Source organism: Thermococcus sp. LS2, assembly GCF_012027375.1.
In the GTDB taxonomy this organism is placed as follows: Archaea; Methanobacteriota_B; Thermococci; order Thermococcales; family Thermococcaceae; genus Thermococcus_B.
Window position 1 is genome coordinate 1 of sequence record NZ_SNUI01000006.1, and the last position, 111,465, is coordinate 111,465.

Sequence of the window (111,465 nt, forward strand, 5' to 3'; positions counted from 1 at the left end):
AAGCTTTTGGATGTCTCTCCACTTGTCAAGGGAGCTCTCTCTTCTCGTTATTCCAAAGTAGCCGGCACAGCCTGGGCCTTTGAGCGTAGCGATACCGCGGCCAACGAAAGCTCTTATAGCATCAACTGTCTCTGGCGGATCTGTTATGAATGTATCAAACTTCCTAAGTGCATAATCTGGTAGAGGCTTTCTTAAATCGAATGTGAAAATCTCAATATTGCTGTAGCCGATTTCATCCGCAGTTTTCTCAATGAACTTAGTTAACCTATCATCAATGTCCAAAACAGCTATTCTCTTTGGCAAGCCGGAGAGCATCAAGGCAATGCTCGTTAAATCATCATCTCCGAGAACGAAGACTTCTTTATTCTCTAAATCTCCTCTCGTGTGCATGAGGATTATCCTCGCCACCGTAGTTTCAGGGGTCACATAAGCTTGGTCAAATTCATGCTTTGGCTGGGGTCTGTCTTTAACTATCTCCTTAAACTGCTCAAGGAGCTCGCTAAAGGCATTAATATCAACAGTTTTTCCTTCACAGTGTGGGCATGTGTAGTCTTCCCTCTTGCCGATTCCATACTCCTCAGCAAGTTTCTTGCCATTCTCTGTCAAAAATACTCCGTCTTTGAACTCCACATAGCCCAGCTCTTTCAGCGTTTCAAGGACTGCAACTACTAAAGGTAAGGGCTCTTCACTTAAATCTACAATCCTCCATATGTCGCTGCTCGCTTGAACTGCGCTAACAACGTTCTCTATCGTCCTCTCATAAACGGGAATGTTTGTTTTCGCTTTAACCTTCTCGATAATCTCTCTCATCATCTCTCCCTCCGCAATTTCTAAGCTTTAAAAAGCTCGTAAAGAAAGTTGGAAAGGAGCATTTTAAAGTTTTTTGGATAAAATTTTGGAGAAAATGATTGAAAAGAGAAGTCCGAAGAAACTAAAACTCCAACTCTTGAGCTAAAATTTCAACCAATTTTTCTGCACTCTTCCTTACCTCTTCACTCATCTCTACAAAAAGACCCAGCTGCTTTGGCTGACATCCGATTAAGATGAACTTTGCGTTTATGTTCTGCTTTAAGTAGCCAACTAAAAGCTTGAGCGGAAGCTTGTGGGTTGAAAAACTTTCCCCCAAAGTTCCTTCTGGGTCTGCAATTACAATTTCTCCAGGTTTGCCTCCAAAGTCAACAGCATCTATGAATATAACGTGTGTAGGGTTTTCATTGATTATTTTGCCGAGGTAGCTCTCTGGAACTTCTCCACAGTTAAGGATGATAACTTTGTCGCTTTTTACTCTGTTTTTCAGCTCCTCGGCAACTATGACCCCAAAAGCGTCATCTCCCCTAACATCGTTGCCGATGCCGCAGATTACAACTTTTTCTGCACCTTTGAGGAAGTCTTCGAGCATTTTTATCACCAAAAATAAAATGAAATCAGAGCTTCTCAGCAACTTCTCTTATCTTCTCTGCAAACTCACTCTTTAAAAGCTCTTCAACATTGCCAATTTTTACGTCTAAGTCTCTATAAAGCGGAATGCTAACTAAGTATGGAACTCCAAACTCTTCAGCGAGCTTTTGAATGTCTTTTTCATCGTCCAATTTCATATTCTCAACAATGCCAATTATTTTGAGATTCTGCTCCTTAAGGAGTTCAAGCAGTTTTTTAACAACATTTACAGCAAGCTTTGAGGGTGTAGCAACAACCAGAAATTCTCCTCTCTTCAAGAACCTCAAAACGTCCAGAAACTGATCGCCCATTCCAGGTGGCATGTCTATGATTAGGAAATCTAAATCCTCCCATCTTGTGATTGCCAGAAGCTCTATTAAAGCATCGCTAATCTCGTGTCCCCTTAGAGGTGTTGGTTTGTCTTCTGAGTAAAAAACGATGCTCATGAACTTTATCCCATGAACTTCTGGAGGAACTATTCCCTTATCTTCTTCTGGAAGCTCTTTTGGTTCAAATCCTAAAATCACGTGGTCGCTTGCTCCATGGAAGTCCAAGTCAAGGAGGCCAACCTTATACCCTTTCTCGGCCAAAGCCAGAGCGAGAGTTGTTGACACCAATGACTTCCCAACTCCTCCTTTACCGCTCACGACTGGGATAATCCTCTTAACCTTCTCAAGCCTCGCTTCAATTGCTTTTATCCTTGGGTCAATCATTGCTCTTCCCCCTCAACCTTTATGGCCTCAACATAAACTCCTCTACCCTTCACAACTTCAAAGTCTCTGCTTCCACATTTTGGGCATGAGAGAAAGACATGGACAACCTCGGGAATGAAGTGAATGTCTTCTTTTATGCGTTCATCAAACTTGTTATTAACCTCTTTGAGCTTCCATACATGGCCGCAGTTTCTGCACTTGAATTCGGCCTCTTCGACCACGAACTCGATCTCCGCTTCTTCAGCTATTGTTCCCCTCTTAATCTCATTAATTGCAAATTTGAGGATTTCTTCATTAACATCCTGCAGTTCGCCGAGGACAACTCTAATTCCGAGAATCTTCTTTTTTCCTTGCTGTCTGGCAAATTCAATGGCAGTTCTTACAATCCCATCAGCTAAAGCCCACTCGTGCATCTTCACACCTCCCAGAGAATTAGTGTGAACGAAGTTTATAAAGCATGCAGTTTGCAACTGTAGGTTGAAAAGTTCAGAAAAACAGAAAAGCAAATGAGAAAAGCTAAACAGCATAAACTTCTTGTACGCCAGTCTGCTTAAACTTTGCCCTCTCTTTCGAGCCTCTTTCTCAGCTCTTCGAGCTTTTTTCTCGATTTCGTAACTGCCAACGCCTCATCTCTATATTTTCTTAAAACCCCTATATGGGGAAAAATTATTGCATCTCTAGGACACATTTTTGCGCAGGTATCACAACCAACCATGCAGTTGTAAGGTCTAGCAACTACAGGACGCATCTTTTCGAAGTCCCAATCATAGACAACCCTTCCACTGCAGGTCATAAAGCAGAGACCACAGCCTATGCATCTGTCATAGTCTATTTGGGGATACCACGGAATTTCTTTTCTGTCAATCTCCCACCATTTGATCTTTGAGTAATCCCTAATCTTTCTCCCTAAGATGTCTTCACCTATTACAGGAATCTCGGTCATATGATCACCATTACAAATGAAAATATTTTCATTTAAAAATTTTCCTTTCATTTAAAGTTTTGAACTTTTAGTTATACTAAAAACTGTCCAGAAAGCTTTAAAATCCTATAGATAGAGGATTTGACGATGGAAAATGCTCTGCTTACAGAACATAACTTATGAAGACAAAAACAGAAGGATTATTGAGAATGTGAACATGACGTTCAGGAAAGGCATCACGTATTCTATCCTTGGCCCAAACGGGGCTGGGAAATCAACCATAGCCTATATTATCATGGGAGCAATAAAGCCAACTGGAGGGAAAGTTCTGCTTGATGAAAGGGATATAACGGAACTAAGCATAACGGAGAGAGCTAAGCTCGGAATCACTTTACTCTGGCAGGAGCCAGCTCGCTATGATGGAATAACGCTCGAGGAATATCTAACCCTCGGAGGAAAGCTGAATGTGAGCGAAAGTGAGCTAAGAAGGGTTTTTGAGATTGTTGGATTGCCATATGAACTTTACTGCCACAGGTTTGTGGATAAGAGCCTCAGCGGAGGGGAAAGAAAGAGAATTGAGCTTGCATCTGTTCTTCTTTTGAAACCGAAGTATGCCATCCTCGATGAGCCCGACTCGGGATTGGATATAACTGCAAGCGACCTGATAGATAGAACCCTGGAGTACCTAGGAAAGGTCGGCACAACGGTGATTCTAATCACCCATCACGAAGAAATCGCGAAGAAGACCGAGTTTAGCTATTTTGTCTGTGGGGGAAAGGTCGTGAGAAAAGGATTTTCTGAGGAAGTTGTTGAATACTACAAAAGAGTCTGTGGGAAATGCCCACTTTTGGAAGGGATGAGTGATGGTCATTAAAATGGATCGAGTAAAAGAATATGAAGCTTTAGTGAATATCTATGAGAAGGAATGCCTAGATATTTCCCTGTTTGGCGATAGGATAGCCGCAATAATAATAAGTGGGGATAAAATAGTTGGATTGAACAACGTTGAGGGCGTTGAAATTGTTGGTGAGGAAATAGAAAATGGTGTCAAAGCAAGCGTAAAAATCAAGGATAATGTTGAACTCCCCGTTCCCGATACATCTCTGTACTGGCTTCTTAAAAAATGAGGGGTATCAGAGGGTTATTTTTGACATAACCGTGGGGAAGAATTCTAAGGTCAAGTTCCTGTCCCACTGCATTTTCCCCTATGCCAAAGACTTTACCCACGACGCGTATGCGAGGATCACAATTGGTGAAGGTTCAGCGGTGATTTATGAGGATGAGCACGTTCACGGCGAAGGAGTTAAAATGAGGAGCAAAACCGAAGTGAAAGTCGGGAAGAGGGGAAGATACACCGGAAAGTTTTCCCTGACTAAATACCGTGCAAAAGAACTTAAGGTTGAAATGAATGTTGAGCTTGATGATTATGCCGTAACGGAGCTTGTCTCGAAGATAAAAGCTGTTAAAGATGACTCTGTTGAGGTTAAAGAGGTTGCCTATCTCAGTGGGAGATCATCGAGGGCAAACCTGAAGACCACCGTAATAGCCTTCGACAATGCAAGGGCAAATGTGGTAAACGAGGCTTATGGTCTTGGAGAGTACGCGAAGGGTCATGTGGAATGTCATGAAATAGTTAAAGGAAACGCCGATGTTCAGACGATCCCCCTCCTCAGGGTGAGGAACGATAAAGCCGAGCTTACCCATGAGGCTTCAATAGGAAGAATAAACGAAGCCCAGCTCATGCAGCTAATGGCAAAAGGACTAACAGAAGAAGAAGCCGCTGAGCTAATAATAAGAGGCTTACTTAGGGGATTTTAAAAAAGGATTAAGAAAAGAAAACATGCTTTAGGGTTTTAATTCCCGTTATCAGCCATAGAGCAAAGAGAAGCCAGTAAAGGGCAAATCCAAAGCTGTCTATTATGCCTATACCAAAGGCTAAAGCGACGTTGTGAGTTGCACTTACATAGGCTCCAAGCGGAAATATGAATGCCCACCAAGCTAGGCTGTATGGCAGATTGAGCTTTCTGATGTAGTGGAGTGTCATTATCACCGCCATAACGAACCACCAGACGCCAAAGCCCCAGAATATCAGTCCAAGGGCAAAAAAGGCTTCTTTCATTGTTATGAACTCTGAATTCTTCCCGAGCATGTAGAGTGTTGAAGTTCCAGCACCAATGGGGCCAAGATTAATCCAAATTGCTGGAGCAATTCCGCAGGGTAAAGGCTCGTGAGCTATGAAGCGATGCATGACTATTGCGGAAAGAGCCAGATAAAGGAAGAACCCAGCCCCCCATGCGAAGTAGTTTATGAATACCATGACCTCTTTCCAAATTCCAGAGAACGTGTTCATTAAAGCTCCTCCGCTCAAGGGGATTACGATAAGACCAACGGGAGGAATAAACCAAGCTGGGGTGACGTTCTTGATGTCAATTTTCTCTTGTATGAACATTAGGTATGGGATCAGAAAGGCGAAGAATATCGTTAGAGGCATTCCTATCAGCCAGAAAGCCTTTGCAAGTGTGAGATTCTTTAATATCAGTAGATAATCAGCTGAAAGAACGAGCAAGGCTATTGCTATTGTTCCATAAAAATGGCAGATTACAGGGTGATATAGATCTTTCAATGCATCCTCTTTGTATTTGAACCACTTCAGAACCCAAGGCACTAGGAGAATGAAGAAAAGCGCTGTGTTTAAATATGTCAATCCAACTGCAACACTCTTTAATGCTGGAATTATGCTTGAATATGCTAAACTAACTAAGGCTAATGCTCCCGTTCCCATAACACTTGCAAACCAAGAGGGTGCAAAGTCCTTCACGCTTATCTTCATTTTTGTTCACCTGTCTTTTTCTTCATATGAGAAAATTTTATATGAAAAATTTTTAAACATTTTCTAAACCGAAATTTTACACCCAAGAAAACAGTTAAAGAAAAACTAATGAGAAGCGTTCAGGAGATAGAGGGAAATGTTTAGTGTCTGTACTTCTCTTGCTCAATCTTCTCCTTCCAATTTTTATCTACTTCAAGAGCTTGATTTATAAATGCCTCAACAATGTCTTTTATTTTTCCGTATGCTCCTGTAACCACTTGTATTCCTAAGCTCTGGAAGTATGCCATCGCTTTCATTCCCATGCCATAAGCCAAAACAACTTCTCCCCCATGATCTTTTATGAATCCTGGCAAATCCCCAGGGCTGTGTTCGTCAAATGGAACCTCAACAACTTCTACATTTTCAATTTTCTCATTTCGAATATTCACAAAGACGAAATACTTCGCTCTCCCAAAATGTTCGCAAATTTCACTCTCTAATCCTCTGCTGTCCTTTGCTGGAATTGCAATTCTCATGATTAATCACCGAGCAAATTGTTGAACTATCATTCATATAAAGTTTGTGCATATGCACATAAATCTCAATCTTCTGGTTGATAACATTAACTTTGAGAAATTGTTATAAATTATGTTACTATTCTACATATCCGGTGGTACTAATGCTCATGTTGAATAAGCTCATTGAAGAGCGTAACCTTCAAGAAATCCTCAAATTAGCCAAGGAATTTCACGGACACATATGCCCTTACTTAGCCCTAGGAATAAGAGCCTCAGTTGTTGCTATGGATGAGCTTGGGGTAGGAAGGTTGGATTATTCCTCGAGCATAGATGAGAGGATTTTGGCAATTGTTGAAACAAACAACTGCTTTTCTGATGGAGTTCAAGTTGCAACGGGATGCACTTTTGGAAACAACTCTCTGATATTCTTGGATTTGGGTAAAACTGCACTGACATTGGTGAAAAGAGGAACTTGGGAGGGTGTTAGAGTTTACGTTGATGGTGAAAAGATTCGCTCGCTGATCCCGAGAGAAGTGAGTGAGCTCTTTGATAAGGTTGTAAAACGCAGGGAAGGGACTGAGGAAGATAGGAAAAGGCTCAGCAAAATGTGGGAGAAAATTGGGTTTGAGATGCTTGACTTGCCCAAGAGCTTTTTCAAGATTGAGAGAGTTGAAGTTGAGCCTATCGAGCAGGCACCTATCTTTGAAAGCGTTCGCTGCTCTAAGTGTGGAGAGCTCGTTATGAGCATCAGAGCTGTTTACATAAACGATGAGCCATTCTGCTTGAAATGTGCTGGAGAAAGATACTATGCACTAATCGGCAGAGGCATTGTTGGAACGGGAGGTGCTAAAGAATGAGAAAGCTTATTGCTTTAATGCTTGGGCTGTTGTTGGTAATTTCAATCAGCGGATGTATAAGCAATACAAGCCAAAGCTCGACTGTGACTCAAACTCAAGAATATCTAACAATCATCGATATGATTGGAAGAGAAGTCAAAGTACCAGCGAAAGTTGAGAGAATTGTTGCCGCAGGACCGGGGGCTTTGAGGCTGATAGTTTATCTCAATGCAACAGATATGGTTGTTGGAGTTGAAGACTTCGAGAAGCGTTACAACTATGGAAGACCTTACATTTTAGCTCACCCAGAGCTTAAGGACTTGCCAACAATTGGTCCAGGAGGCCCAGGAAAGCTACCCAACCTTGAGGAGCTGGTTAAGCTGAAGCCAGACGTTATCTTCATGGTCTATGTCGATGCAAAGACTGCTGATGATATTCAAGCTAAGACAGGCATTCCCGTCGTTGTTCTCGACTACGGTCAGCTTGCCACATTTGACGATGAAACGCTTTTCAAATCCCTTGAGCTTGCAGGCAAAATCCTCGGAAAGGAAAAACGTGCGGAGGAAGTTATAAATTTCATAAAGAGCGTTCAGGAGGATTTGAACAAGAGAACAGAAAACGTTGAGAGTCCAAGGGTTTACGTAGGTGGGATAGGCTACAAAGGAGCTCACGGCATAGAGAGCACTGAGGCAAAGTATCCTCCTTTCGTCGTTCTGAATACCAAGAACGTTGCCGATGTTCTAGGCGAAGGACACAAGTTCATTGACAAGGAAAAGCTCTTGGAGTGGAATCCCGACTACATATTCATAGATGAAGGTGGCCTGAAGCTTGTCCTTGAGGATTATCAGAAAAACCCAGACTTCTACAATTCTCTCAAAGCGGTGAGGGAGGGCAATGTTTACGGAATTCTGCCCTACAATTTCTATGCTACAAACATAGGGACTGCACTGGCAGATGCATACTTTATAGGAAAAGTTCTCTATCCAGAGCGCTTTAAGGACATTGATCCAGCGAAGAAAGCTGATGAAATTTACGCTTTCCTAGTCGGCAAGCCCGTTTATGAAGAGCTGGCAAAGCAGTTTGGAGGCTTTGGAAAGATTGATTTGGCAAATGGAAGTGTTAAGTACTCACTACCAACTTCGCCGTGATGAAAATGCACGAGGACTATCAGAGGTATATAAAGAGGAAATACCTTACGGGCCTTGTTTTGCTCTTTCTTTTATTCCTCACCTCAGTTTATTCCCTAAGTAAAGGGGCGTACACAATACCATTTAAGCAAGTTCTGCTTACAATTTCTGGAAAAACCCTCGGAAATTATGCAACTGTAATTTGGAGCATCAGACTGCCGAGGATAGTTGCGGCAGTCATAGTTGGAGCTTCACTTGCAATAGCTGGCGCTGTAATGCAGGGCTTTCTCAAGAATCCTCTCGCAACTCCTTTCACAATGGGCGTTTCCCATGGAGCGATGTTTGGGGCTTCTCTTGCAATTCTCCTTGGTGCTGGTTATTCTGAAAGCTCTGGAAGGATTTTTGTGAACAATCCATATGCCGTTGTTCTGGCTGCATTTCTCGGAGCTTTGACCTCCGTTGCAATTATTTTAACCTTGGCTAAGCTTAAAGGTTTGAGTCCCGAAGCAATGATTTTGTCGGGAGTTGCTATGAGTTCCCTCTTTGTTGCCTTAACTACTCTCGTCCAGTACTTTGCCGATGAACTGCAGCTTGCGGCTATGGTTTATTGGAGCTTTGGAGATTTAGGAAGGGCAACTTGGAGGGAGAACTTCATAATGCTGACAGTTTTCATAACTGCATTTGCGTATTTCATGTGGAAGAGATGGGATTTGAATTCAGTTCAGTGCGGCGATGACGTTGCAAAGTCTTTGGGAGTTGATGTTGAAAAGATAAGATTGATTGGCACTCTGCTGGCTTCTCTTTTAACTGCAGTAAGCGTCTCTTCTGTTGGCATAATAGGGTTTGTTGGATTAATTGCCCCCCATACGATGCGTTTGATAATCGGAAGCGATTACAGGTTTTTAATTCCTCTTTCAGCTTTAACTGGAGCAATACTTTTATTGGTAGCAGATACGATAGCGAGGCTGCTGTTTTCTCCTTTTATCCTCCCGGTTGGGGTTGTTACCTCTTTTCTCGGAGCGCCGATGTTCATTTATCTGCTGGTGAGGATGGAGGGGAGAGCATGAAGGCAGTGAGAGTTAATGGCTTGAGCTTTTCCTATAACGGAAGGAAGGTTCTTAAGGATGTGAGGCTTGAAGTTGATGAAGGAGAATTCGTTGCGATTTTGGGTCCAAATGGTGCTGGAAAGTCAACGCTCATAAAATGCATAGCTGGTATTCTGGATTGTGAAGGTGTTGAGATATTTGAGAGGCCTTTAAAGGAATACTCACGTCAAGAGCTCGCTAAGATCATTGGTTATGTTCCTCAGAGGAGCGGTGGGAGCTTTATGACGGTTTTTGATGCCGTCCTTTTGGGGAGAAAGCCGCACATGAGAATAGCTCCAGCTGAGAGGGACTTGAAGAAGGCCGAGGAAGTTTTGAAGCTGCTGAGGCTTGAAAAGCTTGCTTTAAAGAGGACGAACCAGCTCAGCGGTGGAGAGTTACAAAAAGTTGTTATTGCTAGGGCTTTAGCTCAAGAACCAAAAATTCTCCTTATGGACGAGCCGACAAACAATCTGGACTTGAAGAGCCAGCTTGAGGTCATGAGGATTGCAAAAAGCTTTGAAGGCACTTCAATAGTTGTCATGCATGATGTTAATTTGGCTTTGAGGTTTGCTGAAAGATTTGTGTTTATGAAAGACGGAAGAATTGTGGCGGATGGGGGAGTCGAGATAATAAAGCCCAAACTTTTTGAGAAAGTTTATGATGTTAAGGTGGAAATAGAAGAGGTAAGAGGGATTCCCATTGTTGTTCCTCTGGGATAAATTCTTTTAGGAATCAGAAAGTTCGTCGTGAGAGAGTAGGATTGTGCTTCTCAAATGAGACTTTTGCAACCTCTACATTTCAAATTTTACCATTTTAGACGCCTAAAATCCAAAATACCTGCAAATTTCACCACTTATTGTCAATCATCGAGGTAAATTATTATAAATCAGGTTGCCGGTTTCGATTTTGGTGATACGGAATGAAAATTTTAATATGTGGGAAAGGTGGTTGTGGGAAAAGCACAATTACAGCAATGCTCGGAAAGTACTTAGCGAATAGAGGCTATAGAGTCTTAATAGTGGATGCGGATGAGTCTAATCCTGGCTTATACAGAATGTTAGGCTTGTCCAAGACAAAAACTTTGGCGGAATATTTAGGTGGAAAGAAGCAAGTAAAAGCGATTCTAAATAATCCAGAACTGCCTAAGACCTTTGAGGAAATTCCAGAGGAAATTCTCTCAAAAAGAGAAAACTTAAGTGTAATGAGCATTGGTAAGATTGAAGAACCTGGCGAAGGATGCGCCTGTCCATATGGAGTCCTAGCAAAGAAATTTCTAAAAAATTTACAACCAAAGAAAAGAGAAATTGTCTTGGTTGATACCGAAGCTGGGATAGAGCACTTTGGAAGAGGAATAGACTTGGAAGTTGATGTTATAGTAAATGTTGCAGAGCCCAACTTGGAATCAATTGAGCTTTCAAGAAAGATTGAAAAATTAGCTGAAAAAGCTGGCTTAAAGCATGTCTTTGTTCTAAATAAGGCTTTACCGGAAGTTTTGGACAAAGTTAATGTCAAGCCCGATGTTGTCATTCCATTCAATCAGAAGTTCATTTACGACAGTTTGGAGGGCAAGGAAGTTGAAGTTCTGCCTCAAATAGAAGAGCTCTGGAAAGTTATGAATGCTAAAGCTAGTTGAAGGGGGCTTTATTGGAATTGGTTAATGCCTAGCTACGCTTATTGTGAGCTATCTCGAATCTCTCTTTCTATACATTTTCATTTAAATTTTTGCTCAGTTTTTGGACAATTTTTACATTACATTTATCACTCGTAGTGATTTCGACTTTAGTCGAAGATATCATTTACAATCAGCGAAAAACTTATAAGGAAAAACTGCATTCTGGACTGAAAAAAGGAGGTGAAAAGATGCAAGTTGGCGAAGGATTTTTGAACGAAAGGTATATACCAATGGAACATTTTAGGGAAATACAGAAGAAAGCTTTAGAGAATCCAGAGGAGTTCTGGGCGGAGCAGGCAAAGGTCTTAGACTGGTTCAAAACTTGGGACAAAGTCTTGGACGACTCAAATCCACCATTCTACAGATGGTTCGTTGGTGGAGTCCTAAATGCTTCTTACAACGCCCTTGACAGACACATCAAAGCAGGAAAGAGAAATAAAGCAGCAATAATTTGGGAAGGAGAAGATGGTAGCACGAGGACATTAACCTACTACGAGCTATACAGAGAAGTGAACAGATTTGCAAGCGTTTTGAAGAACCTAGGAGTCAAAAAAGGTGACAGAGTTGTAATCTATATGCCAATGGTTCCGGAAGTTGCAGTAGCAATGTTGGCATGTGCAAGGATTGGTGCAATTCACAGCGTTGTTTTCAGCGGATTCTCTGCTGAAGCATTGGCAAGCAGAATCAACGATGCCAAGGCGAAGGTAGTTATTACAGCTGATGTACTTTACAGAAGGGGTAAAAAGATCAACTTGAAAGAAATTGTTGATAAAGCTTTGCTAGAAACACCAAGTGTTGAAAGTGTTGTAGTCTTGAAGAGAGACGACGAGAACGTTAACATGATTGAGGGAAGAGATTATTACTGGCAAGACCTTATCAAAGGTGCTGAAAGATACGTTGAGCCGGAGCCAGTTGAAGCAACACATCCATTGTTCATTCTCTACACAAGTGGAACAACTGGAAAGCCAAAGGGTGTTGTTCACTCAACTGGAGGTTATCTTGTTTACGTTACAAAGACCATGCAGTGGGCATGGAACCTTAGAGATGACGACCTATTCTGGTGTACAGCAGATGTCGGCTGGATTACAGGACACAGCTACGTTGTGTATGGGCCTTTAACTCTTGGGGTAACCGTTATGATGTACGAAGGTGCATTGAACTATCCAAAGCCTGATAGAGTCTGGGAGATCGTTGAGAAGCACGGTGTAACGATTCTATACACAGCGCCAACTGCAATTAGGATGTTAATGAGGTATGGCGACGAGTGGGTTAAGAGACACGATTTATCAAGCCTCAGGATGCTTGGAACAGTTGGAGAGCCAATAAACCCAAGCGCATGGAAGTGGTACTATGAGGTCGTTGGACAGAGGAGATGCCCAATCATTGACACATGGTGGCAGACCGAGACGGGTGGTTACATGATTTATCCGTCAGCTGGAATTCAACTACCACCACTAAAACCAGGTTCAGCAACCTTCCCAGGAATTGGAGTTGATGCTGATGTTGTTGATGCCAATGGAAACCCAACAAAGCCAGGAGAGAGAGGTTACTTGGTAATCAAGAAGCCTTGGCCAGGAATGCTAATGACTCTCTGGGGAGACGATGAGAGATATATCAAAACCTATTGGGAAAGATTTAGCAAGCCAGAAGAGGGAGTTTGGATTTACTATCCAGCAGATTATGCTATGAAAGATGAAGACGGCTATTTTTGGATATTTGGAAGAGCTGATGAGGTCTTAAACGTCGCTGGTCATAGAATTGGTACAGCGGAGATAGAGCATGCTTTAGTCATGCACCCAGCAATTGCTGAAGCGGCTGTAATTGGAAAAGAAGATGAGGTTAAAGGCGAAGTTCCAGTAGCGTTTGTAATACTAAAAGAAGGCTTCTACGGAACCGAACAGTTGAGAAGAGAACTCATTCACCACGTCAGAGAAACGCTCGGCCCAATTGCAACACCAGCGGCAGTGTTCTTCGTCAACAAGCTGCCAAAGACAAGGAGTGGGAAAATAATGAGAAGAGTGTTGAAGGCTTTGGCTACAGGAAAGAGCGTTGGTGATCTAACAACACTTGAAGACGAGGCAAGCGTTGAGGAAGTAAAGGCTGCATTGGAGAACTTGGAGATTAAGTGACTTTTCATTTTTCAAATTTTTGATAAAGAAAAAAGTCAGCAAACTCTCGGCACAGGATCTCCAATAGGAGGCTCCATGAACCTTTTGCCACCAATTCCAGTCTCTAAGATAACTTTGCCTTTATATTCAGCGATAACTTCTCCAATTATTGCGGCATCTTTTCCTCTCTTTGTCTTTCTCATGGCTTCAAGTGCTTCCTCAGCATATTCCTTTGCAACGATCATAACAACCTTGCCTTCATTTGCCACTTCATAGGGGCTTATTCCAAGCATGTCACTTGCTGCTCTAACTTCTGGCTTTACTGGAATATCACTTTCTCTTACGAGAATCCCAACGTTGCTTTTTCTCGCTATTTCATTTAAGGCGTTGCTCAGTCCACCTCTCGTAGGATCCTTCATTGCGTGGATATTTTCCCATCCAATTGCATCAGCAACTGCTTTGACAACTTCCCAAATTGGTGCAACGTCGCTTTTGAGCTCAGTTTCAAACGCTATTCCCTCACGATGGCTCATTATGGCTATTCCATGATCTCCAACCGTTCCGCTAACTAAAACAACATCTCCAATCTTTGCTCCAGAATCCGTGATGACTCTCTCAGCTATCCCAAGTCCAGCTGTAATCACAAAGATTCCAATCTTGTCTTCAACCACCTTTGTATCTCCAGTAACTATCGGAACTGGGACCTCTTTGGCGGTTCTATCCATTGACTGTAAAATTCTCTCAAGATCTTCACTGCTGAATCCTTCTTGAATAATCATCGAATTTGCTAAGGCTAAAGGCTTTGCTCCCATCACTGCCAAGTCATTAACTGTTCCGCTGACTGCTAACCTTCCGATATTCCCTCCTGGGAAAAATAGTGGCTTCACTGTGTGCCCGTCAATTGTGAAAACTATATGCTTGTCTCCAAAAGGAATTGTTGCACCATCATCCAAAGCTTCTAATCCAACTCCTCCCGCCGATTTTAAGCTTAAGTTCTTTAAGATGAAGTCTTTGATGAACTCTCCCATTAGCTCTCCACCAGCTCCATGTTCGAGTTTAATTTTCATTTTGGTCACCCATGAAACTTTAATGGAATGGGTATTTTAAGCTGTTTTGGGGTCATTTTTGGGTAATAAAAATTTGAGAGAAAGAGCTAAAGCATCAGATCCTCCTTGCTTAAGTATCCCTCCAAGTAAAGTCCGCCCAAAAATGCTTGTCCAACGTTTATGCCGTTGTCCCCTCTGGGAACTTCCTGAGTGACATAAAACTTCAGCCCGTTTCTTTCAACGATTTTCCTTATGGTTTTGACTATTAGCTCGTTGTATGCAACACCACCGCTTATTCCAACATTCTTTACTCCAAATTCCTTTGCTTTTTCAACTGCTATCTCTCCAAAAGCTCTTCCAAGGGCTAAGTGGACGGAGTAAGCAATGTCTGTGGGATTTGCGTTCACTTCAAGGGCCTGCCTGAACAGCTCTTCAACTTTAATCTTCTCACCGTCAATCGGGATACTAAATCCTAAATCGTTTTTACCTCTGAATGCAAAGCTCTCAAGTTTCATGGCTGGTTCTCCTTCGTATGTTCTCCTGTAGGCGACATTCAGCATAACAGCAAAAGCATCAAGGACTCTTCCTGTTGAAGATGCATAGCTGACGTTTATGTCTCTAGCGAGCTGATTTAGGATTACATTGAACTCGACTTTGCCATATTTTAGGCTCTCAACGGCTTTTGGACAGCATCTTTGAATAATTTCCTTGACTTCTTCTATGTCGTATATTTTGCTTAGAATGCCCATCAAGGCTCTAAGGGGATAGTAGCTTGCCAGATCTCCTCCAGGAAGTGGGTAATAATCAATATGTGCTAGTCTTTCCACGTCTTCATAGCTCATGTAAATAACTTCCCCTCCCCAAGTGTTGCCGTCAACTCCATATCCGACGCCATCAACGGCTATTCCGATTATTTCATCTAGTTTGTTTTCTGCCATTACTGAGGCTATGTGCGCATAATGGTGTTGCACTTGCAGAAACTCAACTCCCTCATTTTCAGCTATCTCCATAGCAAGTTTTGTTGTGTTGTAGAGGGGATGTAAGTCCGATATGACCAAGTCAAGATTTTTAATCCTCAAAATTTTGCGGAAATGTGCTATGGCTTCGCGCATGAACTCAAGGACTTCAACCTTTGAAGTGTTGCCTATGTACTGACTTGGGTAAATCCTTCCATTCTTGGCAAAGCCGAAGGCATTTAAGAGCTCTGCACCAACAGCTAGGCCAGTGAACTCAAATGGAATATCTATCGGCAGAGGAACAAAGCCCCTGCTCCTTCTAATGACTGCTCTTTTTCCATCTACAAACCTTATAACGCTGTCATCTGCTCTGTTCAGGATTTTTCTGTTATGCAGAAGGAAGTAATCGGCCAAATCTTTGAGTTCTTTGAAAGCTTTATCATTATCTTTGACCATCGGCAAGCCAGGATAGTTTGCAGAGGTCATGACATAAACGGGGCTCTTTGAGTAGTGGAAGAGCAAATAATGAATGCCAGAATATGGAAGCATGACACCTATCGTGTGCAGACCCGGAGCTAAAGCCTCTGGAAGCGGGAACGGCTCTTTCTTGCGAAGGGCAATTATTGGTTTCCTATAGCTCAAAAGCTCCTCTTTTTCAGCGTCACTAACTATAGCAAAGCTCTCAATGGTTTCTAAGTCTTTTGCCATTAAAGCAAAAGGCTGCTGGGGTCTTAGGATTCTCTTCCTCAGTTCTTCAACAACATCTTCGTTCGTTGCGTCGCAAGCAATGTGTATTCCGCCGATTCCCTTGATTGCCACGATGTATCCCTTATCAATCAGCTCTGCCGTCTTTTTTATTGGATCTCCGATGATTTCCTCCCCATCTCTTGTGTAGAGCCTGTAAGATGGCCCACAAACAGGGCAGCAGACTGGTTCAGCATGGTATCTTCTGTTTAGCGGGTCTTTATACTCGCTCTCACAGAATTCACACATCTCAAACTCTCTCATTGTCGTATTGATGCGGTCATAGGGTAAGTCTTCAATTATAGTGAACCTTGGTCCACAGTTTGTACATACAATGAAAGGATACATATATCTCTTGTTGGTTGGATCAAAAAGCTCTCTAACACAGTCCTCACAGATTGAAACGTCGGGGGGAATTATTGAATCTCCACCAGAGCCGCCTTGGGAGCTTTTTTCTATGTAAAAGCTGTCAAATCCTTGGGGAGTTATCTCTTTCTTCTTAATCTTTTCGACTTTAGCAAGTGGAGGAGCTTTATACTTTAAATCATACAGAAAAGCTTCGATGTCACTTTCATTTCCTTCAACAACTATCTCGACTCCAGCATCTCCAAGATTTTTTACGTAACCCCTTAAATTGTGCTCATGGGCTATTCTGTAAACGAAAGGTCGAAATCCGACTCCTTGAACTATGCCTTCAACGTGAATGTGATAGGCCTTCATCTTCTCACCTATGTCTAACTCTGAGAAAAAACTAATTTATATCTTTCCAAAATCTAAAGTTGAAAACTAAAAAGGAGTTTTTAACCAAAAGGTTAAAATTAAAGGAGTAAATTTTGGAATTCATAATTCTGGGTAACTTTTCAATCTCGTGCGATTCATATGTTGAAAGCTCTAAGATGAAGTCCTCAAAAAGGATTATAACCTTTAAAAACGAATATTAGATTATGAGCAGAATCCCCTTCTATCTTAAAGAGAGGCTGGAAGAAGTCCAGAGAAGAGTTCTCTATGAAAGTTATGAGGCCCAAAAACTCCCAGTATGGGAGCGGATAGTGTTAACTTGGATAGTGCTGTTTTCCTTTTGGATTGTCATAAGTGCGAACACATCTATAGATAATATTGTCATAGGTGGTGTTACAACGCTGATAATTGCTTCCTTTATGAAAGACATGCTTATGGAGGACGTTAGACACAAGGGGCACTTAATTGAGAAAATTGTCTATTTTCTGCTGTTGTATGCTCCTCAGTACCTCACAATAATGGCCTTCCGTTTAATTGAAAGCAACATAAAGGTTGCTAAGAACGTCATATTCATGGACATCAAACCGGGTATTGTAAAAATAAAGACAGATTTGCACTCCGATACGGGTGTTACTATACTGGCAAACTCAATAACCCTAACTCCCGGTACATTAACTCTGGATGTTTCAAAGAAGCTTGGGGAGACTTATTTGTATGTGCACTGGATTTATGTCGAAACCCTTAACAGAGAAAAAGCGGGAGAAAAAATCAAGGGGGACATCGAGGAATGGTTGAAGAAAATCTTCTGGTAACGCCTTTTGGCTGGGGAGTTTTGATTTTAATCTTTACAAGCATCTTGCTGACTTATAGGGTGCTTTTTGGGCCTACATTACCCGATAGAATAGTTGGGCTGAATACCATAACCACAAAGGTAGTCATAATGATAGCAATCCTCTCGGTGATCAACAAGCAGTATTTCCTAATAGACTTAGCCGTTGTTCTCCTAATGGTCAATGCAGTTGGTGGACTGATTCTATCGAAATATCTGGAGAGGAGGGGAAAGAGGTGATTGAGTATCTCCTTTTGGCTTTTGGAGAGATTGTGATGATATTTGGAGCTCTGGGAATAATACGCTTTCCTGACGTTTATACTAGGTTGCATGCAGCCACAAAGTGTGATACCGGTGGTGCGATGACAATTCTCTTGGCCTTGGCAATATACACTGATGCCTCAGTCTTCGTAAAGCTCAAGCTTCTTGTCTTGGCATTTCTCATTGCCCTGATAAATCCTATGATCTCTCATGCAATTGCTAAAGGGGCTTATAAATATGGAATAAAACCAAAAGTCGTGGTGGACATGTATGCTTGGGATAATCCATGAGTTTTTGCTGTTCGTTATGATAATCATAGCGATAGCAGTAATTGAGGAGGATGACTTGATTAGTGCGGTAGTTAAGTATGCCCTGCTTAGCTTGATCTTTGTTCTAATTCTCTTTCAGCTTAAAGCTCCGGACGTTGCTTTATCTGCCATAGTCGTTGGAGCCATCATTATTGGGGTTTTTCTGTTCACGATAGAAGAGGTAGAAAAGTTGGAGGGGACAAAGAAGTGAAAAGGATGATTGGAATCATAGTTGTCCTTTCATTGGCACTCATCTTTTTGCAGCTGGATTACTCAAAGGTGGAAGGAGGGAGCTATGAATATTATATCTCTCACTGGGAGGAAGTGAATATTCCAAATCTTGTGACGGCAATCTTAGCTGACTGGCGTGCTTATGACAGCTTAGGAGAGGCTACTCTGCTCTTTACTGCTGTTACTGGGTTCTACTTGTTGTTGGGAGGTAAGAAAAAATGAAGATGAGCATAGTTGTGCGAACTACTACAAAGTTAATCAGTCCCTTTCTCGTTACTTATGCCGCTTATCTGATGATATACGGGCATTTAAGCCCGGGAGGAGGCTTTCAAGCGGGAGTTATACTGGCGGTCAGTGTTATACTCCTAATCACTTCACATGGATACAAAAAGGTTAAAAAGAAATTTAAATTCAAAGAAGTTGGCATTATAGAAAGTTTTTCAGCAATATTTCTCGTAAGTCTTGGTTTAGTAGGGATACTATTTGGGGGATTTTTCTACAATTTTCTAAATGAGAGAAAGTTTGGTTCGCTGATAAGCGGTGGGATAGTTCCTCTTTTTAACATAGCAGTTGGGCTGAAAGTTGGGGCAGCTTTTACATTCCTATTTTACATCCTGCTGAGGTGGGTTGAAAGTGATTAACGCTGAAACAGCTGGAATAATCATCATGCTAATTGGACTTTATGGTTTGATAACGAAAAGGAATTTAATCAAGCAAGTTCTAGCGATTAATGTAATCTCAACTGGACTAGTTTTGTTCTTTATGGGAGCTGGGTATGTGGAGAATGCAGAAGTGCCAATTCTTCCTCAGCAAGCAGTTGTTGATCCATTACCTGCAACACTAATGTTGACAACTCTAGTCGTTGATGTTGCGATTACATCTCTGGCATTAACGTTGATTCTGAAAATGAGGAGGGAGGAGATATGATTCCTACTTTAGTCGCCCTTCCCTTGCTCGCCACATTTTTTGTTTCGCTTCTTGAAACTTTGAGGGTTAAAGAAAGAAAAATCAGGATAGTGTTTTTAGCTGGAATTCTCTCACCATGGGTGATTTTCATTTATGACACTTCAAAGATGCCTTTGAGTGAGATTGTTGGAAACCATGCAAAAGAAGCTGGAATACAGGTTTCTCTCGACATTTACAATTTCTACTTTATATTAGCCGAACTAATCCTGTTCTCCCTTGTGGCTGTTTACTCAATGAGCTACTTCAACCAGCGCTCAAAGAATGGAAAAATCTATGCACTCTTACTTTTAATGCACGCTGGATTATTGGGAGCGTTCATCAGCAGAGACTTGTTCAACTATTACATTTATATGGAAGTTGCTTCAGTATCTTCCTTTGCTTTAATAGGTTTATCAGATGAAAAAGGGGCAAAAAAGGCAGCATATAAGTACTTGGCATTTTCTCTTGTAGCATCATACCTTTTCATCTTCGCAATCGGAATAATTTATCTAAAAACTGGCTACCTGAATGTTGAGTTGATAAAAGATAATGTAGTTATCTCAAGAGAGATTAACATAGCCCTATCGGTGGCTTTTTCCACTTTAATTTTGAAGGCTGGAATCTTTCCGCTCCATTTCTGGCTCCCGGATGCACACTCAAAGGCTCCAACTCCAATAAGTGCTTTGCTCTCTGGAATTGTTGTTAAAGCTCCGATCTATGGAATGCTGCTTTTATATGTTGCTTTACCTATTGAAGATCCCCTTTTACGTTTACTCAGACTCGTGGCGTTCTCATCAATGCTGATTGGAGTTATTCTAGCCCTTCTCCAGAAAAACGCAAAGCGCTTGTTAGCATATCACACAGTTTCTCAGATGGGTTACGTGCTTTTAGGAGTGGCAACACTGAATCCTTTGGGAGTAATTTATTATGCTTTTGCTCACACCCTCTTTAAAGGCGGACTCTTTTTGAGCGTTGGAACACTGATAAATGCCCAAAAAACGAAGAATCTGGAAAAACTTACATACAGATACGACAAAATTTTGATGGCAAGTATAATAATGCTCAGCTTGGCAATTGGAGGGATATCTCCCTTTGTTGGAGCTTTTGGAAAGAAGCTTCTTTTATCAAATCTTAGCGGGATTCAACGGCATCTATTCTACACAGCTGGAATTGGAACGCTTGTGTCTTTCACTAAGCTGAACTACTATCTGATGAAGCCAAAAAAAGCTGCTGAAAGCAATTTAACACAGCGGGTGCTTTCATTTACTGTCGCTCTGTTAACCTTAGCCTTTGGAGTATATTTCGGCCTGACAGTCGCATACAAGGATTTGTTTGCAATTTCAATTGCAATCTTAGGTTTTTTGGTGCTGAAGAAAGCTGGAACTCTCAACATAATTATAAAAAAGCACTTTGGAGATGGCATAGAAGGGGTCGGAATGGAAGTGAATGTGTATATGACTGGCTTTCTACTCTTTCTGCTGCTTCTGCTACTCCAAAGCTTTTAAAGTTACTTCTTTGACCTCTTTTACTTTGCTCAGCTCTTTTCTTAGTTCGTTAATACTTATCTTCATTTCACTTACATTGATAACAGCTACAATTGCAGCAAGCCCAATGCCTTCGAGTTCTTCAGTCTCGCTGAATAAAATATTTGCTTTATTTCTTCCTAGTGTCCCGCTGATTTTCGCAAGAACACCGGGTTTATCCTCAACTACAAGCTCAATTTCAACGAGTTTTTTGCCCGGCAAAGCGACTCTCTCTATGTGTACCTCCTTTAAATCGGTGTCAATTTCAATTAAGAAATAGGAATCCTTAACAAGCCCTATCTCATATGTAAATTCGAGAGGGATTTCAATTTTTCCGTTTTCCTTTATCTTCACGATCTCATAGTGTCTCATGATCCCTCAAAGTTTGTTAGTGTTCCTTAGTAATAAGCTTTGTGAATCAAAGTTCGAAATTTTGCTATAAAGCCCAAAATTCATCTACTATGTCAAAAACTTTTTCCAAAAAATTTTTATTAATGCTTTTCATAGATGAATAGGGATTCACGTGGAGGTTGTAGGGTACGTTTTTATCATCATTGCAGTAGCAAGAATTTTGGCGGAGATATTTGAAAGATTAGGCTATCCTGGATTCCTTGGAGAAATTACTGCTGGTCTTTTCCTTGGTGTGATTTTAACAAACCTTCCAAGAGAAGACATGAGCCTGTTAGCTGAGCTTGGGATCTTTTTCTTAATGATTTACGCTGGTCTCGAATTAACACCGGAAGAAATTCACCTTGGGGGTAAGAAAAGCCTACCAATATATATCGCCACATATATAACAATGCTCTTTCTAACGCTTCCCTTCACGAACTACAAAATCTCAACGGACAATCTAATAGTGGCATCAATTCTAGCTGTCGCTTCAGCTCCGATCGTTATCCGATTTACCAGATTTTTTGGCCAGGAATTTCTCCACGTTGCTCTTTCATATGCTGTCATCAGCGAGGTTGGGAGCTTGGTGATCCTTTATCTGCTGATAAACTTCGAGCTGTATCATTTAAGCTACATGGAGCTCTTTTTAGAGTTTGTTAAGGATGTGGTATTTTTGGGCACGGTGCTTGGACTGAACTACTTTATTGGGATTCAACACAAAGTTTGGATTATAAGGGCATTAAGAAGATTAAAGAGCGACGAAGCGGTATTTGGATTAGTAATGATTCTTGCAACTTCCTTGGCTTTAATAAGCGAGCAGATTGGTCTCCACTTCAGTATTGGAGCATTTTTAGTTGGCTTAATACTTCACAGCGACTTAGTTGGTACAAAACAATATGAGAGACTGCACACTATAATCTCTGGTGTTACCTATGGAATTTTTGCTCCAATTTTCTTTGCTTGGAGAGGCATAAATTTTGAGACTGAATTTTCTCTAGAGGTTATTTATTTCTTTGTAGTGATTTATTTAGTTAGGGTTCTCCTTACAACGGTCCTTCTCTGGGAAAGTGACTTAAAAACATCCTTAGCTAGAGGAGCTGGAGTAGCGAGTTTTGGAGTCTTGGGTCTTTTAGTTGGCGAAATCGGGTATACCTATGGGGTTTTAAGCCAGCATATGTATGCTCTAGCTTCTCTTGCAAGCATCATGGGAATCTTTGTTTCAGCAACGATTGGCAGGGTTATATCGCACATCAACAGCAAAGAAACATGATGGTAAAAACTGTTTTCAGCTGTTCGTTTTCGCTTTAATCGGTTTATTTATGATTATTCTCGAAGTAATTAGATATTTGCTTGCTATTCCAAATTTTGACTGAAAGCGAAAGACTTATAAGCAAACTGGCAGGTAGGGATTAATTGAACCCAAAATTTCGCAATAATTTTTATTAAAATCCAAATTAAATTGTTAATAATAGCCAAAATTGGAGGTAAAGGAAAATGAGCTGGATAACTCCGAAAAAAGCAATTATGCTAGCCGCGAGCGCTGAGGGTGGGACTAAGCTAAATGCCTTTGACAATGCCCTGCTTAAGATGGGGATAGGAAACGTTAACATTGTAAAGCTCAGCAGTGTCATTCCATCGCATATAGAATGGATTGAGAAAGTTCCAGAGGTTCCAATTGGAATGCTCCTTCCAACAGTTTATGCACACATTGAGAGCGATGAACCCGGCACGACAATAAGCGCAGCTTTAGGCGTCGGAATAAGCGAGGGCAACGAAGGTGGATTGATTTATGAATACAGCGGCTACTGCACAAAAGAAGAAGCCACAGAAATGGTAAGGAGAATGGTCGAAGAGGGCTTTAGAGTTAGAGGTTGGAAGCTCAAAGAATTCAGAGTTGCTGCTGCGGAGATAACTGTGAAAAATAAACCTGCCGCTGCTGTTGCCGCTGTGGTAATGTTCCCCTACTGATTCAAATTTTTTTGAAGAGGTGAATGGCGATGGAGGGAGGTGAGTGCGATGGTTCAAGTAACTGTGGACACTCCAATTGGAATGCATGTTGTTCTAGACTTATACGAATGCGACCCACGGATTTTAGACGATATAGAAAAGATAGAGGAAATATTAACTAAAGCAGCTGAAATAGCAAATTCCACAATTATTGACAAGAGGTTCCACAAATTCTCCCCTCAAGGCGTTTCTGGTGTTGTTGTCGTTTCTGAAAGCCACATCGCAATTCACACATGGCCAGAGCATGGCTATGCAGCAGTCGATGTTTACACTTGTGGCGACCACACAATGCCGCTGAAAGCAAGTGAATATATAATCAAAGAGCTTAAGTGCAAAAGACCAACAATTGTTAAGCTTGACAGAGGACTGCTTTTCAAAGACTGAGACTTTTGATTTTACAGATTAAATTTTCTTTATCTCTTTCACTATTGCCCTTTCTGAATCTATCGGCTTCACGATGATTGTAAATCTCTCTCCATTCTTTGAGGCCCAAATTGTGAAATATACCTCATCTGAGGTATTCTGGGTGTGGATCCAGAGAACCTCATAGCCCAGCCTTTTGAGACTTCTCCTTATATCTCCCTGGATAATTGTTCCTGACTTAAGTTCCTGCTCCTTCTTTCCAGAAATGAGGGATATTACGTCCATATATATCCTGTAGGGTTTCTTGTTTTTTATCGGGAGTATGAACATAATTGTGTTATCTTCTTTTATAAGAAGGGGTTCTTTGAGGGGATCTTCCATCGCAGAAACGCTCAGGTTTATCTCAATGCTGTCATTTTGATTTCTGATTTCTCCCACGAGATGGGGGGTTGCGTGTTTGGAGATCTCCTCAATATCGGCGTGGAGATTTTTGATTTCTCTGAAAAGCTTCTTTTGGAATGAAGTCTCTGCCATTTCTAACCCCAAAAGTATTATCAAAGTTAGGGCGTTTATAATTTTAACTTTTGATGCACACTAAAGTTTAAAACCTCTCAACTGAGAAGCTATCGAGGTGAGAGTTTATGCACTTCATAGAATGGTATCCAAGAGGGTATGGCGTTGCATTTAAGGTTAAAGAAAAGTTATTTGAAACTCAAAGCAGATATCAAAGAATAGAGATTTATGAGACTGAAGGATTTGGAAAGCTTTTGGTTCTAGAGGGGACTGTTCAGTTGGTAGAGCAAGGAGAGGAAAGCTACCACGAGCCTTTGGTTCATCCAGTTTTGTTGGCTCATCCTAACCCGAGGAAAGTTCTCATCATTGGTGGCGGTGATGGGGGAACTCTTAGAGAAGTTTTAAAGCACAAAACTGTTGAAAAAGTCGTTATGGTTGAAATTGACGAAATGGTTGTTGAGATCTCGAGGCTTTATCTTGGCATTGATAGGGGAGCATTTGAAGACCCAAGAGCAGAGGTTATAATTGGAGATGGTGTAGAATATGTGAAAAACACTAAAGAGAAGTTTGATGCTATACTCATTGATTCAACGGACCCCGTTGGACCTGCAAAGCAGCTTTTCAGTGAGGAATTTTACAAGGCTGCGTATAATGCATTGAATGACGATGGGATTCTCATAACACAAGCTGGCAGCGTTTATCTGTTTACAAACGAGCTGCTGGATGCTCATAAGGCCATGAAGAGTGTGTTTGACAAAGTTTATTACTTCAGCTTCCCAGTGATTGGCTACGCTTCACCATGGAGCTTCTTGGTTGGAGTTAAAGGAAACATTGACTTTACAAAAATTGACTTAAAGAGAGCAGAGGGGCTTGAACTTATCTATTATGACCCAGAAAGACATGAAACTCTGTTCCAGATGCCAAAATATGTTAGGGATCTGCTGGAAGGAAAGCTTAAGCTTTAGAGCATTCTGTTCGCTTCCTTTTCAAAGCTTTTTATAAATTCTTCCATTTTGCTCAAAAGGGCATTTAATGCCTCCTTTGGGGCTTTTGCTTTGTAGAGGTAGCCAAGCCATCCCCTGTTTATCAGCTCCCTCTCAACTAGTCCAAGCTCAAGGAGGTGCTTAAGCTTCTCCCTAACAATTCTCTCAGACAAATCAAGCTTTTTTGCTATCTGCCTTGGTGTTAGTTGCTCTTTTAGGAGGAGAGAATATATTTTAATTTCTGAGCTTGTAAGCTCAAATTTTTCAAGTGTATTTGTGAGGGCTTTTAACAGTTCCTCCATTCTAATCACTATGAAAATTTTTCTTCATACCTATTCACGATTTAGTGAAAACACTTATAAACCTTTCCAAGAGATGTTCAACGGTGGTGCTATGTTACGAGCTGTGATAAAAAACACCAGAATAATCGATGGTAAATCGTTCATAGGAATGGGGTTGCTCGGCCTGATAATGAATCTTAGGTATAATCCTGATTTCAAAGGTGCCTTCATGGTTCTGATGTCACTGATATTATATGTTGCATACGCTTTTGCTATAAACAATTGCTTTGACGTGGATACTGATTTAATAAATCCTCTAAAGAGAAATAAAAATCCAATAGCCAATGGGGAGCTCAGCTTTGGGGTGGGCATTCTCTCATCAGCTGCAATTGCAGTTTTGGGTATATTATTTGCAGCCTTCCTTAGCTATGGAGAGCTTCTAATTTACGTTTCAATGATACTGCTAGCTACTCTTTACTCAGCACCCCCGAGACTTAAGGCACAGCCTATACTAGATGTTTTATCACATGGAATATTTTTTGGAGCAATGCCCTTCCTCTATGGTGCATACTTCGATGGAGTTTTAACGAAATACGAGATTGCAATAGGATTGGCTCTCTTGTTCTATTCATTCTCGATGGAACTTAGGAATCATCTTGAAGACTATGAAAGTGACTTAAAAGCAAATTTAAGGACAACCCCAATCGTCATCGGCAAAAGTCTATCAGAAAAGCTTGTCATGATATTTTCGGGCATTTCAGTAGCTCTCCTCTTGGCGACTTTGAATGTCCTTTTTGGTGCCCTTGGGATTATGGTTACTGGGATCAAGGTTAATTACAGAACTCTTGATGGAACTGTTGTTTTCCTTTTAGCTCTACATGCTTTAAGGACATTACTGGGTGCATAGCATGGACAAGAAGAGGGTGTTCACTTTAATTGCTCTCTTAATATCCCTTGCCTATCTTTACAAAAATATTGATGTTGATGAGCTTAAATTAGCCCTAAAAACAGCCTCCCATGAGTACCTTTTAGTGGCATTTATGCTTTCAGTCCTTACGGTGGTTTTGTCGTCTCTTAGATGGTACCTATTTTTAAGGGAAGTTCAAAAAACAAGCTTTAAGAAGACCCTCAAAGCTTTTATTAGCGGATATTATCTGATGACAATTCTCCCTCCAAGTGTAGGTCATATAGCAAAAGTTAAGCTTGTAGGAGGGGATTATTTCAAAGCCCTCTCTTCCCTTGTAATTGGACTGAGCACAGAAATTTTGGTTGTCCTTTCGTTTGCTCTAATCTTCGTTGGCTTCACAAAGCTTGGAGTTCTTGGATTGATTCTTATTCTAGTTGCCTTAATCTATGAAAAAGGCATATACAAGGCTCTTGACTCTCTGCTGAAGCTTTGGGAAAGCGTTGGACTTAAAGGATTGATCTCTACTCTTAGGAGTTATCTAGAGCGGACATATAAGGGGTGGAGTGAGGCAAAGGAAAATAAAGCCATTTTTCTTCTATCCTTCCTGCTTTCTGCTGTTATAATCCTTCTCCAAGTTTTTGGGATTATTATAGTTGGAAAGGCATTCAATTTAGAAATTTCAATGAGGCAGGCTTTATATGGGTTCCTGATGAGTGTATTATTCGCTTCTGTCAGCGGAATTCCAGCTGGTTTTGGAGCGAATGAGTTTGGGCTTGTTCTTGGAATCGGTGCCTCAACAAAAGCTACAATAACGGCATTTATTTATAAATTCCTCTTCCAGTATATATACTCAATAGCAGGCGCAGTGATGTTTTATGGAGCTTTGAGTGGAGGTGAATAAAAATGAGAATAGCTCTCGTTAGTGATTGGTATTATCCAAAAATTGGTGGAGTTGCGAGTCATATGCACCACTTGGCATTGAAGCTTAAGGAAAGAGGACATGAGGTCGCCATTGTCACTAATAACAGAGAAACTGGGAAGGAGGAAGAATTAGAAAAGAATGGAATTGAACTCATAAAAATCCCCGGAGTTGTGAGTCCAATTTTAGATGTAAATGTTACTTACAGCTTGAAATCTACAAAAGAACTTAATGAATTTCTTGGAGACTTTGATGTAATACACTCTCACCATGCATTCACTCCATTGGCGTTAAAGGCAGCAAAAGCTGGAAGAGAAATGGGAAAGGCGACAGTACTAACAACTCACAGCATTTCTTTTGCTCATGAATCAAAGCTCTGGGAGGCTTTGGGTTTAACATTCCCAATGTTCAGTAATTACCTTAGGTATCCTCATAAAATAATTGCAGTTAGCAGGGCTGCCAAAGCTTTTATAGAGCATTTTACGGATACTCCGATAGAAATTATCCCAAACGGAGTTGATGACAAACTTTTCACACCAAACTGGGATAAAGAAAAAATTAAAGCTGAATTTGGGATTGAAGGTAAGGTTGTGCTATACGTAAGTAGGATGAGCTATCGAAAAGGGCCTCATGTTCTTCTCAATGCCTTCTCAGAGATTGAAGATGCAACTTTGGTTATGGTGGGTTCTGGAGAAATGCTTCCATTCTTAAGAGCACAGGCAAAGTTTTTGAGAATTGAGGATAAGGTTAAGTTTTTAGGATATGTGGACAGTAAGATACTGCCAAAGATTTTTGGAATGGCAGATATATTTGTTCTCCCGTCAATAACAGCCGAGGCATTTGGGATTGTAATATTAGAGGCCATGGCTTCTGGTTTGCCAGTTATTGCAACAAATGTGGGAGGAATTCCTGAGATTATAAGGGAGAGTGAAAGTGGGCTTTTAGTTCCTCCTGGTAATGAGTTTGAGCTGAGAAAAGCGATTCAAAAGCTCCTCCTTGATGATAACCTTAGAGAATGGTTCGGGTACAATGGTAGGAAGGCCGTAGAAGAGAGATATTCTTGGGATAAGGTTTCAGAGCAGATTGAAAAAACTTATGAAGAAATTCTGTCAAAAATGTAACGGGGATTGAAATGCGCATGGAAAACTTAACCTGGGATGAGTTTGATGAGGTTAGAAAGAAAGTTGACACGGTAATCCTTCCAATCGGCAGTGTTGAGGCTCATGGAAAGCATTTGCCTCTCGGCACCGATGTATTCGCTCCAGTTGAGATAGCGAGAAGGGTTGAGGCTAAGCTGAAAGAAAAGGGAAAAGAAATTTTAATTGCTCCTCCAATCTGGTATGGGCACAGTTTTGTCCTCAATATCTTTCCGGGAACTATAAATGTTAAAGCTGACACATTGAGGAGATACGTTCGTGATGTCATGGAAGAGTTCGCAGAGGAGGGATTCAAAAGGATTATCCTATTAAACGGGCATGGTGGGAACTATTATCCGCTTGTTGAAGCTAGCGAAGAAGTTGCTGAGAAATATGATGTTGAAATCTGGCTTATAAATTGGTGGATCGACTTTAGGGAGGACATTTTAAGCATATGCTCTTCTCAAGGACATGCTGGAGAAGATGAGACCTCTGTTATTTTAGCAATAAAGCCGGAATTAGTCAAGATGGAAAAAGCTGAGGGTGAAAAGAGAACCTCAAAAGTCAGAATAATTAGGAAGGATATAGCCCTCGAACTATTTCCAAACGGCGTAAACGACAACCCCAAAGGGGCGACAAAAGAAAAAGGCGAGGCGATTTTGGATATCGTTACTGAAAAGATTGCTCGCCTTATCTTGGAGCGTTAAAGATGAGGGGCATGGAAAAGGTATTTGAGGAGATAGAAAAGAGGATAAAGAGACTGGAGGCAGAGATTGAGCTAGCTGAAAAAAGACTTGAGCTGCTTGAGGAGACTGGGGCTGCCCATAAATACCAGATTTGGGAGAAAAGAAAGAGCTACTCAGAGTACTATCTGATATTCATTGCACTGTGGATGATATTGGGCTTGCTACTCCTCGTATACATTAAAAACCGCTATGCTCAGATGGTTCCGCTTTCTCTAACTCCCTACATAATTCTTGCGTTGTTCCTAATTATTGTCCCCTTGGCTTATATAATATGGAAGTTCCTGCACAAAGAAGAAATTGAAAGTCCGCTGGAGTATTTGAGCAGAAGAGAGAAAAACGCCCGCATTGTTTTGAATGGATTCTACCTACCCTTAAAAGAAGCACTGGAAAAAGGGGATGAAGAAAAGCTCCGTCATATCGCTGATAACCTTCTCACAAGTCCAGGGTTGGCAAAGGCAATAGAAGAGGAAAATGAAGGGGATCCAAAAGTAATGGCGTATGCTCTTTATCTATATTTGATATATTTGAACAGAGATAAAGACATTAAAGACGAAATTGAAGAGACAGTAAAGCTCTTGAGAAACAAACCGCTGAGAGCTCTCCTCTCTTCCCTTCTTGAGAGGGGTTGAGAAACTTTATAACTTCTCCTTTTAATTATCTTTGGGGATAGAAATGAGATTCGAAGTTTTAAGTAAAGAGGATATGGTTGAGCTATCAAAGGAGCTCAGCAAGGCTGGAATTATGAACAAAACAAAAGAGGAGCTTGGCTGGGAGATTCAGCACTTCATTATGATTAGGGGGAAATACTCTGAGTTAGTTGCAAAAAGTGAAGATTTTGATGTGATTGATGAAAAACTTGGCGAGATTCAGCAGACTTTTGAGAGGCTCATGGAAAAGTGGCAAGTTGGGGAAGAGAAAGAGATTAGTGAATTATTTGATGAAGTTGATATAAACAGACTCGTGGTTTTATCAGCGCTGATTGAAGGGGGATATGTTGTCGGGGAAGAAAAGCTGAAGCTCATGAAAAAACCTAAGCTCGATGATTTGGTTATTGAGCTAAGATTTCCAATAGATGAAGTTGAGGAATTTTTAGATGAGCTCGAAGAAAAGATGGACGCAAAGCTCATAACTGAGTTCACTTTTATGAAGAGATATTACGTTGAAGTCCTTGAAATTGAAAAGGATTTAATTCAAGAAGCTCTCGAGATAGCAGAGGGGTATGCGACTGAGGAATCTTTAGTGGAGGCAATGTTTGTGGGCATGGCGAAATCTGTTTTGGCAGAGATTATCCTTGAGCTGGTTAAGCAGAAGAACAAGAAAAATGAGCTCATTGAGGCTTTGCTTGAAAGAGAGCCTATCCTAATAGAAGGAAAGAGAGAAAAGATAAACATCTACTTTGACGAAGAAGCTTTGGAGGATATCCTCAAGGAGCTGCAAAGCTTGGGATACATTAAGGTTAAGGGTAACAGAATCTGGTGGTGACTTTGCTTAAAGTAGTGGGGGAGGATTTTGTAAAGCGTTACAGATTACAGCAGTCTCTTGAAGCTCTTGAGAGGGTTAGAGGGAGAATTAGTGAGCAAAGCTATGAAAGATTGAAAGCATTAGTTGAGTATAGGCTTTTTGGCAAAGAATTTGATAGAACACCTATTGACGAAAAGATAGTGGTTGCATTTTCTGCTGGTAGCGACAGCACCGCAACAGTAAAAATTCTCGGATGGGCAGGCTTTGAAGTCATTCCAGTCATGGTAAAGCTACCTCAGATAAGAGAGCCCGTTCTCTTGAATGCTGAATCTTATGGTGCTGTTTTTGTTGAGATTCCTAATTATATGGAAGTAATAAGTGAACAAATCGAGAAAGGTGCTCCAATCTGCGGTAAATGTCACTCAATGATAATGGAAGCTGTTAAGGATTATGCAAAGAAAGAGGGTATTAAAATAGTAGCCTCGGGAGATCTGCTAAGTGTGGGAAGCATTTCAATATACTTGGAAGGAGAAGTGGTTAAGTTAAACCTCCCAGCTTTTCTTGCCATGGACAAAAGAGAAGCGATAGGCGTCTTGGGAAGAAAATATGCTCTCGGATTCGGATGTTCTCTCTGGAAATCAGCTGCTCGTAAATCACCAATTTTAAAGAAATTTGCTATCCAGCGGGTTCTGAGAGAATTGAGGGCTGGGGCCATAGATGAGGATATTGCAAAGAAACTTATATTTGACATATTGCAAAAATGAACATGATATCTTAATAATAATCAAAAATGGCCCAAAAGGTTTAAATTTGTTATCTAAGAAGGAAGTTTAGGTGAAGGAAATGAGTGAAGAGAAAAAAGTTGAAGAAGTTAAACTCAGCAAGGAACTTATCTTAGAGAAGCTTAAAGAAGTTGTTGACCCTGAGATTGGCATTGATGTTGTTAATTTGGGCTTGATTTATGAGGTTGATATAAGACCAGACAACACAGTTTATGTAAAGATGACAGTAACAACTCCTGGTTGTCCATTGACTATGTGGCTTTTAAAAGCTGTTGAAGAGAAAATACTCGAAATTCCTGGAGTTAAAGATGCAGAGATTGAGCTTACCTTTGATCCTCCATGGACACCTGATAGGATAAGCGAGGAATATAAGAAGAAGTTGGGCCTTCTTTAAACGAAAACACAATTCTTCTTTCTTTTATTTCAAAATTTTGGACTTCTAATAGCATTTAACGAAAGGTTTATATCCAAAGGTTTATAATATTCTCCTGGTGATGCCAATGGCGAAGTGGAAGGTTTGGGTTGACAGGGATGTTTGTATTGGAGATGCTATCTGTGCAAGCCTCTGTCCAGATGTCTTTGAAATGGACGATGAGGGAAAGAGCGTTGCAAAGGTTGAGCTAATTGATGAAAGCTTGTATGATTGCGCTAAAGAGGCAGCTGAGGCCTGTCCAGTCAGCTGTATTCACATTGAGCAAATAGAGTGATGCACTTTCTTTTAACTTTTTTTAATTTCCTCGATTATACACCTTTGGTTATCGAAATTCTTTTAAGCTTGTACTTCCCTTTTTCTCTTGGAAACTGCTTGGAGGTGCCAAAAATGAAGGTTAGGGTTGATAAGGACACATGCATTGGATGTGGAGTTTGTGCAAGCATCTGCCCAGATGTTTTTGAGATGGATGAAGACGGAAAGGCTAAGGTTCTTGTAGAAGAGACAGACCTCGAGTGTGTAAAGGAGGCAGCTGAGAGCTGTCCAACTGGAGCAATCATCATTGAGGAGTGATTTTTCTTCTCACTTTTTATTATATTGTTTAAATCTTTTTTAGCTCAAATAATCAAAAAAGAAAAAGTTCATTCTAAGCTGAGGTTGAATTTCTCAGCTTGCTCTAGGACATATTCTCTGATTTCTCTTGCTTTGGGCAGTTCTGCGACTATTTCACCGTTCTCAATGAGAGGCTTTAAGAGTGGCTCTACTTTTGCTCCACATATTGGACAGCGTTCAAGCTTCTTATTTGCTGGAACTTTATGGTAGTGTCCGTTTTCGCACCTATAAACTTGCTTCCTTCCGCTTAACTTGCCGCGCTTGGTTATTGGTTTTCCTTCTATCTCCACAATGTCAAGGGAGAAGTCAACGGGCTTTGCTGAAGCTATTGAACCACCAACTCCAAAGGCATCAGCAACGTCCACAAGCTCTTTTATGCTTTCTTCATCAAGTCCACCGCTGAGGAAAATCTTAACATGACTGTATCCCCTTAAGTCAAGCTCCCAGCGAACCTCTTCAACTATTCTCCTAAAGTTTCCTCTTCTTGAGCTTGGAGTATCCAATCTAACCGCTACTAATTTTTCTCCCAAAGCTTCTGCAGCCATTAAAGCCTCAAACTTCTCATCGCAGAGCGTATCAACAAGTGCAACCCTTGGAACCTCAGGTTCAATGACTTCATCGAAGTACTTCCATGCTTTAACCTGATCTCCAACTACTAAAATCAATGCATGGGGCATAGTTCCTACAGGCTTTTCTCCTATAAGTTCAGCCCCCAAAACACCGCTAACTCCATCACAGCCGCCAATGAATGCAGCTCTATCTATCATCGGCGCAATTGCTGGATGCATGTGCCTAATACCGAAGCTGTAAACTGGTTTGAACTTTACAGCGATTTTAGTTCTCAAAGCTGCAGTTGCTATTCCGCTTGCCTGGCTCAGCATTCCAAGCAGAGCAGTTTCATAAATTCCAAACTCTTTATAGTAGCCCTCAATTTGAAGGACTGGTTCATATGGGTGGAAAATCGTTCCTTCAGGCATAGCATAAACGTTTATGGGCAAACCCTCTAAGAGCTTTGCAACTTCCTCAATTCCCGCTAGAACCCCCCACTTCCAGCCGTGTGGAAGAGAAGTAGTGCTTACATCAGCAAAAACTTTCCTGTGAATTCCCTTTGCTTCAAGAATTGTTTTTGTTCTTATGAAGTAAACATCAGTCGTTTTTCCAGCTTTTATGTCCTCCTCATGAGCTATATGGAAATCTCTCATTTTATCACCTCCAATGTTTAATTTTTACCAATATTTGAATTTAGCGTTTTTGGTGGACAAAAATGGGAAATTTAATATAAGTGAACAACATACGGGAGATTAATATCAAAAACACCCATTTAGCGAAAACTGGGATCCTTGGCTCGTTAAGCTGGAGGCTGAGGAGATTCAAAAGCCAGCACAAGAAGACGAGACAGAACCTGCAAAGGAAATAGTGAGAAGCGCTGCAAAAGAATTTTGTAGCCAAAATCATTAAATTACTCCCCAATTAATTTGACTCAATGTAGGGGTCAAAATGAGAGTGTACATAATCTACGATACAAAGAGAGGCTCTACAGAAATGATAGTTAAATGGATGAGTGATGCCATTAAAGATGAAGCTGACGTAAGGCTTATGAGGGTCTTTGAAGTCGACAGCTTAGAGGAATGTGACTTCATAATCGTTAGGAGCCCAATCTATTACGAGAGGCCTTTGATTTTCATAATGTATTCTAGACCTAGAACTTACAACAATGCAGTTGATTTCGTGTGTATTTACTACTAATATTAAAAACTAGGTAATGCACAAGTATATATAAGTTCACGTAAAAAAGTTGTCGTCCGACCTATGATTAGTAACATTGATTGCTCTTGAGTTTGATAGTTCAAGGATAGGCCATAGTGATGGGAGACAATTTTGAAAAATCCTAGGAACTTTGTTTGCTGACTTCGGAAAAAGATTATTCTATACATGGGAAGACAATCACGTTGATCTACAGCACTCAGTATTACTATATATCTTATGATTTTGATAATAGTTATTCTGAGCAACAAAGAACACTTTGGGGATTTGTCGATTCATAATGCTGTTATAAACTACAAGAATAGTTCTCGTGTTAGAGTTTACTCTGCTGGTGGAGAAGTCTGGCATCGTGATGTTCTTGCCGTTGTAACATTGTATCTGAAAGTCCTCCAGAGTGATGGGAGCCCTGTCATTGGGCCGATTAGGATAATAGTCTTCGATAAAGAAAAGCAACATTCTTGGAATATGATAAACGGATTTATTTAATACTATCTAAGGCCAGGATAGTTGAGCACAATTCTTAGACAAAATTTGAGCAGCCCAACTTATGAGAGCTAAGCAAGATTATTTTTGCCAGTCTTCATTTAGACATGCTCCTAAAGGAGCTTTCAATGTTAACTACCATTATAATTATCCTCCATCCAATTTGAGTTCCGTTTTCGCTAAAATGAGGCAGGATTTTCATGCCAACATGTTTATATCTTCTTTTAAAGTTTTCAGCTAACTCCTCGACTATTGCATGTAATTCTCTTTTATCAATTGTTATGTCATTTATTATAGATTCAAGTATTTTTCATAGGCTCTTACCTCCATTAATTTGCTAAAAGCATTTCCGATTCCACTTAACTTCCACACAGAACCATTAAATCATGAATTCTTGTACCGTTTTGTGATTAATCAAAGATGAACAAAAATTTAAAAGAAGAAACAATGCAAGATCCTTACCTTAATAGTATCCTGTTTAACTTTCCACTTTTGAATCCTTCCAAGTCAATAGATACAAATGAAAATCCTAGAGTTTTCAACTGAGCAACTATTTCATCCCTTTCTCTTAAAGCTTTTTCAAGATCATCTACCTCAATTAAAGCAGCGTTATAGGGGAAGTATCTGACTCTAACATCCCTGAAACCTAAGCCTTTTAAGAATTCTTCTGCTTTCTCTACAGTCTCCACTCTTTCCTTAGTTAAACCAAACCCATAAGGAAACCTGGAACACAAACAAGCCATGCTTGGTTTGTTCCACGTAGGGAGTCCTAGTAACTTGGAATACTTTCTGATTTCCTCTTTCGTTACTTGGAATTCTATAAAAGGATGCCAAATTCCATCCTCAGTTGAGGCTTTCACTCCAGGCCTATAATCTCTCAGGTCAGAGTAATTTAGTCCATCTGCTATTATTTCGAATCCTTTCTTTTCGGCCCAGTTCTTAACTATGGCATCTCTAAGCTTCCTGCAGAGATAGCATCTATTCGGGGGATTCTCTATTAAGTGTTTACTCTTTAGCTCATCAATCTTTATAATTTCGTGCTTAATCCCTATTAATGTAGCTAATCTTTTTGCTTCTTTGATTTCACTCCTAGGTATTACTGGAGAATCTATAGTTACTGCAATAGAATTCTCACCTAGAGCATCATAGGCTAACTTGGCTAAAAGCGTACTATCAACTCCTCCAGAGAACATCACTACTATTTTTCTTTTATCCTTGATCGCTTCCTTTATTCTCTCCAGCTTCTCCAATTTTATCCCTCCTTATTGCCCTAAGAATTCTGATGGCTCCAGCTGCAGCTCCAATTGTATTACCTATATTGACCACTAAAATCCCTGGAACACAACTTTGGAGCATAGTAGTCAATGCTCCTTCTCCTTTTCCTCCAAATCCATACCCAACTGGCGTTGGTACAGCTATAATTGGTAGATGTGTCAGTGAAGCTATCAAAGTTGGCAATACTCCTTCCATTCCAGCAAAGACAATCAAAAGATCCGCTTCTTTCATGCGTTTCAGGCTTAAAAATGGCCTGTGGATCCCAGCAACACCTGAGTCATAAGACTTAATGATCCTAACACCAAGCTCTTCTAGAATTAGAGCGCATTCTTCAGCGTATGGTATATCTGAGGTTCCAGCGGTAATGATTCCAACAGTACCAAGGGTCCTATGAATGTGTTTACCTTTTCTTATTGCCATCAGTCTTCCAGCCTTCTTTATTTCAAACTTTGAAAATCTTTCTCTTAGAGCATTTTCCTTTTCAGAGTCAACATTTGAGATAAATACTATGTCCTTTTTTTCTAAAACTTTGCCCACTATACTTAGTAGATGTTCAGTCATTTTACCTTCTGCAAATATCACTTCGGGGAATCCAATACGTTTTTCTCTCTCCAAGTCAAGTAAGAAACTTTCGCTTTCTTCATAAAATAGTTTTAAGATTTTTTCCTTCACTTCTTCTTCGTTAAGTTCTCCTCTTTTGTAAGATTTCAGAAGTTCCTCGAGCATTTTTCTTCCCCAATTAGTCTTTATTCATTTACGTTTATGTATTTTTCTTAGTATTTAGGGCATTCAAAGATTCTTTCGCCTTTTCATAGACCATGTTGTATATTGTTTTCAACGGTTTTCCACTTCTTTCTGCTATCTCTTTACATGACTCATATTCAGGAGCTATGTTGACAATTTGGGAGTTATATTTTGCTATTTTTACCCTTGCTTTGCCATATCCAGTTTCGACTTCTATTATTTCCCTTTGAGCTTCAATCTTCTCAGGATAGAAGACTCTAACGCCTATGCTGGTAGTCTCCTTCATTATAATGCCAATAATTTCGTCTTTCTTATCTATAGGACATATTACCGAGATTTTTACGCCAGGTCTATTTTTTTTCATATATATTGGCGTGTAGGATACATCTAATGCTCCGTTTTCAAAAAGTTTCTCCATAACATAACCATAAAATTCTGGGTTCATGTCATCTATGTTTGTTTCTATAAGTGCCACCCTCTTAGTTCTTGACATATTATCGTCTACTAAAAACCCAAGATATCCTCTGAGAACGTTGGGAATTTCTAAATCTCTATCTCCTGCACCATACCCTACCCTTTCAACCCTAAGATTTATTGACCCAAATCCGTCAACTAATTCACTTAAAATTAATGCTCCAGTGGGAGTAACCAATTCAGATTTTATACTTGGGTCTATGTGTATGGGGATTCCTCTAAGTAGCTCTGCCGTTGCTGGGGCTGGAATGGGATATTTTCCGTGTTCTATCTCCACAAAACCTGTGCCGACATTAACTATTCCACAGTAGACTTTTTCAACATTAAGGAGTTTAAGCCCTACAATTGCTCCGACAATTTCAATTATGGCATCAATAGCACCCACTTCATGAAAGTGTAGCTTTTCTTTGGGAACTCCATGTATTTTGCTTTCTGCCTCTGCAAGTTTTTCAAACATTTGTTTGGCTTTTTGTTGTATCGGTTCATCAAGTCTGTCTAAAATGGCATATACATCAGAAAGATGCATGCCATGGTGGTGATGGAAAGTAAGATGCTCTTCATGATGCTCCTTTTCAGGTACTAAAACCTTAACACTAGTAGCACTAATTCCTCTCTTGTTAACTTTTTCAACTTTTAGCTCGTATTCTACATTTAACCTGTCAAGCTCCTTTTTTAACTTTGAAACATCCAACCCCAAATCTACCAGCATCCCGAGGAACATATCTCCTGCAATTCCAGAGAACGGGTCTAAGTAGAGTACCCTAGTCAACGCGAACCCTCCTCAAAAATTTAGTAATAAAGAACAATAGGGGATCACGATATCACCTACTCATCAACATACGCGGTTACACTTCCAAGCCCATCTCCAAATTCTGCCTGAATGACGTCTCCTTCCTTAATGTTTATAGCAGCCACTAGTGAACCGGATAAGATGAGCTCTCCTTTCTTAAGAGCGATTCCATACTCCGAGAGCTTGTTGGCTAACCATGCTACAGCATTTGCTGGGTTGCCCAAGACTGCTGCTCCAGCAGCTGTCTGGACGATTTCTCCATTCTTCCTGACTACAACCCCAACAGTTCTAAGATCCAAGCCAAAGACATCTTTCATTGGACTTCCAAGGATTACACGACCTATTGATGCATTGTCCGCAATTGTATCCTGTATTTTTATCTTCCAGTTCTTAATCCTACTGTCTATAATTTCAAACGCCGGGATTACTCCCTTAGTGGCACTTAGAACATCAGCTACGGTTATCCCAGGACCTTCTAGATCTTTTTTCAGTATGAAAGCTATTTCAACTTCTATTTTTGGCTGTATTAATTCAGAAAGCCTAATCGGGAAGCCTTCCTCAATAATCATTCTGTCTGTAATGTGACCATAATCTGGTTGATATACTCCAAGCGCTTCTTGCATTCTTTTGCTTGTTAGCCCAATCTTTTTGCCAATTATTCTCTCCCCTCTCTGTTTCTTCATCTCTATAACTTTCAGCTGTATCTTGTATGCATCTTCTATTGTTAAGTCATACCTCTCACTTATGGGCTCTATTGGACTGCGCTTGTCCTCAGCTTTTATGAGCTCTTGGGCAATTTTTAAAATATCCTTCTCATCAAGCATGCATACCACCCCCTCTTTTCAACAGCCTTTCCCTTAACTTTGATGCGAGCAAATTTGCAAGGTATTCCTTATCATAGTTCCCCTTTTCTAGTTCCGGGATAAGGACATCTAAACATTCTCTAACTTCCTCATTTGGGCCCGGGAGATTTATAATAAGAAACTCTCCTACTTTCCCTACTCCTATTTTTACCCCCGCCTTGGCATGTCTTCCAGTACCTTTTTGATAGTGCACGATATAAGGGGTAGCTGCGCTTGGATCTATCCTTTTCGTAGCTTCCACGGTTTTATCTTTCTCCTCAGCCCCAACTCCCCCAGTGGTTATAATGATGCCGTACCCTTCATATATAGCACTCTCAATTGCATTTGCTATTGCCCTTTCATCGTCCTCAACCGGTGGTGAGACGTCCACCTCATAGCCAAGCTCCTCGAATTTCTCCTTGATTAGCGGACTGTTGGTATCCTGAATAATTCCCGCTACAACTTCATTTCCGGTGGGAATTACTTTAACTCTCTTCATGAGTTTCTTTTTGATCTCATCGACAATCTCCTGACTTCGCTTAATAACTTGTTGTACGTCTTCCTCTTCTAGGCTTATCATTCCCAAAATTCCTTCTGAATGGATCGATGTTTTTTCAGTCACTACTACTCCCTCTACCTTAGAAAGTTCTTCTAGAAGGAGCTTCTCTTTTCCAGCAAACTGCTCCATGTTCAAAGTTTCTCGGAGGATGTCAAGAGTTATGTGATCTGGCCCTGCATCGACAACAAAGACTTCATTTTCATCCAGCTCTAGACACCTAGCAACTACCTTTGAAATTTCCCCTAAGTTTGCACCCTGAAGCTTTATGTTGGTTATCCAAAGCTCAGTTTTTCTAATTAGATTAACTTCCACTTGATTCACCCTCCCTGTGAACTTCCACCACGTCTAAACGAACATCAAGAAGAGGAGCATCTATCACAGCCCTTCCGATATCGAGTATATCTACATCTTCCCTTGTTAGGAGAGGAATTTGAGAGAGCGTAACACCCCCTGCAAATGCCACTTTTACTCTTTCTCTAACCCCATTCTGCCGCAAGGTTTGCGTAACTTTTCTTAAATCTTCTACATTACCCGTATCAACCATTATAATATCGGCTCCAGCTAGTACAGCCTCTATGGCCTCCTCCTCTATGCTCTTTGTTTCTCCCTTGAGTTGAACAACCTTTGTTCCCGGTAAGCTTTTCACAGCTTCTAAGGCTTGCCTTATTCCCCCAAATATTCTTACATAATTTTTATCAAGGTATATAAAAGGGTGCTCCGCAATTCTGGTTTTCACACCGCCGATAGAAGCTGCTATTCTCAGCTTGCGTTTTACTTCAGGAAGAACTTTTTTCCACCCTCCTGAGACTATTGTAATCTTTTTATCGGCCAACTTAACGGCATTTCTAGCTACAGTAGCAACTCCCGAGGGCTTTGAGATTATTCCGAGGAGTGTATCTTCTGCAATTGCAATTTGTTTGGGTTTTCCTTCTATTTTCACAATAATATCGCCAGGTTTAACCTCACTCCCCTCCTCGACCGCATAGAGAACGTTCACGCCGATCTCCTTTGCTTTTTCTTTTAGCTCTTCTATTCCCACTATCACTCCCGGCACAGTTGCAGTAATAACTGCAACAACCCGAGTATTCTCCTCATTCCTGAAAATTTCGTTCCTAATGTCCTGACCCATTATTTAATCCCCCAAGATAATCCCAAATTAAAAAAGTTTGGGAAAATACAAAGGCAGTCAGTCTAGATTTCTCTGCTTCATCCACTTTGGCATTAGCTCTTTTTCAACCTTCTCTGAAACTTCAGGTGCCTTTTCAAGAAGCTCCTCTGCAAGTGACTTGCTGAGGTTGATACCTCCTCCGACACCATCAAAGATCAATATCTTGTCAGTATCTGCAAACTTCTGTGCAAACTCCAATGCAGAGTCGAGATCCTCTGCTATCACAGCGTGCTTCATGAATTCAACATTCTGTGGATCTCTCCTAAACACTTCAGCTTGGTGCTCTCCAACTACGATTGTTGGCAGGTGCTTTGCCCAGAAGACGCTTGGATATCCTCCCCATGCATAGTTAATTATTAATGCCTTTATTGCCGGGTTTACTGGGGGAATCTCCGGCAACAGTGGCTTGTCATTCTTACCGTAGAATGCTTCTGTGTACCATGTGTAACCCGGAAGAGGCCGATCAAGATCAAAGATATCAATGTTCTTTCCTGCCGCCGAGAAGTTGGCGAAAATTACCCCTCCAGCGAACACATACGGAATTGGAGCCTGGAAGTCTAGTATAACAATCGTCTCGTCTATCTGGCTGAGCAGTGTTATGATCTTTCCGTAGTACTTAAAGTTGAAGAGTGTAAGCCTCTTATTGAGTTCATAGAGGTCGTTGTCGGCATCAACACCTGCTATTCCGCCTGGGAATGGAACGAGGAATGATGCAAAAGTCCACTTCTTCTGGACAAACGGTGACTCAAAGATCGCTCTAGCTACAAAGTTTGCGCCCCTTGGACCTAAGTTTTGGTGGTATGTTGATCTTGTCTCTATTCTCGCATAAGACATACCGAAGGGTTTTACAGCTCTATCGACGTGTCTGTGGAAGTGAATTTCTCTAACATCGCTATTGTGTGCATGCACTATATGGTCAGCATCGTATGCTGCTCTAATTCCATATAGAGTTCCTATTTTAGTTTCAATTGGAACTCCCGCGTCTATTGGAGCAATGCCTTTAGCTTTTCCATTGAAGTACTTATCTAGACCATGTCTCTTAATATGCTCATCAGCCTCCCTGAATCTAAGTCCAACTCCTACTCTGAGCCTCACATCAACATCTTTTATCTTCTCCTCTAAAAAGTCCTTGATTGTTCTAATCATTTCTGCATATGGGGCCCCTCCAAGTATCGTGAATCCATGGTGAGAACCAAGAATGTTTACACTCTCACCGGGCTTTATCATGCTTATGTCAACCTTTTCAAGAGCATTCCATGTGGCTTCTCTCACGGCTTCAAGGGTTTCTGGTTTGTTAGGATCATAAATTGACTCTGGGAAATCTGGAAAGAGATCCTTCATATGTACTGAAACTATATCTGGCAGTTCACTCGCTCTCTTTTTGATGGTTTCAGGGGCAGGCCCATATACCGAGGGTATTGGAGGCAGAGGCTTTATAGGTGGGTGAAACTCCCCACACATATCTTTTCACCTCCCATCAGGGATCATCCGCCAACAATTTCTCCAATAGGGCTTTATCTTCCTTAAATCTATACTTCGCATACTCTGGGTTCTCAAAGAGATCTTGGGGAATCTCCCATACAGTTGCAGTTCTTCCATACCACTGCCATCCACCCTTTGGAGGCTCTGGCTTGTATCCTGCAGCTTCTAAGAGCCTCAGAATTGGCTGGATGCACTCAGTCTTACAACCGGTTCTAGCACCGGTCAGTCTAGAGACATATTCAGGAGTCTTAGCACCATGGAAGAGAATTGCAGCAGCAATCTCCTCAGCTCTTGTTCCAGTACAGAAGCAGACAACCTGTTCTGGATGGATCCTAGCTTTTTTGCACAACTCTTTAACTTTTTGGTACTCCTCTTCACTTAGTCCTTCCACCTTCACACCTATTACCTTTGGCTGCTCAAGCATGACTAGTGTAATTGCGTCAAAGGGACAGCGGTCAAAGCATGCTCCGCAGCCAACACAAGTTTCTATATCAACGTGGGCTTTTCTGTCTTCTCCGACCTTAATAGACAAAGTTGGACACACTCTTTCACATATCGTACATCCCGTACATTTCTCCTCGTCTACTTTTGCTTGTGCAACCACATATCTTGTCATTTCCCACCCACCCCCTTCGTGGGGCATATAAATGGTTAAAAACAAAAGTTCACAAATATTTATCAACAATTTCAATAAATTCTTTTTTGCTTAGTGGGCCTTTCTTTAGTAGGCTTCTTTCTTTTACGTCGTCTAGGATTTTTAGAACCACTTCATCATTGTATTCTTTTATTCCAATATCTTCTAACATGTGTTCTATAGTTGCCTTTCCTGACTTTTTACCTAGTACTATTTCTGGTTCACTTCTACCTACTAAGTCCCATCTGTATGGGAACATTTCTAGTGGATAATTGTCCTTGACATTGTACCACCACTCAGCTATGATTCCAGATTCTACTCTAAATGCATTTTTCCCTACAACTGCTTTTTGTGGAGGTACTGGAACTCCAGAACGACTCTCCACTGCTCTAGAGAGATCAAAGAGTTTGTCTAGTTTTACATTGGTGTCTACGTTTAAGAAAAGTTTCAGAGCTAGCACTATTTCCTCCAAGGGCGTATTGCCACATCTCTCTCCAATGCCATTAACAGTCACGTGAACTACTTCCGCTCCCGCATAAACTGCAGCTAAACTGTTAGCTGTAGCCATGCCTAAGTCATTGTGAGCATGGATTTCTATTGGCACATCTATTGTCTCTTTTACTTTTCTTACTAGTTCCATTATTGCAAATGGACTACAAGCGCCAAACGTATCAGCTAAAGTCAAAGAGTCCATGTCATTTTCGACAGTTTTTAATACTTTTTCAAAGAATTCCCATTCTGCTCTAGTCGCATCGATTGTGAAAAATGTCACATACAATCCATGCTCTTTTGCATATCTAACAGCCTCTGCAGCTCTCTCTATTGCCTTGTCTAAATCCCACTTGTATGCTGTTTTTATTATATGCGCACTTGAAGGAAGTTCCATTACAATTCCTGGAACATCGCACTCCAATGCTAAGTCTACATCTCTTTTTAGACATCTTGCAAAGGCAAAAATGTCTGCATTAAGACCTAATTTAGTGAGTTCTTTTAAGGCTTCTTTATCCTCTTTTGACACAACAGGCATTCCAGCTTCAATTCTATCAACGCCTGCTTCGTCAAGAAGTATAGCTAGTTTAATTTTGTCTTCTTTTCCAAATGTTATCTCCGGTTGTTGCTCTCCATCTCTAAGTGTAGTGTCATGTATCAAAACTTTTTTTGGGGCTTTAGAGTTCTTCAAGATTTCTTCAGCATAGTTGTATAGGCTTACAAACCAGTTCTCATTTTTCCAAGGTCGTTCCTCCATGTCATTACCCCTCCTAATAGTCTGCTCTTCCTCCAGTAATGTTAAAAGCTTGGCCAGTAATGAAATTCACCGCCTCTGATGCTACTAAAAACGCAACTAAATCAGCTACCTCTTCTGGCTTTCCTAACCTTCCAAGGGGAATCTTACTCTTCAGAAGTTCTATCTGCTCCTCAGGCAAACCCTCTAATAGTGGGGTCTTAATAAGAGCTGGACAAACGGCATTAATTCTAATATTATATTGTAGTACCTCTCTTGCTACTGCCTTTGTAAATCCAATGACTCCGTGCTTTGCTGCACAATAATGTGCCATATTGGGATTTCCTTCCTTCCCTGCTACAGAGGATATATTTACTATTCTTCCAAAATTCTGCTTAATCATATATGGCAAAACTGCTTTGGTAACTAAGAATGTTCCTTTTAAGTCGACAGCGATGACTTTGTCCCACTCTTCTTCAGGTAGTTCTACAACTGGCTTTGCTGCTCCTGTTATCCCTGCATTGTTGACTAAAATGTCTATTTTGCCGAAATCCTCTATTATACTGCTGATCATCTCGTTTACTTCTTCAGAGTTGCTTACATCGGCCCGATAATATTTTACTCGCACACCCTCCTTTCCTATTGTTTCCAAACATTGTTGCACAATCTCAGAATCTTCAGGAACTATGTCGTTTATAGCGATATTTGCACCCAACTCAGCTAAGCGTTTTGCTATGGCAAATCCTATCCCTCTAACAGATCCAGTTACAAGAGCTACTTTACCAGACAAATCCCAACATCCAGATTTAATCTTCTCAGCACTCATTAAGCCACCCCCCGTTCATTGGTCTTGAATAGCCTTTTGTCTAAGGGTTTTCCAATCGTCATATTCGACTATCAAAGAGACCAAACTACCAATAACTAAAGCCCAAAATGGAGCCCCTATCTTGAATATTGTGATTCCTGAGGCACCTGTGACAAATGCAAAGAATGCACCCCATTGAAACTTACCCTTAGCTTCTACTCCGAAAGCTCCATGGAATCCACGAAGAAGGACCCCTACCATTGTAATACCAGCGATAAAGCTGATCAAGGCCCTCGGCATTGCATTTATAAATGCCACGGCTGCGGGTGCTATTAATCCAAAGGAACCAAAGAATACTCCGTTCCAGAAAGAAGCAGCATACCTCTTTTCTGGATCTTCGTGAGCCTCCTCAGAAGAACACATAGCTGTCATAGGACCTGCTATGTTAGCATTATGTCCACCAAAGAAAGAAGTGACCATTCCCCCAATTCCACTCAAAATAGCTATTCCATTTATTGGGACTGGAGTGTTTTTAGGTATCTTGTCGTAACCTTGTGCTATGAGGATTCCTATTGCCTGTACGTTTTCGGCAAATAACACCATAAGTGCTAGAGGTATTGAAATGGATAACATTGCAGACCACGAGAATTTTGGCATATATACTATTGGGTGAGCTAGTTCAAAATGGAGTCCAGAGAGATTAAGATCACCTGTGAAGTATGCTATGATAAAACCTATAATTATTCCAACGATAGGTCCAGGAAGCCACTTCAGTTTTCCTCTGTGTCTGAACCCTTCTACTATCAGGACAGCAATCAGTGCAGGTAGTATCACAGTAGGAGAACTTGTCAGGTACTTAATCATTCCAATACCGAATCTTAACAGTACTCCAGTAATCATGCCCATCATTATTGGCATTGGGATAGACCTAATTAATTTACTTAATTGCCCACTTAAACCAATAAGCAATACTATTAAACCTGCAATGAAATACGCTCCAGCAGCTTCTTCTGGAGAGAAATACCCGAGAGTTGCCCCAAGCATTGCTGCACCGGGGATTGTCCATGCACCTGACATGGGCTTTTTCCATCTAAGCGAGAGAACTATACCAAGCAAAGCTCCGAAGAAATACACAGCAAAAATCCATGATGCTATTTGAGCATCGCTCCATCCTGCCTGCTTGCCTGATTCATAAATTATGAGGGCTGGTCCAGAACATCCAAAGAGAGCTGCTGAAAGTCCAATTCCTACTGTAGATACAGTAGTACTTTTTGGCAAGTCTTTTAAACTTTCCTTAAAACCAACTCCAGGTTCCCAAACAGTGTTCAACCATTGCTTAATGGACACCATCGGTCTCACCCTATCCTCAATGTCTTTAATTTTACATTGATGGATATTATCATTATTCTTTTTAAGTTTTTTTGTTTAATGAAATATTGTTTCATACTTTGGAACAAAAATAAGTCCGTTTACACCCCCCATACACTTGTTAAACAGATATCTCGCACACCTAGTGCTGTTACGCAATCTCTAATGCTAGGTAACAACAGGAGTAACATTAGTTTTCTCAAGTCTTTACTTTTTATATTCATTGAACATTATTATTTAGAAATTTTAGGTAAGTGCTTGGAGTATGTATATATTATGTTTTTTTGTTCCAAAGTATGAAACAATGTTCCATTATACGAAAAATTTAAAAGGTAAAATAACATAGCAATCTAACGAGGTGGGGGTGTTTTCTATGAGTTTCGGGAGATTATTTGAACCAATTAAGATTGGGAAGGTGACTGTTAGAAACAGAATAGTTATGCCGCCAATGGTAATGTGCTATGGAGGGCCAAATGGAGAAGTCACCGAGCAGACAATTGCCCACTATGAAGCAAGAGCAAGAGGAGGAGTTGGACTTATCATAGTCGAAGCAACCTGCGTTCACCCATCAGGAAAAGGCTTTGAAGGCGGCTTAAGCATTCACACAGACTCTCATATCCCCGGATTTGCGAGACTTACAGATGCCGTGAAAAAACACGGTACCACCATAGCTCTTCAAATATTCCATGCTGGAATCCAAGCCCACGTAGAGCAACCAGTTGGCCCAAGTGCAATAGGTAGGAAAATTGTCCCCCCCGTTAGAACACCAAGAGAACTCACTACAGAAGAAGTTGAACAAATGATTGAAGCATTTGTCAAAGCCGCTGTTAGAGCAAAGAAAGCCGGTTTTGACATGGTGGAAGTCCACGGAACTCACGGCTACTTAATATGTGAGTTCCTCTCACCGCTCACAAACAAAAGAACTGACAAATATGGAGAGGATAAAGTCCTCTTTGCTGAAGAAATCGTTAGGCGCATTAAGGAGAAATGTGGCAAGGACTTTCCAGTAATATTCAGACTCTGTGCTGATGAATTCCTTGAGGGCGGTATAACTATTGAATACGCTAAGGAAATCGCGAAGAGACTTGAGGAAGCTGGAGTGGATGCCTTCGATATAACCGGAGGAAATTACGACACTTGTGACCATATTATTCCACCAGTCTACTATGATAAACAAGGATACTTCTTCGAGCTTGCTGCAGAAATTAAGAAAGTTGTTAGTGTCCCTGTTATAAGTGGTGGATTCATAACAGATCCGGAGGTTGCTGAAAAGGCCATTAAAGAAGGAAAGGTCGACATGGCCTTTGTTGGCAGACAGCTCTTGGCTGACCCAGAATGGCCGAACAAGGTGAAACATAGTGAGCTTGAGGACATAAGGCCATGTATCGCATGTAACGAAGGATGCATTCATAGGATATTCAACGACAGGCCAGTTGTCTGTGCAGTTAATCCACTAAAAGGATTTGAGTATAGATACCTCTCAGAAAATGAGATTCCCAGAACTAGTGAAGCGAAGAAGATTCTTGTCGTTGGTGGAGGAGTTGGCGGATTAGAGTTCGCTAGGGCTGCAAAGCTTAGGGGACACAACGTTATAGTAGTTGAGAAGTCTGATAAGCTTGGAGGACTACTGTGGCTAGCAGGGGCACCAGAGTTCAAGAGGGAAAGGATGCAGCGCCTCATCAAGTGGTATGAGAGGCAGATGAAGAAGTTAGGAATTGAGGTTAAGCTGAAGACTGAAGCGACACCGGAGCTCATTAAGGAGCTCAAACCAGAGGTCGTTGTCTTAGCTACGGGTTCAGAACCTATAGTTCCGCAAATTCCAGGGGTTGAGTATGCGGTGCTTGCTGATGATGTGCTTAGTGGAAAGGCAGAAGTAGGAGAGAAGATTGTCATTATCGGTGGTGGAATGGTTGGTTGTGAATTGGGAATAGAGCTTGCCAAGAAAGGAAAGAATGTCACAATTGTCGAGGCTCTTGATACAATAGTTCCGAATGAGCCGGCAATCAATCAGATGGCCATTAACAAACTTCTTGCAAAGTACAATGTTGGAATTAGGACTGGAAGTCCAGTAATTGAAATTCGCAAGGGAGAGGTTGAGATGGTTGATAGACTTGGCAGGAGAACAGTTCTCGAAGCGGATACAGTAATTCTTGCAGTTGGAAGGAAAGCTCGTGTGGATGAGAAGCTTCTGGAAGCAGCTAAAGAAGTTGCCAAAGACGTCTTTATAATTGCTGATGCTAAAGAACCACGCAAAATAATAGATGCAGTAAGAGAAGGATTCTGGACAGCAATTAATATTTAACTTTTTCTAACTATTTTCATCTTTAGGCAATCTTTTGCTTGCCTAGATTGTGGGTTCTTTAGCTCTATATTGAGTTATATTGGTGTCTTTGCACCTTCTTTTGAATGTCTTGACAGTCTCTCTGAAAGGGTTAAGGCGAGTTATCATGTCTGCTAGTGAAATCCAAAAACTGCCTTAAGGCACACTTGCAAGGAAGTTATACGACCTAACAACACGTCATGATAAAGTCCCCCTCCCAAGAACCCCGTCCTTTATCAGGACACTGTTATTCCCAGCACAAGCGGAAGTATGCTCTAAAAATGCCAGAAGTATGATCTCTGAAAAACTTGCTATGGTTTGACTTTATAGGTGATGGAAACTAGCTATAGAAACTCAATGTTCCCAACTAAGACGTTAATATTTTTAAAGGAACACTAGCTATAATTATTAACAAGGTCACGAAGCTTAACCTAACAAAAAAGGACTATAATGGTGTTCCAAATGGAAAATGAAAAAAATAGAAAATCAAATATCAATGTGAGAGCTGTTAGGCGTGTTATGGAGATATTAACGGCTTTTGATTTCAATCAGCCTGAATTAGGGCTCACAGAACTAAGCAAGAAGGTAAAGTTGCCCAAGAGTACACTTTATAGGTATCTTGAAACTTTAAAAGAAGGAGGATTCATAAGCCAAGACCCTGAAACTGGAAAATATAGGCTTGGGATAAAGATCTTTGAGCTGGGTTCAATAGTCCAGAATACATTGGATTTAAGGAAGATCGCTCACCCATACTTAAAGAAGTTGGCTGAGGAAACTGGAGAAACTGTGCACCTATGCATATTAGATGAAGAAAGAGGAGTGGGAGTATATGTCGATAAAATAGAAAATCCCTCAGCTAGAGTACGTTATTCTCAATTGGGAAAAACGATTCCCCTTCATGTTGGAGGAGTTGGGAAAGCTTTGATGGCTTACTTACCAAGAGAGAAAGTAGATGAAATTATAAGAAAATACGGTTTGCCGAAATTTACTAAGAATACTATTACAGATCCAGAGGAACTTAAAAAACATTTGCAAAAAGTAAAGGAACAAGGGTATTCAGTTGATAATGAAGAAGTTGAATTAGGACTTAGATGCGTGGCTGCACCGATAAGAGATAGTACAGGTAAGGTAATAGCTTCAATAAGCATTTCTGGACCATCTGCCAGAATAAATGAAAAGACAATTCCCCAACTTGCAGAGTTAGTTAAAGAAACAGCTTTAAAAATTTCTTATGAGTTAGGATTTAAGTCATAACCACATGAATCAAGAATATAGTTTTGTAATAGTTTTTAGCTTTAAATATTTTATTTTGTATCTCCAAATCTCTCCTATTTTGAATTGATTTTAGATTATAAATGCTTAGTTAGGAGGTTTTTGGTCTATTAAAGTTTAAATTAATTTGATGTTATTAGGGAAGAAAAAATCTTTGGATGAGAGGTATATTAAATTATGTTTCATTCTATAAAACTTAATTTTAATAAGCGAAAAAATTAAATATGTGAACATAGCAAGTAAATAATGTCAAACCCCCATTATTCCTTTTACATTTAAAAAGGAGTGTGGGAAAAATGACATTATTTGGTCAACCTCCTGAATGGGAGATTGCAGCAGGGGTAGCACTTTTAGTAACTGGTGGAGTATTTTCGGTGATTCCACCAACTTTACTTGGAAAGATGAAACCTAAAGATGCAGGTATAATTCAATTAGTTTGTGGGACAATTACCCTATTAGCAGGTCTTTATAACTTTTTTATACAAAAGATGTATGGTCCGCCAGTAATACTTCCAATAATTTTTGGTACAACACAGATTTCAGCCGGTTGGCATAACTACAAAGAAGTTGAAGCTACCGGATTAGGATGGCTTTCTATAATATATGCCATAACCTGCGTAGTCGTAGCATGGATATTCGCATCAACAGGAGAGTGGATATATTTTGGACTTGATATTTCATGGTTGTTAATCTATGTATCCTTTATTCCTCTTGTAAGTCCAGAACTCTCACAAAAACCTGCTGTATTTAAATTCTTGGTTTATTATAATTGGATAGAAACATATGTTGGATTACTTGCTCCGGGATTGATAATACTTAGTGGACATTCTCTCTTGATGCATTAGTCTATCTTTTTATTGTTTATTTTATGAATATTAGGTTTAGTGTCTATATTTTATTATTCAAAATTATATTATTATACAAATGCCAAAACCATTGATTGTTTCATTATATGAAACAATATTTTAATAAACGAAAAAGTTAAATATGACAAATGACGTCATTTATTAATGATATTTTATACGCGGGGGTGAAGGAATGAAGTCTCTAGTAGTTGTTCCAGATAGGTGTACAGGGTGCTACCGCTGTGAGTTAATTTGTTCTTTTGTCCATTTCAAAACAATAAGCCCAGCAAAGTCTGCAATACGTGTGGTACGTAAAGACCATGCTCCAGTAGATGTGCCAATATTCTGTATCCAGTGTGGCTTGTGCATAGGTGTGTGTCCTGTAAATGCCCTCTCAAGAGATCCAAAGACTCAGGCAGTAGTTGTAGACAAGGAAAAGTGCATAGGATGTGGAAGATGTGTGTATGTGTGTCCATATGGAGCAGTTACGTTAGACCCTGAAACAAGAAAAGCTGTTAAGTGCGACCTCTGTGGTGGAGATCCTCAATGTGTAAAGATTTGTCCTGAAAATGCGATACAGTACGTGGATGTAAACAAGGCCAGCCATTTCAAGAGAGTTGCATTTGCGAACCTTTGGAGAAAGGAGATTACACCACTAGTTCCATATCCAAGGAGGGGGTGAGTGAGATGCCAGAGTGGTATGGATATACTGGGAGAGTATTGCGTGTAGACTTAACCAAAAAAGAGGTTAAGGTGGAAGAATTAAGAAAAGATTGGGCCAGGTTATATATCGGAGGAGCTGGTATTGGTGCGAGAATACTTTGGGAAGAATTAGCTCCAAAAACAGACCCACTAAGCCCAAAGAATATACTAGTAGTTGCAACAGGCCCATTTGCTGGTACTCCTATTCCTGGTTCCGGTAACATATTCTATACCTTTAAGTCCCCCCAAACTGGTGCATGGGCAGAAACTCGTTCGGGGGGATCGTTTGGTCCAAAACTAAAGTTTGCAGGATTTGACTTTATAATAATCAAAGGCAAAGCTGACAAACCCGTGTATCTATGGGTACATGATGGCACTGCTGAAATTAAAAATGCTGAACACATCTGGGGGAAAACAGTACATGAAACAACAGACATTCTGTTAGAAGAGGTAGGAGAACCAGAGGCATCTGTTGCTTGTATCGGTCCAGCAGGTGAAAAGCTCGTCAAATATGCTGCAATAATGAATGATTATGACAGAGCTGCAGGTAGGTGTGGTGGTGGAGCAGTGATGGGGTCAAAGAACCTGAAAGCAATTGTAGTATCAGGAGAGGAAGAAGTGCATGTTGCTGACCCTGATAAGTTCTATGAAGCTGTTATGGAAGCTTCTGATGCCATGAGAAATTATTTCTTCCAAGATTCAATAGGCAGGTTAGGTACCATAGGATTAGTGAATGGTCTAAATGCTGCAGGTGCTTTGCCAACAAAGAACTTTGCAACATTGCACTTCCCCGAAGCAGATAACATATCCGGAGAAACTTTAGCTGAGAAATATCTAATAAAGAGAAGAGGATGCTATGCATGTACCATAAACTGTGGAAGATATTCGTGGGTACCATTTGGACAATTCTTTGCTCCACCTCATGAAGGGCCAGAATATGAAACAGCAGATATGATGGGAGCTATGACCCTGACTGACAACTTAGAAGCGATAATTAGAGCAAATTATCTTTGTAATAACTATGGGCTTGACACAATTAGCACAGGAAACACTATAGCCTTTGCAATGGAGCTCTTTGAAAGAGGGATAATTACAGAAAAAGACACTGGTGGACTTAAGCTTGAATGGGGTAATCCAGAAGTGTTAATAACCTTAATCAATCAAATAGCAAAGAGAGAAGGGTTTGGAGATCTACTGGCAGAGGGTACTAAGAGAGCCGCTGAAAAAATTGGAAAAGGTGCAGAAGAGTTCGCAGTACATGTGAAAGGATTAGAAGTACCAGCCCATGATCCAAGAGGAGAAAGTAGGTCATTTGCCATCCAATATGCTGTGACGCCAAGAGGAGCATGTCATATGCATCCAAACTGGGCAGGAGCGTATGATTTCATTCCTCTAGACAATGGTCTAAAGCCCTATGGACTACCGTGGCCTCCTCCAGATAAGTTTGCTGAGACCGGTGTAAACAGAGGAGTAGCATATAGGCTACTTGCCATTCATGGAGAACTAGCTGAAATGGTAGGCCTATGCAGATTCTACCTCTGGGGCGGAGAGGACTATGGCCTAGCGTGTATGACACCCAAGAGAATAGCCACACTTTATTCAACATTAACGGGCTTTGAGATCAGTGATGTTGAGCTGATGAAAGCAGGAGAGCGTGTATGGAACTTAAAGAGATGCTTCAATGTGAGAGAAGGATTCACAAGAAAAGACGACAAACTTCCAAAGAGGCTTCTAGAGCCTGTTCAAACAGGCCCAACTAAAGGACAAGCCGTTAAAAACTTAGAGGGATTACTAGACGAAGCATATGAAGCATTTGGGTGGGATAAGAAAACAGGTATACCCACGAGGGAGAAGCTTGAAGAATTAGGATTAAAGGATGTGGCAGACGAACTTGAAAGACAATTAGGACAGTTGCCTTGATTCTCCTTTTATTTTTAACTCTCTTTGTGTTAGTGCGTAGATTACGACTGATTAACTAAGTTATGGGTGGTTGGGATGAAAACAGTGCATCTAATGTATGCAGGAAAAGTTTCAGAGATAACAGGTAAGCTAAAAGAGGACATTAAAATCGACGATGAATGTACTGTATACGACCTTCTTAAGAAATTGACAATGCGGTATACTCCGGGATTCAAAAAAGAGGTATTTGATCCTGAAAAGGCAGAGACAATGCCTGATGTTATCATTCTTATTAATGGTTCGATAGTTCGAGACTTTAATAAAAAATTAAATGACGGAGATTTCGTCAGTATACTCCAAGCAGTAAGTGGAGGGTAATGGGATACCTAATTCTTGGTGGTTGGGATGAAAACAGTGCATCTAATGTATGCAGGAAAAGTTTCAGAGATAACAGGTAAGCTACGAGAAAAGATTGAAGTTAATGATGAGTGCACTATTCATGATATTCTCGAAGAATTGGCAGTGCAATATGGCCCGAGGTTCGAGAAGGAAGTTTTTGATCATAAAAAAGGGACGATGCCATATGATATTGTTGTTCTTATTAATGGTTCGATAGTTCGAGACTTTAATAAAAAATTAAATGACGGAGATTTCGTCAGTATACTCCAAGCAATATGTGGTTAAAGAAAATAGGAGACTTTAGGCCTACTTTCTAAATAATTCTTCTAGTCTCCTAAAATTTCTGAGGCTATAGTCACTTAATTTCTTTTTTGATTTTGGCATTTTTATTGTCTCAAGTTTTAGCCCCAAGGGTTGTGTAGCATCAATTCCTCCTCTATCGGATGCACCATTTCCAGCCGTTGGGTCTAGACCAGCTCTTGGACAATTAGGTATTATCACAACATCTTTTGACATTTGAACTCTTGTCGCTATTGCCCACATTACATGGCTGTCATCGAATATGTCTATATCCTCATCTACCACTATTACGTGTTTTATCACGGGGTATGCACTTAACGTGGCTAAAATTACATTTTTTGCATCAAACTCATTCACCTTTTTTATCTGCACATAGCAATTGAATCTACATCCCCCAGAAACGGGAAGATGAACATTCTTTACATTTGGGACTAAAGATTTGACAGTTTTATACACGTACGCTTCAATAGGGATTCCTCCCAATATAAAATGGTCATTGTGTCCAGGAAATACCCCCATGTAGAAGGCGTCTTTGCGCATATTTATTGCAGTAATTTCTATCACATGGCTTTTGGTTTTAGGACCATAGTACCTGGGATACTCCCCAAATCCTCCCTCCTCTTCTTCAATGTTTGCGAGAATTTTACCTTCAAGGACTATTTCAGCATCCGCAGGTATTAAGAAGTCGTCCCCGAGTGTTTCTGATTTTGTGACTCTAAGAGGAGTCTCCATAACCCCTCCTATAATTCTATACTCATCTTCTTCAATTCCCTTAATTGTTTGTGCACCAAAATAGAAACGAGGATGATGTCCTATCACAATGACAACAGGTATATCTTCCCCCCTCTTCTCATAGTCTCTTACATAAATATCCGTGTGTCTGCCTGGAACTATGAACACTCCCAGCTTATTTGGTTCTTTATATTGGTTTCTGAGGATTGCAGCATTATAGCCATATTCAGGATGTTTAAGTATATGCACTCCAGCAGTTATATATGGACCTGCATCTTTTTCATGATGCTTTAATATTGGAAATTCTCTCAAATCTACATCCTTACCCTTAATGACAACTTCTTTTACTGGAGCCTCTTTGGCTTCAACATAAACTGGATCTAATTGGTTATCTTCTAGTTCTGCATATTTTTTTGAGACATTCTCCATAGTAGTATTAAAAATCCTCGCACACCGTTGTCTAGATGCAAAGATATTTATCACTAATGGGTATTTGCTTATTCTTCCTTTTAGATTCCTAACTTTTCTGAATATTACGATGGGGTACTTTTTCTGATTTTCTAATTCCCACAAAAGGTTTGTAGCTTCCAAGTTCCAGTCAACCTCATCATCTACCACGAGGACTTCATCTGCCATTTCTTCCAAAAACCTACGCAGATCCATCAATCAACCCCCTACAAAGTGTTTGGGAAAAATTAGAAAATCATAGGTTTGACCTCGTGCTTTTATAGACAATTGTATCCAACTCAAGCTCTTTGAGTTTTTCTTGCTTTGGTATTCCTGTTTCTGTCCATCCCCTGAGCTCATAATATTCGCTCAGAAGTTTTCCTAAGTGAGGCAGAAAACCTCTGGTTCCTCTGCCTGTTTTGCATGTCAGCAACCTTGGATGAAGAATATCATCTTTTCTGCTAATGCCTTCACGTACGTTAATCATTCTCTTTAGATTGAAAATTCTTTCTCCTGCAATCATAACTGTTTTGGTATCAAAGTCAAATCCTGTTACATAAGTTAGCCATTCTGCTAATAACTTTGGACCAACTCCTCCAAAAATTAGGAACTTACAAATTACGAGAGAATCAAATACTGACATCAAATTCTGCATTTTAATGACCATCTCTGCTTTTCCATCTAGCGAAAATCTATCCAACGGTTTTGGATATCCCAACTCTGGCATGCTAACATTTCTTTCAAGCGGGTGTGAAAATGCTTGAAGATGACAAGGACCACGGTTACCAGTTGCATAACCAAGTGCTACACTAGCATATGCCCTAGGGTCGTGCATAGTGGGTTCAAGCTTCTTTACATGAACTGCAAACTCTTCGGATAACGGACCAAGCTCTTTGCTGGCCCTATATACCCCTTGGCTTAACAGTCTACCAATACCTTTCTTGTAGGCGATTGCATCGATAAGGTTAATTATGGCATCTGAGTCGCCCCACTCTATTTTTTCCTTTAATATTCCTTTTTCTGAAGCCTCCATAGCAAATGCAATTGTTGCACCTACAGAAATGGTATCCAACCCATATCTATCACACAACTCATTTGCCTTTATTATCGCCTTAAGATCATCATTTAAGCACAAACTACCCAATGCTGCAAGGGTTTCATATTCTGGACACTTTCCATCAACTTTTCCATATTTATCGTCCTTTAAAAAGACTTTATGTCCACATGCTATTGGACATCCATAGCATCCATACTTCTTAGTTGTGAACTTGATAAGCTCTTCCCCAGATATTTTTTCTGCTTTGTCCCAGCTTCCTTGAGTCCAATTCTTAGTTGGGAGATCACCTAACTCGCTACACAATAGAACCAATCCCGCGGTTCCATATTTGGATAATGCCTTAGTTTTATTTTTTATGTCTGGGATAACTGGGAGGACAGACTCTCTTAGTTTGTCTTCGTCTACTACATAAGGGGTATCATCTCCTCTAACTACTACTGCTTTAAGCCTCTTTGAACCCATTACAGCTCCTACTCCACATCTAGCAGCGACACCACCCCTAACATCAGGGTTCGGTTCATGGATTATGGACGATATTAGTACCATGTTTTCCCCAGCCGGTCCAATAGTTGCTACTTTTGCATTCTTGTCTGTCTCTTTACGAAGCTCTCTATCTGCCTCATAAGTGTCTAATCCCCAAAAATCTGAGGCATCTCTGAATTCTACTTTTCCATCGTGAATCCATAGATATATTGGTTTTCTAGCTTTTCCAGTGATAACAACCCCCATAAATCCTGCTTTTCTCAATTCACTTCCCCAGAAACCTCCTGCTATACTTTCTCCTATAAGCCCGGTGAGAGGAGATTTTGTAATTACAGCATGCTTTCCACTTGCAGGAATAGGAGTGCCAGTTAAAGGACCTGTCATGAATATGAGAGGATTTCCAGGTGAAAATGGGTGGACGTATTCATCTGTTTCTTCCCATAGTATTTTTGCTCCTATTCCGACTCCACCAATAAATTTTGTTATTTCAGACTTGCTTAGCTCTCTTTCAGTGACTTTATTTTTTGTTAAGTTTATCTCAGCAATTTTATATGTAACAACCATCCTTTTTACCCCCTTTAATTCACAGAGGAAGGGAAAAATAGTAAAACAAAACTCACCAGTAGTGTAGAGATAGCTCATATATGGTTTCAATCTCTTTAGGAGTGTATTTTATTGGACTAGCAGGCCATGGTCTTACCATACTCTCCTTTGCCATTTGTGGAATCTCATCTCTTCCGATTCCTAATGCCTCAAGACCGTTTGGAAAGCCTATATCTCTTAACAATTCGGCAAGAGCTTCACTAGCCATTAGTGCAGCTTCTCTTTTGGACAAGCCTTTAATGTTTTTGCCAAATAATTCTGCAATTCTAGCAACTTTATCTGGAAGTATTGGGGCTATGAACTTTAAGAATCCTGGACCGAGCACTCCTACTGTTACTCCGTGGGGTAGATGTTTTCTGAATGCAATTGGATATGCCATCGCATGAGGCAAATGCAGTCCTGCATTTTCAAATGATACTCCTGCAAGAAATGCCGCCAATGCCATATTGGTCCTAGCTTCTAAATCATCTCCGTTCCATACTGCAACTCTCAGATTTTTTGCTATCAACTCAATAGCTTTTTCTGCTAGCAAATCTGTAAGGATATTGGAACCCGCATAAGGGCTTCTCTTTGGCATTGAATAAAAAGGTCTTGCTGTATATGCTTCAATTGCGTGCATTAATGCATCAATTCCAGCGCTTGCTGTAACTCCAGGAGGTGCTGTGATGGTATTCAATGGATCCACTATCGCTAAAGATGGAATCAGGAAGGTACTCAAAAAGGCTGCTTTTGTATTAAGCTCAGGTAGGCCAACAACAGCAGCATGGGAGGTTTCACTTCCTGTGCCTGCAGTTGTTGGAATTGCAATTAGGGGCTTTAATGGGCCTGGGACAGGTTTACCTCGCCCTATAGGCTTAGGCAAGTAATCCATAAAGTCCGCTGGATACGTACAGAGCAAATCTGTCACTTTTGCCACATCTATACTACTTCCACCTCCTACGCCTATGAATCCATTAAAATTTTTATCTTTGGCATAATCTACGCATTCCATGATATTATCTTTGGATGGTTCTGGCTCTACATTGTCCCAGATATCTACTCTAATGCCTTCTTTTTCTAGCGATTCCTGCACTTTCGTAATTATATCTGTTTTTTCGTGTATTACCTTATCTGTAATTACCAATATATTAGTCATGCCAAGCCTTTTCGCTTCAGTTCCTACTTCGTTTGTTGCACCTACGCCAAACTTTAGCGGTGCATTTCTTAAGGTAAAAACATTATTAAATACAAATTTCAAATCTACCCCTCCTATTCACCATAGAGTTGCCTTAAATTCTCCTATAACTTCCTCTGATGGGCGATCTTTTGGAGCCAATAAGCCATCTTCCATTAAAGACCCCCTAGTCTGACCTTGTCATATACTAAATTTTTTATTGTTATATTTAATTTTTTCTCTTAATAAAATATTGTTCCACACAATGAAACCACTGATTTGACAATATCTTCCAACATCCGAACCTAGAATGAACCAAAAAGTAACTAGAAAATAACCTGCAAATATTCTGCCAATCTATATGCTTGAAATTCTCCTAAGAGCAATTAGTTTGCTCTTTAACCTCTTTAACAGTTTTTAGCAGCGTTCCTAATCTAGTATAATACTCCAGCTTTAGAGACTTTAACATAAGTCTTTCAGCAACTTGTTAATAACTTACAGTAAGACGATAGAGAATATGCTTACTAAAAAAGAATTCCCACAAATTCGTTTAACAAGTATTCCGATAAAAGCTGTTGAGGCTTCCAAGAAATATTTGTCAAAAGTAAAGGTCTACCAATAAAGGTTTGGGATAATTTGGAACAATGTTTTATTAGATAGAAAGTGTTAAATATTAACAATTCAATAATTTTAGTGAAGTGTTAGAAAATGTTATCAAACTACATGGAAAAGATGTAAAAATAACAATTGCTCCTTATGGAAGGTATACAGTATTCTCGGAGTAAGGAGGGATTTAATAATGAAAAGACGTATTGCCCAAGAGAGAATAAAAAGATTCCAAAAAATACTTCAGGAAAATAAGATAGACATTGATGTTGCATTATTTACACGAAGAGAGAATACAATTTACTTCACAGGTGGAATAACACAAGTCGAATGTATTGCCGTTATTATTCCTAAAGAGGGAGATCCGGCGGTTATAACTCTCTGGCTTGATGCTCCATATGTTGCAGAGAATAGTGGAATTGAGAAAGTATTTGGCTACCACTTCCCAAGTAATAACCTAGGAAAAAAAGTCGTAGAAGTACTTAAAACAGAATTTGGATTAAAAGCTCCAAAAATTAAAATAGGTACTGAAAGATACTTTATGGATTTTTATCTTTATAATGAACTAAAGAAGGGTTTTCCTAAAATAGAGTTCATTGATCTTTCTGAAATTATATACAAGGTAAGAGCTGTGAAAGAACCGCGAGAGATTAATTATAATATAAAGAAAGCTAGTGCGATTGTTGTTAGAGGTATGGAAGCAGCAATAAACTCAGTGAAACCGGGAATATCTGAAGTTGAGGTATTAGCTGAAGCAGAATATGCAATGCGTAAAGCAGGTTCGGAAGGTTCAAATTTCAGAATGCAGGTTCTAGCAGGTTCCGAAAGACAACTATTAACACATCCATATGCAAGCAATAATAAAATTAAGAACAATCAAACAGTTGTGATTCATCTAGGAGCTACATATATGGGATATTCTGCCAAAATGTGCAGAACTGTTGCCGTAGGAAAAGTACCTGAAAAAACTAAGGAGATTTATGAGGTTATATTAGATGCTCAAACAACTGCAATTAATGCACTAAAGCCTGGAAAACTAGCTAGTGAAGTATTCAACGCTGCATATGAGGTAGTGAGAAAAGCAGGTTACGGAAATTACTTTTTAGATGTAATAGGATACGGTATAGGGTTGCGTCAATCTGAATTTTATCCAATAATTAAAAAGAATTCAGAGCATAGAATTGAGTCAAATATGGTTGTAGGCTTGCTTTTGCCAACTATATATGTAAAGAATTATGGTGGACCCAGAGTCACAGATGTGATCCAAGTAACAGAAGATGGCCCCAGAATACTTACCAAATATCCACGAGAGCTCATTGAGCTTTAAAATTTAGGTTAATAATAAAATGTCAAGATAGACAGTTGATTTCGTGTGTATTTACTGCTATAATTGGTAGTTGTGGGATATGAGTTTGTGCATTATATGTTAACAGCGATTTGTAGTCAACAATTAAATGATAATTACAGTCAAAAATTGCTCTCTGTCTTTTGTCTCGGAAATAGAAATAAGAAGCGTTCTCGAATTTTTAGAGGGACATCAGGAGGAGTTAAAAGATAAGAGGGTTGCAGTGTTTGTGGTATGTATGGCTGAGTTGTTTGGACACTTTACCAGAAAATACATCCAAAAGCACTACCTCCAGCCCTTTGGTTAAAAGAATTCCGGGGAATATCGTTAAAACTGGCATTTTTAGAGGATGGATTGTAAAGCCAGATTTTACGCAAAGGGAAAAAGCTGTGAAGTGGATAAGAGGAGTCATAAGAGATTCCAAAAGGAAAGTTAATCAAGAGAAAACGGCAGCTTAACTTTTTCTCCTTTTTCTCGTTTATGGAGCTCCTTTCTGTAAGCTTCAAGTGGTTTGTCCTCCTTCTTGAGGAAGCGTGCAAAGGTGAGAGGTTCCTTCTCAAGCTCCTCAAAGAACTGAGGGTAACGTTTATCTCTAATCAAGTGGTGGTCGAGAATAACTTCAGCATTGGTCTCTTTGATTATCTCGCTTATGTTTTTTAGTCCCACCTTCCAAGCATCCTTAACGCGGTAGCCCTCTAAATAAATTGGAGGACCACCGGTTATTAGAATGTCAGGCATCTGCTTTATTATCCACTCCTTCGCCTTCTCATTTAAGAGCTGAATGTCGCTCGCATGGATTAATCTTTTAGTTCCGTCATCAATCATCACCATAATTACAAAGCCGAGCTTTGAACCTTCAGCTCCGTGAGGAACGGCTGGGGAGAACTCCATGATGAAATCCCCAAAATCAAAGAACTTCCCATCGACATATTCAATTTTCTTCGCAATCTTTTCAGTCTCCTTTAGAAAAGCCCAAGCCCTCTTCCTCTGGCTGAAGTTTATGTTCTCCTTGGGGTGCTTTATCAAAAGCGTTTTTCCTTCATAGATCTCCCTCGCCCTCTCTGGCGAAGAACTTTCGTAGAGGCCTTCAAAGAAGGGCGTGTGATGATCATAGTGGTAGTGAGAGATCGTGATTATCTCAGATTCTTTAGCATAAGTTTGAATTTTCTCCCTAGCCTTTGCTAAAGCTTCAAGTTCAGCTTTTGCCGGTGGTAGAGAATAACGCTTGGGTCCTAGGGCAACTCCGGGATCAATTAAGATACCTATTCTTCTAATTTTAACATAAGTTGCTAGACTTCTAACTCCTAAGCTCTCAGATGCTAAAGGGATGATTTTCATAAGCTCACCAAGAGAGAATAGCAAAAGAGAAATAAAAACTCAACGGTGAAAAGAAAAGAGAAGTCAGACGTACTCCTCTAGCTCGAGCTCCTTGAGCTTCTCTTCTGGGATCTTTCCGTCCTCTGTCCAGCCTCTCAGGGCGTAGTACCTTGGAAGCATCTCCTTGAGTCTAACGACGTGTCCCTTGTTGGGTCCTTCTGGCATTGGCTCTTCGAGGAGTCTCTTTGGTAATGTGTCCTCCTTGAGTGGATCAAGTCCAGCCTTGAGGTTGAAGAGTCTCTCAGCATTCCAGATTCTCTCACCGATCTTGAGGTATTCCTCAGTTGTGAAGTCCCAGCCAAGGGCTGCGTTGAGTAGGTCTCTGTAGTCGTCAGCTCCAAGTCCGAAGGTTGTGAAGACACACAGACCGGCGGCATCAATTAATGCTGTCAAGTCTTGGAAGAGGATGACCATCTTCACCTTCTCGTCGCTTATGTCGTGTGGATCCATCTTGTATGGATATCCTAAGATTTCTGGGCTGATCATGTAGTTCTTAATGTGACATCCTCCTCTGTTGTTTGTTGCATAAGCTAAACCGTGGCCTTCAGCACCTCTTGGGTCGTAAGCTGGCAACTCTTGCTTCTTGACACCCATGAAGTACTCGACACCGTTGAACTTCTCAGCGAGTCTGTAACCACCTTCAGCCAAGATGTCACCGAAGCCCTTCCTGAATGTGAGCTTCTCAATGTAGTAGTGCAAAACCTCAGTGTTGCCCCATCTGAGTGGTGGGGCATCTCCAAGGTCTTCGTCCTTTATGAGGCCTTTCTCATAGAGCTCCATTGCTGTTGCTAAAGTACCACCTGTTGAGATTGTATCCAATCCATACTCATCACAGAGGTGGTTTGCTTCAATTATGCTTGCGAGGTCGTTTATGCCAAGATTTGCACCAAGAGCCCAAATGCTCTCATACTCTGGTCCTTCAGTCTCTCCAAGGGTTGGGAGAACGTTAACTCTTCCACATCCAATTGGACATGCAAAACATGGCTTGTTTCTCACTAGGTACTTGGCAGTCATTGCCTCACCGCTCTGTTCCTCAGCATACTTGAACACACCAGTCTGGAAGTTCCTTGTTGGATAGAGACCGTTTGAGTTGATGATGTTAACCAGAACAGCTGTTCCGTACTTTGGCAGTCCGCCACCTGCAACCGGATCCTTCTTGAGCTTCTCAATCTTCTCCTTGACAACGCTTGTGAACTTCTGCCTGTCAGCAATCTCGACTCTCTTGTGACCTCTAACAACTACAGCCTTAAGGTTCTTTGAGCCCATTACAGCACCAACACCGCCTCTACCTGCTGCCCTGTGCCCGTTGTTCATCACGGCAGCGAATCTGACTAAGTTTTCACCAGCTGGTCCAATTGATGCGATCTGTACTTTCTTGTCTCCAACTTCTTCTGTGAGAATCTTCTCAGTCTCGCTGACGACTTTACCCCATACGTGTGAGGCATCTCTTAGTTCAACTTGGTCATCGTTTATGTAGAGATACACGGGGTGGTCTGCCTTACCTTCGAAGATTATTGCATCCCATCCGGCAAATTTAAGCTCTGCACCGAAGAATCCACCAGAGTTTGCCATAGCTATATAGCCAGTAAGCGGGCTCTTTGTGATAACCATGTATCTACCGCCTGTTGGGGCAGTTGTTCCTGTCAGTGGACCTGTTGCAAAGATTAACTTGTTCTCTGGGCTGAATGGGTCAACCTTGGGATCCATCTCTTTGAGGATATAGTAGATTCCGAAACCTCTGGTTCCAAGCCACTTCTTGGCAAACTTCTCATCAATTTTCTCTTCACTAATCTTCCCTGTTGTCAAGTTTACCCTCAAAATTTTACCTTGGTACCCAAACATATTTGAAACCTCCTAGATGTTGTCGAATAATTTTAGATATTTTATGGCTAATAAATTTGACGAAAGCAAAGCCGTTTATAGACGAAAATATTATTAAATTTATTTGTTTACCTAATATATTAGAATAATAACAAATCAAGCTATCAAAACCCGTTAAAAATTGAAGATAAATAGTTAGAATAGTAAGGGACTAACTGTATAACAAACAAAATTTGACATACTATAAGCTACCAGAAACCTTTGACACCTTTCTCTGGGATGGGACATAGAACAATCCTTCTAGCCCACAGACAATCGCCGCAGCTTGGAGTATTGCTCCAGCAATCTGCATTTGTGTCCTCAACAAAGCTACATGAATCAACAAGCGGGCAGTCTGTGCATGATGGATACAGGGCATTTTTTACAACAAATCTGAACCATGTATAGTCTCTGCTTGTCCAGATTTCTTTGAGGGATTTTTCTCTAACATTTCCGAAAGAGTAGGCATATACTTTCTTCTCTCTGCCGAAGACTACCTCTGGATATGTGTGAAGGAAGCGATAGCAGGGAGCAACTTCGCCATCCCACCTCACTACCGCGACTTTCTTTTCCACGAAGTCACAATGTCTCTCTGTTCTCAACTGAAATTCTGGGAGCTTGAGGAGGAATTGCTTGTAGGCTTTGGCATAGAGTTCATCAATGTAAGGTTGCAGATTAACACTTCCATCGTAGACTATCTGATCCGCATGCTTCTTCTCTATTGGGATTATATTTGAAAAGAGCAGGACGTCAATTCCTAAATCTCCGAGATAGTCTGCTATATGGGGCATCTGCCAGTAGTTTTCTTTTGTTACAACGACCTCAACACCTATGTGAGGGAAGTCTTTTCTTTGGCGCTTTTTTTCTTCAATAATCTTCTTTATTCGATCAACAGCGACACTTGGCATTATATGTCCAATTCTGGTCTCTTGGGTTGGTATTGCATCGAGCGAAATGTAGATTAAGTCCACATCTAACTCTACAAGTTCTTTGATTCTCTTATCTGTGAGAAGGAATCCATTGGTTGACATTCCAAATGCGTAGCCTCTCTTTTTGACTTCTTTTACCATGTCCATGAAGCGCGGATGGACTGTTGGCTCCCCTATGCCTCCAAAATATATCATCTCGAGCTCTGGAAACTCCTCCGCATCATCAAGGATTTTTAAGAAAAGATTATAGTCCATATCCCCCTCTTCATCTTCCCAGTACTGCTTAAAGCACATCTCACATCTCAAATTGCACCGATTTGTTATTTCAATGTAAAGGTATTTCAAGTCTGGCTCCTTTGGAATTAAAATCAAACTATTATCAAAGCTGAACCTGTGCATGTCGCCTTTCATACCACATCACTGATTAGAAAAAGGATTCATTTGAATATATAAACTTTGGGCAACAGATTTGACCCTTAGATTTTTAAGCTGAATAATGAAAAAATTGTGCTGAGGGCCCGTAGCTTAGTCTGGATAGAGCGCCGGCCCCCGGAGCCGGAGGTCGCGGGTTCGAATCCCGCCGGGCCCGCCAACAAACTTTGCGAAGGCAAAGTTTGATCAAAGTCTGTTTATCTTTTTCTAAAGTGTTTCTTAGGGTGGATTTTCTCTAAATTAGCGTATTTTTAGTGTTTCACTGAAAAAGCGCCCTACGGACGCGGGAAGAAAAGAAACCATTTTAAAATCCATTCTTACTTAATTGAATCTACATTATTATCTACATATCCACACTTAACTTAAAAAAGGTAAACAAACTTATTTTCCACTCGCTAATATGGATTAAACACTGTTTGATCAAACTTTCCTAAAGTTTGTGTCAAACAAACTTAAAAACAGACTTATCGAGTATAGGGCGGTGAAGAGAGATGGCAATCTACTTCATAGGGTTGGGATTATACGATGAAAAGGATATTACGCTCAAGGGTCTTGAGATAGCGAGAAAATGTGATTTAGTCTTTGCAGAATTTTACACATCTCTGCTTGCAGGGACAAGGATAGAGAAAATCGAGGAGCTGATTGGAAAGCCGATTAGACTTTTAAATAGAGAGGAAGTGGAGCTTCATTTTGAGCGGATTGTCCTAAGTGAGGCTAAAAACAAGGACGTTGCATTTTTAACCGCTGGCGATCCTATGGTGGCAACAACTCATGCTGATTTAAGAATCAGAGCAAAGCAGATGGGGATTGAAAGCTATGTAATCCACGCTCCTTCCATCTACTCAGCTGTTTCAATCACGGGCTTGCAGATTTACAAGTTTGGTAAAAGTGCAACAGTCGCATATCCCGAAAAGAATTGGTTTCCAACGAGCCACTACGACGTGATAAAGGAGAACAAGGAAAGAGGACTACACACATTGCTTTTCCTCGATATAAAAGCAGATCAAGGGAAATACATGACAGCAAACGAAGCGATGGAGATTCTTCTTCAAGTTGAGGAGATGAAGAAGCAGAATGTATTTACGCCTGAAACTTTTGTGGTAGTCCTAGCGAGGGCTGGTTCACTAACTCCGACGCTCAAAGCTGGCTACGTGAAGGATATGATAAAAGAAGACTTTGGAAAGCAGCCTCACATAATGGTAGTCCCCGGAAGGTTGCACATAGTCGAGAAAGAGTACCTTGTGACATTTGCTGATGCTCCAGAAGAGATACTTAGGCGGAGAGATTTATAGCGAAAGCTTTATATTTTTCGCTCTTTTCATTATTGCCGGGAATGGGCCCGTGGTCTAGACTGGTTATGACGCCGCCCTCACAAGGCGGAGGTCCGGGGTTCGAATCCCCGCGGGCCCACCATTACAGCCCTTACTTGCGCAAGCGCTGGCGGAAAGTTTCTGACTGTTCTGATGCCCAAGATTCAACTTGTATGTTGCAGTTAATCTGCCACTCTCAAATGGTTTCACCATTAAATGAGCTGTTTTTCAAGGTTTCACTCCAACACGGTGCCCAAAGGGTGCCAAGAGAAAATGAAACAACTTAATTATCCTAAAAACTGAAAAGTGAAACCAATTGATGCCTACTGAAATCTTGGATGACATACAAACTCTTTCTGGCAATTTTTGATAGTTTAACCTTTTGATCAAACTTTGCTATGCAAAGTTTGCTGTACTATCAATCCCCCGTAGTGGAGCTTCGCTCCACACCCCACTTTCTTCTCATCTATCAGGGGGCTAACGCCCCCACGACCCCAAATAAACTTCTGGAGAAACTACATTCCTTGTTGGATTGTCTCTGATGAACGTAAGAATTACTAAAGAGCTTCTAGGATGGACTTTGTTACATTACATATCGTTTGGCTTGTCATAACTGTAATTATTGCAACATAATCAACTAACAATCGTAACATATATTAGGGACAAGCAGCTAGAATAATAATTGGTGATTGGTGTGGGTCTCTTAGGAGACATTGTAAGTGGGTTTGTCCGTACGATAGTGGCGGCAATACTAGTGCTCTTTGGTATTGCGGTGTTATTTGGAGGGTCTATGTGGAGTATCACCAACAATTCAACAATTGGCGGACTAATTACATTTCTTGTGAGTCTAGGACTTATTGGAGCGGGAATAACAGTAGGAAGAGGAAGATAATCAGGTGTTTGCCATGATTTTCTGGTCTGATGAAAGTGATAAGTCTACCGGCGATAGGAACATAACAGGGGCTATGCGAAGAGACATTATCGAAGTTGTAAAAAGGAAATGCGAGTACTGTGGAAAGCGAATAGACACAACTACTGGTTATATACACCACATCACGCCGGTTAGAGAAGGTGGGAAGACAATTCCTTCTAACATTATAGTTCTCTGTGGCACTTGTCATAGAAAAGCTGATAACGCCATAATCAGCAGAACAGAATTAAGAAAGAAAGTCAGGAGTAGACCAAAGGAAGTCCAAGATGCTATCAGACGTATCCTAAACCGAAACAAATCCAGAAAATCGTCTAGTACAAAATCCAAAGACCCATTCAGTTTGGAGATACCTGAACTCAATCTCTTTGGTGAATCTAAAAAGAAACGTGGACGGAAAAATAAGAGTTCTTTTGACTTAGAACTTCCTAGTCTCAATATAGAGGATGAACTCTTTGGCACTTCCAAAAAGAAAGGACGAAAGAAAAAGAAGAAATCTAGTAGTGAGTCTTGGTGGTTTTAACCTAACCAATCCTGAATTCAACAAGCAATAGCATAATTCCGTATGCCTTTGCTCAAACTTCACACAACCAAAGTAAAGCTTAAAAATCAAGCTTAAAAATCAAAGCACGGGGGGTGGAGAGATGGCGGTGTTGAAAGCAATAAAAGTCAAGGACAGAGACGGTGAGATATTCTTCAGATGCCCAAGATGTGGGATGGTCTTTAAGAGAAGCAAAGATTATATCAGGCACATAAACAGAGCACATGGCCATCTCTTTAAGAAGTGAGCTCTTTTCTTAATTTTTATTAAGGAAAAACAGAAATTCTAAAGGGGATGAGGAAACAGCCAGGACCCTGAGTGGTGATGAGCGGTTGGGCTTACCCGACCTACTCTTTGAGATTTATCTCCTTTATTAGCTTTACTATGAACGTCTTTCCAACTTTTTCTCTTGTAACCAGCTGCTTCTTCTCAAGCTCTTGGACTATTCTGCTCACTGTAGGTCTTGAGTATCCAGTCAGCTCTGGTAAGTCCTCCTGCTTTACTTTTCCACCCTTCTCGAGTATTGCTTTAACAACTATCCTTTCCTTTTCAGTTAGCACCTCAATTGGAACTCTATTTACTGCCCATCTCTTCTTTGCCCAGTAGAGAATTATCGGGACGGCAATTGCAAGAGATAGCACAGCACCAATGACAACCCACGGAATTGGAGAAGGTTCTTTTGGTGGGGTTATTGTGATTGTTACATTTTTGCCGTACCAGAAGACTGAATATCCCATCTCCTCAAGTTTTTTCTCAATTTCCGGTGAAAGCCCAGCACCAATCATTATAACTTGCTTTGGATGGAGCTTTTTGAGTCCCTGAATAGCAAATTCTGATAAATCATTTTCTACAGTTAGGAGGAGTGGATAGCCATAGTTCATTGCAAATCTCGCTGCGGCTAATGCTGAGCCATAATCTAGCGCACTTGCTAAAACAACTGTATCTGCACCATCTGGGTAAAAGTGAAGAGCTAGCTTTTCAGCAGTCTCTGTCCTTACATCTCCTCCTATTCTTGTAACACTGAACCCAAGCGATAAAAGTTCATCTTCAACTTCCTTACTCACTGCGTTTGAGTTTCCAATGATCAGAACATTTTTCCATCCAAACTGCACGTATGACTGTAGCTGAGCCTTTGTTTTATCATCAAGCATTTGGGGATTTACAGGGAGAATTGGAATGTCAAGCTTTTTAGAATAGGGAAGAGCTACAATATAGTCAATTAAATCATCGTTCCTAACAATTATTAAATCATATTGACGAGTGTTTTCCTGCGCTTTTACAGGAAGAAGAACGAAGCTCACCAGAGATACTGCCAGCAATATGAGCAGTGAAAGTGAGATCCAAATTTTATTCTTCAATCTTATCACCAGAATAAAGCTAAAAGAAAAGAGTTTAAAAGGTTTTTTGAAGCTTAAAGCTCAAAGGTTTCTCCGGGCTTGAGGATTATGACTTCCGCTTTGTCGCCGACAAGCTTCTTGAATTCCTCTGGGTCTTGTGCAATTGGCGGCCAGGTGTTGTAGTGCATTGGAATCACATACTTGGGCTTTAACAATTCGACAGCCTTTGCTGCCTCTTTTGGTCCCATTGTGAAGTGTCCGCCTATTGGGAGCAGAGCAACATCAATTCCATAAAGCTCAGCAAACAGCTCCATGTCCTTAAAGACGTAGGTGTCTCCAGCGTGATAAATCTTTACGCCGTCAATCTCTACAATGTATCCACAGGCATTACCCACCATGAATCCTTCCTCTGCTCCGCTTGAGTGCCAAGCTGGAACTTGGACAATCTTTACTCCATCAATCTCAGTTGGGCCGTAGTTCATCCCAATTGTTGTTATGCCCTTGTTTTTCTCAACGAGGTAGTTCGCTATGTCGTACATTGCCACAATTTTTGCTCCAGTCTTCTGTGCGATTTTTACGGCATCACCAACGTGGTCGCCATGCATGTGAGTGACTAAAATTAGGTCAATCTTATCAAAGTCCTCTGGCTTTGCAGCTGCAGCTGGATTCCCTGTTAAGAATGGGTCGATGAGAATTCTCTTGCTTCCTTCAATCTCAAAGGCTGCATGTCCTAAAAACCTTATCTTCACCATCCTTATCACCTCCAGAAGCCCCATCAGAAATAATAACAAAAGATTACTTAAACGTTTCGAAAAGCCAGCTAAAAATTTTTAGGATGAGATGTATGTGTGGTATTGTTTTGGGTTTATTGATGTCTATCTAAATGAAAGATTTCCAGGTAAAACTTTACATATCTTTGCACATTAGTGTTGTTTTTGCCTCATTAGAGAATATTCTCCTTTATTTGTGCTCAAAAACGTCTAACTGTCTGTTTTCGGAAAACTTATATAGACTTTTACCGATGTAAAATTCGGTGATTGTAACAATGACGTTCGATTATTTCTTCAAACCTAAAGCAATAGCTGTAATTGGCGCTTCTAATGATCCTTTAAAGCTCGGCTATGAAGTTTTTAAGAACCTTAAGAAGTACAAAGATGGCAAAGTTTATCCAGTAAACGTAAAAGATGAAGTTGTTCAAGGAGTTAAAGCTTACAAGAATGTCAAAGACATTCCAGACGAAGTAGATTTAGCAGTAATCGTTGTTCCTAAGAAATTTGTAAAGCAGACAGTAATTGACTGCGGTGAAAAAGGAGTAAAGGGAATTGTTCTCATCACGGCTGGATTTGGAGAAACTGGAGAAGAAGGGAAAAGAGAAGAGAGGGAACTCGTTGAGATTGCTCACAAATACGGCATGAGGATTATCGGTCCAAACTGTGTCGGAATAATGAACACTCACAACGATATGAATGCAACATTCATCATGGATGCAAAGAAGGGAGACATAGCATTTGTTTCCCAGAGCGGTGCGTTGGGAGCTGGAATTGTTTATAAAACTGTCAAGGAAGGAATTGGCTTTTCTAAGTTCATAAGCATTGGAAACATGGCTGATGTTGACTTTTCAGAGCTCATGGAGTACTTAGCCGATGATGAAGAGAGCAAAGCAATAGCTCTGTACATTGAAGGTATCAAAGACGGAAGGAAGTTCATGGAGGCTGCTAGAAAAGTCACCAAGAAAAAGCCTGTCATTGTTCTCAAGGCTGGAAAGAGCGAGAGCGGAGCGAGGGCTGCTTCAAGCCATACCGGGTCATTGGCTGGAAGTTACAAGATTTATGAGGCGGCATTTAAGCAGACCGGTATTTTGGTTGCGAATACAATTGATGAGATGCTCAGCATGGCAAGAGCATTTACTCAGCCTCTTCCAAAGGGCAACAAAGTTGCAATTATGACAAACGCTGGCGGTCCTGGAGTATTAACGGCTGATGAAATTGACAGGCACGGGCTTAAGCTAGCCAACTTAAAGGAGGAGACAATGCAAAAACTTAGGGAGTTCTTACCTCCAATGGCTGCTGTTAAGAATCCAGTGGATATGATAGCAAGTGCAAGGGGAGAAGAGTACTACAAGACTGCCAAGCTCCTTCTGGAAGATGAAAATGTCGATATGCTCATTGCAATTTGTGTTGTACCTACATTTGCTGGAATGACTCCAATGGAGCATGCTGAAGGCGTTATAAGAGCTGTGAAGGAAGTTAACAACGGAAAGCCCGTTTTAGCATTGTTCATGGCTGGCTATGTCAGCGAGCCAGCTAAAGAACTCCTCGAGAAAGAAGGCATTCCAGTTTATGAAAGACCTGAAGATGTGGGAATAGCGGCATATGCCCTTTGGGAAATCGCAAGGAGAAGGAACAAATGAGGAGGGAGTTATATGGCAAAAGTTACTGACATAGTTTTGTGGGATAAGCCTGGGGAAAGAGTTCTCCTTTTAGGAAATCACGCAATTGCAAGAGGTGCCCTTGAGGCAAACATAGCTGTTTTCGCGGCTTACCCCGGAACGCCAAGTTCTGAGCTTACAGACACAATGGCTGCTGTGGCTGAGAAGGCAGGCGTTTATATGGAGTATTCAACAAACGAGAAGGTTGCATTTGAGACAGCCTTAAGTGCAGCGTGGTCTGGACTGAGAGCTATGACAGCAATGAAGCACGTTGGATTGAACGTTGCCGCAGACACTTTTCTCAGCGCTGTTGGTATGGGTGTTGAAGGTGGATTTGTCATAATGGTTGCTGATGATCCGAGTATGTGGTCATCACAGAACGAGCAGGATACAAGGGTTTATGCAAAGTTTGCCCAGGTTCCAGTTCTTGAGCCTTCAAGCCCGCATGAAGCAAAGGAGATGACAAAATACGCCTTTGAGCTCAGCGAGAAGTTCAAGCACATGGTTATCTTGAGAACTACAACGAGGATTTCACACGCAAGGGGAGATGTCGTTTTAGGTGAACTCCCAGAGGAGATTAAGCAGGCAAAGAGGAAATTTGGTGACTTCAAGAAAGATCCGTCGAGGTTTGTTGATGTTCCATCCAATGCAAGAAGGTTCCACCCAATAATTCTTGAAAAGATTGAAAAGATTAGGGAAGAGCTAGCTGAATGTCCATTTAACTGGATTGAAGGCAAAGAAGACGCTAAAGTAGGTATCATAGCTCCAGGATTAGCTTACTCATATGTGAAAGAGGCCTTAGCATGGCTTGGCGTTGATGACGTAAAAATCCTAAAGCTTGGCACACCGTTCCCAGTTCCATACAAACTGCTTGAGAAGTTCTTTGATGGATTGGAAAGAGTTCTCATAGTTGAAGAGCTTGAGCCGGTTGTTGAGGAGCAGGTTAAAGTATGGGCATTTGACAACGGCATAAGAATCCCAATTCATGGAAAAGACTACGTTCCGAGAGTTTATGAAATGACAACAAGGAGGGCTGTAACTGCAATAGCAAAGTTCCTTGGACTCGAAACTCCAGTTAACTTTGAGAGCATCGATGAGAGGTATAAGAAGGTCTCAGCCATCGTCCCGCCCAGACCCCCAAGTTTATGTCCAGCATGTCCGCACAGGAACACATTCTATGCAATAAAGAAAGCCGCTGGACCAAATGCAATATTCCCAAGCGATATTGGATGCTACACTCTTGGATTGCTGCCACCGCTTAAGACTGTTGACACGACAGTTGCAATGGGTGCATCAATAGGCGTTGCTCATGGATTGGATGTTGCATTGAATGGAGTGCCCGGTGAGAAAGAGACTAAAGAGAAGAAGAAAATCATCGTTGCCACAATTGGTGATTCAACATTCTTCCACACAGGACTGCCAGCTTTGGCAAACGCAATATATAATCGCTCAAATGTCGTCATAGTGGTTATGGACAACCTTGTTACAGCAATGACCGGAGATCAGCCCAACCCGGGAACGGGCGATACCCCACACGGCCCAGGCAAGAGGATTCTCATTGAAGACGTTGCAAAAGCTATGGGAGCTGACTTCGTTGAAGTAGTTGACCCGTATGACATAAAGGCAACGTATGAGGTCATGAAGAAGGCCATTGAGACGGAAGGAGTTAGCGTTGTCGTTGCAAGGAGAGTATGTGCTCTCCATAGAGTTGGAGAGATGAGGAGAAGAGGCGAGAAGTGGCCAATCTACACTGTAAATGAAGAGAAGTGTACAGGATGCAAGATTTGTATCAACGCCTACGGCTGTCCAGCAATTTACTGGGATGCTGAGAAGAAGAAAGCCCAAGTTAATCCGCTCATATGTTGGGGATGTGGCGGATGTGCACAGGTCTGTCCATTCGGAGCATTTGAGGTCATGAAGGAGGGTGAGTGAGATGGTTAAGGAGTACAACATTGTCATCACTGGTGTTGGCGGTCAGGGAATTCTCACAGCTGCCAACCTATTAGGCTGGGCTGCCCTTCATGCTGGCTATAAGGTGAGAGTTGGTGAGGTTCACGGAATGAGCCAGCGTTTCGGTTCAGTCATTGCTTACGTCAGATTCGGTGAAGATGTCTATGGTGCAATGGTTCCAGAAGGAAAAGCCGACGTTATCTTAGCTTTTGAGCCAGTTGAGGCTCTTAGGTACATCAACTACCTCAAAGAAGGCGGATTAGTTATAGCAAACTCAAATCCGATTCCCCCAGTCCAGGTTTCAATGGGCTTAGCGACATATCCAAGCATGGAGGAAATCAAGAAGATCATCGAGGAGGACTTCAAGGGCAAGCTCATAACCTTAGATGCTGAAAAATTAGCTTTGGAGGCTGGAAATGTCATCACAACAAATGTTGTCCTCATTGGAGCACTCACACAAACGCCAGGCTTTCCGCTTTCAGAGGAGCATGTCAAGGAAGTAATTAGGCTCAGCGTTCCAAAGAAGGCAGTTGATGTCAACATGAAGGCCTTCGAGCTTGGTGTCAAGGCTGCCAAGGAATTACTTGGGCTTTGAGGTTTTTTGTTTTTCTTTAAATCTCCCACCATTCCCTCAAAATCTCTTTAACTTTTCCAACAACTTTAAGTGCCTCATATCTTGGCTTTATTATTTCCTTTTCAGCCTTCCCCTTGAGATATCCTTCAATGAATGCTGGCAGTCCTTTTTCAAGTCCTATACTATAACCCCCTTCAAGAACCACAGCGAGGCTGTAACCAGAAAGACTTGCCCCGGCAAATCTGTAAAACTCCTCTGTTAGCTGAATTGTTGCTAAACCATCACCCTTAAATGCATCAAAGCCTGCTGAAATCAAAATAACCTTTGGTTTAACAGCTTCCACAATAGGTATAACTATTTCCCTCCAAGCATATATGTAGTCGTCATCACCCGAATAAGAGGCCATTGGAATGTTTATCTTCGTCCCTTCTGCATCTTTTCCCCCAACTTCCCACTCATAGCCGCTCCACGGATAAATGCCTCTCTCGTGAAGATCTACGTGGATTACATTTGCGTCATTCCAAAAGATCTCCTGAGTTCCGTTGCCGTGATGGACATCAAAATCTATAATCAAGGCTTTTCCTTCGAGAGTTTCGAGGAGCTTAGCTGCTCCAGCAACGTTGTTGAAGATGCAGAAGCCCAAAGTAGAGGCATAGAACGCTCTGCCACTTTTTCCGGCATGATGTCCAGGTGGTCTGACTAAGGCTAGGTAAATTCCTTTTTTCTCCAAAGCCATGAGAGTTGCCTCTCTTGCCGCCCCAAATGCGTAAAGTGCCGCATCCCATGTTTTCTCGCATACGTAAGTATCTGGGTCTATGTAGTGAAATCTCATTTGTACGGCTTTCTTTATCATCTCAACATAATTTTCAGAATGAACTTCTAAAATCTCTTCAATGTTTGCTGGATTTGGTTCAATAATATTTTGCCACAGATTTTTGGATTTTAGTCCTTCAATTGCAAAATCCAAGCGGTTGGGATTTTCTGGATGATAATCAAGAGGTTTGTGCTCTTTGAAGATATGCGAGTAGAGAATCCCAAGCATGAGCACCACAAAAGGAAATTATAAAAAGAAATCAGAACTCATCTTCCTCTTCAATCAAGCCATACTTCTCAAGCTCTCTGAGGAGCTTTCTAACAGCTTCCCATGCATCATGCTCGCTTTTTGCTCCAGAACAAACAATCTTTCCTGAGCTGAAGAGCAGAATGACAGCCCTTGGCTCTTTAACACGGTAGATAACACCAGGGAACTGTTCCGGCTCATACTCACAGTTTGGCAGTACTAAAGCGACTGCATCCAAATTGAACTCCATTCCAATGTCTCCGCTGAAGACCATGTTTTGGATATCAATCTGAGGAGCCCTTTGGAACTTAGTCCCAATCTTTGAGAGCATCTGGACAAGCTTTGAGACAGCTCTTTCAATGTCTTCAACACTCTTGGCACCAGTAACGACTAGCTTACCTGAGCTGAAAACCAGCAGGGCAACTTTAGGTTCATCGAAGCGACAAATAATACCAGGAAATTCCTCTGGATTATATTTGGAATTTGGGCATATCTCAATTACCTTTTCCAAATCGAGCTGTGTGAAAAGATCCACAGAAGCAACGATGTTCTCTATCCTAAGCTTTACCTTGCTCATATCTACCATAAATTACACCCCCAATTAGTGGGCTTAAAAACCCTTTATAAATACTTCACTTGGGGTTTTTAAAGCTTTAGGCAAAGCAAGCTTATGAAAATCAGTTAAAAGTTAAAGCTGAGGTTCAAAAGATTCAAGAAAAGAGAAAAGATTAAGCATAAGCTTCAACTAAAATCCTACCAGCCTCTGTTAGGCTCTTTTCACCAAGGAAGCCTAAAGCTCTCAAGATTGTTAGTGCTTTTTTGATTTCATCTTCACTGAGGCTGAGGTGCTTCTTAATAACATCCACTTCATCCTGCTTGTATCCCCTGATCTCTTTGCTCTCCTTCCAAATTCTGTTGAACACCTCGAGGTTCTCGTAAATTACCTTGAGAACGTTGTAAGTTGTTGGTGTAACTCCAAATTTTGTCTTAATAACCTCTTGAACTTTTGCATTCTCTACAGCTGTCTTCACTTTCTCCCCAAGCTCTGTAAGTTTAACCATCTTGTTCTGTAGCTCAACTATGAATCCCTTAGCCTCTGCTTCTCCTATCGCTTTGATGATTGCCTTCTCATCACCGCCCACATAATCCTGAACGAGCTTAACGAGCTCATCCCTGTGGATGTACTTTTTCCTTGGCATCTTAACGAGTATCGCTGAATCATACATTGTTAGATACGGCTTTCTCTTAATTGATTTGCTTAGCTTTAAGTAGAATCTTCCTTTATCAGTGATTCCGTAAGCGATAAGTCCCTCTTTCTTCGCTTGAATTACCCATTCAGCTATTGGCACGTCGCCGCTTTCAGCGTATGTTATGGCTTTCATTCCATCTGGACTGACGGTTCCAAATTTTATGGCCTCTCTTCCCCATTCGGTGAGCCAGTAGGTGTCCTTGTTCTTAACAAGTTCTCTTCTGATGAGCTCTTTTGATTCAAGCAGGTGGAGAATTTCTCCCAAATCATCAACCTTTGCAATCTTTTCAATTTCTTTATATGTTGGTAGTATGTCTGGATTCTTTTCGTATTTGCCTTCAATCTCTTGGATCGCTTTTAACACTGCAAGCTCATCGTCAAGGACGTATATTGGTAGAACTTTCTCTTCCCTTCTACCCATAGCCTCATAGGTGTTCATTATTGCCTTTCCAAGCTCTGTAGTTCCTTTCTCATCTGCAAGTCCCATATCCCTAAGCTGGGCTGTGCTCTTTCCAGCTTTGAGCATCTCGAAGTCCTCTCTTCTTAGAACTATTGCCCTAGCAAACACTGGTATCATTTGAATAGCCCTAAGGGCAAGCTTAGCGGCTGGGGTTGTTGCGAACGCTTTTCCTTCTTCAGTTTGAGGTGAAATTAACAGCAAGCGCATTGCTTGAAGAGCATTGATTATGTTGTCCCCATACTGCCTTGAGTTCTTATACGTGATGAGTTCATCTAACGTTCCAATCTTTGGCATTTCTCTGAGGAATGAAACTATTTCTGGTGTGAGGTAAACTAATGGGTGTGCCTCCTTGTAGAGCTCTAAAACAGCTTTTCCAACCTCTGTTAAACCGTTCTCATCAGCCAGCTTGCGCTCCTTGAGTAAAGCCAACCATTCTTCTGGAACTTGTCCTGTCTCTTCTAAAAGCTCTAATATCTTTATAATCTCAGAATCAACAAAAATATCTGGCAGCTCATCAACGTTAAGCTTTTCAGATATCTCTAACAACTTTCTCCCAGCTTCTGTGAACTTTATCTTATTTCCTTCAAGCTCTGCAAATCCTAATATATAGAGCTCCAGCGCTCTAATCTGAAACTCTTCTGGGAGCTTTTCTTGGATTTCAGCTTGGCTTTCAGTCTTTGCCATTTCTTTGATTATCTCTAAGTGTCTTTTCTTCAGAAACATCTCTTTCACCTCCCTTTTACGATTATTTTTAATTAACAAATTGTTTTTAAAACTTTCGGTAACTAAAAATGCCAAACCTTTAAAAACCTCAAGGATGAGGGGAGGTTGGTGAAGACAATGTTAAACACGATTGTGCTAATAAGGACAGACAACTTTGACAAAGCAATGGTGGCTTTGGCAGACCTTGTGAGGTATGGCGGAATGCAGATTAGGGGAGATCCAAGGATAATACCTCCCGCACTTTCAGATTGGGCGTTTGAAAAAATTGTTAGGGAAAAGCCGAGGAAAAAATACAGGGCTCATGTGGTTGCTCAGATTGACTTACCTCCGGCTAAGGCAATCGGTCGTCTGAGAGACATCCATCCACCCGCTCATATAATTGTGATTCCTCCGGGAAGTCCAGTTCACAAGGAGCTTTTGCGCTTATGGGGAACTTTTGAAAAGCTTAAAGGCTTTCATCCGCCGAAGGTTAAGAAGATTGAGCAGAAAATTGAGGAAGTGGAAGAGGAGGAAGCTGAATTTTAATGGGACATTTTCTCTGCTCTTTCATTTATCATTTCTCTCACTAGCCGCTTATAGGGCCTTTAATTTTGAGTGGCCTAATGTTGGACTTAGATATCCCCTTAATATCTATCGTATCTTCTGGCAACTTTCCTAACGCAATTTTCTTAACCTTCACTTTTTCTTCCTCTTCTTGATCTTTATCCTTGCAATGTCACCGAGCGTTGGCTCATAATCCTTTGGAATGCTGATCTTCTCCTCATGTACTTCTTCCACCCTTTCAATGAGCTTTATCTTGAAATACCTCTCCAGCTTTTTGGCTTCCTCAATGGTTGGCATATACTCACCGTGGGCGATTCTCCTCAGCACATTTACAGAAAGCCCCACTCTGTGTGAAAGCTCCTCATAACTTAGCCCGCTTCTCTGTATCGCTTGATAGACTCTCTCAGCGTAATCCTCAACAATGTCCTCCGTATAGAGGGGCCTCTCACGATAGGGTTTTTGCTGCGGCTTTGGTCTTGGTTTATATGTCCTTCTGGGCTCTCTTCCAGTTGGCATTATGCTGAACGTTCCTGGCTTCTTTTTTCCATACTTCCTATAACAGTTGGCGCAAACTAAGAGCTCTGCACCTTCAATTTTTACAGTGTATCCCTGTCCTCTGATTTCAGCACCGCAAATTTCGCAAATTTTTGGCTTTGCCTTTCCCATTAAAACCACCTTCTTCTGCTCTACTTTTCCCCTCAAACCATAAAAACCCTATGCTTTTTAAGTCCATCTCCTAACTTAATATTGATGACGATGGAAGAGGAAGTAAAGATAGAAAAGCTGGAAGAATTCAACCAAGAGGTTTTGGAAAAGCTTGTTGATATTTACATGAGGGGTTATGAGGATATGCCAGAATATGGCGGAGAAGGTAGGAGATATGCGCGGAGATATTTGAGATGGTGTTGGAATAAAGCTAAAGATGGTTTTTTTATTGCTAAAATCGGTGATGAAATCGTTGGATTTATCGTTTGTGATAAAGACTGGTTCAGCAAATATGAGGGGAGAGTTGTTGGAGCCATCCATGAATTCGTGATTGACAAGCGATACCAAGGAAAGAGTATTGGGAAAAAGCTCATGGAGAAATGTCTCTGCTACTTGAGCAAATACAACGATAAAATAGAGCTCTGGGTTGGAGAAAAGAATAAGAAGGCGATTAAGTTCTATGAGAAGTATGGCTTCAGAGTTGCTGGGCAGAGCGGAATTTGGGTGAGGATGGTTAAAGATATTCAAAAAGAAGCTGGAAAATCAGAAAAAGAGAATAAGAAACAACCTATTCCTTGCTGATCATTTAATCGGTGGCCTGAACTTGTATCCATAGAGGATTATTCCGTCTTCATCGAATTCCCGTATCTTTCTCGTGACCATCTCAACTTCCATGCCGAAGGTAATTTCTTCTGGGTCAACGTCTGTGAGCTGGGCCAAAATTATTGGACCCTCTTCAAGCTCAATCAATGCTAGTGGATAGGGCTTGTAATATTCAAAGCCGCTTGGAGGGTTTCTCACAATAGTCCAGCTGATGACCTTTCCTCTTCCGCTGAGCTGTATCTCTTCCATCTCTCTGCTTCCACACTCATTACACACTTGTCTTGGAGGGAAGTGAATCTTTCCGCACTTTTTGCACTTACTTCCAACTAGGCGGTACTTCTCTTTAAAGTGTCTCCAAAATCTTGAAACTTGCATGGGCTTTCCCATTTTCAAACCCTCCTAAGGATTGTTACGGTTATGTTTGAACCCGTTCCTCCGATGTTCTGCGTTAGTGCAATCTCTGCATCGGGCACTTGATTTGGTGCTTCTCCTCTGAGCTGTAAAGCTGCTTCAACGGTCTGATAAACTCCTGTTGCACCAACTGGGTGTCCTCTTGCCTTAAGTCCACCCATTGTTTGGATTGGATAATCACCGTCAATCGCGATCTGCCCTTCCTTAGCCAGCTCCGCACCCTTACCGCGTTCAGCAGCACCTACGGCTTCCAAGCTTAAAGCGGCCATTATTGTGAATGCATCGTGAATCTCAAACAAATCAATGTCCTTGACATCTACACCGGCCATCTTGTAGGCTCTCTCGGCTGCAACTTTAGCAGCTTTAAGCGTGAGCAAGTCCTTCCTGTTGGCCAAGTTGATTGTATCAATTGCCCTTCCCATTCCAGCTATCTCAACCCACTTTTCTTTTGGAATTCCAAGCTCTTTTGCCTTCTCTGGGGTTGTTATGATAACAGCTGCAGCGCCATCACAGACTGGAGAGGCATCAAACAGCTTGAGTGGGTCAGCTATATATGGACTCTTAAGCACAGTCTCGACCTTTATTGGCTTCTTGAACATTGCATATGGGTTCTTTGCACCATTTATGTGAGCGTTAACAGCGAATAGCGCTAAGTCCTCCTCTGTATAACCATAGGTGTGCATGTAGTAGCGCATGACAAGAGCGTTTAAAGCGACAAAGCTCGCTCCATGGAATAGCTCCCATTCAGCATCAGAAGCATAAGCCAAGTATCTTGTAGCATCACTTGGCCAAACATCCGTCATCTTTTCTACTCCAACGACGGCAACAACGTCTTCAAGACCGCTCATGACAGCTTTAGCACCTTCTTGAACTGCAGCTCCTCCAGAGGCACAAGCGGCCTCAATTTTTACAGCTGGAATGTGTCCCAAACCAGCCCAGTCTGCAATAAGTGCACCTAGGTTTTCCTGTTCAACGAAGGGCCCAGAAATCATGTTTCCTACATAGAGGGAATCAACTTTGTCAATGTTAGCGTCCTCCATTGCATTCAGCAAAGCCTCAACGGCCAAATCTCTCAGGCTTGTCTTCCAGTGCTCTCCAACGGGAGTCATGCCAACTCCAATTATTACAGCCTTTCTCATCTCAACCACCTCACATAATGAGCTTTCCTCTGTGCTTCACGTACAGTGCATAGTCAATGTACTTCTTCCTGTTTATGTAGTCCCATGTCTTCGGTGCTAAGTCTCTCTTTTCCTCAATTGCATCTTGCACGACTAAGCTGAAAGCGTCGCTTCCTGCTCCCGAGCCAAAGCTAACCCAAAGGATTCTCTCGCCTGGCTTTGCTATGTCTAAAACAGCAGAAACTCCAACTAAAGTTGCACCGCTGTATGTGTTGCCTATCACTCCGCTGAGAAGACCTGGTTTAACTTTCTCAACTGGAATACCCAAAATCTTGGCTACCGTGAGTGGGAACTTAACGTTTGGTTGGTGGAAGACAGCGTAGTCGAAGTCATTAACAGTTAAGCCAAGTTCTTCCATCAATCCTTTGGCGGCACTAATTACATGGTGGAAGTAAGCTGGCTCTCCAGTGAATCTGTTTCCGTGTCTTGGGTAGTGCTCATGCTGTCTTCTCCAGAAGTCTGGGGTGTCCGTAACGTAGGAGTAGCTTCCCTCAAAGTACGCTAAAGTTTCTGAGCTCTTCTCTCCAACGATGTAAGCTGCTCCTCCAGCTGCGGCTGTAAATTCTAAGTGATCGCCAGGTCTTCCTTGGGCAGTGTCAGCTCCAATTGCCATAGCATATTCTGCCATTCCAGAGCCAACAAAACCTATTGCTGCTTGCAATGCTTCAGTTCCAGCTTTACATGCAAATTCAAAATCAGCAGCGTCTAAATCTGGAGTTGCTCCAATTGCTTCGGCTATAACAGTTGCAGAAGGCTTAACTGCGTAAGGTTTTGACTCAGAACCAAACCAGATTGCCCTAATAAGTTTGGGGTCGATTTTAGCCCTCTTTAAGGCGTTTCTTGCTGCCTCAATTCCTATTGTTAATGCATCCTCATCGAGGTTGTTCACAGCTTTCTCTTCAATTGGGAATCCGCTAACTCCCCACACTCTGCCGATTTCGGCATTTTTGATTCTGAACATAGGTATATACGCGCCATAACCCACAATGCCGACATCTTTAATTGGCTTCAGCAGTTTTCTCATTGGCATCACCTGTAAAAGCGTTGAACTTGATGTTCTTTGGGAAATAGCTAACCCCCTTATAAAAGTCTTTCGGTAAAAGGTCAATTGTTCTTCGTCAATTAGCGATAGGAAGTAATATATACTACTATTGATAGTTAAAGTTTAGGTGATTTTTGTGAAGTATGAGATAAAACATAGGCCAAGTTTTAGTTTGGTTGAAGTTGAATTGGAGAAAGGGGAAGCACTACAAGCGGAATCTGGTGCTATGGTTTTTATGAGTCCAAATATTAAGATAGAAACGAAAGCAAAAGGTGGAATTTTTGGAGCTCTCAAGAGGTCTCTTTTAGCTGGAGAAAGCTTTTTCATAAACATTTTCAGAGCTGAAGGTGGGACTGGAAAAATAGGGCTTGCACCTCCTTATCCTGGCGACATTGAGGCTTTTGAGATTGATGGAACACTATATGCTCAGAGCGGGGCGTTTTTGGCAAGCTCTGCTGAGATAAACATTGACACAAAGTGGGGAGGAGCAAAGACGTTTTTTGCCAGAGAGGGTTTGTTCCTTCTGAAAATGAGCGGGAGAGGTATAGTGTTCCTCTCAAGCTACGGCGCAATTCAGAAAGTTGAGCTGAAGGACGAGCACTTTATCTTGGACACGGGGCATTTAGTTGCATTCAGTGAAGGATTGGATTTTAAAGTAAGGAGAGTTGGTGGGTTAAAGAGCACTCTCCTGAGTGGGGAGGGCTTAGTGGCGGAGTTCTATGGAACAGGGACTCTTTACATTCAGACAAGAAGCTTGGACAGCTTTTTAAGTTGGATTATTCCTCACTTGCCATCAAAAGACTAAAATGCTTTTCTCTTTAACTTTTTAAGAAGGGAAAGGAAAAACTAAGCTTTTTCAACTTCAACACAGACAGGGGTTTCGTTCATTATGTTGTCTCCTACCGGGCATCTCTCTTCAACTTTAGCTATCCATTCTTTGAGCTTCTCATCTTCGACGTTTCCTTGAACTTTCACTTTAACCTTAATCTCCTTATATCCGGCTCTTTCTTCAACATTTTTACCCATTAGCTTGTCTGTGTTAATTCTTCCCTCTATTTCCACAACAATTTTCTCTATGTTAAGGTTCATTTCCCGAGCTACCATGAATCCAACTATGTTTATGCAGCCTGCCAATGCCGCAAGAATGTATTCGAGAGGGCTTGAATCCTCTTTGTCAACAATATACTCTGTTTTCTTTCCTTTAACTATCATCCTTGTCGAAGAAACGCTTTCACCAGTAACAGAAACTTTAATTGTAGGCATGGATATCACCACTTATAAATAAACAATCTTCTGATATAAAAAGGCTTTTTCAACCTTTAGTTCCTGATGCTAGGTTTTTAACGGCTTAACTTGGAGGGAATATTCCCCACCTCAATCTCTCCTGAAGCAGAAGCTTAGGTTTAAAAGCTCAATCCTTTTATATCCCTTTAGCAAAATGATAAGAAGGTGATGCTGATGAAAGCTTACATAAGCGAAAACGTTCAAGGGATTTATGCCTTCGATGAGAGCGGCAACTTGATCGCCAAGAGAGAGTACAGAGAAAAGCCTGAGATAGCTTTAGATAAGCTCTTATCTGGTGAGATTACTGATGATCTAATAGCATTTCTCGAAGAGCTCAAAGAGAAAGGTTATGATGAATTCGTTTTTGAGCACCCAGACTTAAGCAGAGCTGTTAAAGAGCTTGGCTTTAATGCAGATGCGGAATTCCCAAATTTGGCTGGAGAAATACTCAGAGAAAAGCCCGAGGAGTTCCTCGGCAAGGAGTGGTTTGAGCGCTATTATTCTGTTGGCGTGGCTTTAACTCGTTTAAGGATTCAGGAGCAGAGCGGTGCAAGGGATAAGATGGTGATTCAGGCAATTGAAGCTTTGGATGACATTGATAAGGTCATAAACTTGCTCGTCTCAAGGCTTAGGGAGTGGCACTCACTTCACTTCCCAGAGCTTGATGAGATTTTACCAAAGCACCCGCAGTATGTTGCATTTGTTAAGAACATAGGCCACAGAGAGAATGCAACTAAAGAAAACCTTGAGAAACTTGGCTTTAGCGAAGGCAAAATCGAGAAGATTCTCAAGGCTAAAGAAAAGACCATGGGTGCATGGATGGATGAAAAGGACATCAAGATAATTCAAGATTTCGCTAAAGAAATTGATGACCTCTACAAGCTTAGAGAGGAGATTGAAGATTACATTGACAGGGCAATGGATGACGTGGCACCAAACCTCAAAGGTCTTGTTGGTGCAAAGCTTGCCGCTCGTCTGATAAGCTTAGCTGGCGGGCTGAAAGAGCTGGCAATGATGCCATCTTCAACAATTCAAGTCCTCGGTGCTGAAAAAGCTCTCTTCAGGCACTTAAGGACTGGTGCCAAGCCGCCAAAGCACGGTGTTATCTACCAGTACCCAGCAATCAACAAGTCTCCATGGTGGCAGCGTGGAAAGATTGCAAGAGCATTGGCTGGTAAGTTAGCAATCGCCGCTCGTGTGGACTACTTCTCAGGTGAATACATAGCTGAGGAGCTAAAGAAAGAGCTTGAGGCAAGGATCAAGGAAATCAAAGAGAAGTATCCGAATCCACCAAAGAGAAAGGAGAAGCCGAAGAAGAAAAAGAAGGAGAAGTTCAAGAAGGGCAAGAAGTTCAAGGGGAAGGAAAAAGGAAAGAAGTTCAAAGGCGGAAAAGAGAAGGGTAAAAAAAGGAGGTGAGGTAGATGAAGATTAAAAAGCACAAATTCCCTGGCGTTTATATATTCATTGATGAGGATGGAAGCGAGAAAATTGCAACTAAGAATTTAGTTCCGGGACAGAAAGTTTATGGAGAGAGGATAGTTAAGTGGGAAGGTGAAGAATACAGAATTTGGAATCCAAGGAGGTCAAAGCTCGGTGCTGCAATAATGAACGGTCTCAAAAACTTCCCCATCAAACCTGGAAAGAGCGTCCTCTATTTGGGAATTGCAAGTGGTACAACCGCTTCTCACGTGAGTGATATCATCGGATGGGAGGGCAAAATATTTGGAATTGAGTTTTCACCGAGAGTCTTGAGAGAGCTCGTGCCGATAGTTGAGGAAAGGAGGAACATAATTCCAATCCTTGGGGATGCAACGAAGCCCGAGGAATACAGGGCGTTGGTTACAAAGGTTGATGTGATCTTTGAGGACGTTGCTCAGCCAACGCAGGCAAAAATCCTAATTGACAACGCAAAGGCTTACCTCAAGAGCGGCGGCTACGGAATGATTGCCGTTAAGAGCAGGAGCATTGATGTTACGAAGGAGCCAGAAGAAGTTTTCAAGATGGTTGAAAAAGAATTAAGCGAGTACTTTGAGATTGTTGAGCGCATTTCTTTGGAGCCATACGAAAAAGACCATGCACTCTTTGTGGTCAGAAAGCCTTGATTTCTTATTTCTTTTTGGTTTTTATTCCTGACATGAGATTTGAAGTATTGTAAAAAAATAAAGTGTCAGTCCTCCCAAGGCTCCGTATACTTGAAAGCCCAACCAAACTCTTCCTTTAATACATCAATTGCTGCATACGGAGGAATGACGCCTTTCTCAGTTATTATGACGTCAATATATTCCGCGGGAGTTACATCAAATGCTGGGTTCCATACCTCAATGTTCTTCGGCCATGTTTCGAGCTCTTCCTTGGGAATAACCTCATAAGGATCTCTCATCTCAATCTCAACCAGCTGACCGAGCATTGTTTCTGGATGGAACTTGTAGGTTTCAGCTGCAATCATGACCCAAACCCTATGCTCCTTGGCTGTTAAAGCTATCAAAGCTGTACCAATCTTGTTTATCACAGCTCCGTTGGCTGTTATGCTGTCAGCTCCCATGACAACTTTGTCAGTCATCTTCATGTAGTGCCTTGCGGCTGAATCAACGACATAAATCACGGGAATTCCAGCCTCTGCGAGCTCTTTTGCTGTTAGCTTGCCTTGCCATTTAGGTCTTGTCTCAGTTACGATTACTTTGATTTCTTTTCCCTCTTCCCAAGCTTTCTTCATAACACCGATTGCTGCTTTTGAGTGGCAGTGGGTCATTATTATATCCCCATCTTCAATTCTCTTTGCTCCAAACTCTGCTATTCTTTCTATGGCTTTCTCTGAGTTGTGTATGAACTCCTTTGCTGCGTTAATAACGATGAATTTCAGCTGTTCTAAGTCTGCTCCCCCTTGATATGCTATTTTACCGCGATACATAACGTATCTCAAAGCATTTGGCAGAGAAACAGCAGTTGGCCTTGTTGAGTGCAAAAGCTTTGCCGCTTCTTTTAACTCCTTCCAAAGCTCATCAGCTGTTTTTGCCTTGCTCTTTTCAGCTTGTACTTGTAAAGCAAGAGCTGCAGAGCGAGCTATTTTGCCAGCCCCTCTGATTTCCATGTTCTTGATTTTTTCAGCAATTTCATAGACCTCCTTAACCAGCGTCATGTTGCTCCCTCCAAATTTTCGTTAAGGCTTATTTTTCTCATAGGGCTTTATATATTTCACCCTTTACAATACTCTAATGGCTTTGCCTCTTTGTCACAATGGTATTTGCACTGTCTTCACTTTTTCTGTTCATTGATGTTCGTAATAGGACTTTGATGTGCTTAAAATAAAGCCGGGCTTTTTCTTTACAAATATAAAGAGCATTCACGACCAATGCCGAAAGCTTTATATTTAATTGCCACAAAGTTTTCCATGTATAAAATTGGTGATGTGCTCAAAATTGTGCATCATAAAGTTTTGGAGGTCATGGGTATGGAGGAGGCACTTCAAAAGAAATTGGAATCTAAAACGCTGAATTATGAGAGCTACTTCTCAGACAAAGCTTTGCAGATGAAAGCATCTGAAATTAGAGAGCTTTTAAAGCTTGTTGAGACTTCTGATGTAATTTCAATGGCGGGAGGATTACCAAATCCTGCAACATTTCCAAAAGAAGAAATTAAGCAAATTGCTCAAGAAGTCATTGAAGAGCATGCTGATAAGGCTTTACAGTACGGGACAACAAAGGGGTTCACACCGTTGAGACTCAAAATTGCAGAATGGTTGAGGGACAGGTACGGAATCCCTATTTCAAAAGTTGACATTATGATAGTCTCTGGCTCACAACAGGCTTTAGACTTAATAGGAAGAACATTCATCAACCCAGGGGATTTGATAGTAGTTGAGGCTCCAACTTATCTGGCAGCATTGAATGCATTCAAGTACTATGATCCAAAGTTCATTCAGATTCCTCTTGACGATGAGGGAATGAAAGTTGAGATCCTTGAGGAGAAGCTTAGAGAGCTTAAAGCGGAGGGCAAGAAGGTTAAGTTTGTTTACACAGTGCCAACCTTCCAAAACCCCGCTGGAGTTACAATGAGTGAAGATAGGAGAAAATATCTCGTAGAGCTTGCAAGCGAATATGACTTCCTCATAATTGAAGACGACCCCTACGGTGAGCTCCGCTACTCAGGAAAGCCAGTTCCGCCGATAAAGAGGTTTGACACTGAGGGAAGAGTCTTTTACTTCGGAACCTTCTCAAAGATTCTCGCTCCAGGATTCAGGCTCGGATGGATTGCAGGAGAGCCTCACTTCATTAGGAAGCTTGAGATTGCCAAGCAAGCAGTTGACCTCTGTACGAATCCATTTGGTCAAGTTATTGCATGGAAGTTCCTTGAAAAAGGACTCTTAGAGAAGCACATTCCAAAGATAATCGAGTTCTACAAGCCAAAGAGGGACGCGATGCTCGATGCCCTAGAGGATTACATGCCAGAGGGAGTTAAGTGGACGAAGCCAGAGGGCGGTATGTTCGTCTGGGCAACTGTTCCAGAGAGTATTGATACAAAGGTGATGCTTGAAAAAGCCGTGAAGAAAGGAGTTGCATACGTGCCTGGAGAGGCGTTCTTTGCATACAGAGATGTCAAGAACACAATGCGTTTGAACTTTACATATGTTGATGAGGAGAAGATTAAGATTGGAATCCAGAAGCTTGCCGAGACCATTAAAGAAGAGCTTGGCATGTGAACCCTTTTCTTTTCTCCCTGCTTTAATTTCAGCTTTTTGCAAGTTTATTATTTTAAGAGCTCATGTTGTTCAAACTTAAATTCTCAAGAATGGATGGGGGTAATAACCCGCCCAAGTTCATCGACTCCGCCTTCGGCGGTACTCCCTGGGCATTAGAAAATTAGCTTTTGAAGTTTAATAAGGTTTTGATATTGAGGCATAAGAATTAAAGTGGAATCAAAAAATCAAAGTCTCTCCAGCAGAGAGGCAATCATGAATGGCAGTAAAACGGTTGCATCTCCTTCAACCGTAACGTATCTTGCATCTTCCTTGACTTTGCCCCATGAAACTGCTTCTCTCATCCTTGCACCACTTAGCGAACCATCCCATTCGACTGCTGTTGTTATGTAAACAGCATAGTCGAGGCCTTCCTTCCAGAACTGGTTCCACCATATTGTGTGGTGCTTTGAAATTCCTCCGCCAATCATCAAAGCGCCGCTCTTCTTGTTGTTTGAAGCCAACGATGCCATTATCTCATCAAGCTTTGTCTCATCTTTGAAAACATCAATGATAAAGTCTTCTTTATCCTGCATGAAAAGCCATAGCTGGTAGCCAACTGCCCCATCGGTAATGCCGGGAATGAAAACTGGAATCTCATTTTTATATGCCCAGTAGATGAAGCTGTTCTCTTTGCCCTCTTCATTTTCTAGCCTTTTTCCGATCTCCCATACAAGCTCATACGTTGCTAATCTTCTCTTGCCTGAATCATAGATATCTTGGAATATTCCCTGTAGTTTTTCCTCGACGACCCAGTAGCTGTCGTTGGGCACTAAGACGTTTCCTAATCGGTTTATTCCTTGCTTGTGGAGTTCCTTATCATCCATTAGAAAGCTTCCATGATAGTAAGGCTTCCAGAGTCTTGCTAAATCGTGGTCTAAAGTTCCGCAAGTGGTAATTACAGCATCAAAGAGCTTATTTTTAATCAAATCTACAATTATTCCTCTCGTTCCTGTTGCCATTATGCATGCTGGAAAGCTTAGAAACTTAAATGTATCCTTGTCTTTTATCATCTTCTCCAGAATGTCAACTGCTAGTGCAAACTTCTTTGCAACGAAGCCGCCGCTCTCAAAGAGCTGTCTCGTTATTTCATCTGCAGTCATACCTTTTCTCAGCTTTATATCTCTCACAACCTTTTGCTGTTCTAAGTTAATTTCCATGAGCATCACCTCTACTAAGCTTAGATAAAAAGAAAAGGAGCGAGTTTAAAAAAGTTAGTCCTCAGGATTAGTTGAGTTGAATATGAGTTCTTTTCCAAAAAGCTTGTAATACCATTTTTTGAGGTTGTACTCCAAAAATATCGTTCGTATTAAGGTTATGTATCTTTTTAGGTCTCTGTTATGAACTTCAATGCCTAAGTGAGCAACATTAAATGCAAAGCTGTTCACAATTTCAACTACACCCTGAGGAAACACTTTAACGTTGAGGGTCATTATCACGTTGTTGTTCTTTTTTCGTCCAATTGCTGAAACAAGCGCTGGAAAAATATCTATGAGCTCTTCTTTTCCAACTCGAATTCCGTAGAAGTCAAGTCCCAAAACTAGGAACAGTGTCTCTCCTTGTATTTTTGATATTATTTCCAAAATTCTTCCAACAATTATGTCATGATGAGTACTCTTTATTATATCATCAGGGCTATTTTCTTCAATTTCCAGCACGGGATTCACTGAAATCAAGTGTATGTTACTGAAAGTTTTGTGAATCTCCTCATGAGACAAGGTGTTTTCAAGGTACCTCTTTAGAGCTAGATATGCGTCATGGAATGATATTACAACGAAATTTTGATATTCTGGTCTAAGTTTTGCTATTAAGTGATACAGTATAATCTCAACTTCGCTTCCAATTTCGTATTCAATAAGTGTCGGGCTTATCCTCTTAGAAGATTCTTCTAAAATCTCCAACGGATTGGTGTTCATCTTCACTCCCCATAAATTCTCTTGACGTACCCCACAAGGTCTTCTAGATTCTCCACGTTCTCCTTTAGCCCAACTTTCTCTTTAAAGTAGCTTATGATTAACATTTCGAGCAATCTTCCACTGTATTCCCCAAAAAGTTTTGAAACTGCTTCCTTGAACTTTTTTGGATCCTCATAGGCAAGCTCATATCCTCTTCCCGTTGTAGTCTTCAAGTGAAATTCTAAAAGATTTTTAAGGGTAGGATTTGCTTTTTCAACTGCATAAATTACTGCCTTAACAACTATCTCTTCAGCACTACTCATAAATCATCACCCCCTTGTTGGTTATCTCATACTTGTGGATCTTTCTGGAATGATTGGATCCTCTGGCTTTAATAACTGCCAAACGCCTTTCTATAACATCGTTTTTCACCATATATTTCAGCCCAAGGATATTGTCTGAGAGTGTGCTTGCTTTAGTGAATGGAACTGTTTCAAAGTCTGTTTCTGCATTAAGCGTGATGTATGTGGCTATTTTGTGCTGTTTTATTGCGAGGCCTAAATACCTGAGCATCTTTTCAAGCTCGATTTCGTTCATATGCTCCCGGAGTGAAGTCAAGCTGTCAATTACGAGAACTTCAGGTTCATGCTCATCAATGATTTCTTTAATCTTAAGGAACGTATGAACTGGAGTCTTTGCCTCCGGAACCCAGCTAAACATCTTCAATGTCTTATCCAGAACTTCATCAATGGGCATTCCGTATCTCCTTGCTGCCCTCTTCAGCTGCCCTACAGGTTCTTCAAAAGAAATGTATATCGCTTTCTTTCCTTGGAGGGCATTTGCTATTGCAAAATGTAAGCCAAAAGTAGTTTTTCCAGTTCCAGTCATTCCGACAATTAATGTTATTGAACCTCTGTAAACTCCACCGTCTAAAATTGCATCAAGTTCTTTTATTCCTGTGCTCACTTTTTCTTCTGGCGCATCCTCTTCATCCCTAACAAGGTCGGGGATGACTAAGAACTCTATCCCCTTGTCCGTTATTACATACTCATATTGGGATTTTTCAATGCTCCTTTTTCTCATTTTTGGAATTTCCATTACCCTTCTACTGACTTCTCCAAGGCTCATGTACTTGAGCATTATAACACCATCGACAACAAACTCCTCCACTCCATAGCCTATGCTCTCCTTCCCCAAAGGCTTTTCGGCTATCAGAAATGCAACAGCATCAAACGATTTTATGAAACGAGATAGTGTAGTATGCAGGAAAATCCTTGTTTTTTCTACACCTAAAAACTGTGTGAGTACGCTAATTGAGTCTATAACAATGCGTTTTGGCTGGAAACTTAAAATTTCTTTCATAATGAGTTCAATTTCTTTATCAATGGCCTCAGGAGTTACAGTGACCAAATCCATAAACCTAAAGAGTCCGCTTTTCTCATACTTTTCAAAATCCATGCCGAGTCTCTTCATCTCACTGTAGAAATCTTCTTTTGTCTCTGAAAGCGAGATATACATGCCTTTCTCTCCAAATTTTCCAAGCCCATTATAAATTATGGTTGATGTAAAGATAGTCTTTCCAGTCCCTGGCTCTCCAGCCACTATGATTAAGGAACCATCAGGAAATCCTCCCTTGATGATATTTTCATCGAAGAACTCTATTCCCGTTTTCATGTTTCTCACCCTACTGAAACTTTGTTATTAGGCTATTTAAACATACCTCATTTAATTCCTAGCTCTCTATAGAATTCATCTAGGGAAAGCTTGAATCTTAAATAGAGAAGCTTAAAGAATGGATTTCTTCGTTTGGAAATTTCATCTGCAAGAACGTCAATTCTGTTCTCCCAAGTCTTTATGGTATAATAATTGATGTTGTTCAGCGTAGAGCGGGTGAGAAAAGTTGATAAAAACTTTTTAAATTCTTCTAAATTGTAAAGAAACAAATACCTTAAATCTTTTTCTACATCAGAACTTTCTACCCAGTCAGCAAGTGAATCCATCATATCCTGAAGCTTTTGAAGTTTTATCTCATAGACCAGCTCCTTCTTCTTAATAGCCTTCTTTTTGTTAGTAATGAGGAGACGATGCAGAAACCTATGCTTGCGCGGATTGTAGCGTTTGTGCTTGTTATATTTCATAATAGTACTCATAATAGTACTTTACACATTAATCCTTAAATATTTTTGTGACAATACAAGCAGTAATCTTTTTCTATGGCAGCTGCATCATAGCCAAAACCATTTAGGATTTTTGCGAACTCCTTTGCATATCCATAAACGGCGTAAATCTTCTCCGGCTTGACTTTTTCTATAATCCTCATGAGCTCCCAAAAATCAGCATGGTTGCTGAGCTTTAAGTTGCCAAATCCAGAAACGTAGAGTTCATGAGGTGAGAGGGAATTTCTAGGCTTCGGAGTTCTAAATCCTCTCAAAACAACCTCTCCGTTGTTATCTATATTCCCAAATTTAATCCCAAATTTCTCATAAATCTTTGCGACTTTAATTATGTTCCTGGAAGTTTTCACAGTGTAGCCGTGGACATCAAGAATCTTCAAAATCTCTTGGGCTTTCCCAATTTGATTAGCATAAAGCGTTGGTGTCTTTCCCCTGTCAAGAGTGCTCTCAACAAAAGCGATGAGCTTCTTCTCAGCTTCCTTTGGTGAGGGAAAATTATACATTGGGACACCAAAAGTTGCCTCGATTACAAGCACATCAGCTTTCCTAAATCTGCTCTTTTCTGCTGTCCTCAGCTTAAACCACTTAACATCCCCTGTATAAAGCAGAGAAAATTCGTCGAATTCAATGTAGATTTGAGCAGAGCCCAGCATATGGCCGGCTGGATAAAGCTTTGCTTTGTAGTCGCCAATGTAAAACTTCTTTCTGAAAGGCACTACTTTATAAAACCCACCTTTCTTCAAATGGCTCAGGAATTTGGTTGCCTTTGTTGAAAATATAATATTTCCGCTAACAAAGTGATCTGTGTGTGCATGACTTTGAAATGCCACCTTTGCTGAACTGTCTAGACCTATTCCTTCAATTATCATCATACTTGAGATTTACTTAGGCTAAGTTAAGCTTTTCTTAAAGGTGGATAAAATATCCGATGTCAAGTTAAACCTTTAGTTATGTAAAAGGTTTTTATATATTAAGAGCTAAAAGCTCATCTGGTGGTGCTGATGACCTTCGATAAGAAAAAGCTTGAAGAGATCAAAAAAGCCGAGCAAGAGTGGGAAGAAAATGTGGTCAAGCCTCTTATTACAAAAAGACCAGAAAGAAAAGAGAAGTTCATGACCGATGATGGTTTTGAGATTAAAAGAGTTTATACTCCTGCTGATCTTGGAGAAGATTGGGACTACATGAAAAAGCTTGGCTTCCCAGGGCAGTACCCCTTCACTCGTGGAGTTTACGCAACAATGTACAGAGGAAGATTCTGGACAATGAGACAATACGCAGGTTATGCCACTGCTGAGGAGTCAAACAAGCGTTATAAGTATCTTTTGGAGCAGGGACAAACAGGCTTAAGTGTGGCTTTTGATCTGCCAACTCAGCTCGGTTATGACAGCGATCACCCGATGGCTGAGGGTGAGGTTGGTAAAGTTGGTGTAGCCATCGATTCCCTTTGGGACATGGAAATTCTCTTCGATGGCATTCCTCTCGATAAGGTTTCAACTTCAATGACAATCAATTCAACAGCCGCAAATCTCTTGGCAATGTACATTCTCGTTGCTGAGAAGCAAGGCGTCCCACAGCACGTTTTGAGAGGAACTGTGCAGAATGATATCCTCAAAGAGTATATTGCAAGAGGGACTTACATATTCCCGCCGCAACCTTCAATGCGCTTAACAACCGACATAATCATGTACTGTGCCGAGCATGTTCCAAAGTGGAATCCAATTTCAATAAGCGGGTATCACATCAGAGAAGCTGGTGCAAATGCAGTCCAAGAGGTTGCCTTCACCTTAGCTGATGGAATTGAATATGTTAAGGCTGTAATAGAGAGAGGAATGGACGTTGATAAGTTTGCCCCAAGATTGAGTTTCTTCTTTGCTGCTCATAACAACTTCCTTGAGGAGATCGCAAAGTTCAGAGCTGCAAGGAGATTGTGGGCTAGGATAATGAAGGAAAAATTCGGTGCAAAGGATCCAAAGTCCATGCTGCTTAGATTCCACACCCAGACAGCTGGTTCAACGCTTACGGCTCAGCAGCCAGAGAACAACATCATTAGGGTCACAATCCAAGCTTTGGCTGCTGTATTGGGTGGAACACAATCATTGCACACCAACAGCTATGACGAGGCATTGAGCTTACCAACTGAGAAGAGCGTTAGGATTGCCTTGAGAACGCAGCAGATTATCGCTTATGAGAGCGGTGTTGTTGACACAATTGACCCGCTTGGAGGTGCATATTACATTGAATGGCTCACCGACCACATTGAGGAGGAGGCAATGAAGTACATTGAGAAGATTGAGCGCATGGGTGGAATGATGAGAGCTATTGAGCGCGGCTATATCCAGAAGGAGATCGCAGATTCCGCTTATAAGTATCAGAAAGAGATCGAGGAGGGCAAGAGAATTATCGTTGGTGTCAATAAGTTTGTTGTGGATGAGCCAATTGAGGTTGAGATCCTTAAGGTCGATCCAAGCATAAGGGATAAGCAGATTGAGCGTTTGAAGAAGCTGAGGAGTGAGAGAGATAACAAGAAGGTGAAGGAAGCCTTGGACAAGCTGAGAAATGCTGCTGAGAAGGAGGATGTGAACTTAATGCCATACATTATCGAGGCTCACAGGCACTTGGCGACACTTGGAGAAGTCACTGATGTTTTAAGAGAAGTTTGGGGTGAATACAGAGCTCCGCTGATATTCTGATTGTTTTCGTTCCTTTCTATGTTTTTCTGGACTCTGTTCCTTAATTTGCAATACCACAGAATAGAGCTACAATAAAAACATTTATTTATCCGCTAAGCGAGACAATCCTGAGAGGTGAGGAAATGGGTTGGAAGAGGGGAGCTTACCCTGAGTTTACTCTTGAAGATGTGGTTGCGACACTTTTTCTCTTGAAAACTCCGAGAGGAAGAAAGCAAATTTCTGAGGAGCTTGACCTTGGTGAAGGGAGCGTTAGGACTCTTTTGAAGAAGCTTGCAAAGCTGGAATTAATTGAATCAAAACAAAAGGGGCACTATTTGAACGAAAATGGTCTTAAAGTTCTATCTGAAATAACCACCTTATTCTCTGAGCCGGTTGAAGTTGAAAAAGTCGAAAACATGCCTACTTATGCCCTCCTTGTTAAGAATCCACCGCAATTTAAGAGCATAGAACTTAGAGACGAAGCCATTCGCTATTTTGCCAAAGGTGCCATGATTCTTGTTTGTAGAGATGGTGAGATTGTATTCCCAGAAGACGGAAGATCTTTGAAAGAAACTCTTCCTAAGCTTTCAGAGGACTTGAAAAAGCTTAGCCCAAAAGAGGGAGATTTAGTCGTTGTTACATGGGCTGAAGACAAAGCTGATGCCATTAAAAGTGCAATCCACGTTGCATTAACACTTAAAAAGAGTGAGCTTCCCAAAGAAATCCTTGAGGTGGGCGAATGATCATCTTAGCATTGGACGTTTATGAAAGGGACAAAGCATTGAAAATAGCAGAGGAGACTAGAGATTACCTTTGGGCGATAAAGATTAACTGGCCGCTCATTCTTGGAAGTGGAGTTGGAATAATCCGGGAACTAAAAGAGAGAACTGGCTTACCAATTATAGCTGACTTAAAAGTCGCAGATATCCCAAACACAAACAAGCTCATTGCAAAGAAAGTTTTTGGTGAAGGGGCTGATTACATAATCGTTCATGGCTTTGTTGGAAGAGATAGTGTTAGAGCAGTTATGGAGGAGGGCAATACGATTATCGTTGTAGAGATGAGCCATCCTGGAGCTGAAGAGTTCATACAGCCAATTACTGATAAGCTCATAGAGATGGCGAATGAGCTTAAGCCCTTTGGAGTTATCGCTCCCGGAACGAGACCTGAGAGGATAAGATACATCCGTGAGCGCCTTGATAAGGATATAAAAATCTTAACCCCTGGAATAGGTGCTCAAGGGGGAAGAGCTAAAGAAGCTTTAAAAGCTGGTGCTGACTACATAATCGTGGGAAGGGCGATTTATAATGCTGACAACCCGAGAGAAGCTGCTAAAAGCCTTTGGGGTGAGCTGAATGCTGAAGATTAAGCACCCTCTAAGCAAGAAGGAAATCAAAGAGATAATCCGAGAGATGAGCGCAATTTTTGGAGAGGAAGTGGCTGAAAAGCTGATAAGCAAAAAGGATAACGTTCAGCTCGCTGAATTTGATAAAACAACCCAGATTTTGTTTGTTAACGGAAAGCCAATGTTCATAAAGCGAAATGGTTTGGTTTTCCCTCTGGTAATAGCTTTGTATGAACTCTCAAATGAGGAAGATTTAAGAAAATGGAAGCGAAGGGTTGTGGTTGATGGAGGTGCCGTCCCATTCATCTTGAAAGGTGCCGACGTAATGGCTCCTGGAATAGTTGATGCTGATGAAGAGATAAAAGAAGGCGATTTTGTCTTTGTTGTTGAGGAAAATTATGGAAGACCTCTCGCGATTGGGATTGCATTGATGAGCGGCAGAGAGATGAAAGAGAAGAACAGAGGAAAAGCTGTGAAAGTAATTCACCACGCAAAGGACAAAATCTGGGAGCTAACGGTGAGATCATGAGTGAGAAGAAGAAAATAAGAGTTCTCGTTGGGGGAGTTTTTGACATCCTCCACGTTGGTCATATCCATTTTTTGAGCCAAGCAAAGCAGCTTGGAGATGAGCTTATTGTGATAGTTGCACATGATGAGACAGTTATGCGAAGAAAAGGTAGACCACCAATAAACTCGATGTATGAGAGAGCTGAACTCTTAAAAGCCTTGAAGATGGTTGATGAGGTTGTTATAGGTGAGCCCGCAGAGATTAGCTTTGAGCTTGTAAAAAAGATAAATCCGGATGTAATTGCTCTAGGTCCAGACCAGAACTTTGACGTGCTTAGACTTAAAGAAGAGCTCAAAAAGCATGGAATAAATGCTGAGGTTATAAGAATTCCCTACTTATATAAGAAGGATATCGCAAAGACAAGTAAAATAATAGAGAGGATAGTGGAAATATTCTGTGAGTGATTTTATGAATCTGATTTAATCCGTGAGTGATGATTAGATGAGCTAGAGCCTGAATTTCTCCAGATATTCTCTTAGGAATTCTGGATCTTCTTTAAGCACAGCGCTCATTAACTCATCAAAATTCTTTTCACCCATAGCCTTTTTGAGATAATAATAAAGGTTCACAGCATCTTCCACTATGTTGCTCTGCCTTCTTCCCTCTTCAGCATAAAGCTCAATCAGCTTTAAGTTGATATCTTGGCTGATGTACAGTGTCTTCTGCTTCTTAATTTTCTTTAGCTCTTCTCTTTTCTTATCAGTTTTCTTTGCTTTTGGCTTTGTGAGCTCATCAATTGAACCTGAAAACAGCTGTGGAATTTTACCTCTCTCCTTCGACAAGAGTAACCACCTCTTTTGCAAGCTTTAAAAATGCTTTTGCAGCTCTTCCGTCGCCTTCAAACTCAAATATGCTAACTCCCTGAGATTGTGCTTTTTCAAGAGCAACTGACTTGGGTATAGTCGTCAGCAAGGGAGCATTTGGATAAGTCTCCTTTAACTCCTTTAAGCGCATAGCTGGAATTTTTGTTTGTCTTGTAAATTTGTTAGGGACTAATCCGAGGAGAGTGAGATTCTCGTTTGTTTCTTCCTTAATCATTTTCATTAGATTGAACATAAGTTGCATTCCAATTACTCCAAAATAGCTAAGCTCAAGAGGAATCAAAACATAATCTGAAGTCGTGAGGGAATTTACTAGGAAAATCCCCATGCTAGGGGGATTGTCAATGAGGATATAGTCATAATCTGGGAGAATTGGTTTCAATGCTTTTTCCAATCTTCTTTCTCGGTTATAGGCGTTTATAATTTCGATTTCCCTTGCTGAGAGATTTAAATGGGAAGGTATTAAGTGTAAATTCTCTCTAACCTCAACGATAGCTTCTTCGATGCTGCTTTCTCTCGTCATTACCGTTCCAACATTTCTGTCTTCATAATTTAGAACATCCATTCCTATTAATCCAAAGGTTAGGTTGAATTGAGGATCTATGTCAACTAAAAGGACCCTTTTGCCCATGTTTGCTAAGGCGAAGCCAAGGTTCATTGTAATTGTTGTCTTCCCTACTCCACCTTTTTGATTAGCTATGCTGATCACTCTCGCCATAGTATCACCTACATGATAAGAAAAAGCTAAAATGAAGGTCAGAGAGTATAGATATCTTCAAATACATCAGTACCTTTTGTGAGTTTCCTTCTTCCTCCTATAGTTTCGTCGAATATTCTCTCGATCTTGTCATCTTTTGTTATTGTTCTCACCATGCTTTTTGGCACAAGGATTCTGCTGTTATCTTGGAGTGCGTTAACTTCACCGCTTAAGATGTGTGGCGATCTAACTCCTGTCATTATGACCATGGCTCTGACTGTTCTACCTAGATCTTCATCAATCATTGCTCCCCACTTTATCTCTGACTTCTTACCAAGCTTCTCATAAACTATCTTCATTGCCTCGTGGACTTCACCGAGCTTTACATCTGGACCAACGGTGAAGTGTATCAGTGCAGCATCGCCGCTTCCAAATTCAACCTCAAGCATCTTGTTGTTGAGTGCGTTTATAACGGCATCGACAGCTCTGTTCTTTGAGTCGCTCTCACCAATACCAATTAGAGCAGCGCCTCCGTTTTTCATGATGCTGTATATATCTGCAAAGTCAATGTTAACAATAGATGGGAGCTTTATTGTCTCAGTTATGCCCTTGACCATTCTCGCTATAATCTCGTCTGCAAACCTGAATGCCGCTGAGAGTGGCAAGTTCGGAACAAGCTCGAGAAGCTTATCATTTTCAATTATCACAACAGTATCTGAGTACTGGAGCAGGGCTTGTATTCCAGCTTTTGCTTTTTCAATTCTTCTCGTTCCCTCGGTTGAGAATGGAAATGTTACAACGCTGACAACAAGAGGTTCTTGGTACCTTCCGTTGTGCCTTGCTACCTCTTTAATTATTCTTGCAACAACTGGTGCAGCACCGGTTCCAGTTCCGTTACCCATTCCTGCGGTTATAAAAACTAGATCAACGCCCTGGACCACCTCTGCAATCTCCTGAGCACTGGCTTCTGCAGCTAAATATCCAATTCTAGGGTCTCCACCTGAACCTTTGCCGTGGGTGATGTTCTTTCCGAGGAGGATCTTTTTGTGAGCTTTTGTTCTCGCCAAATGCTGAGCATCAGTATTCATTGCAATTAGCTCGGCACCTTGAACACCTAACTCATAAAGCCTGGTGATCGTATTGTTTCCAGAACCACCAACACCTATGATTGCGATCTTTATCAAATCTTCCAAATTTTCTCCATAGTCAAACTTCTCTTTTTTATCTTCGTCAAAGTCTAAGTTAATACCCGCTTGCTCTAGGAGCTTCCACACCATTGCCTTTAACCTCCGGAGTTAGTTGTTAATTATTAATAATTATACCTTATTCAAGTATATACTCTGGGGTTGTCCTTTCTTCTGTTTCAAGTTTGTAGAGCTCTCTTTTTACTAGTTCTCTGATAGCTTCTCTTATAGCCTCACTCCTATTGGAATAAACTCCTCTCTTTACGAGGGTATCAATAGCATTAAGAAGACCCTGCGGGATCTGGACACTAATTATTTTCATCTTTGTCATTGCTGAGCCTCCTAGTACATGAAGCCACTACTTTTCTCATTTGGTTTAACTAGTTAAATATTTTTTGCTGCTATTTTAATATCATGATAATATAATTTTCAAAAAATTTTTAGAAATGCAAAAACTATTTTAAAATTTTTTAGCATTGGGACATTTTTGGGTAAAGGAGAAAAGTTTAATATTTTACATTTACACTGAAAAATTGGGGGGTTAGATTGAGAGTAATAAAATGGGGCGATTACGAAATTGCAATTAGCAAAATTTCGCTCAATGATGTTTCATGCATTTTTGAGGAGCTTGGGGAAAATATGCAGGTGACAAGCGCTGAATGTTGGGAGCAGGTTGCATTTGCTACCATCTTAGCACTGAAGTCATTTGAACGAGGAACAAATAAAGCAAAGACAGTGAAAGGTGAAATACTCATTAGACTCGCGGGAACCTTGCAAATTGGTGAAGCCATAAAAAAGGTTGGCGCCAAAAGCGGAGAAAACTTCCTAGTGGCTTTTGGTAAGAATGCTCACAAAATACTTGAAGAATTCATCAAAAGGAATTCATTAAAAGAGGTTCCCCTCTCAGACTGTGACAGAGAAAAAATAAAAGCGCTCTTTGAAAAGGCAGCTATAGTTGAGGTTCTTTGAGTTTTTCTTAAAATTTACCATAAAGTTTGAATTTTGTTGAATTTTGTTTTGCTAATGTATTAAAAAACGGAAGTTTCTTCTCGATAAGTTTATAAGAATATTAATTTACCCTCTAAATGCTACGGGGGGGTGATTATGCGTTATAAGAGACACAGATATTTCATAGCAGAACGTATAAGTTTGATTCAGCGTTCAAAGATTAGAGAGCTCTTTGAAAAAGCAAGAAAGATGGAAAACGTCATTTCTCTCGGCATTGGTGAGCCAGACTTTGACACTCCGCAAAACATAAAGGACGCAGCAAAAAAAGCTTTAGATGAAGGATGGACTCACTACACTCCAAACGCTGGAATTCCGGAGCTTAGGGAGGCTATAAGCGAATATTACAAGGAGAGATACAACTTGGATGTTCCAGCTGATAGCATCATCGTAACCGCCGGTGCTTATGAAGCCACATATTTGGCATTCGAGACGCTCTTAGAAAAAGGAGATGAAGTAATAATTCCTGACCCCGCTTTTGTCTGTTATGCTGAAGATGCCAAGCTTGCTGAGGCAGGAATAATAAGGTTGCCCCTGAAGGAAGAAAACGGCTTCCAGCCAGATCCAGATGAGCTTTTAGAGCTTATAACAAAGAGAACAAGGATGATTGTGATTAACTACCCCAACAATCCAACTGGGGCTACAATAGATGAAGAGACTGCAAAAGCTATTGCAGATATTGCTGAAGATTACAATCTTTATATCCTCAGCGATGAACCTTACGAGCACTTCCTTTATGATGGTGCAAAGCACTATCCAATGCTTAAATATGCTCCAGACAACACGATTTTAGCAAACAGCTTCTCTAAGACATTCGCTATGACTGGCTGGCGTTTGGGCTTTGCAATCGCACCAAAAGACATTATCAGGGATATGATAAAGCTCCACGCTTATGTTATTGGAAACGTCGCATCATTTGTTCAAGTTGCAGGAATTGAAGCTTTAAGAAGTCCGAAGAGCTGGGAAGCTGTCGAAAAGATGAGACAAGAATATGCCGAGAGGAGGAAAATTGTTCTTAATGCAATTAAAGAAATGCCTTATATTTCTGCATTCGAGCCTAAGGGCGCATTTTACATCTTCGCCAACATAAAAGAGACTGGAATGACAAGTGAGAAGTTCAGCGAATGGCTCTTAGAGAAGGCAAAGGTTGTTGTAATTCCAGGGACAGCATTTGGAAAGAACGGAGAGGGATATGTAAGGATAAGTTATGCAACAAAGAAAGAAAAGCTCATTGAGGCTATGGAAAGGATAAAGAAAGCTTTAGAAGAGATTTGAGTTTTGTTTTCCTTTTCACTATCTTTAGGAGGAAGCCTGATGAAGGAAGTACTCTATGTCTTTGTTGCAATATTCCTTGCTGAGCTTGGTGATAAAACACAGCTGGCTACAATTGCCTTTGCTTCAAAATATGGATGGGCTAAAGCTTTTGTTGGTGCTATTTTAGGTCTTGCCTTGGTGAATCTGATAGGGGCTATAATTGGAGAGAAGATTGGAGAAGCTCTACCCGTGGAGTTAATTCACAAAGGGGCTGGAATACTATTTATCATCTTTGGGTTGCTGATGTTCTTTGGAAAAATCTAATGAGGTGAGAAAATGAAGCACTGGAGATCTGTAATCCTTAACACGATTGTCATGACTGCTGGATTTGGAACGCTCACCATGATGAGTGTCGCTAAGCCAGATGTGATTGCTCATTTTGGAATTAGCAGTGATGCTTTCGATTTGCAGCACATAGCTTACGTCTTTGGTCTTTTTGTTGCGTTCCTCTTAGGGCACACAAAGATTTATGAAGGGAGCTTTAAGAGGAGTGTTGCAATAGCTCTAAGCTGGGCTGCAATTCCACAGCTGTTGATTCCCTATGCTCCAAATTGGTATGTTGCAGTTTTCTTAAGGTTCATCCAAGGTTTCGTGGTTACACTTGTTCCGCTCTTCAGCACTCAGATAGCAAGATATTTTGTTGCCGAAAGACCTTTCGCAAAGGGTATAATTCTCTCTGGAATCTTCTGGGGCGGAGTTTTCGGCTCAATGAGCGCCAAGTATTTAATCCATGCATTTGGATGGAAGGGTAGCTTTTTAGTTACAGTTCTAATAATGTATGCTGTTCTGCTGATATGGTGGCTCTTTACAGAGGACTTTGAGATAACCCACGAGAAAGGAGAAGCAAAGATAAATGTCTGGAAGCTCAAGTTCACATGGGTTTTAGGATTCACATTTTTCCCAGCTCTATGGGTGATCTTCACAATCGTTGGATTCTCAGCCTCAATCGCCTACGACATGGGATGGACAAAGACTCATGTAGCAACGCTAAGCACAAATTTAAACATCGCAAAGGCAATCTGGTCAATTGTCTTTGGATACATAGGATATCTGCTTTCAAGAAAGAACCCAACTTCAAGAGGACTCTTTAAGGCTATTGTTCAAGTTATGATAATCTCCTATGCCTTATCGTTCGTGGGATTGATTATTTATGCAAAGGCAATGCTTAGCGGAAACTACACCCTCGCTTTGGCAGCAGTTTGGCTTGTAGGAACGATTCAAGGAACTGGTCCAGCATTCTGGACATCAGCACCAGCAACATACCCAAAGAGCATCTATCCAAAGGCTTCGTTCGCATTGGGACTTATCTCAAACACAGCAAACATAGTAGCCCCATCGATTACAGAGTTGTTGGCAAAGCAGAGCGTCGGATTAGCCTTTGGTGAACTAGCATTCATGCCCTTGCTTGGTATCTTAACATTGATTGCAGTCTCAAAGATGAAGATGCCAGTGGAGGAATTTGGAGAATGAAGCCAAAGCCAATCCTCATTCTTTTCTTTCTTTTGATGAGTATGTATTTTTATGGATTGGGTTTGCTCAGCATTGCTGACAGATTTACCTTTCTAGGATTTTGGGGCATTGGCTCGATTCATCTTCTAATTGGTTTTGGAATTTTCCTTGGAAAAGAGAGTGCAATAAGTGTTGCAACCTATATAACTCTGCTTGATTTTCTCTTCGGCTTGCTGTGGGCAATAATAGGATTAACGATTTCATCGTTCATACTTGCCATACTTTCTGCATTAGCCCTCTTTTTGTTATTGGACGAAGATGTTCGTATAGCCTTAAAGGCTTGACATTTGTTCAAACTTATAGCCAAAAATTCTATTTAGATGTTAATCTTACATCAGTTGATGGTGGCAATCATGAAGAAGGAGGAGATAATTTTTCGATATTCAAAAGTGTTCCCAAAAGCTGCTCGTGTAACTTATGCTCCGATTGTTGGTGTTAAAGCCAAAAATGCTAAAGTTTGGGACATTGAGGGGAGAGAATACATAGATTTCCTCTCCGACGCCGCTGTTCAAAATGTTGGACATAATAATGAGAGAGTTGTGAAAGCGATAAAGGAACAAGCAGATAAGTTGATACACTTCACCTTTATCTATGGCTTCTCAGTTGAACCTCTTCTATTGGCTGAAAAGCTTGTTGAAATTTCACCAATAGAGAATCCCAAAGTGGTTTTGGGCTTGAGTGGGAGCGATGCGAATGATGGAGCAATTAAGTTCGCAAGAGCATATACAAAGAGAAGAACAATCTTAAGTTATTCGGGGAGTTATTACGGAGCGACATATGGGGCGATGAGTATAACGGGACTTGATTTTGAGACTAGAGCTTTGGTTGGAGAGTTGAGCGATGTACACTACATTCCCTTCCCAGACTGTTATAGATGTCCATTTGGGCAAGAAAAGGGGAAATGCCACTTTGAATGCATATCTTACCTTGAATACAAATTTGAGAGAGAGGTTTATGCAGACGGTGTTGCCACCCTATTTGCTGAACCTATCCAGGGAGACGCTGGGATGATAGTTCCTCCAGATGATTACTTCAAAAAGCTGAAGAAAATCCTTGATGAGCATGGGATTCTCTTAGTTGTTGACGAGGTTCAAAGCGGATTAGGAAGGACGGGAAAATGGTTCGCAATTGAGCATTTTGGAGTTGTGCCGGATATAATAACGCTCGCGAAGCCTTTAGGCGGAGGATTGCCAATAAGTGCTATCGTCGGAAGAGAAGAGATTATGGAGTCTCTACCGGCTTTGGGACATACATTTACGCTTAGTGGAAATCCAGTGACAAGCAGAGCGGCTTTGGCAGTTATTGAAGAAATTGAGGAGAAGAATTTGCTTAAAAGAGCTGAGGAGCTTGGAGAGTACACCATGAAGAGGCTCAAGAAAATGCAGAAAGAGCATGAGCTTATCGGAGATGTTAGAGGAAAGGGCTTGATGATCGGTGTGGATTTGGTGAAGGACAGAGAAACAAAGGAAAGAGCTTTCGATGAGGCTAAGAAAGTTGTTTGGAGGGCTTATGAGCTTGGCTTGATCTTGGCATTTCTCCATGGAAATGTCCTCAGAATCCAGCCGCCTTTGACGATAGAGAAGGAGCTTTTGGATGAGGGCCTGGATAGATTGGAGCAAGCAATTGCAGATGTTGAAGAGGGAAAAGTTGACGACAAAGTTTTGCAGATAGTGCAGGGATGGTGAGACTAAAGATCATGTAGACTATGAGAGTTCATGAAAGATGACTTTAATTAGAGCAGATTAATTATAGAGTAATTTGAACAAAAATCCTACATATTGTCTTTTCTTTCCCTTGTTTTGTGACAATCTTTTTGTTCAACATTTGTCATCTTGGCAAGCCACACATAGGAAGGTATATCTACCTTGACTTCCTAGATTAACACAACGAATAAGATGCTCTCTATTCTTGTAATCAACTGTTGCTTAAAATAGCGAAATTTTGGGAGGTGCGATACCATGAAAATTGTTACAGGAATTGCAAGCACAACTCATGTCAATAGAGACGGAAATAAAATGACTGAATCTGCTTTGCTTTCTGTAGCTGAGCAAATCAATGATCATTATATCCCATTAGATATTGGACATCGAGGATTGCATATGGGAGTAGTATTGTGTGCTAAAGTCAAGGAACTAGAAGATGGTGAGTGGGGATTGTATGTTGTTGTTGGAATCTTTGAATCTGAGGATGAAAAAGAGAGACATAAATATGGATCTCCTAATACTGTCTACAAGCAATATTTAAATTTGATCTAAATCACTGAAAGGCTCAGAAAAAACGCTTAAGATGAAAACATTACAGATTAGATTAGTGCCGTCAAGAGAGTTAAAGAATGCTATCGAGGAGTAATCTTGTAGATTTCCCTTTCTATCTCTCTAAGGTGTTTAGGAATTTATCCCTAATTAACTTCTTCTCTTCCTAATTTTTCGGTTAAATCTTGGTAACTCATCGTATTTTTTAAGATAATCATCTAAAAGAGCTTTTTGCCTCTTTTCAGCCTCATCTATGTTTTCTGTTACTTCATAACTGAAATATGACGCTCCTATTATTGGGTCAGAACCAGATGGCAGATGTGTTAAAAGTGCATCCCTGATGTTCCCCACTCCTATGTACAAAACATCTCCCTCTCTGCTTACAAGTTCGTAGACTCCATAAAGATTTACGGCCTTCTCGAATATGCCTTCTTCAGTAAATTTAAACAAGTCTTTTCCAATTGTCATTACCACCACTCCAAGATCCTGTGTGCTTTATTACTCCCTTATCTTATATAACACTATCGTGGAATTTGTAAGAGGAATTTGGGAGGCTAAAAATTAAAGATTAAATGCTTATTTTTGGATTTTTGATTAGATTTTCTCTTAAAATTGTTCCTCTTTTAATTTGTGCTTTGTTGTTTGTGTGCTAGTGATTAAAACCCAGGGTTTTTCTGATTATTGAAGTTGGAATTCCACAAAAAAGTATCCCTAGGAACTATAGTGACTTTAATTAAACTTTTTAGAAAAGTTTGTGGTGCGGTGGCCGGGATTTGAACCCGGGTCGCCGGCTTGGAAGGCCGGCGTCCTAGACCAGGCTAGACTACCACCGCATAAAAAGTGGTGGGGCGAGGGGGATTTGAACCCCCGACACCCGGATCTTCAGTCCGGCGCTCTCCCAGGCTGAGCTACCGCCCCACCGTCCAAAGAATAAAGGAAAGATTCTGGCTTATAAACCTTGCGGTTTAGGGGGATGAACACTTAAGTTCACTGATGATTACCACTGGGTGCGAAAAGTTTATAAAGATCGAATATTTTAGTAACTATTGGTAACCAAAAATATAATGGGGGTGAGAGGGATGGTGAGGAGGGTGAGAAGGTGGGACATCTGGGATCCGTTTGACATAATGAGAGAGATTCAAGAAGAAATTGACAGCATCTTCAATGAGTTCTTTAGAGGCCCAAGACTCTGGAGCTACAGAAGATGGGGTGAGCCAGAATACTTTGAGGAGAGAATTGAAGGCGTCTGGAGAGAGCCATTCGTTGACATCTTTGACAACGGTGACGAGTTCATAATCACTGCTGAGCTCCCAGGTGTGAGAAAGGAGGACATCAAGGTTAGAGTAACTGACGATACTGTTTACATTGAAGCTCAAGTGAGAAGAGAGAAGGAGCTCGAGAGAGAGGGTGCAATTAGAATCGAGCGCTATTACAGCGGCTACAGAAGAGTCATCAGACTTCCAGAGGAAGTCATTCCAGAGAAGGCTAAGGCAAAGTACAACAACGGTGTCCTTGAAATCAGGATTCCAAAGAAGCATCCAACAAAGAAAGAAGGAGAGGGATTTGAGGTTAAGGTAGAGTGAAGAACTTTCATTATTTCACTTTCTTTTTAGTTTTTAATTCACGATCATCTACTCATTGAAGAAAAAGAGTTTGAGGTGATGTAAATGGCAGATAAGAAGGAAATCAAGCTTAAGGTTGCTTCCGCTTACCAGAGGGATGTTGGTAGGGGGATTGTTAGAATTGATAGGAAGGCTATGCGTACAATTGGCGTTCAGCCAGGAGACATAGTGGAAATTATTGGAACAAAGAACACAGCAGCAGTTGTTTGGCCAGCATACCCAGAGGATGAGGGCTTAGACATCATCAGAATGGACGGTACAATCAGAAAGAACGCTGGAGTTGGACTTGGAGATGAGGTAACTGTAAGGAAGGCTGAGGTCAAAGAAGCAAAGAAAGTTGTCTTAGCTCCAACAGAGCCAATCAGATTTGGAGCAGACTTCGTTGACTGGCTACACTCAAGGCTCATTGGAAGACCAGTGGTTAGAGGAGACTATATCAAAATTGGTGTCCTTGGACAGGAGCTTACCTTCGTTGTAACAGCAACGACACCAGCTGGAATCGTCCAGGTCACAGAGTTCACGGAGTTTACGGTCAGCGAGAAGCCAGTTAAAGAAGTTGCCAAGACAGCTGCCCTTGGGGTTACCTACGAGGACATTGGTGGTCTCAAGGATGTTATCCAGAAGATTAGAGAGATGATTGAGCTACCACTCAAGCACCCAGAAATCTTCGAGAAGCTCGGAATTGAGCCACCTAAGGGAGTTTTGCTCTATGGTCCACCAGGAACGGGTAAGACTTTACTTGCAAAGGCTGTGGCGAATGAAGCAAACGCTCATTTCATAGCCATCAACGGTCCAGAAATTATGAGCAAGTACTATGGTGAGAGTGAGGAAAGACTTAGAGAAGTCTTCAAGGAAGCTGAAGAAAACGCTCCAAGTATAATCTTCATTGATGAGATTGACGCAATAGCTCCAAAGAGGAGCGAAGTAACTGGAGAAGTTGAAAAGAGAGTCGTCAGCCAGCTCTTAACCTTGATGGACGGTCTCAAGTCAAGAGGAAAGGTCATTGTCATAGGTGCAACCAACAGACCTGATGCAATTGATCCAGCTCTGAGAAGACCAGGAAGATTCGACAGAGAGATTGAAGTTGGTGTTCCAGACAGACAGGGAAGAAAAGAAATCCTCCAGATTCACACAAGAGGAATGCCAATTGAGCCAGAATTCAGAAAGGGCGACGTTAAGAGAATCTTAGAAGAATTGAGAGGAGACGAGAGATTCAGAGATATCATTGACAGGGCAATAGAGAAAGTCGAGAGAGCCAAGGATGAAAAGGAAATCCAAGATATACTCAAGAGCCTCGATGAGAGGCTTTACGATGAGGTCAAGCACCGCTTAATTGATGCATTGCTTGAAGAGCTCGCAGATAAGACACATGGATTCGTAGGTGCAGACTTAGCAGCACTGGCAAGAGAAGCTGCAATGGCTGCACTGAGGAGATTGATCAAAGAAGGTAAGATTGACTTTGAGGCAGAGCACATTCCAAAAGAAGTCCTCGAGGAGCTTAAAGTAACTAAGAGGGACTTCTACGAGGCATTAAAGATGATTGAACCATCAGCACTCAGAGAAGTACTCCTTGAGATTCCAAATGTAAGATGGGACGACATAGGTGGGCTCGAAGAGGTTAAGGAAGCTTTAAGAGAAGCAGTTGAGTGGCCGCTCAAGTATCCAGAGGCATTTCAAGCATTAGGAATCAACCCACCAAAGGGAATTCTCCTCTATGGTCCACCGGGAACTGGTAAGACAATGCTCGCTAAAGCTGTTGCAACGGAGAGCGAGGCTAACTTCATTGGAATCAGAGGTCCAGAAGTTTTAAGCAAATGGGTCGGTGAAAGTGAGAAGAACATCAGAGAGATCTTCAGAAAGGCAAGACAGGCTGCACCAACAGTGATATTCATCGATGAGATTGATGCAATTGCACCGAGAAGGGGAACTGACGTGAACAGAGTGACGGACAGATTAATCAACCAGCTCCTCACAGAGATGGATGGTATTGAGGAGAACAGTGGTGTTGTTGTTATTGCAGCAACTAACAGACCAGACATCTTAGATCCGGCACTGCTCAGACCGGGAAGATTTGACAGATTAATCTTAGTACCAGCACCAGACGAGACAGCAAGATACGAGATATTCAAAGTCCACACCAGGAAGATGCCTCTAGCTGAGGACGTTGACCTCAAAGAATTAGCCAAGAGGACAGAGGGCTACACAGGTGCAGACATTGCAGCGGTCTGCAGAGAGGCAGCAATGAATGCAATGAGAAGAGCACTCAAGGAAGGAATTATCAAGCCAGGAGTTAAGATGGAAGAAGTCAGACAGAAAGTCAAAGTCACAATGAAGGACTTTGAGGAGGCACTGAAGAAAGTTGGGCCGAGCGTCAGCAAGGAGACGATGGAGTACTACAGGAGAATAGAGGAGCAGTTCAAGAAGATGAGGGGCTGATGCCCTTTAGATCTTTAACCTTTCCCAGCATTTTTATTTTTGCTGGTTCTGATGGCACTGATATATCCGCTGACAATCCTCGGCTTTCTTGTGCTTAAAAGATATTTGAAGGACTTGCAAAACTCCAAAGATCTTGTGAAAAACACTAACCTATCAATCGGTCTCATTTCTTAGCATTGTTGCCATTGTGGGTTGTTAAGGGATTTCTAGGAGTCTGGGTTTATAATGGAGGTCATGTAGTTTTCCTCCTTTTTCAGCTGCTCACGCTTGTATTTCATTTGCCAACCCTCAGAGAGCTTTCAGAAAGTCTGAACAGCCAACTTCTAAATACGGATGGTTTGATGCTGATCCTTGTCATTCCTCTGCATGGTGAGGGTTTTGAGATTGAAGGTGAAGGGGAGTAACGTTTTTAACTCCCCTCTCTCTTTTTTATTAGGTGGACCTAATGCCACTGCTTGTTTTGGTCAGACACGGCGAAAGCCTCTGGAACAAATTGAACCTTTTTACGGGCTGGGTTGATGTTCCTCTAAGCGAAAAAGGTATTCAAGAGGCATTAAAAGCTGGTGAACTTTTGAAGGATTACAAGTTTGATGTGATTTTTACTTCCAAGCTTGTGAGAGCAATTCAGACGGCAATGCTGATAATGAGCAAAAACAAACATGGAGTTCCAAAGATAGAGCATGAGAGTGGAAAAATGAAAGAATGGGGTATTGTTTACGGAGAGCACGGAAAAAATTACATTCCAGTTTACACAGCATGGCAGTTGAATGAGCGCTATTATGGGAAGCTCCAAGGCTGGAACAAGGACTATGCGAGGAAGGTCTATGGCGATGAGCAAATTCTGCTTTGGGCACGAAGCTACGATATGGCACCTCCAGGAGGGGAGAGCCTAAAGGATACCGCTGAAAGGACAATACCTTACTTAAAAGAAAGAATAATTCCAGAGCTTGAAAAAGGCAGGAATGTTCTGGTCTCAGCCCATGGAAACAGCCTGAGGTCAATTGTAATGTACATTGAGAACCTCACAGAGGAAGAAGTGCTTAGACTCAACATACCAACTGGAGTGCCACTAGTTTATGAATATAAAAACGGAGAGCTAATCAGAAAAGGTTACCTCACAGAAAACGGCTTCATAAATAAGATAATTGACTAAAAAAGAGGGGAGAAGAAGGCAAAAGCGGAGCGTTAAATGAGTTCAATTTCAAAACTCACGGCTCTCACAACTTTAAGCTTCCTCTTTGCAATTTCAACAGCCTTCTCAAAGCTGTTCACAACCACAATTTCCTCCTCAGGGATTGAGTTTGGTCTGTAATACACAATTCTCGCAAGCATGCTCTCACCTTTCTATATCACTTTGAGTGTTGTGTTATTGTAGCACTACTTTGATGGACATGTAGAATATTTAAACGTTTTTATACTAAAATAGACATTAATGAACAGAAAATTTTAATTGCCACTGATGAAAAGTGGACATCCATGAAGCTGATAATCAAAGGTGAACATTTATTCATAATTTTAGAGGAAGCCAAGAAAAGCAGGATTGAGATATGCGGCTTCTTACTCGGGAGACAGGAGGGGCATGATATCATAGTTGAGGAAGTTATTTTCACAAAAAACAAGCTGAATTCTCCGACTGCTTTCGAGATAGATCCCCTTGAGATTGTTAAGGTTCTCGATTATGCAGATGGAAAGGGGTTAGAGGTAGTTGGAATTTTCCACTCTCATCTGGGCAAACCAATTCCTTCAGAGAGGGACATTAGAGGAATGAAGCTTTGGAGAAATGTTTGGTTTATTGTTGACAATAAAGGAAATTATGGGGGTTTTATTTTGAAAAATGGAAGAGCTGAGGAGGTAGAGGTTGAGGTCATTCAATCCTAATCTCAATCTTTCCTTCTTTGTATCCTTTCATCGAGGAAAGCAAGCCTCTTATCGTCTTTTCCACCATCTCCTGCACCCAGTCCTTCATTGGAAGGACTTTTCCGTCAATCTTTACTATCACTTTTGGCTTTGAGCTTATGACCTTACAGTCTTTAAGTGTTTTCTCTCCCTTAACGATGAACTTGGCCATTTCATAGCATGTGAATCCACACATATGGCAGTCAATGTTCGGGAGCATGAAGGCTTTTTTCTCGATTAGGTCAGCAAGCTTCTCTGGCTCCTCAAGGGCGTTTATTATTGGCAAGCCATCTATTTCTCCGCTCTTTTCA

122 protein-coding genes, 4 tRNA genes and 2 pseudogenes (1 of these 128 only partly in view) are annotated in these 111,465 nt (G+C 41.1%); 72 read left to right on the forward strand and 56 right to left on the reverse strand.

Translation table 11 applies throughout. The features are described 5' to 3' along the window. The 5 genes from bpsA to E3E24_RS08510 all read right to left on the reverse strand — a co-directional run. The coding region (gene bpsA / locus E3E24_RS08490; protein WP_167915927.1) for a N(4)-bis(aminopropyl)spermidine synthase at nt 1–810 on the reverse strand (810 nt) is incomplete at its 3' end. Nucleotides 811–931: 121 nt separating this feature from the next. Continuing rightward, entirely contained in the window at nt 932–1,399 is a 468-nt protein-coding gene (hycI, locus tag E3E24_RS08495) for a hydrogenase maturation peptidase HycI (RefSeq protein WP_206204999.1), read from the reverse strand. A 25-nt stretch (nt 1,400–1,424) separates the two neighbouring features. Next, nucleotides 1,425–2,150 (reverse strand): Mrp/NBP35 family ATP-binding protein, encoded by a 726-nt coding sequence (locus tag E3E24_RS08500; protein WP_167886567.1) that lies wholly within the window; start codon nt 2,148–2,150, stop codon nt 1,425–1,427. Next, entirely contained in the window at nt 2,147–2,563 is a 417-nt protein-coding gene (gene hypA, locus E3E24_RS08505; RefSeq protein WP_167886568.1) for a hydrogenase nickel incorporation protein HypA, read from the reverse strand. Before hypA ends, E3E24_RS08500 begins: the two co-directional genes overlap by 4 nt. Before the next feature lie 137 nt (nt 2,564–2,700). Next, nucleotides 2,701–3,093 (reverse strand): ferredoxin family protein, encoded by a 393-nt coding sequence (locus tag E3E24_RS08510; protein ID WP_167886569.1) that lies wholly within the window; start codon nt 3,091–3,093, stop codon nt 2,701–2,703. 133 nt (nt 3,094–3,226) lie between these two features. Between E3E24_RS08510 and E3E24_RS08515 the strand changes: the two genes are divergently transcribed. Together E3E24_RS08515 and E3E24_RS08520 are read left to right on the forward strand one after the other, a co-directional pair. Then, entirely contained in the window at nt 3,227–3,946 is a 720-nt protein-coding gene (locus E3E24_RS08515) for an ATP-binding cassette domain-containing protein (protein ID WP_167886570.1), read from the forward strand. Continuing rightward, nucleotides 3,936–4,890, forward strand: a pseudogene (locus E3E24_RS08520) (SufD family Fe-S cluster assembly protein). The gene E3E24_RS08515 and the pseudogene E3E24_RS08520 overlap by 11 nt, the downstream one beginning before the upstream one ends. A 7-nt stretch (nt 4,891–4,897) precedes the next feature. On the opposite strand, the gene tdt reads toward E3E24_RS08520, so the two are convergent. Together tdt and E3E24_RS08530 are read right to left on the reverse strand one after the other, a co-directional pair. Next, the gene (gene tdt / locus E3E24_RS08525; RefSeq protein WP_167886571.1) at nt 4,898–5,902 is read right to left on the reverse strand and encodes a tellurite-resistance/dicarboxylate transporter; all 1,005 of its coding nucleotides are present in this window, start codon (nt 5,900–5,902) and stop codon (nt 4,898–4,900) included. A 140-nt stretch (nt 5,903–6,042) separates the two neighbouring features. Further along, nucleotides 6,043–6,417: a NifB/NifX family molybdenum-iron cluster-binding protein gene (locus E3E24_RS08530; RefSeq protein WP_167886572.1), complete on the reverse strand. Its 375-nt coding sequence runs from the start codon at nt 6,415–6,417 to the stop codon at nt 6,043–6,045. Nucleotides 6,418–6,560: 143 nt separating this feature from the next. Between E3E24_RS08530 and E3E24_RS08535 the strand changes: the two genes are divergently transcribed. The 6 genes from E3E24_RS08535 to acs (E3E24_RS08560) all read left to right on the forward strand — a co-directional run bounded on the left by E3E24_RS08535 (nt 6,561) and on the right by acs (E3E24_RS08560) (nt 13,248). Next, entirely contained in the window at nt 6,561–7,256 is a 696-nt protein-coding gene (locus E3E24_RS08535; RefSeq protein ID WP_167886573.1) for an FmdE family protein, read from the forward strand. Next, nucleotides 7,253–8,383: an iron ABC transporter substrate-binding protein gene (locus tag E3E24_RS08540; RefSeq protein ID WP_206205000.1), complete on the forward strand. Its 1,131-nt coding sequence runs from the start codon at nt 7,253–7,255 to the stop codon at nt 8,381–8,383. The genes E3E24_RS08535 and E3E24_RS08540 overlap by 4 nt, the downstream gene beginning before the upstream one ends. 5 nt (nt 8,384–8,388) lie before the next feature. Next, entirely contained in the window at nt 8,389–9,429 is a 1,041-nt protein-coding gene (locus E3E24_RS08545; RefSeq protein ID WP_167886685.1) for an iron ABC transporter permease, read from the forward strand. Continuing rightward, nucleotides 9,426–10,166 carry an ABC transporter ATP-binding protein gene (locus E3E24_RS08550; protein WP_167886574.1) on the forward strand — a complete coding sequence of 247 codons (741 nt, stop codon included), beginning with the start codon at nt 9,426–9,428 and terminating at the stop codon, nt 10,164–10,166. Before E3E24_RS08545 ends, E3E24_RS08550 begins: the two co-directional genes overlap by 4 nt. A 200-nt stretch (nt 10,167–10,366) precedes the next feature. Further along, a complete protein-coding gene (locus E3E24_RS08555; protein ID WP_167886575.1) occupies nt 10,367–11,080 on the forward strand; it encodes a P-loop NTPase in 714 nt (237 codons plus the stop codon). A gap of 227 nt (nt 11,081–11,307) precedes the next feature. Further along, nucleotides 11,308–13,248, forward strand: a complete 1,941-nt coding sequence (acs, locus tag E3E24_RS08560; protein ID WP_167886576.1) for an acetate--CoA ligase — start codon at nt 11,308–11,310, stop codon at nt 13,246–13,248. Between the two features lie 35 nt (nt 13,249–13,283). Here acs (E3E24_RS08560) and hypE read toward each other — a convergent pair whose 3' ends face one another. After that, nucleotides 13,284–14,294, reverse strand: a complete 1,011-nt coding sequence (gene hypE, locus E3E24_RS08565; protein ID WP_167886577.1) for a hydrogenase expression/formation protein HypE — start codon at nt 14,292–14,294, stop codon at nt 13,284–13,286. Nucleotides 14,295–14,380: 86 nt separating this feature from the next. Beyond that, nucleotides 14,381–16,693: a carbamoyltransferase HypF gene (gene hypF, locus E3E24_RS08570; protein WP_167886578.1), complete on the reverse strand. Its 2,313-nt coding sequence runs from the start codon at nt 16,691–16,693 to the stop codon at nt 14,381–14,383. A gap of 224 nt (nt 16,694–16,917) precedes the next feature. Between hypF and E3E24_RS08575 the strand changes: the two genes are divergently transcribed. Genes E3E24_RS08575 through E3E24_RS08610 form a run of 8 tightly spaced genes read left to right on the forward strand, consistent with a single transcriptional unit; the run spans nt 16,918 to nt 20,790 of the window. After that, nucleotides 16,918–17,523: a Na+/H+ antiporter subunit E gene (locus tag E3E24_RS08575; protein ID WP_167886579.1), complete on the forward strand. Its 606-nt coding sequence runs from the start codon at nt 16,918–16,920 to the stop codon at nt 17,521–17,523. Beyond that, the gene (locus tag E3E24_RS08580; RefSeq protein WP_167886580.1) at nt 17,499–17,780 is read left to right on the forward strand and encodes a monovalent cation/H+ antiporter complex subunit F; all 282 of its coding nucleotides are present in this window, start codon (nt 17,499–17,501) and stop codon (nt 17,778–17,780) included. The genes E3E24_RS08575 and E3E24_RS08580 overlap by 25 nt, the downstream gene beginning before the upstream one ends. Beyond that, nucleotides 17,777–18,091: a monovalent cation/H(+) antiporter subunit G gene (gene mnhG, locus E3E24_RS08585; protein ID WP_167886581.1), complete on the forward strand. Its 315-nt coding sequence runs from the start codon at nt 17,777–17,779 to the stop codon at nt 18,089–18,091. Before E3E24_RS08580 ends, mnhG begins: the two co-directional genes overlap by 4 nt. Continuing rightward, a complete protein-coding gene (locus tag E3E24_RS08590; RefSeq protein WP_167886582.1) occupies nt 18,072–18,320 on the forward strand; it encodes a hydrogenase subunit MbhD domain-containing protein in 249 nt (82 codons plus the stop codon). Before mnhG ends, E3E24_RS08590 begins: the two co-directional genes overlap by 20 nt. Before the next feature lie 5 nt (nt 18,321–18,325). After that, nucleotides 18,326–18,562, forward strand: a complete 237-nt coding sequence (locus E3E24_RS08595; RefSeq protein ID WP_206205004.1) for a hypothetical protein — start codon at nt 18,326–18,328, stop codon at nt 18,560–18,562. Further along, entirely contained in the window at nt 18,559–18,981 is a 423-nt protein-coding gene (locus E3E24_RS08600) for a Na(+)/H(+) antiporter subunit B (RefSeq protein WP_167886584.1), read from the forward strand. The genes E3E24_RS08595 and E3E24_RS08600 overlap by 4 nt, the downstream gene beginning before the upstream one ends. Continuing rightward, a complete protein-coding gene (locus E3E24_RS08605; protein WP_167915861.1) occupies nt 18,974–19,267 on the forward strand; it encodes a cation:proton antiporter subunit C in 294 nt (97 codons plus the stop codon). The genes E3E24_RS08600 and E3E24_RS08605 overlap by 8 nt, the downstream gene beginning before the upstream one ends. Then, a complete protein-coding gene (locus tag E3E24_RS08610) occupies nt 19,264–20,790 on the forward strand; it encodes a proton-conducting transporter membrane subunit (RefSeq protein ID WP_167915862.1) in 1,527 nt (508 codons plus the stop codon). The genes E3E24_RS08605 and E3E24_RS08610 overlap by 4 nt, the downstream gene beginning before the upstream one ends. Here the strand turns inward: E3E24_RS08610 and E3E24_RS08615 are convergent. Beyond that, nucleotides 20,773–21,180: an ACT domain-containing protein gene (locus E3E24_RS08615; protein ID WP_167915863.1), complete on the reverse strand. Its 408-nt coding sequence runs from the start codon at nt 21,178–21,180 to the stop codon at nt 20,773–20,775. The genes E3E24_RS08610 and E3E24_RS08615 overlap by 18 nt on opposite strands. A gap of 151 nt (nt 21,181–21,331) precedes the next feature. Between E3E24_RS08615 and E3E24_RS08620 the strand changes: the two genes are divergently transcribed. From E3E24_RS08620 to speD, 3 genes are all read left to right on the forward strand, one after another. Continuing rightward, nucleotides 21,332–22,468 carry a cation:proton antiporter gene (locus tag E3E24_RS08620; protein WP_167915864.1) on the forward strand — a complete coding sequence of 379 codons (1,137 nt, stop codon included), beginning with the start codon at nt 21,332–21,334 and terminating at the stop codon, nt 22,466–22,468. A gap of 224 nt (nt 22,469–22,692) precedes the next feature. Then, a complete protein-coding gene (locus E3E24_RS08625) occupies nt 22,693–23,166 on the forward strand; it encodes a pyruvoyl-dependent arginine decarboxylase (RefSeq protein WP_167915865.1) in 474 nt (157 codons plus the stop codon). Nucleotides 23,167–23,214: 48 nt separating this feature from the next. Further along, the gene (gene speD, locus E3E24_RS08630; RefSeq protein ID WP_167915866.1) at nt 23,215–23,589 is read left to right on the forward strand and encodes an adenosylmethionine decarboxylase; all 375 of its coding nucleotides are present in this window, start codon (nt 23,215–23,217) and stop codon (nt 23,587–23,589) included. 18 nt (nt 23,590–23,607) lie between these two features. Here the strand turns inward: speD and E3E24_RS08635 are convergent, their stop codons facing one another. Continuing rightward, nucleotides 23,608–24,102 carry a hypothetical protein gene (locus tag E3E24_RS08635; protein WP_167915867.1) on the reverse strand — a complete coding sequence of 165 codons (495 nt, stop codon included), beginning with the start codon at nt 24,100–24,102 and terminating at the stop codon, nt 23,608–23,610. A gap of 107 nt (nt 24,103–24,209) precedes the next feature. Here E3E24_RS08635 and speE point away from each other — a divergent pair, with 107 nt between their 5' ends. After that, on the forward strand, nt 24,210–25,046 hold the full coding sequence (gene speE, locus E3E24_RS08640; RefSeq protein ID WP_167886592.1) for a polyamine aminopropyltransferase: 837 nt from the start codon (nt 24,210–24,212) through the stop codon (nt 25,044–25,046). On the opposite strand, the gene E3E24_RS08645 is transcribed toward speE, so the two are convergent. Then, nucleotides 25,043–25,366 carry a helix-turn-helix domain-containing protein gene (locus E3E24_RS08645; protein WP_167886593.1) on the reverse strand — a complete coding sequence of 108 codons (324 nt, stop codon included), beginning with the start codon at nt 25,364–25,366 and terminating at the stop codon, nt 25,043–25,045. The two genes, speE and E3E24_RS08645, sit on opposite strands and share 4 nt — an antisense overlap. 91 nt (nt 25,367–25,457) lie before the next feature. On the opposite strand from E3E24_RS08645, the gene E3E24_RS08650 reads away from it, so the two are divergent. The 10 genes and pseudogenes from E3E24_RS08650 (at nt 25,458) to E3E24_RS08695 (ending at nt 32,299) form a co-directional block, all read left to right on the forward strand. Beyond that, complete coding sequence (locus E3E24_RS08650) at nt 25,458–26,252, forward strand: UbiA family prenyltransferase (protein WP_167915868.1); 795 nt, start codon at nt 25,458–25,460, stop codon at nt 26,250–26,252. A 1-nt stretch (nt 26,253) separates the two neighbouring features. Then, on the forward strand, nt 26,254–27,153 hold the full coding sequence (locus tag E3E24_RS08655) for a lysylphosphatidylglycerol synthase transmembrane domain-containing protein (RefSeq protein WP_167886594.1): 900 nt from the start codon (nt 26,254–26,256) through the stop codon (nt 27,151–27,153). Between the two features lie 2 nt (nt 27,154–27,155). Continuing rightward, nucleotides 27,156–28,292, forward strand: a complete 1,137-nt coding sequence (locus tag E3E24_RS08660; RefSeq protein WP_167915869.1) for a glycosyltransferase family 4 protein — start codon at nt 27,156–27,158, stop codon at nt 28,290–28,292. Nucleotides 28,293–28,303: 11 nt separating this feature from the next. Then, nucleotides 28,304–29,014 carry a creatininase family protein gene (locus tag E3E24_RS08665; protein WP_167886596.1) on the forward strand — a complete coding sequence of 237 codons (711 nt, stop codon included), beginning with the start codon at nt 28,304–28,306 and terminating at the stop codon, nt 29,012–29,014. A gap of 2 nt (nt 29,015–29,016) precedes the next feature. Next, nucleotides 29,017–29,682, forward strand: coding sequence for a hypothetical protein (locus E3E24_RS08670; protein ID WP_240912188.1), 666 nt, complete (start codon nt 29,017–29,019; stop codon nt 29,680–29,682). A gap of 43 nt (nt 29,683–29,725) precedes the next feature. After that, the gene (locus tag E3E24_RS08675; protein ID WP_167886597.1) at nt 29,726–30,535 is read left to right on the forward strand and encodes a hypothetical protein; all 810 of its coding nucleotides are present in this window, start codon (nt 29,726–29,728) and stop codon (nt 30,533–30,535) included. Between the two features lie 2 nt (nt 30,536–30,537). After that, entirely contained in the window at nt 30,538–31,278 is a 741-nt protein-coding gene (locus E3E24_RS08680) for an ATPase (protein WP_167915870.1), read from the forward strand. 106 nt (nt 31,279–31,384) lie between these two features. Further along, nucleotides 31,385–31,690 (forward strand): annotated as a pseudogene (locus E3E24_RS08685) (metal-sulfur cluster assembly factor); the annotation flags it as partial. A gap of 106 nt (nt 31,691–31,796) precedes the next feature. Next, nucleotides 31,797–32,003: a ferredoxin gene (locus tag E3E24_RS08690; protein ID WP_167886600.1), complete on the forward strand. Its 207-nt coding sequence runs from the start codon at nt 31,797–31,799 to the stop codon at nt 32,001–32,003. A 113-nt stretch (nt 32,004–32,116) separates the two neighbouring features. Beyond that, nucleotides 32,117–32,299 (forward strand): ferredoxin, encoded by a 183-nt coding sequence (locus E3E24_RS08695; RefSeq protein ID WP_167915871.1) that lies wholly within the window; start codon nt 32,117–32,119, stop codon nt 32,297–32,299. Between the two features lie 68 nt (nt 32,300–32,367). Here the strand turns inward: E3E24_RS08695 and E3E24_RS08700 are convergent, their stop codons facing one another. Further along, complete coding sequence (locus tag E3E24_RS08700; RefSeq protein ID WP_167915872.1) at nt 32,368–33,540, reverse strand: nicotinate phosphoribosyltransferase; 1,173 nt, start codon at nt 33,538–33,540, stop codon at nt 32,368–32,370. A gap of 295 nt (nt 33,541–33,835) precedes the next feature. Here E3E24_RS08700 and E3E24_RS08705 point away from each other — a divergent pair, with 295 nt between their 5' ends. Together E3E24_RS08705 and E3E24_RS12680 are read left to right on the forward strand one after the other, a co-directional pair. Further along, the gene (locus E3E24_RS08705; protein WP_167915873.1) at nt 33,836–34,084 is read left to right on the forward strand and encodes a flavodoxin domain-containing protein; all 249 of its coding nucleotides are present in this window, start codon (nt 33,836–33,838) and stop codon (nt 34,082–34,084) included. 237 nt (nt 34,085–34,321) lie between these two features. Next, nucleotides 34,322–34,588: a hypothetical protein gene (locus E3E24_RS12680; RefSeq protein ID WP_206205328.1), complete on the forward strand. Its 267-nt coding sequence runs from the start codon at nt 34,322–34,324 to the stop codon at nt 34,586–34,588. Nucleotides 34,589–35,043: 455 nt separating this feature from the next. Here E3E24_RS12680 and larE read toward each other — a convergent pair whose 3' ends face one another. From larE to E3E24_RS08765, 11 genes are read right to left on the reverse strand one after another with little or no spacing between them, the layout of a single operon-like run. Next, nucleotides 35,044–35,835, reverse strand: a complete 792-nt coding sequence (gene larE, locus E3E24_RS08715; protein WP_167915874.1) for an ATP-dependent sacrificial sulfur transferase LarE — start codon at nt 35,833–35,835, stop codon at nt 35,044–35,046. Further along, nucleotides 35,795–36,586 (reverse strand): nickel pincer cofactor biosynthesis protein LarB, encoded by a 792-nt coding sequence (larB, locus tag E3E24_RS08720; protein WP_167915875.1) that lies wholly within the window; start codon nt 36,584–36,586, stop codon nt 35,795–35,797. The genes larE and larB overlap by 41 nt, the downstream gene beginning before the upstream one ends. A 34-nt stretch (nt 36,587–36,620) precedes the next feature. Further along, nucleotides 36,621–37,847, reverse strand: a complete 1,227-nt coding sequence (gene larC, locus E3E24_RS08725) for a nickel pincer cofactor biosynthesis protein LarC (protein WP_167915876.1) — start codon at nt 37,845–37,847, stop codon at nt 36,621–36,623. A 56-nt stretch (nt 37,848–37,903) separates the two neighbouring features. Continuing rightward, entirely contained in the window at nt 37,904–38,692 is a 789-nt protein-coding gene (locus tag E3E24_RS08730) for a 2-keto-4-pentenoate hydratase (RefSeq protein ID WP_167915877.1), read from the reverse strand. Further along, entirely contained in the window at nt 38,685–39,581 is an 897-nt protein-coding gene (locus E3E24_RS13085) for a molybdopterin-binding protein (RefSeq protein WP_167915878.1), read from the reverse strand. Before E3E24_RS13085 ends, E3E24_RS08730 begins: the two co-directional genes overlap by 8 nt. Then, complete coding sequence (locus tag E3E24_RS08740) at nt 39,571–40,398, reverse strand: hypothetical protein (protein WP_167915879.1); 828 nt, start codon at nt 40,396–40,398, stop codon at nt 39,571–39,573. The genes E3E24_RS13085 and E3E24_RS08740 overlap by 11 nt, the downstream gene beginning before the upstream one ends. Nucleotides 40,399–40,455: 57 nt before the next feature. After that, entirely contained in the window at nt 40,456–41,898 is a 1,443-nt protein-coding gene (locus E3E24_RS08745) for a hypothetical protein (RefSeq protein WP_167915880.1), read from the reverse strand. A 16-nt stretch (nt 41,899–41,914) separates the two neighbouring features. Then, on the reverse strand, nt 41,915–42,535 hold the full coding sequence (locus tag E3E24_RS08750) for a 4Fe-4S binding protein (protein ID WP_167915881.1): 621 nt from the start codon (nt 42,533–42,535) through the stop codon (nt 41,915–41,917). Nucleotides 42,536–42,584: 49 nt separating this feature from the next. Beyond that, nucleotides 42,585–43,799: a LeuA family protein gene (locus E3E24_RS08755; RefSeq protein ID WP_167915882.1), complete on the reverse strand. Its 1,215-nt coding sequence runs from the start codon at nt 43,797–43,799 to the stop codon at nt 42,585–42,587. 13 nt (nt 43,800–43,812) lie between these two features. Then, nucleotides 43,813–44,601, reverse strand: coding sequence for an SDR family NAD(P)-dependent oxidoreductase (locus E3E24_RS08760; RefSeq protein ID WP_167915883.1), 789 nt, complete (start codon nt 44,599–44,601; stop codon nt 43,813–43,815). A 15-nt stretch (nt 44,602–44,616) separates the two neighbouring features. Next, a complete protein-coding gene (locus E3E24_RS08765) occupies nt 44,617–45,930 on the reverse strand; it encodes a benzoate/H(+) symporter BenE family transporter (RefSeq protein ID WP_167915884.1) in 1,314 nt (437 codons plus the stop codon). Nucleotides 45,931–46,321: 391 nt separating this feature from the next. On the opposite strand from E3E24_RS08765, the gene E3E24_RS08770 reads away from it, so the two are divergent. The 7 genes from E3E24_RS08770 to E3E24_RS08800 all read left to right on the forward strand — a co-directional run bounded on the left by E3E24_RS08770 (nt 46,322) and on the right by E3E24_RS08800 (nt 53,670). Further along, the gene (locus tag E3E24_RS08770; RefSeq protein ID WP_167915885.1) at nt 46,322–48,250 is read left to right on the forward strand and encodes an FAD-dependent oxidoreductase; all 1,929 of its coding nucleotides are present in this window, start codon (nt 46,322–46,324) and stop codon (nt 48,248–48,250) included. A 480-nt stretch (nt 48,251–48,730) separates the two neighbouring features. Next, nucleotides 48,731–49,522 carry an IclR family transcriptional regulator gene (locus tag E3E24_RS08775; RefSeq protein WP_167915886.1) on the forward strand — a complete coding sequence of 264 codons (792 nt, stop codon included), beginning with the start codon at nt 48,731–48,733 and terminating at the stop codon, nt 49,520–49,522. A gap of 314 nt (nt 49,523–49,836) precedes the next feature. Continuing rightward, nucleotides 49,837–50,385: an AmiS/UreI family transporter gene (locus tag E3E24_RS08780; protein WP_240912565.1), complete on the forward strand. Its 549-nt coding sequence runs from the start codon at nt 49,837–49,839 to the stop codon at nt 50,383–50,385. Between the two features lie 193 nt (nt 50,386–50,578). After that, nucleotides 50,579–51,067 (forward strand): 4Fe-4S dicluster domain-containing protein, encoded by a 489-nt coding sequence (locus E3E24_RS08785; protein ID WP_167915888.1) that lies wholly within the window; start codon nt 50,579–50,581, stop codon nt 51,065–51,067. A gap of 5 nt (nt 51,068–51,072) precedes the next feature. Beyond that, nucleotides 51,073–53,007, forward strand: a complete 1,935-nt coding sequence (locus E3E24_RS08790; protein WP_167915889.1) for an aldehyde ferredoxin oxidoreductase family protein — start codon at nt 51,073–51,075, stop codon at nt 53,005–53,007. 75 nt (nt 53,008–53,082) lie between these two features. Continuing rightward, nucleotides 53,083–53,364: a MoaD/ThiS family protein gene (locus E3E24_RS08795; RefSeq protein ID WP_167915890.1), complete on the forward strand. Its 282-nt coding sequence runs from the start codon at nt 53,083–53,085 to the stop codon at nt 53,362–53,364. Nucleotides 53,365–53,391: 27 nt separating this feature from the next. Next, entirely contained in the window at nt 53,392–53,670 is a 279-nt protein-coding gene (locus E3E24_RS08800; protein ID WP_167915891.1) for a MoaD/ThiS family protein, read from the forward strand. A 21-nt stretch (nt 53,671–53,691) separates the two neighbouring features. Here the strand turns inward: E3E24_RS08800 and E3E24_RS08805 are convergent, their stop codons facing one another. From E3E24_RS08805 to E3E24_RS08815, 3 genes are read right to left on the reverse strand one after another with little or no spacing between them, the layout of a single operon-like run. Continuing rightward, the gene (locus E3E24_RS08805) at nt 53,692–55,080 is read right to left on the reverse strand and encodes a UbiD family decarboxylase (protein WP_167915892.1); all 1,389 of its coding nucleotides are present in this window, start codon (nt 55,078–55,080) and stop codon (nt 53,692–53,694) included. A 40-nt stretch (nt 55,081–55,120) separates the two neighbouring features. Continuing rightward, nucleotides 55,121–56,968, reverse strand: coding sequence for an aldehyde ferredoxin oxidoreductase family protein (locus E3E24_RS08810; RefSeq protein WP_167915893.1), 1,848 nt, complete (start codon nt 56,966–56,968; stop codon nt 55,121–55,123). A 52-nt stretch (nt 56,969–57,020) separates the two neighbouring features. Further along, a complete protein-coding gene (locus E3E24_RS08815) occupies nt 57,021–58,244 on the reverse strand; it encodes a hydroxyacid-oxoacid transhydrogenase (RefSeq protein ID WP_167915894.1) in 1,224 nt (407 codons plus the stop codon). A gap of 715 nt (nt 58,245–58,959) precedes the next feature. On the opposite strand from E3E24_RS08815, the gene E3E24_RS08820 reads away from it, so the two are divergent. Together E3E24_RS08820 and E3E24_RS12685 are read left to right on the forward strand one after the other, a co-directional pair. After that, nucleotides 58,960–60,093, forward strand: a complete 1,134-nt coding sequence (locus E3E24_RS08820) for a Xaa-Pro peptidase family protein (protein WP_167915895.1) — start codon at nt 58,960–58,962, stop codon at nt 60,091–60,093. Nucleotides 60,094–60,220: 127 nt separating this feature from the next. Beyond that, a complete protein-coding gene (locus E3E24_RS12685) occupies nt 60,221–60,418 on the forward strand; it encodes a hypothetical protein (protein WP_206205329.1) in 198 nt (65 codons plus the stop codon). A 125-nt stretch (nt 60,419–60,543) separates the two neighbouring features. Here E3E24_RS12685 and E3E24_RS08825 read toward each other — a convergent pair whose 3' ends face one another. From E3E24_RS08825 to E3E24_RS08835, 3 genes are all read right to left on the reverse strand, one after another. Beyond that, nucleotides 60,544–61,449, reverse strand: a complete 906-nt coding sequence (locus E3E24_RS08825) for a hypothetical protein (RefSeq protein WP_167915896.1) — start codon at nt 61,447–61,449, stop codon at nt 60,544–60,546. 63 nt (nt 61,450–61,512) lie between these two features. Further along, the gene (gene aor / locus E3E24_RS08830) at nt 61,513–63,330 is read right to left on the reverse strand and encodes an aldehyde ferredoxin oxidoreductase (protein WP_167915897.1); all 1,818 of its coding nucleotides are present in this window, start codon (nt 63,328–63,330) and stop codon (nt 61,513–61,515) included. A 227-nt stretch (nt 63,331–63,557) separates the two neighbouring features. Then, a complete protein-coding gene (locus E3E24_RS08835; RefSeq protein ID WP_370520481.1) occupies nt 63,558–64,688 on the reverse strand; it encodes a tungsten cofactor oxidoreductase radical SAM maturase in 1,131 nt (376 codons plus the stop codon). Between the two features lie 103 nt (nt 64,689–64,791). Here E3E24_RS08835 and E3E24_RS08840 point away from each other — a divergent pair. The 5 genes from E3E24_RS08840 to E3E24_RS08860 all read left to right on the forward strand — a co-directional run bounded on the left by E3E24_RS08840 (nt 64,792) and on the right by E3E24_RS08860 (nt 67,735). Beyond that, nucleotides 64,792–64,869, forward strand: a tRNA-Arg gene (locus E3E24_RS08840). A 331-nt stretch (nt 64,870–65,200) separates the two neighbouring features. Beyond that, a complete protein-coding gene (gene dph5, locus E3E24_RS08845) occupies nt 65,201–66,001 on the forward strand; it encodes a diphthine synthase (protein WP_167915898.1) in 801 nt (266 codons plus the stop codon). 43 nt (nt 66,002–66,044) lie between these two features. Beyond that, nucleotides 66,045–66,122, forward strand: a tRNA-Val gene (locus E3E24_RS08850). 802 nt (nt 66,123–66,924) lie between these two features. Beyond that, a complete protein-coding gene (locus E3E24_RS08855) occupies nt 66,925–67,470 on the forward strand; it encodes an HNH endonuclease (protein ID WP_167915899.1) in 546 nt (181 codons plus the stop codon). Between the two features lie 121 nt (nt 67,471–67,591). Beyond that, nucleotides 67,592–67,735, forward strand: coding sequence for a C2H2-type zinc finger protein (locus tag E3E24_RS08860; RefSeq protein WP_167886620.1), 144 nt, complete (start codon nt 67,592–67,594; stop codon nt 67,733–67,735). A 100-nt stretch (nt 67,736–67,835) separates the two neighbouring features. Here the strand turns inward: E3E24_RS08860 and E3E24_RS08865 are convergent, their stop codons facing one another. Both E3E24_RS08865 and E3E24_RS08870 read right to left on the reverse strand, forming a co-directional pair. Next, a complete protein-coding gene (locus E3E24_RS08865; RefSeq protein WP_206205333.1) occupies nt 67,836–68,846 on the reverse strand; it encodes a cell wall-binding repeat-containing protein in 1,011 nt (336 codons plus the stop codon). Between the two features lie 53 nt (nt 68,847–68,899). Next, a complete protein-coding gene (locus E3E24_RS08870; RefSeq protein ID WP_167886621.1) occupies nt 68,900–69,577 on the reverse strand; it encodes a metal-dependent hydrolase in 678 nt (225 codons plus the stop codon). Between the two features lie 293 nt (nt 69,578–69,870). Between E3E24_RS08870 and acs (E3E24_RS08875) the strand changes: the two genes are divergently transcribed. Genes acs (E3E24_RS08875) through E3E24_RS08885 form a run of 3 tightly spaced genes read left to right on the forward strand, consistent with a single transcriptional unit; the run spans nt 69,871 to nt 73,798 of the window. Continuing rightward, nucleotides 69,871–71,235 (forward strand): acetate--CoA ligase alpha subunit, encoded by a 1,365-nt coding sequence (acs, locus tag E3E24_RS08875; protein ID WP_167915930.1) that lies wholly within the window; start codon nt 69,871–69,873, stop codon nt 71,233–71,235. 12 nt (nt 71,236–71,247) lie between these two features. Beyond that, complete coding sequence (iorA, locus tag E3E24_RS08880) at nt 71,248–73,185, forward strand: indolepyruvate ferredoxin oxidoreductase subunit alpha (RefSeq protein ID WP_167915900.1); 1,938 nt, start codon at nt 71,248–71,250, stop codon at nt 73,183–73,185. A 1-nt stretch (nt 73,186) separates the two neighbouring features. Next, nucleotides 73,187–73,798: an indolepyruvate oxidoreductase subunit beta gene (locus E3E24_RS08885; protein ID WP_167886623.1), complete on the forward strand. Its 612-nt coding sequence runs from the start codon at nt 73,187–73,189 to the stop codon at nt 73,796–73,798. Nucleotides 73,799–73,814: 16 nt separating this feature from the next. Here E3E24_RS08885 and E3E24_RS08890 read toward each other — a convergent pair whose 3' ends face one another. The 3 genes from E3E24_RS08890 to E3E24_RS08900 form a co-directional block, all read right to left on the reverse strand. After that, a complete protein-coding gene (locus tag E3E24_RS08890) occupies nt 73,815–74,819 on the reverse strand; it encodes a histone deacetylase family protein (RefSeq protein WP_167915901.1) in 1,005 nt (334 codons plus the stop codon). Between the two features lie 31 nt (nt 74,820–74,850). Beyond that, nucleotides 74,851–75,423 carry a TATA-box-binding protein gene (locus E3E24_RS08895; protein ID WP_167886626.1) on the reverse strand — a complete coding sequence of 191 codons (573 nt, stop codon included), beginning with the start codon at nt 75,421–75,423 and terminating at the stop codon, nt 74,851–74,853. A 142-nt stretch (nt 75,424–75,565) separates the two neighbouring features. Beyond that, a complete protein-coding gene (locus E3E24_RS08900; RefSeq protein WP_167886627.1) occupies nt 75,566–77,269 on the reverse strand; it encodes a DUF505 family protein in 1,704 nt (567 codons plus the stop codon). A gap of 117 nt (nt 77,270–77,386) precedes the next feature. Here E3E24_RS08900 and E3E24_RS08905 point away from each other — a divergent pair, with 117 nt between their 5' ends. Then, the gene (locus tag E3E24_RS08905; protein ID WP_167886692.1) at nt 77,387–77,794 is read left to right on the forward strand and encodes a DUF356 domain-containing protein; all 408 of its coding nucleotides are present in this window, start codon (nt 77,387–77,389) and stop codon (nt 77,792–77,794) included. 150 nt (nt 77,795–77,944) lie between these two features. Here E3E24_RS08905 and E3E24_RS08910 read toward each other — a convergent pair whose 3' ends face one another. Beyond that, on the reverse strand, nt 77,945–78,478 hold the full coding sequence (locus tag E3E24_RS08910) for a multiprotein bridging factor aMBF1 (protein ID WP_167886628.1): 534 nt from the start codon (nt 78,476–78,478) through the stop codon (nt 77,945–77,947). 90 nt (nt 78,479–78,568) lie between these two features. Between E3E24_RS08910 and E3E24_RS08915 the strand changes: the two genes are divergently transcribed. After that, nucleotides 78,569–79,099 carry a GNAT family N-acetyltransferase gene (locus E3E24_RS08915; protein WP_167915931.1) on the forward strand — a complete coding sequence of 177 codons (531 nt, stop codon included), beginning with the start codon at nt 78,569–78,571 and terminating at the stop codon, nt 79,097–79,099. Here E3E24_RS08915 and E3E24_RS08920 read toward each other — a convergent pair whose 3' ends face one another. The 3 genes from E3E24_RS08920 to E3E24_RS08930 are packed head-to-tail and all read right to left on the reverse strand — an operon-like array spanning nt 79,100 to nt 81,733. Beyond that, nucleotides 79,100–79,507 carry a Zn-ribbon domain-containing OB-fold protein gene (locus tag E3E24_RS08920; protein ID WP_167915902.1) on the reverse strand — a complete coding sequence of 136 codons (408 nt, stop codon included), beginning with the start codon at nt 79,505–79,507 and terminating at the stop codon, nt 79,100–79,102. A 2-nt stretch (nt 79,508–79,509) separates the two neighbouring features. Next, nucleotides 79,510–80,670: a thiolase domain-containing protein gene (locus E3E24_RS08925; protein WP_167886630.1), complete on the reverse strand. Its 1,161-nt coding sequence runs from the start codon at nt 80,668–80,670 to the stop codon at nt 79,510–79,512. A gap of 10 nt (nt 80,671–80,680) precedes the next feature. Further along, a complete protein-coding gene (locus tag E3E24_RS08930; RefSeq protein ID WP_167886694.1) occupies nt 80,681–81,733 on the reverse strand; it encodes a hydroxymethylglutaryl-CoA synthase in 1,053 nt (350 codons plus the stop codon). A 154-nt stretch (nt 81,734–81,887) separates the two neighbouring features. Between E3E24_RS08930 and E3E24_RS08935 the strand changes: the two genes are divergently transcribed. After that, nucleotides 81,888–82,556: a TIGR00266 family protein gene (locus tag E3E24_RS08935; protein ID WP_167915903.1), complete on the forward strand. Its 669-nt coding sequence runs from the start codon at nt 81,888–81,890 to the stop codon at nt 82,554–82,556. Nucleotides 82,557–82,597: 41 nt separating this feature from the next. On the opposite strand, the gene E3E24_RS08940 is transcribed toward E3E24_RS08935, so the two are convergent. Then, nucleotides 82,598–83,014, reverse strand: a complete 417-nt coding sequence (locus E3E24_RS08940; RefSeq protein WP_167886632.1) for an OsmC family protein — start codon at nt 83,012–83,014, stop codon at nt 82,598–82,600. 195 nt (nt 83,015–83,209) lie between these two features. Here E3E24_RS08940 and E3E24_RS08945 point away from each other — a divergent pair, with 195 nt between their 5' ends. Together E3E24_RS08945 and E3E24_RS08950 are read left to right on the forward strand one after the other, a co-directional pair. Further along, the gene (locus tag E3E24_RS08945; RefSeq protein ID WP_167886633.1) at nt 83,210–84,451 is read left to right on the forward strand and encodes a C/D box methylation guide ribonucleoprotein complex aNOP56 subunit; all 1,242 of its coding nucleotides are present in this window, start codon (nt 83,210–83,212) and stop codon (nt 84,449–84,451) included. Between the two features lie 5 nt (nt 84,452–84,456). Next, complete coding sequence (locus E3E24_RS08950) at nt 84,457–85,137, forward strand: fibrillarin-like rRNA/tRNA 2'-O-methyltransferase (protein ID WP_167886634.1); 681 nt, start codon at nt 84,457–84,459, stop codon at nt 85,135–85,137. Between the two features lie 65 nt (nt 85,138–85,202). Here the strand turns inward: E3E24_RS08950 and E3E24_RS08955 are convergent, their stop codons facing one another. Then, nucleotides 85,203–86,171 carry a ribose 1,5-bisphosphate isomerase gene (locus tag E3E24_RS08955; RefSeq protein ID WP_167915904.1) on the reverse strand — a complete coding sequence of 323 codons (969 nt, stop codon included), beginning with the start codon at nt 86,169–86,171 and terminating at the stop codon, nt 85,203–85,205. Between the two features lie 312 nt (nt 86,172–86,483). Between E3E24_RS08955 and E3E24_RS08960 the strand changes: the two genes are divergently transcribed. Next, entirely contained in the window at nt 86,484–87,731 is a 1,248-nt protein-coding gene (locus E3E24_RS08960; protein WP_167915932.1) for a PLP-dependent aminotransferase family protein, read from the forward strand. Between the two features lie 224 nt (nt 87,732–87,955). On the opposite strand, the gene E3E24_RS08965 is transcribed toward E3E24_RS08960, so the two are convergent. From E3E24_RS08965 to E3E24_RS08990, 6 genes are read right to left on the reverse strand one after another with little or no spacing between them, the layout of a single operon-like run. Next, nucleotides 87,956–88,927, reverse strand: coding sequence for a deoxyhypusine synthase (locus tag E3E24_RS08965; protein ID WP_206205330.1), 972 nt, complete (start codon nt 88,925–88,927; stop codon nt 87,956–87,958). 54 nt (nt 88,928–88,981) lie between these two features. Beyond that, complete coding sequence (locus E3E24_RS08970) at nt 88,982–89,683, reverse strand: hypothetical protein (protein WP_167915905.1); 702 nt, start codon at nt 89,681–89,683, stop codon at nt 88,982–88,984. Between the two features lie 2 nt (nt 89,684–89,685). Further along, nucleotides 89,686–89,985, reverse strand: coding sequence for a NitrOD5 domain-containing protein (locus tag E3E24_RS08975; RefSeq protein WP_167886637.1), 300 nt, complete (start codon nt 89,983–89,985; stop codon nt 89,686–89,688). Next, nucleotides 89,978–91,336 (reverse strand): ATPase domain-containing protein, encoded by a 1,359-nt coding sequence (locus tag E3E24_RS08980; RefSeq protein ID WP_167915906.1) that lies wholly within the window; start codon nt 91,334–91,336, stop codon nt 89,978–89,980. Before E3E24_RS08980 ends, E3E24_RS08975 begins: the two co-directional genes overlap by 8 nt. Before the next feature lie 47 nt (nt 91,337–91,383). After that, nucleotides 91,384–91,812: a hypothetical protein gene (locus tag E3E24_RS08985; protein WP_167886639.1), complete on the reverse strand. Its 429-nt coding sequence runs from the start codon at nt 91,810–91,812 to the stop codon at nt 91,384–91,386. Nucleotides 91,813–91,835: 23 nt separating this feature from the next. Then, entirely contained in the window at nt 91,836–92,705 is an 870-nt protein-coding gene (locus E3E24_RS08990) for an MBL fold metallo-hydrolase (RefSeq protein WP_167915907.1), read from the reverse strand. A 132-nt stretch (nt 92,706–92,837) separates the two neighbouring features. On the opposite strand from E3E24_RS08990, the gene E3E24_RS08995 reads away from it, so the two are divergent. The 5 genes from E3E24_RS08995 (at nt 92,838) to E3E24_RS09015 (ending at nt 96,822) form a co-directional block, all read left to right on the forward strand. Then, nucleotides 92,838–94,526 (forward strand): methylmalonyl-CoA mutase, encoded by a 1,689-nt coding sequence (locus E3E24_RS08995; protein WP_167886697.1) that lies wholly within the window; start codon nt 92,838–92,840, stop codon nt 94,524–94,526. Between the two features lie 122 nt (nt 94,527–94,648). Further along, entirely contained in the window at nt 94,649–95,248 is a 600-nt protein-coding gene (locus E3E24_RS09000; RefSeq protein ID WP_167886641.1) for a DUF4443 domain-containing protein, read from the forward strand. Further along, on the forward strand, nt 95,245–95,874 hold the full coding sequence (gene pyrF, locus E3E24_RS09005) for an orotidine-5'-phosphate decarboxylase (RefSeq protein WP_167886642.1): 630 nt from the start codon (nt 95,245–95,247) through the stop codon (nt 95,872–95,874). Before E3E24_RS09000 ends, pyrF begins: the two co-directional genes overlap by 4 nt. Then, nucleotides 95,861–96,379, forward strand: a complete 519-nt coding sequence (locus E3E24_RS09010) for an RNA-binding protein (protein ID WP_167886643.1) — start codon at nt 95,861–95,863, stop codon at nt 96,377–96,379. Before pyrF ends, E3E24_RS09010 begins: the two co-directional genes overlap by 14 nt. Continuing rightward, nucleotides 96,376–96,822: an adenylyltransferase/cytidyltransferase family protein gene (locus E3E24_RS09015; protein WP_167886644.1), complete on the forward strand. Its 447-nt coding sequence runs from the start codon at nt 96,376–96,378 to the stop codon at nt 96,820–96,822. The genes E3E24_RS09010 and E3E24_RS09015 overlap by 4 nt, the downstream gene beginning before the upstream one ends. Before the next feature lie 42 nt (nt 96,823–96,864). On the opposite strand, the gene E3E24_RS09020 is transcribed toward E3E24_RS09015, so the two are convergent. Genes E3E24_RS09020 through E3E24_RS09035 form a run of 4 tightly spaced genes read right to left on the reverse strand, consistent with a single transcriptional unit; the run spans nt 96,865 to nt 99,451 of the window. Further along, nucleotides 96,865–97,200: a CopG family transcriptional regulator gene (locus tag E3E24_RS09020; protein ID WP_167886645.1), complete on the reverse strand. Its 336-nt coding sequence runs from the start codon at nt 97,198–97,200 to the stop codon at nt 96,865–96,867. Continuing rightward, nucleotides 97,181–97,957: a ParA family protein gene (locus tag E3E24_RS09025; RefSeq protein WP_167915908.1), complete on the reverse strand. Its 777-nt coding sequence runs from the start codon at nt 97,955–97,957 to the stop codon at nt 97,181–97,183. The genes E3E24_RS09020 and E3E24_RS09025 overlap by 20 nt, the downstream gene beginning before the upstream one ends. Nucleotides 97,958–97,995: 38 nt before the next feature. Beyond that, nucleotides 97,996–99,213 carry a cell division protein FtsZ gene (gene ftsZ / locus E3E24_RS09030; protein WP_167886647.1) on the reverse strand — a complete coding sequence of 406 codons (1,218 nt, stop codon included), beginning with the start codon at nt 99,211–99,213 and terminating at the stop codon, nt 97,996–97,998. 46 nt (nt 99,214–99,259) lie between these two features. Further along, a complete protein-coding gene (locus tag E3E24_RS09035; protein WP_167886648.1) occupies nt 99,260–99,451 on the reverse strand; it encodes a ribbon-helix-helix domain-containing protein in 192 nt (63 codons plus the stop codon). Between the two features lie 215 nt (nt 99,452–99,666). Between E3E24_RS09035 and cgi121 the strand changes: the two genes are divergently transcribed. The 7 genes from cgi121 to E3E24_RS09070 all read left to right on the forward strand — a co-directional run bounded on the left by cgi121 (nt 99,667) and on the right by E3E24_RS09070 (nt 105,203). Beyond that, nucleotides 99,667–100,089, forward strand: coding sequence for a KEOPS complex subunit Cgi121 (gene cgi121, locus E3E24_RS09040; RefSeq protein ID WP_167886649.1), 423 nt, complete (start codon nt 99,667–99,669; stop codon nt 100,087–100,089). A 135-nt stretch (nt 100,090–100,224) separates the two neighbouring features. Then, a complete protein-coding gene (locus E3E24_RS09045) occupies nt 100,225–101,400 on the forward strand; it encodes an aminotransferase class I/II-fold pyridoxal phosphate-dependent enzyme (protein ID WP_167886650.1) in 1,176 nt (391 codons plus the stop codon). Between the two features lie 39 nt (nt 101,401–101,439). Further along, a complete protein-coding gene (locus E3E24_RS09050) occupies nt 101,440–101,703 on the forward strand; it encodes a TMEM165/GDT1 family protein (protein WP_167886651.1) in 264 nt (87 codons plus the stop codon). Nucleotides 101,704–101,715: 12 nt separating this feature from the next. Then, a complete protein-coding gene (locus tag E3E24_RS09055; RefSeq protein WP_167886652.1) occupies nt 101,716–102,909 on the forward strand; it encodes an MFS transporter in 1,194 nt (397 codons plus the stop codon). After that, nucleotides 102,906–103,232 carry a hypothetical protein gene (locus E3E24_RS09060; protein WP_167886653.1) on the forward strand — a complete coding sequence of 109 codons (327 nt, stop codon included), beginning with the start codon at nt 102,906–102,908 and terminating at the stop codon, nt 103,230–103,232. Before E3E24_RS09055 ends, E3E24_RS09060 begins: the two co-directional genes overlap by 4 nt. Before the next feature lie 69 nt (nt 103,233–103,301). Then, nucleotides 103,302–104,633: a leucine/methionine racemase gene (locus E3E24_RS09065; protein ID WP_167915909.1), complete on the forward strand. Its 1,332-nt coding sequence runs from the start codon at nt 103,302–103,304 to the stop codon at nt 104,631–104,633. A 273-nt stretch (nt 104,634–104,906) separates the two neighbouring features. Next, complete coding sequence (locus E3E24_RS09070; RefSeq protein WP_167886655.1) at nt 104,907–105,203, forward strand: hypothetical protein; 297 nt, start codon at nt 104,907–104,909, stop codon at nt 105,201–105,203. A 147-nt stretch (nt 105,204–105,350) separates the two neighbouring features. Here E3E24_RS09070 and E3E24_RS09075 read toward each other — a convergent pair whose 3' ends face one another. From E3E24_RS09075 to E3E24_RS09085, 3 genes are all read right to left on the reverse strand, one after another. Continuing rightward, a complete protein-coding gene (locus E3E24_RS09075; RefSeq protein ID WP_167915910.1) occupies nt 105,351–105,668 on the reverse strand; it encodes a hypothetical protein in 318 nt (105 codons plus the stop codon). A gap of 287 nt (nt 105,669–105,955) precedes the next feature. Next, a tRNA-Gly gene (locus E3E24_RS09080) sits at nt 105,956–106,033 on the reverse strand. A gap of 8 nt (nt 106,034–106,041) precedes the next feature. After that, nucleotides 106,042–106,118 (reverse strand) — tRNA-Phe (locus E3E24_RS09085). A 161-nt stretch (nt 106,119–106,279) separates the two neighbouring features. Between E3E24_RS09085 and E3E24_RS09090 the strand changes: the two genes are divergently transcribed. From E3E24_RS09090 to E3E24_RS09105, 4 genes are all read left to right on the forward strand, one after another. Next, nucleotides 106,280–106,783, forward strand: coding sequence for an Hsp20/alpha crystallin family protein (locus E3E24_RS09090; RefSeq protein WP_167915911.1), 504 nt, complete (start codon nt 106,280–106,282; stop codon nt 106,781–106,783). An 84-nt stretch (nt 106,784–106,867) separates the two neighbouring features. Continuing rightward, the gene (locus E3E24_RS09095; RefSeq protein ID WP_167915912.1) at nt 106,868–109,258 is read left to right on the forward strand and encodes a CDC48 family AAA ATPase; all 2,391 of its coding nucleotides are present in this window, start codon (nt 106,868–106,870) and stop codon (nt 109,256–109,258) included. Nucleotides 109,259–109,437: 179 nt separating this feature from the next. After that, complete coding sequence (locus tag E3E24_RS09100) at nt 109,438–109,662, forward strand: hypothetical protein (protein WP_167915913.1); 225 nt, start codon at nt 109,438–109,440, stop codon at nt 109,660–109,662. A 41-nt stretch (nt 109,663–109,703) separates the two neighbouring features. Continuing rightward, a complete protein-coding gene (locus E3E24_RS09105) occupies nt 109,704–110,411 on the forward strand; it encodes a 2,3-bisphosphoglycerate-dependent phosphoglycerate mutase (protein ID WP_167915914.1) in 708 nt (235 codons plus the stop codon). Nucleotides 110,412–110,443: 32 nt separating this feature from the next. Here the strand turns inward: E3E24_RS09105 and E3E24_RS09110 are convergent, their stop codons facing one another. After that, the gene (locus tag E3E24_RS09110) at nt 110,444–110,590 is read right to left on the reverse strand and encodes a hypothetical protein (protein ID WP_167886660.1); all 147 of its coding nucleotides are present in this window, start codon (nt 110,588–110,590) and stop codon (nt 110,444–110,446) included. Between the two features lie 144 nt (nt 110,591–110,734). Here E3E24_RS09110 and E3E24_RS09115 point away from each other — a divergent pair, with 144 nt between their 5' ends. Continuing rightward, on the forward strand, nt 110,735–111,136 hold the full coding sequence (locus tag E3E24_RS09115; RefSeq protein ID WP_167915915.1) for a M67 family metallopeptidase: 402 nt from the start codon (nt 110,735–110,737) through the stop codon (nt 111,134–111,136). Here the strand turns inward: E3E24_RS09115 and mobB are convergent. Then, nucleotides 111,123–111,465, reverse strand: the final stretch of a protein-coding gene (mobB, locus tag E3E24_RS09120; protein ID WP_167886661.1) for a molybdopterin-guanine dinucleotide biosynthesis protein B. Its footprint extends 386 nt past the window's final position; 343 of the gene's 729 nt are visible here — the last part of the coding sequence; its start codon lies off the right edge, out of view; its stop codon occupies nt 111,123–111,125. The genes E3E24_RS09115 and mobB overlap by 14 nt on opposite strands.

Excerpts from the sequence above, each read along its gene's own strand:
- hycI (WP_206204999.1), bottom strand. The coding sequence starts at position 1,399 with ATGCTCGAAGACTTCCTCAAAGGTGCAGAAAAAGTTGTAATCTGCGGC.
- E3E24_RS08500 (WP_167886567.1), bottom strand. The coding sequence starts at position 2,150 with ATGATTGACCCAAGGATAAAAGCAATTGAAGCGAGGCTTGAGAAGGTT.
- hypA (WP_167886568.1), bottom strand. The coding sequence starts at position 2,563 with ATGCACGAGTGGGCTTTAGCTGATGGGATTGTAAGAACTGCCATTGAA.
- E3E24_RS08510 (WP_167886569.1), bottom strand. The coding sequence starts at position 3,093 with ATGACCGAGATTCCTGTAATAGGTGAAGACATCTTAGGGAGAAAGATT.
- E3E24_RS08515 (WP_167886570.1), top strand. The coding sequence starts at position 3,227 with ATGCTCTGCTTACAGAACATAACTTATGAAGACAAAAACAGAAGGATT.
- tdt (WP_167886571.1), bottom strand. The coding sequence starts at position 5,902 with ATGAAGATAAGCGTGAAGGACTTTGCACCCTCTTGGTTTGCAAGTGTT.
- E3E24_RS08530 (WP_167886572.1), bottom strand. The coding sequence starts at position 6,417 with ATGAGAATTGCAATTCCAGCAAAGGACAGCAGAGGATTAGAGAGTGAA.
- E3E24_RS08535 (WP_167886573.1), top strand. The coding sequence starts at position 6,561 with ATGCTCATGTTGAATAAGCTCATTGAAGAGCGTAACCTTCAAGAAATC.
- E3E24_RS08540 (WP_206205000.1), top strand. The coding sequence starts at position 7,253 with ATGAGAAAGCTTATTGCTTTAATGCTTGGGCTGTTGTTGGTAATTTCA.
- E3E24_RS08545 (WP_167886685.1), top strand. The coding sequence starts at position 8,389 with ATGCACGAGGACTATCAGAGGTATATAAAGAGGAAATACCTTACGGGC.
- E3E24_RS08550 (WP_167886574.1), top strand. The coding sequence starts at position 9,426 with ATGAAGGCAGTGAGAGTTAATGGCTTGAGCTTTTCCTATAACGGAAGG.
- E3E24_RS08555 (WP_167886575.1), top strand. The coding sequence starts at position 10,367 with ATGAAAATTTTAATATGTGGGAAAGGTGGTTGTGGGAAAAGCACAATT.
- acs (WP_167886576.1), top strand. The coding sequence starts at position 11,308 with ATGCAAGTTGGCGAAGGATTTTTGAACGAAAGGTATATACCAATGGAA.
- hypE (WP_167886577.1), bottom strand. The coding sequence starts at position 14,294 with ATGAAAATTAAACTCGAACATGGAGCTGGTGGAGAGCTAATGGGAGAG.
- hypF (WP_167886578.1), bottom strand. The coding sequence starts at position 16,693 with ATGAAGGCCTATCACATTCACGTTGAAGGCATAGTTCAAGGAGTCGGA.
- E3E24_RS08575 (WP_167886579.1), top strand. The coding sequence starts at position 16,918 with ATGAGCAGAATCCCCTTCTATCTTAAAGAGAGGCTGGAAGAAGTCCAG.
- E3E24_RS08580 (WP_167886580.1), top strand. The coding sequence starts at position 17,499 with ATGGTTGAAGAAAATCTTCTGGTAACGCCTTTTGGCTGGGGAGTTTTG.
- E3E24_RS08590 (WP_167886582.1), top strand. The coding sequence starts at position 18,072 with ATGCTTGGGATAATCCATGAGTTTTTGCTGTTCGTTATGATAATCATA.
- E3E24_RS08595 (WP_206205004.1), top strand. The coding sequence starts at position 18,326 with ATGATTGGAATCATAGTTGTCCTTTCATTGGCACTCATCTTTTTGCAG.
- E3E24_RS08600 (WP_167886584.1), top strand. The coding sequence starts at position 18,559 with ATGAAGATGAGCATAGTTGTGCGAACTACTACAAAGTTAATCAGTCCC.
- E3E24_RS08610 (WP_167915862.1), top strand. The coding sequence starts at position 19,264 with ATGATTCCTACTTTAGTCGCCCTTCCCTTGCTCGCCACATTTTTTGTT.
- E3E24_RS08615 (WP_167915863.1), bottom strand. The coding sequence starts at position 21,180 with ATGAGACACTATGAGATCGTGAAGATAAAGGAAAACGGAAAAATTGAA.
- E3E24_RS08625 (WP_167915865.1), top strand. The coding sequence starts at position 22,693 with ATGAGCTGGATAACTCCGAAAAAAGCAATTATGCTAGCCGCGAGCGCT.
- speD (WP_167915866.1), top strand. The coding sequence starts at position 23,215 with ATGGTTCAAGTAACTGTGGACACTCCAATTGGAATGCATGTTGTTCTA.
- E3E24_RS08635 (WP_167915867.1), bottom strand. The coding sequence starts at position 24,102 with ATGGCAGAGACTTCATTCCAAAAGAAGCTTTTCAGAGAAATCAAAAAT.
- speE (WP_167886592.1), top strand. The coding sequence starts at position 24,210 with ATGCACTTCATAGAATGGTATCCAAGAGGGTATGGCGTTGCATTTAAG.
- E3E24_RS08645 (WP_167886593.1), bottom strand. The coding sequence starts at position 25,366 with ATGGAGGAACTGTTAAAAGCCCTCACAAATACACTTGAAAAATTTGAG.
- E3E24_RS08650 (WP_167915868.1), top strand. The coding sequence starts at position 25,458 with ATGTTACGAGCTGTGATAAAAAACACCAGAATAATCGATGGTAAATCG.
- E3E24_RS08655 (WP_167886594.1), top strand. The coding sequence starts at position 26,254 with ATGGACAAGAAGAGGGTGTTCACTTTAATTGCTCTCTTAATATCCCTT.
- E3E24_RS08660 (WP_167915869.1), top strand. The coding sequence starts at position 27,156 with ATGAGAATAGCTCTCGTTAGTGATTGGTATTATCCAAAAATTGGTGGA.
- E3E24_RS08665 (WP_167886596.1), top strand. The coding sequence starts at position 28,304 with ATGCGCATGGAAAACTTAACCTGGGATGAGTTTGATGAGGTTAGAAAG.
- E3E24_RS08670 (WP_240912188.1), top strand. The coding sequence starts at position 29,017 with ATGAGGGGCATGGAAAAGGTATTTGAGGAGATAGAAAAGAGGATAAAG.
- E3E24_RS08675 (WP_167886597.1), top strand. The coding sequence starts at position 29,726 with ATGAGATTCGAAGTTTTAAGTAAAGAGGATATGGTTGAGCTATCAAAG.
- E3E24_RS08690 (WP_167886600.1), top strand. The coding sequence starts at position 31,797 with ATGGCGAAGTGGAAGGTTTGGGTTGACAGGGATGTTTGTATTGGAGAT.
- E3E24_RS08695 (WP_167915871.1), top strand. The coding sequence starts at position 32,117 with ATGAAGGTTAGGGTTGATAAGGACACATGCATTGGATGTGGAGTTTGT.
- E3E24_RS08700 (WP_167915872.1), bottom strand. The coding sequence starts at position 33,540 with ATGAGAGATTTCCATATAGCTCATGAGGAGGACATAAAAGCTGGAAAA.
- E3E24_RS08705 (WP_167915873.1), top strand. The coding sequence starts at position 33,836 with ATGAGAGTGTACATAATCTACGATACAAAGAGAGGCTCTACAGAAATG.
- E3E24_RS12680 (WP_206205328.1), top strand. The coding sequence starts at position 34,322 with ATGATTTTGATAATAGTTATTCTGAGCAACAAAGAACACTTTGGGGAT.
- larB (WP_167915875.1), bottom strand. The coding sequence starts at position 36,586 with ATGCTCGAGGAACTTCTGAAATCTTACAAAAGAGGAGAACTTAACGAA.
- E3E24_RS08730 (WP_167915877.1), bottom strand. The coding sequence starts at position 38,692 with ATGCTTGATGAGAAGGATATTTTAAAAATTGCCCAAGAGCTCATAAAA.
- E3E24_RS08740 (WP_167915879.1), bottom strand. The coding sequence starts at position 40,398 with ATGGGTCAGGACATTAGGAACGAAATTTTCAGGAATGAGGAGAATACT.
- E3E24_RS08745 (WP_167915880.1), bottom strand. The coding sequence starts at position 41,898 with ATGTGTGGGGAGTTTCACCCACCTATAAAGCCTCTGCCTCCAATACCC.
- E3E24_RS08750 (WP_167915881.1), bottom strand. The coding sequence starts at position 42,535 with ATGACAAGATATGTGGTTGCACAAGCAAAAGTAGACGAGGAGAAATGT.
- E3E24_RS08755 (WP_167915882.1), bottom strand. The coding sequence starts at position 43,799 with ATGGAGGAACGACCTTGGAAAAATGAGAACTGGTTTGTAAGCCTATAC.
- E3E24_RS08760 (WP_167915883.1), bottom strand. The coding sequence starts at position 44,601 with ATGAGTGCTGAGAAGATTAAATCTGGATGTTGGGATTTGTCTGGTAAA.
- E3E24_RS08765 (WP_167915884.1), bottom strand. The coding sequence starts at position 45,930 with ATGGTGTCCATTAAGCAATGGTTGAACACTGTTTGGGAACCTGGAGTT.
- E3E24_RS08770 (WP_167915885.1), top strand. The coding sequence starts at position 46,322 with ATGAGTTTCGGGAGATTATTTGAACCAATTAAGATTGGGAAGGTGACT.
- E3E24_RS08775 (WP_167915886.1), top strand. The coding sequence starts at position 48,731 with ATGGAAAATGAAAAAAATAGAAAATCAAATATCAATGTGAGAGCTGTT.
- E3E24_RS08780 (WP_240912565.1), top strand. The coding sequence starts at position 49,837 with ATGACATTATTTGGTCAACCTCCTGAATGGGAGATTGCAGCAGGGGTA.
- E3E24_RS08785 (WP_167915888.1), top strand. The coding sequence starts at position 50,579 with ATGAAGTCTCTAGTAGTTGTTCCAGATAGGTGTACAGGGTGCTACCGC.
- E3E24_RS08790 (WP_167915889.1), top strand. The coding sequence starts at position 51,073 with ATGCCAGAGTGGTATGGATATACTGGGAGAGTATTGCGTGTAGACTTA.
- E3E24_RS08795 (WP_167915890.1), top strand. The coding sequence starts at position 53,083 with ATGAAAACAGTGCATCTAATGTATGCAGGAAAAGTTTCAGAGATAACA.
- E3E24_RS08800 (WP_167915891.1), top strand. The coding sequence starts at position 53,392 with ATGAAAACAGTGCATCTAATGTATGCAGGAAAAGTTTCAGAGATAACA.
- E3E24_RS08805 (WP_167915892.1), bottom strand. The coding sequence starts at position 55,080 with ATGGATCTGCGTAGGTTTTTGGAAGAAATGGCAGATGAAGTCCTCGTG.
- E3E24_RS08810 (WP_167915893.1), bottom strand. The coding sequence starts at position 56,968 with ATGGTTGTTACATATAAAATTGCTGAGATAAACTTAACAAAAAATAAA.
- E3E24_RS08820 (WP_167915895.1), top strand. The coding sequence starts at position 58,960 with ATGAAAAGACGTATTGCCCAAGAGAGAATAAAAAGATTCCAAAAAATA.
- E3E24_RS12685 (WP_206205329.1), top strand. The coding sequence starts at position 60,221 with ATGATAATTACAGTCAAAAATTGCTCTCTGTCTTTTGTCTCGGAAATA.
- E3E24_RS08825 (WP_167915896.1), bottom strand. The coding sequence starts at position 61,449 with ATGAAAATCATCCCTTTAGCATCTGAGAGCTTAGGAGTTAGAAGTCTA.
- aor (WP_167915897.1), bottom strand. The coding sequence starts at position 63,330 with ATGTTTGGGTACCAAGGTAAAATTTTGAGGGTAAACTTGACAACAGGG.
- E3E24_RS08835 (WP_370520481.1), bottom strand. The coding sequence starts at position 64,688 with ATGAAAGGCGACATGCACAGGTTCAGCTTTGATAATAGTTTGATTTTA.
- dph5 (WP_167915898.1), top strand. The coding sequence starts at position 65,201 with ATGGCAATCTACTTCATAGGGTTGGGATTATACGATGAAAAGGATATT.
- E3E24_RS08855 (WP_167915899.1), top strand. The coding sequence starts at position 66,925 with ATGATTTTCTGGTCTGATGAAAGTGATAAGTCTACCGGCGATAGGAAC.
- E3E24_RS08860 (WP_167886620.1), top strand. The coding sequence starts at position 67,592 with ATGGCGGTGTTGAAAGCAATAAAAGTCAAGGACAGAGACGGTGAGATA.
- E3E24_RS08870 (WP_167886621.1), bottom strand. The coding sequence starts at position 69,577 with ATGGTGAAGATAAGGTTTTTAGGACATGCAGCCTTTGAGATTGAAGGA.
- acs (WP_167915930.1), top strand. The coding sequence starts at position 69,871 with ATGACGTTCGATTATTTCTTCAAACCTAAAGCAATAGCTGTAATTGGC.
- iorA (WP_167915900.1), top strand. The coding sequence starts at position 71,248 with ATGGCAAAAGTTACTGACATAGTTTTGTGGGATAAGCCTGGGGAAAGA.
- E3E24_RS08885 (WP_167886623.1), top strand. The coding sequence starts at position 73,187 with ATGGTTAAGGAGTACAACATTGTCATCACTGGTGTTGGCGGTCAGGGA.
- E3E24_RS08890 (WP_167915901.1), bottom strand. The coding sequence starts at position 74,819 with ATGCTTGGGATTCTCTACTCGCATATCTTCAAAGAGCACAAACCTCTT.
- E3E24_RS08895 (WP_167886626.1), bottom strand. The coding sequence starts at position 75,423 with ATGGTAGATATGAGCAAGGTAAAGCTTAGGATAGAGAACATCGTTGCT.
- E3E24_RS08900 (WP_167886627.1), bottom strand. The coding sequence starts at position 77,269 with ATGTTTCTGAAGAAAAGACACTTAGAGATAATCAAAGAAATGGCAAAG.
- E3E24_RS08905 (WP_167886692.1), top strand. The coding sequence starts at position 77,387 with ATGTTAAACACGATTGTGCTAATAAGGACAGACAACTTTGACAAAGCA.
- E3E24_RS08910 (WP_167886628.1), bottom strand. The coding sequence starts at position 78,478 with ATGGGAAAGGCAAAGCCAAAAATTTGCGAAATTTGCGGTGCTGAAATC.
- E3E24_RS08915 (WP_167915931.1), top strand. The coding sequence starts at position 78,569 with ATGGAAGAGGAAGTAAAGATAGAAAAGCTGGAAGAATTCAACCAAGAG.
- E3E24_RS08920 (WP_167915902.1), bottom strand. The coding sequence starts at position 79,507 with ATGGGAAAGCCCATGCAAGTTTCAAGATTTTGGAGACACTTTAAAGAG.
- E3E24_RS08925 (WP_167886630.1), bottom strand. The coding sequence starts at position 80,670 with ATGAGAAAGGCTGTAATAATTGGAGTTGGCATGACTCCCGTTGGAGAG.
- E3E24_RS08930 (WP_167886694.1), bottom strand. The coding sequence starts at position 81,733 with ATGAGAAAACTGCTGAAGCCAATTAAAGATGTCGGCATTGTGGGTTAT.
- E3E24_RS08940 (WP_167886632.1), bottom strand. The coding sequence starts at position 83,014 with ATGCCTACAATTAAAGTTTCTGTTACTGGTGAAAGCGTTTCTTCGACA.
- E3E24_RS08945 (WP_167886633.1), top strand. The coding sequence starts at position 83,210 with ATGAAAGCTTACATAAGCGAAAACGTTCAAGGGATTTATGCCTTCGAT.
- E3E24_RS08950 (WP_167886634.1), top strand. The coding sequence starts at position 84,457 with ATGAAGATTAAAAAGCACAAATTCCCTGGCGTTTATATATTCATTGAT.
- E3E24_RS08955 (WP_167915904.1), bottom strand. The coding sequence starts at position 86,171 with ATGACGCTGGTTAAGGAGGTCTATGAAATTGCTGAAAAAATCAAGAAC.
- E3E24_RS08960 (WP_167915932.1), top strand. The coding sequence starts at position 86,484 with ATGGAGGAGGCACTTCAAAAGAAATTGGAATCTAAAACGCTGAATTAT.
- E3E24_RS08965 (WP_206205330.1), bottom strand. The coding sequence starts at position 88,927 with ATGGAAATTAACTTAGAACAGCAAAAGGTTGTGAGAGATATAAAGCTG.
- E3E24_RS08970 (WP_167915905.1), bottom strand. The coding sequence starts at position 89,683 with ATGAACACCAATCCGTTGGAGATTTTAGAAGAATCTTCTAAGAGGATA.
- E3E24_RS08975 (WP_167886637.1), bottom strand. The coding sequence starts at position 89,985 with ATGAGTAGTGCTGAAGAGATAGTTGTTAAGGCAGTAATTTATGCAGTT.
- E3E24_RS08980 (WP_167915906.1), bottom strand. The coding sequence starts at position 91,336 with ATGAAAACGGGAATAGAGTTCTTCGATGAAAATATCATCAAGGGAGGA.
- E3E24_RS08985 (WP_167886639.1), bottom strand. The coding sequence starts at position 91,812 with ATGAGTACTATTATGAAATATAACAAGCACAAACGCTACAATCCGCGC.
- E3E24_RS08990 (WP_167915907.1), bottom strand. The coding sequence starts at position 92,705 with ATGATAATTGAAGGAATAGGTCTAGACAGTTCAGCAAAGGTGGCATTT.
- E3E24_RS08995 (WP_167886697.1), top strand. The coding sequence starts at position 92,838 with ATGACCTTCGATAAGAAAAAGCTTGAAGAGATCAAAAAAGCCGAGCAA.
- E3E24_RS09000 (WP_167886641.1), top strand. The coding sequence starts at position 94,649 with ATGGGTTGGAAGAGGGGAGCTTACCCTGAGTTTACTCTTGAAGATGTG.
- pyrF (WP_167886642.1), top strand. The coding sequence starts at position 95,245 with ATGATCATCTTAGCATTGGACGTTTATGAAAGGGACAAAGCATTGAAA.
- E3E24_RS09010 (WP_167886643.1), top strand. The coding sequence starts at position 95,861 with ATGCTGAAGATTAAGCACCCTCTAAGCAAGAAGGAAATCAAAGAGATA.
- E3E24_RS09015 (WP_167886644.1), top strand. The coding sequence starts at position 96,376 with ATGAGTGAGAAGAAGAAAATAAGAGTTCTCGTTGGGGGAGTTTTTGAC.
- E3E24_RS09025 (WP_167915908.1), bottom strand. The coding sequence starts at position 97,957 with ATGGCGAGAGTGATCAGCATAGCTAATCAAAAAGGTGGAGTAGGGAAG.
- ftsZ (WP_167886647.1), bottom strand. The coding sequence starts at position 99,213 with ATGGTGTGGAAGCTCCTAGAGCAAGCGGGTATTAACTTAGACTTTGAC.
- E3E24_RS09035 (WP_167886648.1), bottom strand. The coding sequence starts at position 99,451 with ATGACAAAGATGAAAATAATTAGTGTCCAGATCCCGCAGGGTCTTCTT.
- E3E24_RS09045 (WP_167886650.1), top strand. The coding sequence starts at position 100,225 with ATGCGTTATAAGAGACACAGATATTTCATAGCAGAACGTATAAGTTTG.
- E3E24_RS09050 (WP_167886651.1), top strand. The coding sequence starts at position 101,440 with ATGAAGGAAGTACTCTATGTCTTTGTTGCAATATTCCTTGCTGAGCTT.
- E3E24_RS09055 (WP_167886652.1), top strand. The coding sequence starts at position 101,716 with ATGAAGCACTGGAGATCTGTAATCCTTAACACGATTGTCATGACTGCT.
- E3E24_RS09060 (WP_167886653.1), top strand. The coding sequence starts at position 102,906 with ATGAAGCCAAAGCCAATCCTCATTCTTTTCTTTCTTTTGATGAGTATG.
- E3E24_RS09065 (WP_167915909.1), top strand. The coding sequence starts at position 103,302 with ATGAAGAAGGAGGAGATAATTTTTCGATATTCAAAAGTGTTCCCAAAA.
- E3E24_RS09070 (WP_167886655.1), top strand. The coding sequence starts at position 104,907 with ATGAAAATTGTTACAGGAATTGCAAGCACAACTCATGTCAATAGAGAC.
- E3E24_RS09075 (WP_167915910.1), bottom strand. The coding sequence starts at position 105,668 with ATGACAATTGGAAAAGACTTGTTTAAATTTACTGAAGAAGGCATATTC.
- E3E24_RS09090 (WP_167915911.1), top strand. The coding sequence starts at position 106,280 with ATGGTGAGGAGGGTGAGAAGGTGGGACATCTGGGATCCGTTTGACATA.
- E3E24_RS09095 (WP_167915912.1), top strand. The coding sequence starts at position 106,868 with ATGGCAGATAAGAAGGAAATCAAGCTTAAGGTTGCTTCCGCTTACCAG.
- E3E24_RS09105 (WP_167915914.1), top strand. The coding sequence starts at position 109,704 with ATGCCACTGCTTGTTTTGGTCAGACACGGCGAAAGCCTCTGGAACAAA.
- E3E24_RS09110 (WP_167886660.1), bottom strand. The coding sequence starts at position 110,590 with ATGCTTGCGAGAATTGTGTATTACAGACCAAACTCAATCCCTGAGGAG.
- E3E24_RS09115 (WP_167915915.1), top strand. The coding sequence starts at position 110,735 with ATGAAGCTGATAATCAAAGGTGAACATTTATTCATAATTTTAGAGGAA.